Consider the following 115343-nt stretch of genomic DNA (forward strand, 5'->3'; position numbering starts at 1 on the left):
AGGAGGCGCGCATTTTACGCATTCCTGAAACATCGTCAACACCCTTTTTAGGATAAATATAAAAAAAGCGACCGTTCGGTCGCTTTTTAAACTATATGCTCATTTAGCATGCAATTTGGTTAATATACCCTTCTTCATCTTACTCAAAAGGGACAATTTGTTTCTTTATTGCGCCTAAACATACACGGGTTTCGGTGTAATTAATCCTGTGCCTTATCCGCGCCTTCATTATGCTTTTTATTTTCAGCATTAAAGTCTGCGTCTTCCTCGTGATCGCCCACTACATCATCTAGTGTCACCTTATCAACCGTACGAAACGTATTGATTGGTCCAGCTAATGCATATAACGCAAACACAAGGAACAATACTAAAGCGGGCTCTGTCGCAACAACAACAAATATAAGCAGGACTAAAAGAAGACCTACAAAAGGAACCTTTCCGTGCCAGTTCACTTCTTTAAACGAATTGTATTTAAAATTGCTCACCATAAGTAATCCCGCTAGGCCAGTTACTGCAGCAACAATCAAACCGTAGTCTGTACCTACAGCATCATATTCCACGCCTACCCAAACTAGCCCAGAAACAACCGCTGCTGCAGCTGGACTGGCAAGCCCTTGAAAGAAACGTTTATCAGCAATTCCCACCTGCGTATTGAAGCGAGCTAGGCGAAGTGCTGCACCTGCAACATATACGAAAGCTGCTAACCATCCCAATTTGCCCAGTCCTGTTAATCCCCAATTATAAGCAACAAGCGCCGGTGCCATGCCAAATGACACCATATCGGCCATAGAGTCATACTCAGCACCAAAGTCACTTTGCGTATTCGTCATTCTTGCAACACGCCCATCTAAGCCATCAAAAATCATCGCTACAAAAATTGCCACTGCCGCAGCTTCGAACCTGCCGTTCATTGACGAAACCACAGCAAAGAAACCAGAAAACAACCCTGCTGTTGTTAATAAATTGGGAAGTAAGTATATCCCTTTACGTTTTTGATCAGACATATGTCCTCGTACTTCTTTATCTTTGACTTTATGAATTATTTCACAGTTATGCGACAACGCATAGCGAAGTAGGCCGCGCTTTTGTTTTTTATTTTCTATTTTCACAAGCAAACCGCAGACCAGATTTCAATTTCTTTACTACAAATGCAAATACCGCCACATAAACGAATGTGGAAAATCTCAACATAAGAATCAATTAGATTTTTATCGTTATCTTGCACAATATAGCGCGCATCAGTTTTCGAACAATTAATCAATAAAAAGTGGTATTGACTCATCCAAAACGTATAATGGGCGTTTTATTGGGTGTAACTTGCGCAAGCATTAGCTAACAGAGCTGTCTTTATCGGTTGACTATACTGGCGGCTAACTTTTATTAAAACGGTCTGTCAGAATTTTTTACTATTTAGCCATACTGACAAAAAAACCACAAAAAAATCAATGAATTAAAAACAGGCATGAAATATGCTTGACCACAATCAGCTTATTTTTAAGAAAAGTGAATTGCCACTTAGTTTTCGGTTGTACGGGTTTATTATGAAAAAAGTTCTTCTAACGTTAGGGGCATTAGCCCTTACGTCATTCTCAGCGCAAGCGTCAATTGACAGCCTAGTGAATGAATATAGTTACGACCTAATGTCGCAAAACGTTAGTGACGTTACCAGCGGTAATGCAATCAATATTAATGACGTAAATGTCTCAATTTCTTCGTTTTCTTACTCCGAATATCAAACCACTGAAGAATGGTCTGTGAAGTGTGGTTACAAAAACTGTTATTGGGATCGCGACTCAAAAAGCCTAACAGAGACAAATACGATAGATACTGCAGAAACAGCATTTGTTACCGACTGGGGCTACGCGGTTAAAAATGATGCTGAGGCAACCGGTGAGCATCAAACCATTGATAATTTCAAAGAAGTTACTATAAACTCTCGAAATGGAGGTTGGAATAAGACCGTTGACAAGTTCAGAACCTTTGAATATCTGTTGTTTTCTTTTGACGAAGGGGTGAACCTAACCGACATCGACTTTGGTTGGAACAACGGGGATGACCAACAGGTGTCGGTTGTTTCGTTAAATAACGCGAGTGCACTTACAAGCGATTCCTGGGACAAACTAGTGTCAAACGAAACCACGCTGAACGCTGTGTCTAATTCTTTTAACATTGTCGGCGGACAGTATGATGGCACCGTGCAGTTGACCGGTTTTGAAACCACTTATTCCAACTATTGGCTTGTTGGCGCTTATAATAAAGCGTTTGGCGATATAGGCGGTAAAGACTATAACGACGCATTTAAGATTTCCGGTGTTCAATTTAACACACTCAAAAGCATCAAAGAGCCACCACCTAAAGTAAGTGAACCAGGTATTCTATTTATCATGAGCATTGGTGCTGGTATAGCGCTATACAGACGCCGCCGCTCAGATTAATTATTTAATTACGCGGTAAAAACACGTATTGTATCAAGGTGGCGAGAGCCACCTTTTTTTGTGCAAATTATTTACTCATAGCCAGCAGATTCATTGTTGAAGGTGTATATGAAGTTATTATCAAATAATGCGTTTTCCAGCAGAGTGCTTAAGGTATTCTGTGGTCTATCGTTCTTTCTATTCCTTGTATTGTCATCTAGCGCTTTTGCTACCACATCTGAAGACTACGAGAAAGCGCTAAAAGCCTATAACGAAGGTACTTACGACGACGCCTACATCCATCTTAAGAATAGCTTACAGAAAGACCCCAACAACCTTGCAGCCAAAATTTTAATTGGCGAAATACTTCTGATTAACGGCTATTTAACGGATGCAGAGGCTGAATTTCAAGAGTCACTTGAAATGGGTGCAGATGTAAATTTAGTCGCCGAGCCGCTGGGAAACGTGTGGTTGTTTTTAAACAAGTACCAAGATGTGGTCAACTTTGACGGTGTGAACGAACTTTCTGGCGATGCGCTGCGAGACTGGTTGATGATCCGAGCCACTGCGTGCTCGCGATTAAATGATGAACAGTGCGCACTGAGTGATTACAATACGATTATTGCAAAAACACCCAATTTCGTACCAGCCATAAATGGCTTAGCGTCAATTGCCTTGAATAATTCAGAGTTGTCTAAAGCTGCTGACTTAGTGGAAAAGGCTATTGGCTTGGCGCCACAAAACGCAATTGCATGGCGACTAAAAGGTCAACTTGCTTACCGCATGGGAAATAAAGATGACGCTGTTACCTTTTTGCAAAAGTCGCTTACGTTTAAACGCGACGACCCAATTACGCTACGTAATTTAATAGACTTGTACTTAGAGTCAAAAGACTACGACACCGCGAAGCTGTTTGTAAATGAGATCATTCAAGACACACCCAATGATCCCCTTGCCATCTTACTTGATAGCTGGCTACAGAGCAGAGACAGCGAACAGCCAATTGATAATGAAAAGCTAACACAACTCAATGATTTTATATCGCAGCTAGACCCTGAACTAATTGCATCTCAACCAATGCTCCTGTACATCGCCGGATTAACCCGCTTTTTCAATAACAACATGGAAGCTGCAGCAAAAGACTTCAATGCCTACCTACAGAAAGAACCCGATGACTTACAAGCGGTGCTAATGTTAAGTCAAGTCTACATGGCAACTCAGCAAGACAAACAAGCACTCCTACTTCTGGAGCGTTATCAAGATGCGCTTATGGGCGAGCCTGACTCTGCACTTGTCCTAGGCGATCTGTTTATTCGTCAAAATAAGTCGTTTAAAGCTGAGCGACTGTTGCGAGAACTAGAATTACAGTATCCCAATGATGGCCGGCTTCAACTGTTTAAAATAAAACTCATGGCGGCCCGAGGAAAACAAGCCGAAGCACTGAACATGCTAGAGCAGAATTTAGAGAAATTTAAACATGATGTGGGCTTTCTCTTCACTTACGCACTCGTAAATCTCCAGTCTGAACAATACGACACGGCGTTAAAAGGTGTTAACTTGCTTTCTAACATGCTGCCCGATGATGCAGAAGTTTATAATTTAAAAGCTGGTATTTTGATACGCCAAGGTAAGTTTGAGCAGGCAAGAGACAATATTAAATTAGCTTTAGAAAAAAAACCTACCCTATTTTCAGCAAAATTTAACTTAGCAGCAACAGAAAGCCGCTTGGGCAACATTGAGGAATCTAACGAAATTGTTAGTGAACTCTTAAAAATATCACCTCAGCACACAACAACATTGATGCTGAAAGCATTTAATCTTACCCAATTAGGTCGCTTGGATTTAGCAAAGCAAATTTACCTTGATTTACTCACCCTCTCTCCTTCTAACATTGACGCCAGAAATCGACTCTCTCTTATTTATCAGCAACAGCAAGACTTTGAAAACGCAATTTATCACCTTGACCTTTTACTAAAAGATAATTTCGATAATAGCGATTACCTGATGCGAAAAGCATCGTTGCAACTCTCGTTAGGCAAAGTTGACGATGCAAAAAAGACGTTGAAAGTGGTGCGTAATTTAATCGATGATGATCCTTTGAAGCTACTCACTTATGCAAGTATTGCCAGCGCATTAAACGATAATGAGCAGATCCGAGAGGCCCTTACCCGCGCTTATGCACTAGACTCTAACAATACTGCCATTTTGCTTCGCCTAACCTCCTTCCTACTCGACGAGAAAGAAAATTCACGAGCACAGCAGTTGCTCACACAAATGTCCTCGTCGCTAAAAGAAACCCCTCAATATTTCTATCTACTAGGGCGTTTAGAGGCGAATAAAGGCAACGACGACAAAGCAATTAACGCGTTTGAAAACGCACTAAAAATTGCTCCTAGCCATGATCAGGCACTCATTGCTATCTATAACTACGCACTACGAGAGCGTTATATCGACACCTTCTTAACATCAGCAAGGGGTGTTATAGAAAAAACAGAAGAAGGCATATTAGCAAAGCATCTTTTGGCACAATTTCTGTTTTTTACACAAGAGTATGATGAGTCGATCTCCCTTTATCTAGAATTAGTTGAGAGTCCAGCAACTTTAAACCCCTCTGAGGCCTATAACCGACTTGCAATGATGCATATAGAGCGCTCGCTCGATACTGCTGAACAGTACGCAAGTGAAGCGTACAAGCTTCGACCAAATTCAGCGAAAGTTCTAGACACATTTGGCTATATTAAAGCGCTCAAAGGTGATTTAGAAGGCAGCCTAAAAATGCTGAGAGACGCATTTGCAAGAGATGCAAGCGACCCCAACATTCGTTACCATCTAGGATTTACGCTAGCAAAATTAAATAGAACAGCAGAAGCGAAAAAAGAACTCACGTTTGCGGTAAACACAGAGCGACCTTTTTTTAAAAGACCCCAAGCCAGAGCATTACTAGAAAGCTTGTAAATGGGCATGACTAAACAAGCACTAAGTACAGCATGAACAATTGCGTTTGTGCTTCTCCATCTTACCAATACCTGGGTTAAAGGTATTGGTAGGATCGAGCGATATGTAAAATTGCTGCAAAGCGCTCTCAGCTTCATATAAATGACCAACATTATGCTCAGCAGGATACTTTGCACCTCGACTATCTAAGAGCGCTAACATGTCCGCTTTTACTTTTTTTGCGTCACAGCCCTTTTTTAGTATGTAATCTTGATGGAAAACATGGCAAAAGAAATGTCCGTAATAAAGCGGCTTTTCAACATGTTTAGCAATATGCTCAGGCAACTCTTCTACCCAAAAAGCGTCGTTACGGCGTAAAGCAATATCTAAAGCAAGAATCTCCCCTACTTTTTTGTGATGCATCATTTGATAGCGTACCGCTGCGCCTGCTGCGGCGAACCGCAATAAAAAGGCTTTAGATGCTTCTTCGTCATTGCAGATAATATAGTCACCATCTAGCCTCTCTTCGTTAAAAAGCTTAGCTAAAAGTGTTTTTGCCTCGTCAATCCCGCCATCGCTCATTTTAAGGATTAGATGATGCTCGTACTTGTCGCGGAAGGTTCTTATGCTCGAGGGTATTTGGTCGGAAAAGCACTTACTACCGAACTGCATCACTCTATCGCTTAGGTAAGGAGGAAGCAGAGGCAGTTTGCTAAGTACAGCATCTACTCGCCCTTTAAGTGCAAACATTTTAGGTAGTGAATCCGTACCTAAACGCTCAATACTTAATATCGTATCCTTTCCGTAGACATCAGCAATATCAAACACCTCTCTGTGCAGGTATTCGCCAACTTCAGGGACATGTTCAAACGTTGACAATGCGTCTCTGCGGATACGGGTAAGCACATCTGCATCATTCGTACCTATATAAAACGTTTGTTCTTTCTTAGGTACTTCATATGTATCTAAGCGTACCGCAAACACGGCAATTTTACCGGCACAACCACTGGCTTCATAAAGCCTTGATGGATCGGCATTGAAGCGGCTCGGCGTATCAGCATCTACATCGCGAACTATCTGTTCATAGTCAGTAGCTGACGCTTTCTTACTGGTTTCAGGTAAAGATTTTGAAAAGTTGCCAGAAGAAAGGTTTCCGATAATTTCCTCTGGCGTGTCGCCTAGGTCTATCCCTAGATGATTAACAAGCTGTAGCTCTCCTTTTTCATCCACCTGAGCGAAGAGCGATAGTTCAGTATAGGCAGGCCCCCTTTTGACAAGTGCCCCACCCGAGTTATTTGCAACACCACCAACAATAGACGCACCCAGACACGACGACCCAATTACAGAATGAGGCGCACGCCCGAGTGGCTTTAGCACCTTTTCAAGTTTGAACAGTGTTGCTCCGGGAAAACTCAGTACTTGCGCTGCGTCGTTAACCAGAACAATATCGTCCATTGCTAGCGTATTAATTACCACCACAGGTCTATCGTAGTCGCTACCGCTTGGCGTAGAACCTTCAGTCAAACCAGTTTTTGCAGCCTGCATGATGATAATACAGTTGTATTCCACACAGACCTTAAGTGCTTCCCAATATTGCAAGAGCGTGGTTGGAAACAGCACTGCCAGGGCCTCACCTTCGCCCGACCGCCACCCTTTTCGGTAGTGCTCTGTTTGACGTCTACCAACGGCAAGGTTACTTTCCCCGACTACGCGTTTAAAAGCGTTAATAATTGGGGCTGTTTGCATGCACTACTCCTGTCACTGACGCTAAAAATTTCTTTTGCAAGTAAACTAAAGGAAAAGTCGATGATAAAGCAACAAAAAAGGCACTGTTGCCAGTGCCCTTTATATTGATAACGTTCTCTTTGCGATTAACTACTTACCACGAACAAGCCACTATCATCAGCATCAATTCTGATGGTGGATTCAGGTATCAGTTCGCCAGCAAGCAATTGGTGCGCGAGTGGATTTTCCACCTGCACTTGTATTGCTCGCTTAAGTGGACGGGCGCCAAAAACTGGGTCGAAACCCGCGTCCGCCAATTTATCCATTGCAGCGGCAGACAGAGTAAGTTTATATCCTTTTTCAGCAAGCCTTGCACGAAGCGAGGCAAGCTGAATTTTGGCAATCGATTTGATTTGCTCTTTCCCTAACGGATGGAATACCACAATATCATCTACGCGGTTGATGAATTCAGGTCTGAAATGCTGCCCGACTACGTTCATTACAGACGCTTTCATATCGTCATACTTACTTTCGTTGTGCTTATCCTGAATGATGTCTGAGCCTAAGTTCGACGTCATGATCACAACCGTATTTTTAAAATCTACCGTGCGCCCTTGACCATCAGTCAAACGACCGTCATCCAACACCTGAAGCAAAATGTTGAATACGTCTGGATGAGCCTTCTCAACTTCGTCTAGCAAAATTACGGAATAAGGCTTGCGGCGAACTGCCTCTGTTAGGTAGCCGCCTTCCTCATAGCCAACGTAACCAGGAGGCGCGCCCACTAAGCGCGCTACCGAATGTTTCTCCATAAACTCAGACATATCAATACGCACCATGGCATCTTCAGTATCGAACATAAAGCCTGCCAGCGCTTTACACAGCTCTGTTTTACCTACGCCCGTCGGCCCTAAGAACAAGAATGAGCCAATAGGTCGGTTTGGATCGGCAAGCCCAGCACGTGAACGGCGAATGGCATTTGATACAGCCTGAACCGCCTCTTCTTGACCCACAACTCGTTTGTGAAGAACATCCTCCATGCGTAAAAGCTTCTCTCGCTCGCCCTCAAGCATTCGCGCTACAGGAATACCCGTCCATCGAGAGAGCACATCCGCAATTTCAATGTCTGTAACTTTGTTTTTCAGTAACGTTGTCTCGCGGGTTTCGTTTTCAGCCGCCTGCTCCAACTTTGCTTCAAGTTCAGGAATACGGCCGTACTGAAGTTCCGACATACGGTTTAAATCAGATGCTCGCCGGGCAATTTCCAAATCAAGTTTAGCCTGTTCAAGCTCTCCTTTAATGGTTTGTGTTCCCTGCATGGCGTCTTTTTCATCCAACCATACTTTTTCTAGCTCTGAATACTTGGTTTCTGCTTGCTCGCGCTCTAGCTCGATCATCTCAAGGCGCTTATGGCTAGCATCGTCAGTTTCTTTAGCAAGCGCCTGCTCTTCCAACTTAAGCTGGATGATACGGCGCTCCAAACGGTCCATGTCTTCGGGCTTAGAGTCTATTTGCAAACGAATACTAGACGCTGCCTCATCAATAAGGTCAATGGCTTTATCCGGCAACTGACGATCACTAATATAACGATGTGACAAGCTAGCCGCAGCGACAATAGCGGGGTCGGTAATGTCTACCGAATGGTGAAGCTCATAGCGCTCTTTTAAGCCTCGAAGAATGGCTATGGTATCTTCCACGCTAGGCTCTTCAACCAGAACTTTTTGGAAACGACGCTCAAGCGCTGCATCTTTTTCGATGTATTGGCGATATTCGTCTAATGTGGTTGCTCCAACGCAATGCAGTTCGCCACGGGCTAATGCAGGTTTTAGCATGTTCCCAGCATCCATAGCACCATCACCTTTGCCGGCACCTACCATGGTGTGTAGTTCGTCAACGAATAAGATGACGCGCCCTTCTTCTTTTGCCAATTCGTTTAGTACTGCTTTTAAACGTTCTTCAAATTCACCACGGTATTTGGCACCCGCCACTAATGCTCCCATATCTAGGGCAAGAACGCGCTTATTTTTTAAGCCTTCAGGTACTTCGCCATTAATGATGCGCTGTGCTAAACCTTCCACGATGGCGGTTTTACCCACCCCGGGCTCGCCAATAAGTACAGGGTTGTTTTTGGTTCTGCGCTGTAGCACTTGAACGGTGCGACGAATTTCGTCATCTCGTCCTATCACAGGGTCAAGCTTGCCTTGTTCTGCTCGTTCAGTAAGATCAGTGGTGTATTTCTCAAGGGCTTGACGAACATCTTCCGCATTTGGATCCGTCACTTTTTGCCCGCCGCGCATGTCGTCAATGGCCGCCTCAATTACGTCTTTAGAAACATTCAAGCTTTTTAATATCTCACCTAACCGCCCTTTGTCTTGCAACGCAGCTAATACGAATATTTCAGACGTGATGTACTCATCTTTACGTTGCTGTGCAATTTTGTCGCACAAATTGAGTAGTATTCCGCTATCTTTGCTTAGCTGGACGTCTCCACCAATACCCTCTATACGCGGTAACTTTTCGATAGCTTGGCTTAGGGCTGAACGTAATGCATTTACATTGATGTTTGCTTGGTCGAATAGAGGGCGAACTGAACCGCCTTGCTGATTAAGCATTGCAGTCATTAAATGGACAGGTTCAATATACTGATGGTCTCGCCCCAATGCGAGTGATTGAGCATCGGATATGGCAAGCTGAAATTTACTGGTAAATCTATCTAGTCTCATATTCTCAACCTATTAAGAAAGCATTTTGTGTATGCATTAGTTATGGGAGCGAGTAATTATCGATTCAAGTATGAACATGAAAAGTTAGACAAAAAGATAAGCTAACAGACACAAAGTTTGATCTGAAACAATAGTGCTCAAACGCGCGTGACGCAAATAACGGTTTTTATCCGTTGGTTGTTAACCCAATAACACTGACAATTCGGCCGGTGCTTCTTTTACGCTTGTGTGTTGCAAAGCGATGGGAATAGAACATTTCCTTTTGCGTGTAGGTGCACAAACCGCTTTGGTATATAGATTCAACCCCGTTTTGACGCAGTTGAGTCTCGGAGATTAGGGGCAAATCTAAAAGATATTTACCTGGCGCCGTGCTTTTTTTGATTGCATTGGGATATTGCGCAAATTGTTGCGCTAACGTCTCATCGACTTCGTAACAATCGACACTTATTGCTGGGCCAATCCACGCCATTAACTCTGACGTAGTGAGCTTTAAGGTATTAATAGTATTTGCAATAACGTTGGTATGTAACCCCTTCCAACCCGCATGTATTGCGGCGACCGCATCCCCCCTTTTGCTACACACCAAAATGGGTACGCAGTCTGCCGTCATAACAGCGCAAAAAAAATTAGGACTTGTAGAAATCGCGGCATCAGCGGTGGTATCGATACTAGGGAGCGACAACACCTTGTTGCTGTGCACTTGCTCTAACCATGTAATTTTTTCGTGATGAGGCAAAACGCTTCGATTGGCCCGAACAAGCAACAAGTCATCGCCGACATGCGCGCCCACATTTAAACCTTCAAAGTCACCTGAACTCACACCTCCTTTGCGCGTACTTGAATATGCAACGACATTAGCTGGACAATCCCATTGTGGTGTTACGAATTCAGGTGTTTTATTCATAAATTAAAGCATATCCTCGGGGTTTTCTTTGGTGTCTTGTTTGACTGCTTTTAGTAAATCTTGCATATCTTGAGGTAAAGGCGCTTTCCAAGTCATCCATTCTTCGGTTTCTGGATGGAATAATGAAAGCTGCGCTGCATGCAACGCCTGTCGCTGAAAACCTCGTAACGTTGCAATAAATGCGTCTGATGCACCTTTAGGTAATCTCGGACGTCCACCGTACACCTGATCGCCCAATAGCGGATGCTTAATATGTGCCATATGTACGCGTATTTGGTGTGTACGACCGGTCTCAAGTTTAAGGCGCAAATGCGTGTAAGCTCTAAATTTTTCTATAACGCGAAAATGGGTAACAGCAGGTTTGCCTGATTCTCGTACCGCCATGTGTGTGCGCTTGGTCGCATGCCTTCCAATAGGTGCATCGACAACCCCACCAGCAACCATAGTTCCCAATGCTACCGCCTCATATTCGCGACTCATTTCTCTGCGTTGTAATTGATCCACCAGATGGGTTTGTGCAGGGATCGTTTTTGCTACGACCATTAAGCCAGTAGTGTCTTTATCAAGTCGATGGACGATGCCCGCACGAGGTACCTTGTCGATATCTGGTACATGATTTAATAATGCATTCAATACCGTTCCGCTTGGATTACCCGCACCAGGGTGAACAACCAAGTCGGCTGGTTTATTAATAACAAGGATGTGGTCGTCTTCATACACAATGTCCAGCGCGATATCCTGAGCTTGACTGGAAACTTGTATATCCATCTCTGCGTTTACAGTAACAAGTTCGTCCATTTGCATTTTATGACGAGGTATCGTTATTACCTCACCATTGACTGATACATTTCCATCTTGGATCCAAGTTTTTAGCTTTGAACGCGAATATTCAGGGAACAAATCAGCTAAAACTTGATCTAAGCGTAGACCAAAGTGCGAGGCTTCTGTTGAAGCTTCTAATTGAATTGTGTTCGGCGACTGTGACATAACACCATTGTTAGTTTCTAAAAAAAGGTATTATAACAAGGTTTCACGCGGTACACTGCTTTGTTTACGCTTTTGTATGGTTTTTCTCACTGTTAGTGCGTTAGAATGCAGTCACAAAGTGTTGTTGTTTATTACGTGAGCTTTAACAGCGAAGTATTAACACTGTTTAGCAGGAAACAAGAATTATTATGAAATCATTTCGTTTACTAGCCCCCGTTTTACTCGGTGCTGTAGTGTCTGTTGCGGGCTGTAGTTCTTCAAATAACGAAGAAAAAGCCGTACTTGCAAACATGGGTGCGCAACAACTATACGACAGAGCCAAAGAAAGTATGGAAGTAGGTAACTTCAGTGCAGCGGCTCAAACATTGAGTGCGTTAGACTCAAGATATCCGTTTGGCCCTCTTTCTCACCAAGTTCAGCTTGACCTTATTTACAGCTATTACAAATCGGGAAAAATTGAAGAGACACTGGCTACCATTGATAGGTTTGTAAGGCTTAACCCCAACCATTCCGACGTTGATTACGCGTATTATATGCGCGGATTAACAAACATGGAGTCAGACAGTAACCTCTTTCAAGAACTACTAAATATCGACCGTACCGATCGTGACCCTTCAAAATCTCGCGAAGCATTTGAGGATTTCAGAAGACTTATTCAACAATATCCCGATAGCAAATATGCAGCAGATGCTAAGCAGCGAATGGTGCATATCAAGGACAGACTAGCGCGATACGAAATCGCTATTGCGCGCTTCTACATGCGAAGAGAAGCATATGTTGCCGCAGCAAACCGAGGACGCTATGTTATAGAGCATTTCCCTGACAGCACTCAAGTACAGCAGGCTTTGGAAATAATGGTCTCAAGTTACGAGCAGTTGGGTCTCGATGAACTTAAAGACAACGCGATGAAAACGCTTAAACTTAATTATCCAGAGAGCGAATTTATCAGCTAGTGTTTTCCGTACTTATATAAGCTAAAAACGCACGTTTACGTGCGTTTGTTGTTTTATCTGAAAAACAAGTGGCTAAACGGATTTAAGAGCCTTGCGAAACCTGATGTGAAATGAAGAGGTTGGTCAACAATACTGAATACAAGACACCCTTCGCTCGCGTCTGACTTTGGAGAATGCGTCTTGTCTCCATCCATATAGATAAAGTCACCCGTGTCATATTTCTCTAAGCCATCACTAAATTCACCATCTATAACAAGCGTGTATTCAGTGCCTCTGTGAGTGTGTTCCGGAACACTCCCTCCTCGGCCCATATAAATAAAATTAGCGACACCTTGATTTCCAAGTTCAACTGGCGCTTGCCAAAGCTTTCCAACTAGGCCAGTCCAGTTACCTGTTTTGTCTACATAACGACGAAGTGTTCTCGGAAGATTGAATGTGCGGCCGTCGAGCTCAATTGTACTCTTAACGCCGCTTGCGCGTTTAAGGTGAGGTAATTCACTTTCAGCCTCATCCAAAGGACGAGCAGAAGGCTGCTGAGTAATGCTAGAAAGCATGTCGTAAAACTCGCCCGATGCAAACGACGCATCGTCTACACCATCTAATATTGTTTCCGCCAGCACTTCAGTTTGTCTTTCAACAAATGAACGACATTGTTCGCACATGTCACAATGCGCAGAAACCATCAAAGAAACTGACGAATTCAACGAGCCTTCTACATAACTCTCTAGTAAATCAGTGCTGGGGTGGAACCTAATCATTGTCGTTTAGCATAACCTTCAATCGTTGTAACGCCAGACGCGTTCTAGACTTTACAGTGCCTAGCGGAATAAGAAGTTCGTCAGCGACTTCCTGTTGAGACTTCCCGTCAATGTAAATCGCTTCAATCACCGCTTTTTGCTTTACTGGAAGCGACTCAAATAAATAACCAATTTGCTCTAACGTGACTTGTTCGTCAAGAGGAGCCTCGTTTACATCGGCGGTTTGTTCGCACAGAACCGGCCACAAATCGTCCGAGCAAACATCTTCTTTTCTGTTTTGCAATTTACGGAGCATATCAAAGCGGATGTTACGTGCAATAGTAAAAATCCACGTTGAAGGCGAGCCCTTTTCAGCATTGAACAAGTGCGCTTTCTGCCAAACGTTTGACATTGTATCTTGCACAAGTTCCATAGCTAGCGCCTCGTTACCCATCTGCTTCAGCGCATAGGAGCGAAGACGAGGGGCAAAATAATTAAAGACATTAGCAAAAGACCGCTTGCATCGTTTATCAGCCACCGCTACTAAATAATCAGACATTTCGGTCGCACACTCTTTAGGCTTGATTGTGCTGTTACTTTGTTCCAAAGGAATTCCAACTAACATAATATTCGTCCGCTTTTCCGTTTTGGTTAGATTATTGTACGGTTTTACGACTTAAAACGGTTGGGATTTTTCCCCAATTTCAATTACGATTTTTTAACGTTGTGGCGAAAACTACACCACAAGCCCAGATAAATAATGCAGCAGAACAGTACAGTCTTTCTGTGAAAGAAAGTGTTGTTTCTGTGCTCCGTCAACGGGTAAAAGCTCAAGCCAGCGGTTTAAGACCCAGTTGGGACAATTAAACTTTGGTTCTTCGTACAAAGACGCTAGCTCATCGTAATTTCCAAATATCTCTTTAAGCCGCTCATCCATAGGCGCTAGTTGTTGAGGTTCAAGATTGCAATCCCATGGTTTTATCGCGTGACAAACACCGGTTCTCAATCCGTCTTGCTCAGTTTCAATATCACTGACCTCAACCAACTCTAACCCAGCAACCTTTATGCCAAGCAAACCATCGTCCAACAAATCAAAATCCACCACGTGAGCATATGTTCCAATAGGATAGATATGTTCGTTAGTCTCTTTGTCGCCTCTGGCGTTCAGCATACACATGACAAACCCTTTATTTTCGGCGCATGCCTCCTTGACCATACGCACATAGCGCGGCTCAAATATACGCAGCGCCATACGCCCCTCTGGCAATAAATGCGCTGATAAAGGAAATAACGGACTTCGATTTTTGTTCATAAACTCACTTCCAATAACACAGCATTATTTACGCAGGTGAGAATGTTTTGGATCGACTAAGAAATATTTTCACACTTCATAGCTAACAACATGATCTTCATCAATGTTTTGACAGTAATCTATAGTGTTGAATAGGTTTATTCAAAATGCGCAAAAAGTCGATCAACCGACAGTGCCACAATTTAAACGGAAGTGATTTGTTCAAAACGCAAACCGTGCTTTTAACGCTCACTCCTTAACGGTTTGCTGTTACTAACTTTAGGAGGGAAAATGAGCGTTATAGAGAATTTTTGTAAAATTTACACGGACATCTGTCAAATATCCCCAGCTGATTTGGAAAATATATACTCGAAAAGAATCACATTCGTAGACCCTATCACTACGCATGAGGGTATAGAACAGGTGAAAGCATATTTTAACAATCTGCTGACGCAGGCAGAAAGCTGTAAATTTCATATTCACAACACGCTCACGATCGCCGATCCCAACAGTCCTGTTTCGCATGTGGTCAATTGGAAAATGACGTTGGTACTAAAACGAAGTACCAAAGTTATTACACTAGACGGAACGACTCAGTTAAAAGTCGAAGATGAAAAAATTATTTATCACAAAGACTATTATGACTTGGGCGAAATGGTTTACGAACATATCCCTTTACTTGGCTCTATCATTAAAATGATAAAAAGGCGGTTAGCGAAATGAAAACATTACTTATTACAGGTGCAACATCAGGTATAGGTAAAGCGCTAGCTCTTCACGCTGCTGACAGCGGCTACGCCGTCATCGCCTGCGGAAGAAACAAAGAAGCTCTTGACGCAATTAGTTCACACCGCAACATCACGCCTTGTCAATTTGACGTAAGTAACCAAGACGAAACACACCAAGCATTAGAAAGCGCAAAATTCGATATCGCGGTTTTGAATGCAGGAACCTGTGAATACGTCGATTTAGACGCGTTCGAACCTGATATGTTTCGACGTGTGTTTGAGCCGAATTTTTTTGGTGTGGTTAACTGCGTTAATGCGCTTCTACCCCAACTTCAGTCAGGCAACCAGCTTGTTATTGTGGACAGTATGGCGAGACTTCTACCTTTTACTCGCTCACAAGCCTACGGTGCGAGTAAAGCAGCACTTCATTATTTCACAAAATCGCTAGAGGTTGACATGCACCATAGAGGCGTTCACGTACAATCCGTTTCTCCGGGTTTCGTAGAAACTCCGCTTACTGACAAAAACGATTTTGAGATGCCCATGAAAATAACTGCTGAAGAAGCAGCAAAATCGATGCTGAGAGGAATAGAAAAGAACAGTCGAACTATATATTTCCCCAGAACGTTTGGCTGGATTTTAAGGCTAATGCATATTTTACCCGATGGCATTCAAAAGCGCCTATCATTAGGGTTGCGAAAACAACAATAAGAGTTAATACCATGAAAAATAAAATCGCCATAATAGGCACAGGTATTTCTGGACTAACGTGTGCTCACTTACTACACAAAAAAAACGACATCAGCATTTACGAAGCTAATGACTATATCGGTGGCCATACAGCGACCAAAGAAATAGTCGACAACGGCCAGCATCACAGGATCGATACAGGTTTTATCGTTTTTAACGACTGGACGTACCCAAACTTTATTAAACTCATCTCAAAGCTCGGCGTAGACTACCAGCCAACGGAGATGAGTTTTTCGGTGGTTAGCGAAAAAGCGAATTTAGAGTACAACGGTAACAACCTAAATAGTTTATTTGCGCAGCGACGTAACATCTTTCGTCCCAAATTCTGGCGCATCGTTAAAGATATTTTGTCTTTTAACAAAGCCTGCAAATTAATGGTTGCCGACAAACGCGATACATCATCCCTTACGTTACAGGACGTGATAGATGAGCTTGGTTTGAGCGATGATTTTGCACGTTATTATATTTTACCAATGTGCGCCGCAATCTGGTCCAGCAGCTTAGAGCAAACGCGCAAGTTTCCACTCACTTTTTTTCTGCAATTTTTTAATAACCACGGCTTACTCAATATCACAGACCGACCTCAGTGGTACACAATCAAAGGCGGATCAAGCGCGTATATTCCACCACTTATCGCTCCATTTGAAGATAGAATAAAGCTCAATACAGGCGTTATTTCAGTAATCAAAGTAGATGAACGTTGGCAAGTTACAGACGAACGCGGTGGCGTTACGCTGTTTGATCATGTCATTTTTGCATGCCATAGTGACCAAGCGTTATCTATGCTCCCTTCTGCGAACCTTTTACAAAAAGAAGTTCTAGGCAACATACCCTACGCTCAAAATGATGTTGTTATGCATAAGGACATTGCACAACTTCCAAAAAGAAAATTGGCTTGGGCAAGTTGGAACTACAGATTAAAAGAAGATGCGAGCGAAGAACAGCGACCTGCTTCAGTTACTTATAATATGAATATATTGCAGCGTTTAACTGCAGATAATACCTATTGCGTAACACTCAATAATTCTGAAGAGATAGAAAACGCAAAAATACTGGGTACTTATCAATATGCACATCCACAGTACAGCGCAGCAATGGTCAATGCACAATCGCGCCGAAAAGAAATCTGCGGTGTGGACAATCTTCATTTTTGCGGTGCTTATTGGTACAACGGCTTTCACGAAGACGGAGTGAAAAGTGCAATCGATGTCTGTGAACGATTTGGTGAACACTTGTGACAGAAAGTGCTATTTATCGCGGAAAAGTTTTTCATCAACGATTTAAACCCACGACACATAAATTCGACTATGACATCTATTTATTTTGGTTAAAGTTAGATGAGCATGAACTGGGTTATTTATCGGAGAACGTTGATAAATTTTCAGCGTTGCAGAAGGCCAGAGTGCAGTTCAAACGAACGGATTATCTAGGTGATAATGCCCTATCCCTTGCCGAGGCCGTCAAATTGAGGATGACACAACTAAACGGCGGCAAAATTCTTGACGGAGACGTATTTATGCTCGGTCAACTTCGCATGTGGGGGATATATTTCAGCCCGGTAAACTTTTATTACCTAAGAAACGCAAATGGTGTGTTTACGCATTTACTTGCCGAAGTGAGCAATACACCATGGAACGAAAGGCATCACTACCTCGTCGACCTTGCTACTCAGTCAGACACGCAAAAAGCTTTCCATGTTTCGCCTTTCAACCCAATGGATATGACTTACAAGTGGTCAATTTCGCAGCCCTCTGACCGGCTTTCGCTTGCTATGGATTGCGTTAGAGAAGATAAAGAATTCAGTGCAGGGATTAATTTACGTAAATTTCCGTTAGATAATGCGAATCTATCTGACGCACTTAAACGTATACCTAGTATGACAATAAAAACTGTGGCGGGAATATATTGGCATGCACTTAAATTGCTACTTAAACGAACGCCATTGTATACACACCCAGAAAAGAGTCAGGAAAAATAATAATGTCTTTCGGTGAATCTGTACTTCTTAACACCTCAGAGGTGTCTGTTGTTGATAAAACATGCAGAACTTTGTTTTTAAAGTGCTTGACGCAACTTCCTTTTGGCAATCTCACCATCAAGGAAAATGGCGATATAATCGCTCAGTTTGGAAACGAACGCGATGAGCTACGCGCAACGGTGAACATCAAGGATGTACACGCTTATCGTCGCCTGCTGCTTGGTGGTAGCGTCGGCGCAGGTGAAGCATACATGGACAACCTCTGGGATAGCGATGACGTAACCTCAGTTGTACGCGTTTTTGCGCGAAACCTCCCTACCTTGGACGAGTGGGAAGGAAAGTTTAAATGGCTATCAATGCCAATTAATAAACTGCAACATTTTGCACGCAGAAACACCAAGGACCAAGCCAAAAAAAACATAGAGGCACATTACGACTTAGGTAATAAGCTGTATACTCGCTTTCTAGACCCTACCATGATGTACTCATCAGCAATTTATCCAGATGCTAACGCGAGCCTTAATGAAGCCCAAAACCATAAGCTAAAATCTATATGCGATAAGCTTCAACTGGTAGAGAGCGACCACTTAATTGAAATTGGAACCGGATGGGGCGGCCTTGCTGTTTACGCTGCGAAACATTACGGCTGCAAAGTAACAACCACAACCATATCAGAAGAGCAACATGCCTGGGCAAAAGAGTGGATAGCAAAAGAGAACTTACAAGATAAAATTACGCTCTTGAAAAAGGACTATCGTCTTCTAGAAGGTAAATTCGACAAGCTCGTCTCTATAGAGATGATTGAAGCAGTTGGAAAACAGTTTTTAGGAAACTTCTTTGAAAAATGTGCATCGTTACTCAAAGAAAACGGTTTAATGCTGTTGCAGTCTATCACCATTGATGACAGACGTTACGACAGCTATTCAAACAGCGTAGACTTTATACAAAAATATATTTTCCCCGGTGGTTTCTTGCCGTCACAGTATCAGTTAAACGCACACCTAAAAAACCATACCAACATGATGATAAGAGACCTTCATGACATTGGAATTGATTACGCAAAAACCCTTAATCACTGGTATGAAGCTTTCATTTCAGCAAAAGACGAGCTTTTAAATGACGGCTATGATGAGCGTTTTATTAGAATGTGGACCTACTATCTAAAGTACTGTGAAGGTGGTTTTCTAGAACGGACAATAAGCACGGTTCAATTAGTTATCTCTAAGCCGCACTATTTAGACGATTTGTGTAAAAGGTAAAGAACGTACATTGCCATCAAAAAAAGCCTATTTACTAGGCTTTTTTTAATTTACTTGAACAGTCAAATCACTGGTCTACAACAGAAATTGGGTTCGAAATCATTGGTTTACCCTGGTTAATATTGATTTCCACTCTTCGATTCTTGGCTCGGTCTTGAGGCGAAGTTGCATTTTCAACAACAGGGCTTGTATCTGCTTTTCCTACTACAGACATTCGACTTTCATCAAAGCCAGGTGCTGTTCTCATCGCTTCAGCTACGGCAACTGCACGTTGTGCAGACAAGTCCCAATTTGAACGATAAAGTTCGTTAGCAATATGCTGACCGTCACTGTGCCCTGAAATTTCAATTTCTCCGGGTACGTCGGCGAGGATCCCGCCAATCTTCCTTAATACAGGCTGGAATTGCGGTTGTAAAAACGCAGAACCCGCGGAGAAAGAGCCATTCTCTCGAATACGAATGGTTAGCTGCTGTCCAAGTGATTCCATCTCGATAGAGCCGTCTAAAATTTGCTTCTGCAACTGCTGTGCGACCTTCTTCATAAGCTCTGCGGTTTGAGATTCATCAGAGCTTTGTTGAGCGGACGAAGACGAATCTGTTGCCGTTTGTTGCGCTTGCCCCCCTCGTTGTTCACCCCGTTGCTTTTGCCGCCCCCCGGCTGAATCTTCGTCACCGGCTTGAAACTCTAGCATTTGCTGCGTCATATCTATCGTTTGCTGCTGAATAGACTCAATTGGCGTGGGATCGGGTTTACCCGGACGAAACTCCATAGCAATAACGCTCGTACCTTTTGGAATGTCTTTAACTTCTATCTTATTTTGCACACCAAAGGCGAACTTCATCGAGCCTGCTATCTGTTTAAACTTAAGTACATCCATTTCGGAGAACGAAAGTAACAGCACGAAAAAACACATTAAAAGCGACATAAGATCCGCGAATGTTCCCATCCAAGCTGGAAGTCCTTCGGGGGGACACTTGGGGCATTCTTCTTCAGCCATTACTCTTCCTCTGCGCTTCCGCGTTTGCTAGCCGCAAGGTAATTTTTTAGTACACCCTCAATCACTCTCGGGTTCTGACCATCTGCAATACCTACTATTCCGTCTAGCACCAAGCTTTGATTGAGTTTTTCTTCGCCCGCTCGAACTGCAAGTTTAAAAGCAATAGGTAAACAAATAACGTTAGCGAAAAATGCACCATAAAGTGTTGTTAAAAGTGCAACAGCCATCGCCGGCCCAATGGCCTTTGGATCATCCATGTTAGAAAGCATTGCAACAAGACCAATCAGCGTACCTATCATTCCCATTGCTGGTGCAATGTCGCCCATTCCTTTAAAGAACGAGGCACCAAAATCATGACGCTCAGTGGTCATTGAAATATCTTTCGCGAGGGTTTCTCTAACAACTTCAATGTCATGGCCATCAACAAGCATGTCGACACCTTTTTGCATGAACTCATTAGAAATTTCTGCTTCCTCGAGTGCTAAAAACCCACCTTTACGCGCTGCATCCGCCATCTCAACTATTTTTTCAATCAGCTCTTCTGGAGATTCAATTTTAAACATGAACGCTTTGCCGGCGATTTTACCTGCGCCGAAAAATTGCCCCAACGTAAACTGAGAAAGAACAACGAATAACGTTCCTCCAAATACAATAAGTATTGATTGCACGTCGATGAACATGCTCAAGCTGCCGCCCAAAATCATAGCCATGACTATGAATCCAATGGCGCCCAACATACCTATGACGGTTGCTAAATCCACTCACTCTTCCCCATTATTGCGCAGTCGGTGCTGATAACTTACAAGTAGTCTATCGGCCAACGATAGAAATTCTAAAACGACATAATTGAAAAATATCACATTTATTTGGTTTTTATGAAGTGTGTCAATCACTACATCGCTTGGTTTGAATGCTTTATTCATTTTTGACCGTTCGTTTCTATGACCTTTCTACTCGTCACTTTTGGTCTTTTTTTAGTAATGTAGCCAATTTATTCGAATATAGCACAATTTCTCCTTATAAAGCCCTCCCACCTGAACGAAAAAAGCGCTATACCAATGCGATATGAGCGATATACGGACAAACCATTTGACCCTTGTGCGGCCCTCGGTTAATGTGCGCGATATGTAAATTTTGGCCACTGAATTGAGTGTTTTATGACGACAGAAAAAGTATCCGCGTCTTTTGAAGAAACGTTATCAGAACTGGAAGCAATCGTTAACGAAATGGAAAACGGCGATCTGCCGTTAAATAAAGCGCTCGAAAAATTTGAACGAGGTATAGCTCTTTCTCGTCAAGGGCAGCAGTCACTTGAAAACGCTGAACAAAAAGTGAAAATATTGCTCAGCGAACAAGGCGAAGAAACCCTTCACCCCCTTCCTGAAAGTGAACAGCCATAATTCGTTCATTTTAAACCTACAGGCGACCTATGAATTTTTCTGTTTTGCATCAGCAAGTCAAACAACAAACTGATGCATCTCTTCTTACATTAATTGACGAATTACCCAATTATGCGCCGCGACTGAAAGACGCGATGCGTCACGCCCTTCTTGCTGGCGGTAAACGTATGCGTCCTCTCTTGGTTCAGGTTGTGGGTAACACCTTAGACGTGCCAAAAAAAGACCAGATGGCTATTAGTATGGCTATTGAATGCGTGCATGCCTATTCTTTAGTACACGACGATTTACCAGCAATGGACGACGACGACTTGCGCCGCGGCATGCCAACTTGCCATATCGCCTTTGATGAGGCGACGGCTATTTTAGCTGGTGACGCCCTTCAAGCGCTTGCGTTCACCGTATTGGCTGATGCACCGCTCAGTACTTACGCTGAGACGAAGCGTGGCCAGTTGCTGTCTGTGTTGGCAAAAAGTGCTGGCTACGCAGGTATGTGCGGTGGTCAAGCTATTGATTTAGCCAGTACTGGAAAAACCATTTCACTAGAAGAACTTAAACAACTCCACAGACTTAAAACCGGGGCCTTGTTGAAAGCTTGTGTCGAAATGATTGCTATTGTAAGTGAAGGCTTGCTACCCCAAACTAAAACTGACTTGATGGCCTACGCCACAGATATTGGGCTGGCTTTTCAAGTTCAAGACGATATCTTAGACGTTGAGGGCAGTAGCGAACAATTAGGAAAACCCGCAGGGTCGGACGAAGCACTAGGGAAAAATACCTTTCCCGCTAAACTTGGTATAACAGGCGCTAAACAAGAATTAGAAATGCTTCACGATAATGCACTTCAAGCATTGGCACGTTTACCCTACAATACCGATAGTTTAATTGCGTTTAGCGAGCTTTTGGTAAAACGCGACCACTAGCCACGCGCCATGTTGAAAAAGATAATAAGTACATGAGTTTAGATCTCCAACATTACCCAACGCTTGCGCTTGCGCAAACGCCTGAAAAGTTGAGGCAACTGCCGCAAGAGAAATTGCGCGAGCTTGCCGATGAATTACGCGAGTACCTACTCAACAGCGTAAGTCAAACCAGCGGCCATTTTGCCTCTGGTTTAGGCACGGTGGAATTAACCGTGGCATTGCACTATGTCTACAATACACCTTTCGACCGCTTACTTTGGGACGTAGGTCATCAGGCCTATCCCCATAAAATTCTTACTGGCCGAGCAGAGCGCATGAGCACTATTCGCCAAAAGAATGGCCTACACCCTTTCCCGTGGCCACCCGAGAGTGACTATGACACCTTCGCCGTTGGCCACTCTTCTACATCAATAAGTGCCGCGCTAGGCATGGCCGTAGCGGCGGAAAAAGAGGGCAAGAACCGCAAGGTAGTGGCTGTGATTGGCGATGGCGCTATGACCGCAGGTATGGCCTTTGAAGCCCTTAATCACGCCGGCGATATCAAAAAAGATATGGTGGTCGTGCTTAACGACAACGAAATGTCTATTTCTGAAAACGTAGGCGCATTAAATAGCCACCTTGCTCGCTTACTTACAGGTAACTTTTTCAACTCTATACGCGACGGCGGCAAGAAACTGCTAAGCAATGTGCCGCCAATTAAAGAGTTTGCTAGCCGTGCAGAAGAGCACATAAAAGGCATGGTTGTTCCAGGTACCATATTTGAAGAATTAGGCTTTAACTACATTGGTCCTATTGATGGACACGACGTTAACGGAGTGGTTGATACCCTTCGCAACATGCGCAAATTTGACGGCCCGCAGTTGCTGCACGTAGTTACTAAGAAAGGTAAAGGCTATGCGGTAGCTGAAGAAGACCCAATCAAATTCCATGCGGTGCCTAAATTCAACCCGGCAGATAACGCTTTGCCCAAGTCTAAGCCTTCAGCCCCTACCTATTCAGCAATCTTTGGGAAATGGCTGTGTGATATGGCCGCGCAAGACCCTAAGCTGATGGCAGTGACGCCAGCCATGCGTGAAGGGTCAGGTATGGTTGAGTTTTCTCAACGCTTTCCTGAACAGTATTTCGATGTTGCTATTGCCGAGCAGCATGCAGTCACGTTTGGCGCAGGGCTTGCCAAAGACGGGATGAATGCGGTTGTTGCTATTTATTCGTCATTCCTGCAGCGTGCCTACGACCAGCTAATTCATGATGTGGCAATTCAAGACCTACCCGTCTTATTTGCCATTGACAGAGCCGGCATTGTTGGCGCAGACGGCCCTACTCACCAAGGGGCTTTTGATATCGCTTTTCTTCGCTGTATTCCAAATATGGTAGTTATGGCGCCTTCGGATGAAAATGAATGCCGCCAAATGCTCTACACGGGCCACAAGCTTAACAAGCCTGCTGCCGTTCGCTATCCTCGCGGTGGTGGCATGGGCATTACCCCCGATGAAGCCATGGTAGAGCTTGAGATTGGCAAATCTCGCACGGTTCGTAAATCGTCAAAAGATAAGTCAGAACGCATCGCCATTCTAAACTTTGGCTGCTTACTGCCTTATGCCCTTGAAGCTGCTGAGGCGATTGACGCTACCGTCATCGACATGCGTTTTATCAAGCCATTAGACGGCGATGCGGTCTTGAAGGCAGCCAGTGAACACAGCGCGCTTATCACCCTAGAAGACGGCTGTATTATGGGTGGCGCTGGCAGTGCAGTACTTGAGCATTTACAGCAAAATGGTGCTCTAAAAGCAGTGAAAATGTTGGGTCTGCCCGATAGCTTTATTCTACAGGGCACACAGCAAGAAATGTACAAAGAACACGGTTTGGATGCTGAAGGCATTATTGCAGCGGCTAGAAGTTTAAGCACCAACTAATTGAGCTTTAAAGCTACCACTAAGACATTAAAAAGCCCGCTATTTAGCGGGCTTTTTAATGTCTAGTTTGCTCACCGTCAACTTGCTTGACGTAAGTCTGGCAAAATGGCGGCAGGTATTCGTAATGAATTAAAACAAAGCTAATGCTGCAGGCCAAAACGCCATCAGCAGATGTAAGCAACCGCACGCCATCGCGCCCGCAATCAGATCGTCAAGCATAATGCCAGTACCACCGTGCAAACGCTTGTCGATAATACCAATTGGCCAAGGCTTTAAAATATCGAAAAGCCTAAATAGTACAAAGCCTAAAAGTAATGATGACGCTGAAATAGGCACAAACAGAAAGGTAACGAACATACCCGCTATTTCATCCCACACGATAGAACCGTGATCATGAACCTGCATATCGTCGGCCGTTTTACCGCACAGGTAAATACCCACAACTGAAAATATCAGCGTAAGCGCGATAAAAGAAATTACCGAAACCTGACTGCACGCTATAAGAAGCGGCAACGCGGCAAGAGAGCCAAAGGTACCTGGCATGAAGGGAATTAGTCCGCTGCCAAAGCCAAGCGCAAGAAAATGAACAGGATTTTTCATACTTACTCTTGCGCGATATTCAGCTTGCATGTTTCTTCCTAATAGCTTTTGACGAATATGTAGGTTGCCTAAAAGGCGTGTTCGTAACCTGATTCATTTAACGGCGTGTATTTTTCGTTGTCTTTAAGCAATGAAAGTGTGCCGTTATGACCGGTTAATTGCCCGATACATGTAGCCTTCACATTCGTGCTCGCCAACGAGGTTTCTAAGCTTCCGCGCTGCTCTTCACTTACGGTAAAAATAAGCTCGTAGTCGTCACCTGCCGACAACGCATATTCCATAGCCTGTTCGGGTTTGACTGCGCTTGTTAATGCTCGTGATAACGGTAAACGATCTACATGGACATTCGCCCCGCAGTTGGACGCCCTTAGAATGTGTTTGATGTCGGAAATCAAACCGTCGGAGATATCTATGCACGACGTTGCTATACGTCTAATTGCCGTGCCTACCGCTACGCGAGGAGTTGGAAAGTAATGACGATTGACCAATACGTCTTTCGCTTCACCGTTTACACTTAGCTTATTTTGCAAAATATCTAAACCGGCACCTGCATCACCGAGAGTTCCGGTAACATAAAGCCAGTCACCCGGCTTCGCGCCACTGCGCGTTAGTTCTGAACCTGGTGGTATAAAGCCTTGAGCAGTAATGGTAAATGCCATTGGCCCTTTAACCGTATCGCCGCCAATCAGCTGCACAGAATAGTACTGAGTAAGCTCGTGAAGGCCTGAGACAAAGTCATCAAGCCATGCTTCATCAACTTCTGGCAGCGACAAAGACAAGCTTATCCAGGCAGGCTCAGCGCCCATTGCAGCGAGGTCGCTTAAGTTGACGGCTACAGTTTTGTACGCCACAGACTTAGCTGGCGCATCTTTTAAGAAGTGCACTCCAGCAACCAAAGTATCGGTAGTAACGGCAAGCTGTTGGTTTTCGGGAACCGTTGTTACAGCACAGTCATCACCAATACCAATAACAACGTCTTTACGTTTGTGGCCGCTGTTTGAAAAATAGCGGCCGATGAGATCAAATTCTTTCACGGTAATTTTTAAACCCTTTTAGCGGCAGTCCATGCCGCCACGGTAAGGTTAGTCGCGCTCGTCTTTGCGCAATGTGCGCACTGCTTTATCCAAGGCACCATTAATGAATTTATGACTTTCTTCAGCACCGAATGCTTTGGCAAGCTCAATCGCTTCATTAATGATTACGCGGTACGGCACGTCAATGCGCTCGGTCAGTTCCAGCGTTGCTATGCGCAATATTGCTTTCTCAATAGCGTCTAGCTCTTCAGGCAAACGGCCAAGATAAGGTTTAATGGTTGCATCAAGGTTACTTGCGTTGTGTGCAACACCGCGAAGCAAGGCTTGGAAATAGGCCATATCAACCTTTTGCATGTCGTTACTGGTGGCTAACGCCAGTTCAACCTGCTGAATATCGTTGTGACTCATTTGCCATGAATACACGCCTTGCAGGGCAAGTTCACGGGCTTTACGACGAGCTGAAACTTTCACTTAATGTTTACCTTAAAGCTTTTCAACAGCATCGATTACGTTAACCATTTCAAGCGCGCCAAGTGCAGCTTCCGCACCTTTGTTGCCCGCTTTGGTTCCTGAACGCTCGATTGCTTGTTCAATTGAATCTGTTGTAATTACGCCAAATGATACGGGTACTCCGTATTCAAGTGAAACTTGTGCAAGACCTTTGTTACATTCGCCTGCTACAAAATCAAAGTGTGGCGTACCGCCACGTATAACCGCACCTAGTGCGATGATGGCGTCAAATGACTTTTTCTCAGCTAATTTCTTAGCCACTACAGGTAACTCGTAAGCACCAGGTACGCGAACCAGTGTGATATCGTCATCACTTACTTCACCGTGACGCTCTAGCGTGTCTAATGCACCTTCTAGTAAGCTTTCAACAACAAAGCTATTAAAGCGTGATACAACGATAGCAAACTTCTTACCAGTTGCTCTGATATTACCTTCAATTACCTGCATGGATTCATTCCTCGAGAAAAAACGGCGCGAAGTATACCACAACTGCGCCCAAACTAAATCGATTGTTTCTTTAACTTCAACTATTCGTAAACGACTGCTTTGTGCTTAACAAAATGTGGTGAGGGAATGCTCGTCGCAAACCCTCTTCACTTTCACTGTGGCCTACACCTCAGAGCTAGTCGTGCACGTACTCTACAACTTCAAGGCCGTAACCTGAGAGTGCGTGGTACTTAATTGGCTTACTTAAAAGACGCATTTTGTGTACGCCCATTGATGCCAGAATTTGACTGCCTACACCAATAGTGCGCGATGATCCCTGCCAGTCAGCGCCAGCTGGGCGCTCGCCTCTGTCTTCTGCGGCAAAGCGGCGTACCTGACTTTCAATATGCTCTTCTTTACCTAACAGCACCAATACGCCACCCTCTTCTGAAATTTTGCGCATGCCATCTGCTAGCGTCATAGAGCGATGAATACCGCGCGTAGACCCAAGAAGATCACTAAAGGTATTGTGAAGGTGCACACGTACAAGTGTTGGCTCGTCTTCTTTAATTTCGCCTTTTTTAAGTGCGAAATGAAGCTGGTTGTCAATGCTGTCTTTAAACGTGTGAAGCTCGAAGTCACCATACTCGGTTGGCATGTTGCACTGAGCGACCTTTTGAATGGTGGTTTCGTTGAGATTGCGATATTCAATTAAATCAGCAATAGTGCCAATTTTAAGGTCGTGTTTTTCAGCAAACTTTTCTAGCTCAGGACGGCGAGCCATCGTGCCGTCTTCATTGAGGATCTCTACAATAACCCCAGCAGGCTCTAGTCCAGCCAGACGCGGTAAATCGACACCGGCTTCAGTGTGACCTGCACGGTTTAACACGCCACCGTCTTTAGCAATTAGCGGAAAAATATGACCCGGCTGTACAATGTCTGTCGCTTTCGCGTCTTTTGCTACAGCGGCTTTGATTGTTGTTGCACGATCGGCCGCTGAAATACCTGTAGTCACGCCGGTTGCCGCTTCAATAGACACCGTGAAGTTAGTAGAAAACTGTGCTTCGTTCTTATCCACCATGAGCGGAAGATTAAGGGTGCGACAGCGCTCTTGCGTCATTGGCAAACACACCAAGCCGCGAGCGTGAGTAACCATAAAGTTAATAGCTTCAGGCGTCACATGCTCTGCCGCCATTATCAAATCGCCTTCATTTTCCCTATCTTCATCATCCATCAAGATAACCATTTTACCTTGGCGAATGTCTTCAATTATTTCTTGTGTAGTGTTAAATGCCATGTTGTGTGCTTCTTGTAGGGTTATTTTCTTAAAAATCCGTTCTCGGCAAGAAATGCCATGTCAATGCCTTTGCTTTTTGGCTCTGCTGCTTTGTCGCCTAGCATCAATCGCTCTAAATAGCGCGCAATAACATCAACTTCTAGATTCACCGCCGTGCCCACTTTATAGCTCCCCATAATAGTTTCTTGCAGTGTATGAGGAATGATCCAAAGCATAAATTCTGCTCCGTTAACTTCGTTAACGGTTAAGCTGATACCATCAACGGTGATGCTGCCTTTATGTGCAATATATTTCGCCAAGGCTTCCGGTGCTTTTACCCAGAATTCGACGTAGTCTGAGTGCTTAATGATTTGTGTAACTTCACCTACGCCGTCCACGTGACCTGACACGATATGGCCGCCTAAGCGGTCGCTTGGCCGCATTGCCTTTTCAAGATTAACCGTTGAGCCCGCACTGTAATGGGCAAAACCAGTCAATTTAATGGTTTCAGCTGACACATCTGCGCAGTAATAATCGGGCCCCATATCGGTAACTGTTAAGCAAACACCATTGGTTGCGATACTGTCGCCTAAAGCAACATCAGACATATCAAGCGTAGGTGACGCAACGGTAAGGCGAATATCGTTGCCACGGTTATCAAGCTTTTTAATAGTACCAAGCGCTTGAATAATTCCAGTAAACATAAAGTTCCTCTTTAATCGCGTTAACCACGTATATTGCTAACATCAGGACGGAAGATAAGCTTAATATCGTTACCCACCTGACGATTTTCAATAAGCGAAAGCGAAATACATTCATTTAACGACGTAAACGCTGGCAAATTAATCATACTTTTGCCCTTATCACCTAAAAGTTTTGGCGCTTGATAGCATATTAGCTCATCCACCAGCCCTTCTTGCAATAATGCACCGGCAAGGCCTGGGCCTGCCTCAACCCACACTTCATTATATTGCTTATCGCCTAATGCTGATATTAGTGAATGTAAGTCGAGCTTACCGTCTTTTTCATCTACCAAAAGGTATTGCTGTGTTGCTGTATCTGGATGGGGCTGCGACGTAGCCGTTAAAGTAACATTTCCGTCGGTAAACAACGTATAGTCTCGAGAAAGCTTACTTTTGCTATCGACAACAACCCGAGCAGGCTGGCGAATGTGTGCTAGAGGATAATCGGTAAACTGTGCTTCTTTTTCTCTAACCAACAAACTAGGATTATCGGCTTTCACCGTACCTGAGCCTGTTAACACCACACAGCTTTGGGCGCGATAGTGCTGCACATCCCGTCTTGCTTCTGGCCCCGTAATCCATTGACTCACGCCATTTTGAAGCGCTATTTTACCGTCTAGGCTAATGCCTAATTTCACACGTACATAGGGCTTTCCGGTAAGCATGCGTTTGATAAAACCGGGGTTTAGCGCTGCAGCCTCAGCTGCCATTACGTCACTTACTACCTCAATGCCTGCCTTCTGCAAGATACTAATACCATTGCCGCATACATTTGGGTTAGGGTCGGTCATTGCGATAACCACCCGCGCCACCTTCGCGTTGACCAAAGCCACTGCGCAAGGCGGCGTACGGCCAAAATGACTGCAGGGCTCAAGTGTAACGTAAGCGGTTGCGCCCTTTGCGCCCTCGTTCCTTGCGTTAGAAGCTTCTCGTAAAGCATGTACTTCGGCATGGGGAGTGCCAGCTTGAATGTGATAGCCTTGACCAAGCAGTTGATTGTTTTCGTCTACAATTACACAGCCAACGCGAGGGTTAGGGGAAGTGGTAAAGCGCCCTAGTTGGGCAAGCTGAATGGCTTTGGCCATCCAAAAATAATCGTTTTTAACCGTTTCGTGGTTCACTTGGATTCCTGTTGTAGCCCTAAGTGTCTGATGTTTGGGAGGTAGCCGACCTAATCCCCTAATCGTGCAATCTCTTCTCCAAACTCACGAATATCTTCAAAGGAACGATAAACGGAAGCGAACCGGACATAAGCAACTTTGTCGAGTTCTTTGAGAGCTTTCATAATTAGGTTGCCGAGTAGCTCACTGCTCACTTCGCGCTCGCCAGTTGCGCGCAACTGTGACTTGAGAGAAAGAATACATTGCTCAATCTTTTCAGTGCTCACAGGACGCTTTTCGAGCGCTCGCTGTAAGCCTGCACGAAGTTTGTCTTCGTTAAATGGTTCTCGAGAACCATCGCGTTTGATGACGCGAGGCATCACAAGTTCAGCGCTTTCGAAGGTCGTAAAACGTTCGTGACAAACCATACATTCACGGCGTCTACGCACCTGCTGCCCTTCTGCAACCAAACGAGAATCAATGACTTTGGTTTCTTGTTCTGAACAAAACGGGCAAAACATGAATAATCCTTAAATATTGCGTACTTAGGCTTATTAAGCGAACGTAGACTAGTTAGTCAAGCATTAGTACCAAAGTACGCAACAAAACACAAACCTATTTATTTATAAACAGGGAATTGTGCACAAAGTGCTACCACTTCATCTTGAACACGCTTAATAACAGACTCATCGCCCATGTTATCTAGAATGTCACAAATCCATGTTGCAACCTGCTTCGCTTGCTCTTCTTTGAAACCACGGCGAGTAATCGCTGGGCTACCAATACGAAGACCACTGGTTACAAACGGTGAACGCGGATCATTCGGTACAGAGTTTTTGTTTACCGTGATGTTTGCTGCACCTAGTGCTGCATCTGCATCTTTACCGGTTATGTCCTTATCAATAAGATCAAGTAGGAACAAATGGTTGTCGGTACCACCAGAAACGATGTTATAACCGCGCTCTTGCATTACAGAAACCATCGCTTTCGCGTTCGCGACAACCTGCTGCTGGTATGCTTTAAACTCTGGCTGTAGCGCTTCTTTAAACGCAACGGCTTTAGCTGCAATCACGTGGCAAAGTGGGCCACCTTGGTTACCTGGGAATACTGAGCTGTTAAGCTTTTTGTAAATTGCTTCGTCGCCACATGAAGATAGGATTAGACCACTGCGCGGACCCGCAAGCGTTTTATGGGTAGTCGTTGTTACCACATGAGCATGAGGAAGCGGATTTGGATAAACGCCAGCGGCTACTAAGCCCGCTACGTGCGCCATATCAACAAGTAAGTATGCGCCAACGCTATCTGCGATTTCGCGGAATTTCGCCCAATCAACAATGCCTGAATAGGCAGAGAAACCACCGATAATCATTTTCGGCTTGTGCTCTTTGGCAAGCGCTTCAACCTGCGCGTAATCGATTTCGCCGGTTTGTTTGTTCAAACCATACTGTACAGCGTTATAGGTTTTACCAGAGAAGTTTACGTGTGAACCGTGGGTTAGGTGACCACCTTCAGAAAGGCTCATTCCCAAAACAGTATCGCCTGCGTCAAGTAGTGCCATGAATACGGCAGAGTTAGCTTGTGAACCAGCGTGCGGTTGAACGTTCGCGTAGTCCGCTCCAAAAAGTGCTTTTGCACGGTCAATAGCAAGCTGTTCAACAACGTCTACGTGCTCACAACCACCGTAGTAACGCTTGCCTGGGTAACCTTCAGCATACTTATTAGTAAGCTGTGAACCCTGTGCTTCCATCACACGTGGACTACAATAGTTCTCAGAGGCAATTAGCTCAATGTGATGTTCTTGACGCTCAACCTCTTTAGACATTGCATCGGCTAATTCAGGATCGAAGTCAGCTATATTCATTTCGCGAGAAAACATGGGGGCTCCTTAACTGCGGTTTTTATATGGCGTTACGCACTGATTGCTCAAATTCGAGCCATATTCTAGTCATTTTGAGGGTCTTGTATACCGCTTTGTGACCAAATTAATATAAATGGCGCAGGTTTAACGTAATACCTGCGCCAGCGCGAGATCAGACCTGTTTTTCAAGGGCTTTAACACGGTCAAATAAACTACCAATTTTGGCAAGACGAACCGTATTTTTACGCCAGTCACGGTTGGTTTGTGCTGGCTGACCAGAAGAATAAACACCCGGTTCAGTGATATCTTGTACAATCATGGTGTAGCCAGTTACCTGAACATTATCGCAAATGCTAATGTGGCCATTAATGCCCACTCCACCACCAATAATCACGTGCTTGCCGATATGACAGCTACCAGCAATACCGGTAGCGCCGCAAATACATGAATGATCACCAATAATACAGTTGTGGCCAATTTGTACTTGGTTGTCGATAATAACGTTGGTACCTAACACCGTATCTTCCATCGCGCCGCGGTCGATGCTGCTGCTAGCACCAATCTGACTATCGTCACCGATACGAACTGACCCGGTTTGTGGAATAGGGAGCCATACGCCTTTATCGTTTGCGTATCCAAAACCTGCCGCGCCAATGACTGTTTGGCTATGAATCGTTACCCGCTTTCCAATCACTACGTCATGATAAATGGTCACGTTCGGATGGATTATGCAGCCTTCACCGATATGAGTACCTCTGCGAATCACCGTATTTGCGCCAACCGTAACTCTATCGCCTAATACTACGTTTTCTTCAATGATCACGTTGTGACCTAGCGATACATCGCTGCCTAATCGAGCAGATGGTGCAATAACCGCCGACTCAGCAATACCTGACGCTACCGCTGGTGTGGTATCGAATAACTGAGCAATAAGAGCAAAGGCAGCATGAGGATTTGCTACAACTAGGGCAGGTACTGGGCTGTCTGCTTTTAAGCTTTCGTGCAGAATTACCGCACCCGCCTGAGTATCTTTTAACTGCGGCTTATATTTTGGGTTGGTTAGAAACGAGATTTGATGCGATGCTGCACCAGATAACGTACCTACTGCAGAAATAGCAACATTTCCATCGCCCTGCACTTCCCCACCTACATGTTTGGCAAGTTCATCCAGGCTGTATGTGCGTTTATTCATAGCGGTCATCTTAATTACCTGTTCAGATATATGAATAGTATTGAGTGTATCGCTCTGGGTGCTTTCTATTTGCTTTCAAGCTCACCCATGAGCACGTTTTACTCATTCTTATAAATTACTCATTTTTATAAAAGCAAGTTTACCTTAAATCGCTTCGCCAACCGATGCATAAATCAATCTTTTTGACATGAGCGCTCAAATAACAGCCAAGCGCGAAAACGTCACGCTTAAATGAAACTGTCCTATTTCTTAATTAAAAGGCTTACACTTAACGCAAAAATCCGCACATCAAGAGTCAACAGGCTCTAGCATAAACTACCCTGTTACGAGTAGAATACGCACCCATTAAAACTTAATTATTTTTCACCGCTTTTTCAGCGAGGATAGAGCATGGCTCAATACGTTTACAGTATGCATCGCGTGGGCAAAATCGTCCCACCAAACAGACACATTCTAAAAAATATCTCTCTTAGCTTTTTCCCTGGTGCCAAAATTGGTGTGCTAGGTCTAAATGGCGCGGGTAAGTCAACCTTACTTCGCATTATGGCTAGCGTAGATACCGATATCGAAGGTGAAGCTCGCCCTCAGCCGGGCTTAAAAGTGGGCTACCTTCCGCAGGAACCACAACTTGATGAAACAAAAGATGTTCGCGGTAACATCGAAGAAGCCGTAGCCGATGTTAAACACGCGTTGACTCGCCTTGATGAAGTGTATGCTGCTTATGCAGAAGCGGATGCTGATTTCGACGCCCTTGCTAAAGAGCAAGGTGAGCTAGAAGCTATTATTCAAGCCAAAGACGGCCATAACCTAGAAAACGCCCTAGAGCGTGCTGCTGATGCCCTTCGCCTTCCAGCTTGGGATGCGGACGTTAGCAAACTATCTGGTGGTGAACGCCGCCGCGTGGCGCTGTGTCGCCTACTTCTAGAGAAGCCTGAAATGTTGCTTCTAGACGAACCGACCAACCACTTGGACGCAGAATCAGTCGCATGGTTAGAGCGCTTCCTGCATGACTATGAAGGTACCGTTGTCGCTATTACCCACGATAGATACTTCCTCGATAACGTTGCAGGTTGGATTTTAGAACTTGACCGTGGTGAAGGTATTCCATGGGAAGGTAACTACTCTTCTTGGCTGGAGCAAAAAGAAAACCGATTAGAGCAAGAAGAGCGCACCGAAACGGCGCGTATGAAGAGCATGAAACAGGAACTTGAGTGGGTACGCTCAAACCCGAAAGGTCGTCATGCTAAAAGTAAAGCCCGTATGGCCCGCTTTGAAGAACTATCTACCAGCGATTACCAAAAGCGTAATGAAACCAATGAGCTTTTCATTCCACCAGGTGAACGCTTAGGTGATAAGGTTATTGAAGTAAGCAACCTTAAAAAGTCGTATGGCGATCGCGTACTAATCGACGACTTAACGTTTAAAGTACCAAAGGGTGCCATTGTAGGTATCGTTGGTCCTAACGGCGCGGGTAAATCAACCTTATTCAGAATGCTTACCGGCGCTGAGCAACCTGATTCAGGCACCATCGATTTAGGTGAAACCGTTCAAATTGCTGCGGTAGAACAGTTCCGCGACCACATGAACGAAAACAACACCGTGTGGAAAGAAATTTCTGACGAGCAAGACATTATTCGCATCGGTAACTTTGAAATTAACAGCCGCGCCTATTGTAGCCGCTTTAACTTTAAAGGCACCGACCAGCAGAAGTTCATCAAAGACTTGTCAGGTGGTGAGCGCAACCGTGTTCACCTTGCTAAACTGCTGAAAGCCGGCGGTAACGTATTGCTACTGGATGAGCCAACCAACGACCTAGACGTAGAAACACTTCGCGCCTTGGAAAACGCGTTGTTGGAGTTCCCAGGCTGTGCCATGGTTATCTCGCACGACCGTTGGTTTTTAGACCGTGTGGCAACGCACATTATGGATTACCGCGATGAAGGTAACATTAACTTCTTTGAAGGTAACTACTCAGACTACGAAAGCTGGTTGAAGCAAGAGTTCGGACAAGATGTGGTTGAACCGCATCGCCTTAAATACAAGCGTATGTCTAAATAATACTCGTTATACGACATAAATTTCGTCCAATCAGACGTACAAGAAAGCCGCTATTATTGATAGCGGCTTTTTATTTATGTGCTTTTCATTGCGCATGGACGCAATTTGACCAATACTGATTGCCAAAACGCACGCAAGGTATTTGAATTATGACAGATAAACGCCAATTTCAACGAGTGGCTTTAAACGTGAAAGGCACTCTGGCACATAATGGCATCTGCGTAGATGTAATAATTAGTGATGTATCGCTGCAAGGTATCAAGCTTAAAGCTGAAGAGGCTGCGCTATCGAACTTGCCGTTTGACAGCCATGACCCGTACGTAGCCACTTTTCAAGCGAATGAAGAGAGCCCCGTAATCACCCTTTCCATATCACAGCTATATCGTCACGCCGATACTAGAGAAGAAAATGTCTCACTAGGCTGTAAAGTAGAACAAATGAGTGTTGAAAGTATTAGTGCTCTTCGACGGTTAATCACCTTAAACAGCGACGACGCTAGTATTGACGAGAAAGACCTCAATGCATTAGTTAATGCAGTATACCAGGGAGCCAACTAACGCTCATTTAGTCGCTACCACAGACCATTTATTCAAGCGCGTCTAGTGCCTCGGACAGGCGAGCAACGGGTACTACGGTCATACCCGCGATGGTTTGCTTTGGTGCATTAGCCTTCGGCACAATTGCGCGCTTAAACCCGTGTTTAGCCGCCTCGATAATGCGTTCTGTTCCATTTGGCACAGGACGGATCTCACCGGCTAGGCCTACCTCGCCGAACACGATTAAATCTCGAGGCAACGAGCGATTTCTAAAGCTTGAAACCATCGCTAAAAGCAAGGCCAAGTCCGCACTAGTCTCAGAAACGCGCACGCCGCCCACTACGTTGACAAAAACGTCTTGGTCGTTCATTTGCACATTGCCATGACGGTGAAGTACTGCCAACAGCATGGATAGTCGATTCTGGTCTAGACCCACAGCAATACGCCTTGGGTTAGACATTTGCGAGTAATCTACCAGTGCCTGTATTTCCACTAGCAGCGGGCGGGTGCCCTCCCAAATGACCATCACGCTCGACCCTGGCGTTTCGTTATCTCCGCGACTTAGAAAAATGGCCGACGGGTTACTCACTTCTTTAAGCCCTTTCTCTGTCATAGCGAACACGCCAAGCTCATTAACCGCGCCGAAGCGATTTTTATGGCTTCGAAGTGTACGGTAGCGCCCATCGCTTTCCCCTTCCAGCATCATAGAACTGTCGATACAGTGTTCTAGTACTTTGGGGCCTGCCAAGTTACCATCTTTCGTTACATGACCTACAATGAACATGGCAATATGGTTTTGTTTAGCAAAGCGTGTTAGATACGCCGCGCTTTCACGTACTTGCGACACGCTACCGGGTGCTGACTGCACATCTGACACATGCATGACCTGAATAGAATCGATAACCATAATTTTGGGCTTTTTCGTAAGCGCCAGATCACAAATGGTTTCTACATTCGTTTCGGCTAGCATCATTAGCTTGTCGTCTGGAAGATTCAATCGCTTCGCACGCATCGCTACTTGCTGGAGTGACTCCTCGCCTGTCACGTAAAGCGCGGTTTCGCTTTTTGCCATCTGACACATGACTTGTAGTAGAAGTGTACTCTTACCAGCACCTGGCGACCCACCAATTAGCATGGCTGCGCCAGGAACGATCCCGCCGCCTAGCACTCTATCTAACTCCTTAAACGTTGAAGAGAAACGGGGCAAGGATTCTAGGTCTATAGCGTTTAAGGTCTCGATTTTAGCAGCGGTTTGCCCCGCATAACCAGACGTAGTTTGGCGTGCCACACTTTTGGCACTAGCCACTACAAACTCACTTATCGTGTTCCACGCTTTACATTCTGAGCATTGGCCCTGCCAGCGAGGGAACTCAGCGCCACAATCAGAGCACACATAAGCAGTTTTACGTTTCGCCATATTCGAGTATATTCCATTGTTAAAAAAGAGTATTCTACCATTTAATGTGAGTTAAATGATCGGTAATTTGGCACAAGAAATGGTTGTAGGCCGCATATGTGCAAGAGTGCAACACCGTTGATGTTAGCAGCGCTAATGTGTTTTGTAGAACTGCCGATAAGAACTAAAATAATGATACTTAACAATAAAGTTGCAGCTTCATGAGTCAAGATCTAAAGCAATACGCTGAAATAATAGAACAGCTTAAGCCTATGGTTAACGAGCCTGAGTTTAACCAGGTATTGCTTCAAATCGGTGCTGACATCCCCAAAGAAAAGCGCTTTCTAATAAAGATGGAAGTGAAGCGCTTAGCGAAGCCTTGCCAGCGAACTATAGACCTGCGTGGGCACGTTGATGGGAAGTGTAATAAGTACGTTCATCAAGGGCGTACGCACTATATGGACGATATTGCTGTTGATAAATTTGAGGAGCAACTGCGAGTATTCGGCGGATATACCTATGGCGTATATGAGGCTGTGCAAAATACCGAGAACAACTTTCGGTTGATGCGGGAAAAAGAGCTGATTCAAGAAAGAGAAGAGAAAGAAAACCCGAGCTTGAAACAGCGATCAGCCGTACTAGAGCAGTTCAAAGTTCCCACAGTTAACCTGCTTGATTACCGCCAGCGCAGCACAGAGAGAATGAACTTTGCCGTTGCTTTAGAGATTTTCAACAGTGCGAATCAATCGATGCGTGGACTTAGTGTCGACATATCCTTGGAAGGCTTACAAATCAAGCTATCTAAGAACACACTTTTTAAGAAAGGTGAAACGCTTTTTATCTTCTTTCGAGGGTTAGAAAATGAATTTGCCATGGACAAAAAAAATGGCATTGCCTACACCCTAGTTAAAATTTCTACGAAAAATGATGTCAATTACCTTGCGCTTCAGCGCGATAAAAATCGACCTAACCCAGCGTTTGACAACTTTTTAGAAAGCTTTATACACGGCAACAAACGCCGTTATAAAGTCAATATGACCAATACCATAGAAGCAATAACAAGCAAAATTTGTGAGCAGTACTTTTCGCCACGTAGCCCAACGCTGCCAGTTTATATTGATGAGATAAACAAGACATTGATACCCCGCTACGCCATGGTCAATGAGGTCAATAGAGAAATCGTTCACTACTGGCAAGATGAAGCTGACAACTGTAGATTAAACTTTTTATTAAGCCAAGAAAGGCTGACGCGTTTACTCAATAAGTCAAACGAAGTTAGAGAGATTTTCGTTTTTAGCTTTACGCATCTTCAAAACGAAAAAGTGTACTTTTACTCTGCATCTATCGACGAACTTTCGCAAAAAGAGGCGTTATTTCGTGTTTTCGCGGGGTTCGGAGCAAGAAAAGCAAGTTGGCGTGTATTCAAAATTACACTTACTGATATGGTTCCCGAACAAGCTCATATACCGCTTTCTATTCCTGATTCGGTGGGGAATAAAGTTAAGAAACTTAATACGCCTCCTCCGGCTCGGTTGATGTCTAAATTAAAAAATTTAGTCTATTTGGCACACATCACCGATGTAACATCCATTATGGGACAAGAAGCATATAACGAGCTCAAGTATAATAAAGAGCACCTCGTACATTTGAAACACTTCGGACACCCAAGAAATCGTGCAAGTTCAGATGTTCAACTCGTTCGATTTAAATACGAAGAGCAGCGCTTAGAAAGTCGATACCAGCTAAGAACTCCTATATCAGTGCGCTTTAACAATGAGGAAATAGACCACAAAGGAGTGAGTGAGGATATTTCCGTCCACGGCCTTGGCCTTCGAATAGAATTAAGCAAAGAATATAAAGGTGCTCTTGAAGGGATTGCAGAAGTTGCGTTTCCTAAGCTACAAGAAATTACGACCTCTTTCGATGTCATGCACCTTCAATACGATATTATCTATCACAACCCTGAAAAAAACATTCTGCACTTAAAGGCAATGACCGGGGAAGAAGGTAAAAGCGCAAGGCACTTTTTCGATGAATTGATCAAGAAAAACAAAGCAAACCTAAAAGTAGATAACGACGAAGAAGAAATACCGGGTATAGGTCAAGCCCTTCGCTGTATCAATGCTAGAAATGCCACATCGCTTTCGTTTCTTATGAGTAAAGAAGGGATAAGATATACGCCACAAGCGTGTATCGTTGGTAAACAAGACGAAAGGATCACAACATTAACCACCCAATTTTCTGAACGTGGGCAAGTCAATTTAGAGTTTTTATTCAGAGACCGTAAGCAGGACTCGCCCTTTGTTCAAAGTGGGATAAAAACCGTCAAGCTTGAAAACATGCCTTTGCGAGAAGAGTTATTTATTTCTTTCGATACGTCGCAAAAAGACCCTCGAATGGCAATCATTCCTCGATATTCAAGTAGATTTGAAAACAATGAACAGCGTAGCGCTTTCATTAAAGATGCCATGTTGAGAGGCCAGTTTATTGCTGTACACGTAATGCTAACCACAACGGGCAAGCCTGATCTAACATTGTTACAGACAGAAATAAATTACGTTACTATGTACGCAATGCATAGAGCGAAAGAGCTAGAAAAGAAAATGTGGGGCATTGCTGCTTGTGCTCACCTCGTTGACGTCACCGACGAGGTGCTTATTCGTTATGGCTTTAGCGCACAGGATATCACCGCAAATAAGACGCTGAATAACCCCTCCCATTCCAATAAAGTGATGGCGTGATACGTAAAATAAACACCGCAACGAACGTTGAGGCCATGGCTATGAAAGCTGCGGCCCCAAACTTTTGATACTATCTACTTATCGAGGAAATAAAGCATACTGTGTAGGTGACCGCGCCGAATGGCTACGCTTGCCTTTTCATTTACAACAGGCTTTGCATGACAAGCAACACCTAGCGCCGATTGGGCCATCATCAAAAGGTCATTTGCGCCATCTCCCATTGCAGCAGTTTGCGAATGAGGTATTTGCCACTCTCGTGCCAAGCTAGTGATCGTTTCAGCTTTTACCTCTGCATTTACAATTGGCCCTATAACCTCACCGGTTAACGCACCATTTTTTACCTCTAATGTGTTAGATATAGCGAAATCTAAGCCTAAACGCTCTTTTAAGTAATCAGCGAAATAGGTAAAGCCACCTGAGGCAATCGCGAGCTTCCAGTTGTTAGCTTTCAGCGTTGTTATCAATGACTGTACTCCCGGCATCAGAGGCAAGCTATCACGTATTTGAATGAGCGCTGTCTCCGGTACATTTTTTAAGCAGGCAACCCTGTGAATTAGACTTTCATTAAACGCTATCTCACCGCGCATGGCTTTTGCTGTAACTTCTGCGACCTCTTCCCCTACGTTGGCAAGTTTTGCTATCTCATCAATACATTCAATTGAAATTACGGTACTGTCCATATCCATGACAAGCAGGCCAGGTGTAGAAAGCGAAGGCTGAGATGCTTGTAAACCTAAATCGATGGCATACCTGTCACTAACTTCGCCTATTAGCTTATTAATTTCGGCATTATCTGAGTCACGAAGTGTACCTCTTACTTGAATAACGTCTTCACCAAACGTTTTATGTAGGTGATGAAAACTGACGCTTGCAGGAGAGAAGTAATCAGCTAGGTCCAATAAAACCGCCGACAAGAGGTGAGGTGTCAGCGCTTGGGTTGCAACAGTTACCACATGTGAATACGCTGTATGAGTTGGATAATTGTCAATAAATGCATTAAGCGATGTGCACTTATGGTCATTTTGATAATTTCTTAGGTAGTCACAAGAGTCGATAGTTTTATCTTTCATCATTGATAGGCAAGTTAGCAACATAAGTAATAAACCGTCAATGCTACCCAATTAGGCTAACTAATAAAATATACTCTTTAAAATTAAATGGTTTTATCCTACTGTAAGACTCCCGAAAAACAGCTGGAACACGAATTGGTTAAGAAAAGCAGCATTGCGATTGCACAAAAAAGTGGTGACCCACATTCACTTTATACCGCGCTGAAACGGTTGTTCCATACCATTGTGGTAGGATCCGTTCTTGCTTCAGCTGTTGTACTCATCCTGCTTTTTCAACAGTACCAAAATGACTGGCTCAACGTACAAACTCGATTTTCAGGTGAGAGTATTGCCCGGCAATATGCCAAGCTACTCGCGCCGGCATTCTCTATAGAATCTGCGCTTAGTCAGGGATCATCAAACAATTCCGAAACGTCAACGCAGTTGTCAAAGACAACGGTTAACCTTCTACAGATAGAAAGTATCGTAGACGTTCTGCTACAAGAGCCGCATATTCTTTCGTTGTCAGTATTCGACAGACAAGGGAAATATATTGCACCACTTCCGCGAATCGATAGCGTGGTCACGTTGAACGAAAATGAGGATTTTACGCCTTTAACCTATGTCAGTACTATATTTGATGAAAGCAACCAAGTGGTGGGGTATGTTAACGTGCACATGAATACGCTTGCAGTATTAGAAAGTCCGTTATCTTTGCGTTATCAACTGACGTTTATCGCATGTATTCTTATGTTTTTTGCTTTGACAATGGGTATTTATCTAACGCGGCTTTTCTACAAGTCTCGGCCGTGGGTCATCCAAGTCATCAACGCAAAAAACCGCTAGGTAACAGTATGAGTATGCTAGTCAAACAAACGCTGATAGTTTTCCGACGTTTGCTTGATAATTGTGCCTTTACTAATACCAGTCAACGCCTCAATGGTATCTACAACATCAGGTAAGAATTCAGGGGAGTTAGGCATACCTTGACGGCCATTCATTGGCATATCAGGGGCATCGGTTTCGAGAACAATTTTATCTAAATGATGCTCAGCTAAATACCGTAGTGTATCGCGTGTTTTGTTTGCACGCGCATAGGTGATGGTTCCGCCAAAACCCAATAGAAAGCCTCTTTCAATGTAGCGAAGAGAAACATCCACACTGCCAGAGAAGGCATGGATCACTCCCCCTCTATCCGGCGTAATCTTTTTTAGTGCCTCAAACAATAAATGGTGGCTCTTGCGGTGATGAAGAATGATGGGCAAATCGTATTTGCTCGCCGTGGTCAAGTGAACCGAAAGTACGGCCTGTTGTAGCGCCATTGGCACTTTTATATGAGTGTCTAAACCGGTTTCGCCCACTGCCTTGATTGCCGAATGCCCAGAGCACGCTGCGTCAATGAGCCGATTTAGCATTGCATCAACTATTTGTGAGTGTGATAACGTGCTATCCAGAAAATAGGGATGAAAACCAACGGCGACGTCTATAGGAAGCAGCTGGTGAAACGCATCGCTCATACTTAATAATCGTTGCCAAGATGTTTCACTAATGCTCGGGGCTAGTATACGCGAAACGCCTGCCTTAACCGCGGCTTGCAAGACATCCCTCGTTGATATGGCATCTGGTATCAGGTCTAAATGACAATGACTATCGATCATAAATCGCTACGTTACCGGGGATAGTATTACACGCCGATTCACGGCATTAAACGCTGTGTTTCCCACACTCCACTTTGCGCTTTGTTGTATTCGAATCTATCATGGAGCCTATCTTCTCCACCTTGCCAGAATTCTATTTGGTGGGGAATAATCCTAAAGCCCCCCCAGAAATCGGGTACAGGAAGCGCTTTGTTGGCAAACTTTTCTTTAAGTTGCTTAAATTGAGTCAGCAATAACTCTCTACTGCCGATAGGCTTACTTTGTTTAGACGCATAGGCTGCCAGCTGACTGTCTTTTGGACGAGAGATAAAATAGGTCGCATTCTCTGTAACCGACAGTTTTTCAACCACACCGCACACGCGCACCTGCCGTTCCATAAAAAACCATGGAAAGTGACAAGAAACCTTCGGGTTCACAGCAAGCTCTTGAGCTTTCCTACTCCCGAGGTTTGTAAAAAAAACAAAACCTTTATCGCTTACGTCTTTCAACAGTACTATACGTTGTGAAGGCTGACCGCTGCTGTCAACAGTTGCTACTGTCATTGCGGTAGGATCTGGGATCCCTGCATCAATAGCGTCTTTAAGCCACGTTTCAAAGAGTATGAATGGATTAGGAGTTAAGTCAGACTCTTTCAACGACCCTTTAGAGTACTGTCTGCGCATATCTGATATAGCCATGTACGCTCCCGCGCTTTGTCATTTTAAAATGGTGAGAATGAGAACGAAAATGGGAAGAGCCTAGATCACTGGCTCTTTATAAAAATGCATTTTCAAGTGCGTTGGTTAAATATTGGTATCATCACCATAACCAAGTGAACGAAGTGCTCGCTCGTCGTCAGCCCAACCCTGTTTAACTTTAACCCAGAGCTCCAAGAACACTTTGTTATCAAAAAGGTTTTCCATATCTTTTCGCGCTTGCTCACCAATGGTTTTCAAATGCTTACCGCCCTTACCAATGATCATGCGCTTCTGTGTTTCCCTTTCAACCAAAATCAAACCATTGATACGATAAACACCGTTTTCAGCCATTTTAAACTGCTCTATTTCTACTGTGGTTGAATACGGCAACTCATCTCCCGTAAAGCGCATAAGCTTTTCGCGGATGATTTCAGCCGCCATAAAACGGCTTGAACGGTCAGTTATATAGTCCTCTGGAAAGAAAAAATCACTTTTTGGAAGCGACTTAGCCACCAAATCCCTGATTTCATCTACCATTTTACCCTGTTTAGCACTGATAGGGATCATATGTTCAAAAGCGTGCTTTTCGCCGAGTTTCTTAAGGTGAACCATAAAGTTTTCTTTATCTTCAACCTTATCCATCTTATTGACGATGAGGTAACAAGGTAGCTTAGCTTGCTTAACTTTGCTTAGCACCATTTCATCTTCAGCATTAAAACGGTCACCTTCTACAACAAACAGTACTAACCCAACCTCAGCAAGAGAGCTTGATGCTGCGCGGTTCATGTAGCGATTGATAGCACGCTTTTCATCCTGGTGAAGCCCTGGGGTATCAACATAAATTGCTTGATAATCACCCTCAGTATCTATACCTAAAATACGATGGCGAGTGGTCTGTGGCTTACGAGAAGTGATACTTACTTTTTGACCCAGCAGACGATTTAGTAACGTTGATTTTCCCACGTTGGGGCGGCCCACGATGGCAACCAAACCACAGCGAGTGTTAATTTCGGGCATGTCTGGCAAATTTGACTCATTCAGCGTTGTCATCAAGCTTCTCCAATGTTAACCGAGCTGCTTCTTGTTCTGCTTTACGACGACTGTTACCAGACGCCACAACAGCCCCGGGAAGGCTATCAACTGTGCAACTTACTTCGAAAGTTTGCGCATGGTCTTTGCCTGATATAGACAGTACTTCATACGTTGGCAGCGCTTGTTTACGACCTTGTAAAAACTCCTGAAGGCGCGTTTTGCTGTCCTTAGGGTGAGCGTTCGGGTCTAACTTGATAATTCGTGTTTCCCACAAGCGAGAAATCACGCCGCGCACTTCTTCCATGCCAGAGTCAAGATAAATGGCCCCCAAAATAGCCTCAACTGCATCCGCTAATATAGAGCTTCTGCGATGACCACCACTTTTAAGTTCACCTGGTCCTAAATTAAGTAATTCGCCGACGCTGGTTTCCTTTGCCAGTTCAGCGAGTGTTTCACCTTTAACAAGGGTAGAGCGCATGCGTGTGAGTTTACCTTCAGGAACCGTGGGGAAGCGCTTGAAGAGCGTTTCGCCGATGATCATGCCTAATATTGCATCACCTAAAAACTCTAAACGCTCGTTGTGCTGCTTAGCCGCACTTCGGTGAGTTAGCGCTTGCTCTAGTAACGTTTCATCCGTAAATGTGTAGCCTATCGCTTTATACAAGCGACGATATTTATCTATTCCCTGCATTAATGAATGCCACCCACTCGTTCAAATCGAACGCCGGTAGGGATCCACGTAGGAAGAAAATCAGACGGGCTGCGTTCGAACTCAAAAGAAATCCAAATAGCGACTGCCTTACCGACTAAATTTTCATCCGGTACAAATCCCCAAAATCGACTATCGCGACTATTATCTCGATTGTCACCTAAGACGAAATATTCGCCCTCAGGCACAACCCACTCGTTGCTGCGAGTTCGTGCTTGAGTATAAAAGTGTGCAGGAGATATCTCGCGAACAGGGTGACGCAAAATATCGTGCTCAACAGTGCCCAAATCTTCGGTGTATCTCATTAATTGCGCCATATCTTGAACAAATTCGCCGCGCTCTTGAAATGTCAATGGTACCGCTTTCAGCTTAGGGCAATTTTCGTTACCCTCGCATTTGGGTTTTATATAAACTTGTTTGTTCTGATAGACAACCGTGTCGCCAGGTAATCCTATGACCCGTTTTATATAATCCACCGAAGTATCTTCCGGATATTTAAATACAACGACGTCTCCACGCTCAGGGACACCCGTTTCTATTAACTTACTTCTGAAAACCGGGTCCTTCACGCCATAAGCAAACTTTTCAACCAAAATGAAGTCACCCACTAATAAAGTGGGCATCATTGAGCCTGATGGGATTTGAAACGGTTCATACAAAAACGAACGCAACACTAATACAAAAGCGATAACTGGAAAAATCTGTTGTGACGTGTCTACCAGATATGGCAGCTGTGGATCTTCTCCATAGCCCGCCCCCTCAGCTGTAGCAGCAGCCTGAAGACGCGCTTTTCGCTTTGGCGCAAACACTAGGCTGTCCACTAGCCAAATTAACCCTGTAGTTAAGGTGAGTGCCACCAAAATCAAGGAGAAGTAATTTGCCATTATTTGCCCACCTTCAATACTGCAAGGAACGCATCTTGTGGCAATTCAACATTACCCACTTGCTTCATTCGCTTTTTACCTTCTTTCTGCTTTTGAAGTAATTTTTTCTTACGGCTTACGTCACCACCATAACACTTCGCGATGACGTTTTTGCGTAGCTGCTTAACGGTACTTCTAGCAACAATATGGTTACCGATAGCCGCCTGAATCGCGATATCGAACATTTGACGTGGAATAAGCTCGCGAAGCTTTTCTACCAGCTCGCGGCCACGGCCTTGAGAGTTTTCTCTGTGTGTAATGACTGCTAATGCGTCAACTCGCTCGCCATTAATGAGAATATCAACACGTACCATATCCGAGCTTTGGAAACGTTTGAAGTTGTAGTCAAGCGATGCGAAGCCTCGGCTGGTAGATTTCAAACGGTCAAAGAAGTCAAGTACCACTTCTGCCATTGGCAGCTCATACGTTACCGCCACTTGCTTACCGTGGTATGTCATGTTGGTTTGCATACCGCGCTTTTCAACACAAAGCGTAATTACGTTGCCGAGGTATTCTTGTGGCACAAGAATGTTGGCTTCCACCATAGGCTCTCGAATTTCGGCAATGTCATTCACCGGCGGCAGTTTAGCTGGGCTATCAACAGTTAATATCTCGCCTTTCGTCGTCTCTACTTCATAGATTACCGTTGGCGCTGTTGTTATTAGGCCCAAGTCATATTCACGCTCTAAACGTTCTTGAACAATTTCCATATGCAGCATGCCTAAGAAGCCAATACGGAAGCCAAAGCCAAGGGCTGCAGAGCTTTCTGGTTCGTAGAATAGTGACGCGTCGTTCAAACTTAGTTTTGCTAAAGCGTCACGGAAGTCTTCATAGTCATCAGAGCTAATAGGGAAAATACCGGCATAAACCTGAGGTTTAACCTTTTTAAAACCTGGTAGCATTGCGTCCGCTGGCTCACGTGCCAGCGTAATTGTGTCACCTACTGGCGCACCTTGAATATCTTTAATCCCTGCGATGATAAAGCCTACTTCGCCGGCTCTTAACGTGCCTGTATCAAGAGGCTTAGGGGTAAACACACCTATCTTATCAACCTGGTGCGTTTGTCCATTCGACATAATTTGAATTTTGTCTTTCTTAGTTAACTGCCCTTCGACAATTCGTACCAGTGAAACAACGCCTTGGTAGTTGTCAAACCAAGAATCGATGATCAGCGCCTTAAGTGGCGCTTCGCGGTCACCCTCTGGCGGCGGTATTTTATTAACGATGACTTCAAGCACATCTTCAATACCGATACCGGTTTTTGCAGAGCAGCGCACAGCGTCAAGTGCATCGATACCTACAATATCTTCAATTTCTTCTGCAACGCGGTCTGGTTCAGCCTGCGGCAGGTCGATTTTATTTAGCACAGGCACCACTTCCATATCCATCTCGATAGCGGTATAGCAGTTTGCCAAAGTTTGTGCTTCTACGCCCTGTCCTGCATCAACCACCAAAAGCGCACCTTCACAGGCAGCAAGAGAACGAGAAACTTCATAGGTAAAGTCAACGTGCCCTGGCGTATCGATGAAATTGAGCTGATATGTTTCACCATCGCGCGCTTCATAGTTCAGTGTCACGCTTTGCGCTTTTATCGTGATACCGCGCTCTTTCTCTAAATCCATAGAGTCAAGAACCTGTTCCGCCATTTCACGGTCTGTAAGCCCTCCGCAATGCTGGATTAGACGGTCTGACAGCGTAGACTTACCGTGGTCAATGTGGGCGATAATACTGAAGTTACGAATGTGCGATTGTTGCATAATGCTGGAAATTACCTGCAGAAAAATTCATTAAACAAAAAATGCTGCTTGCCTTGCTTTAAGGGTTATACGCAGCGCGTGCGGATTTTACCCATTTATTGAGTGAAAAGCGAATTAGCAAAAGAAAATTTTATCCTTTTAACTTTTCAAGTATGACCGGTTGGTACTTTAATTTTTCCAGATGTTGAAGCTTTTTTGCTATCAGCTTGTATACAAAGAAGGTCAATACACCGCTTATCATAATATTAAGTAGCTCATGACTGACGCCAAAATTATTTAATATCGAAGCAGTTAGGAATAAAAAGGTAATGAAAGCAACAAGAGGTAACATATACAGCCAAGCGGATGCGCTTAGGATCCCTGCTTCAGGGATACCCACAGTGACTTGTTGCCCTAATCTTACTGACATCGGTGTGCGAAGTACTAGTTGCTGCGTTTTTGGTGCAAGCGCTCGAGATATTACTCCGGTACCACAATCTTCCTGTGCACCGCACGCACTGCACGTAGACTTTATTGCAGCTTCAACCGTTACCTTATCGCCGTCAATTGCAACAACTGTTGCGGTTTCTTTTATCATAAATACCTTAGTTTGATGTTAAAGGCATAAGAGATGTTGCTATGGCGTTTGCTGTTTGAAGCGGAATCTCGCCAACAACTGTCACCTGTGCTTTTCCATCGGTTAACGTTAAAAAGGTACTCACCTCATTTCTCAACGCTAAATCTCCACCGACGGCATCTCTTGCAGGCTGCACATACACAGACACGTCAATCAAACCATCGGAAAAAAGCTTGTGCTCTACCACCTGCCCTGTTAACGCTAGACGTCTGGTATCCTGTTTCACAACATGCATTCCTTTTGGCAAATACCCCACCTTCCACGAATGAGGCCGAGTTTGAGTGTTATTCATCGCCATGGGCTTGGGCAGTGAATTGACATTAATACGAGAAAAGTATTCAGATGGCTCTGCTGAAATGGCAAACGCGGTTACTTGAATTTGTTCTAAAAGGGCGCCTTGCAGATCAAGCATATTTAGCTTCAGTAACATACCCGATGCCTCATCCAACCAAAGCTGATAACCAAAGCGCGTGTTGTCTCTACTAACAACCCTAATTTGTTGCGCTGATCGGCCCGCTACTCTCGCTCGGCCTACCGTAATAAATTCGTAGCTCTCTAACAAAGACTCTGGATGATAAAGTAACACACTGGGTATGGGCCCATTTATATGGTTAGACCGTAAACTATAGGGCTGTACATCAGGTTCAAAAACACTTACGACGTCGTTAATCCTGATCAACTCCCTGCCAGGGCCATTTTGGAGATTTAACTGCTCTAATTCAGTACCGTCATCTAATAATCCGTGACGCCATAAGTATGGGATAGTTTCCTGCCCAGCCTTGGTTTGCACAAAAGAAACTTGAAAATTAGCATTGGTAATAAGATTTTGAAGCAGCAACAACCATTCAAAGGAGTTTTGGGGATGCCGTCTCTCGACTCGTTGTTGTTTTGGCGTCTCCTTATTGTCAATGTCTTCATCCCGAGCGTCATTGTTTTGTGGCGAACTTGACATCGGCTCTTTTTGATCTTCAACCTGAAATGCCACAGCATTATCTGCAACACCAAAACCCAACAAAAATAAAATAACTGTCAGCGAATTACCAAATCGCATTTTCCTTGCCCCTAAAACGAACGTACCAGCATTATATGCTGGTACGGATAAAACTAAAAACGTAAGGTTTACTTATTCATCAGGCGAGCTAGCGCGCTTTCACTGAGGACTTCCCTGTTCGCTACTTTCCTCTTCGGATTCTTTTGCTTGTTTAAGCTTTACTTGTTGCTCATGATCGGCAAGAAGCGCATTAATCTTTCGCTTTCTCTCAAGTAAGTCATTCTTATCGTTTCGTGGCAGTGATCTCGTTTGTTCAAGGCTCACTGGCGCTAACCCGCCAATGGGACCAACAGTGGGAGCAGTCATAAACGGCTCTGTTGGCGCTTCCTGGTTGCTATACTGAACACCGAAGATAACAGCAACTGCTACTGATGCCGCAACTGCAAGTTGGCCTGATTGCTTCGCAAAGGGAACGACATTTCCCAGCACAGGTAATGAGCGCCAACGAGATTGTTTCGGAGCAACAATTGCAGGCTCACTTTCCAGAGCCGCAGCCACGCTTGCTGTAATATCTAAATTCGGCGCCACGCTCGCTTCTTTGCGCATTACTCCGCGGATCACATGGTAACGTTGCCACTTGGCACGAAGTTCATCATCTTGCTTTACTGCATTAATGATATCATTGTCTTCTAGTTCACCATCCATGAATGCGGACAATTTTTCTTGCTGATGCGTCATATATTCATTTCCAGATCAAATTGATCGATTACTACCCTAACACAGCTGTTAGTCATCTTGAAAATAAGAAAGTTCATCTTTTTTTGATTTTGTTTCTTTTTAATTCTCTAACAACGGCTGAATAACCTTATCGATAGCCTCTCTCGCTCTAAATATTCGCGACCTTACGGTACCAACAGGACAAGACATTACGCTGGCTATCTCTTCATAACTGAGCCCTTCGATTTCACGGAGCGTTATCGCCATTCGCAAGTCATCAGGCAGTTTTTCCACAACCTTGAATAACGTTTCTTCAATTTCTTCGGAAAGAAGGCTCCGCTCCGGCGTAGACTGCTCTTTTAGCGCATCACTACCCTCGTAAAAGTCTGCTTCATCGGCATCTACGTCGCTTGCAGGTGGTTTCCTACCTTGTGATACAAGATAGTTTTTAGCACTGTTCACCGCAATGCGATAAAGCCATGTGTAAAATGCACTATCGCCACGAAAATTGGGTAATGCGCGGTACGCTTTGATAAATGCTTCTTGCGTCACATCGGCGACATCACCTGTATTTTTTACGTAGCGAGACACCAAATGCATTACCTTATGTTGGTAACGAGTTACCAATAGGTTGAATGCATTCTTATCTCCACGCTGTACTTTTTCGACCAATTGTTGGTCGGTTATCTGCTCGCTCATTCGAGCTGTTACTCCCTACTTCAACTACACACAAGCTCTAAACAAGCATGAGGTAGACGCGTTCTTTTTGCAAAAGTTCGATAGTAGCATTAAATATTTTAAAAAATGCTTAAAAGCACGTACAAGAATGATTGTGTTTTGCTTCCCATCCTTTAGACTTGCCGGACCTTTGCTCGTTTTGATTGATATAAAAATACATGAAATCTGTATCCTCTTCACTAACTTCTACATCTAATGCAATAGAACACAGATGTGATGTGCTTATTATAGGTAGTGGTGCTGCTGGATTAAGTTTAGCGCTCAAGCTTGCCGATCATTGTCAGGTAATTGTACTTAGTAAAAGCGACAGAAATGAAGGCTCCACACGCTACGCTCAAGGAGGGATAGCAGCCGTTTTCGACGAACAGGACTCAATTGACGCACATGTTAAAGATACTCTCGCGGCAGGCGGAGGCTTGTGCGAGGAAGAAGCGGTTCGATTTACTGCCGAGAAAGCTAAAACCGCGTTAGAGTGGCTTATTGGCTATGGCGTGCCGTTTGACACAGAAAAAAGCGAGTCAGGAGAAGAGCGTTTTCATCTCACCCGAGAGGGTGGTCACAGTCACCGACGTATATTGCACGCTGCAGACGCTACCGGTGAAGCACTGCAAATTACGCTTAACGACGCAGTATCAACCCATCCCAATATTCATGTATTCGAGCGCTACAATGCTATTGATCTTATTCCGTCGAAAAGCAAAAAAAATACCTGCGTTGGTGCATATGTTTGGAACCGCCAGCAGGAGCATGTTGAGGTTATACGAGCACCGTTTATTGCACTGGCGACGGGGGGCGGTAGCAAAGTGTATCAGTACACTTCAAACCCTGATGTGTCCAGCGGCGATGGAATTGCCATGGCGTGGCGAGCTGGCTGTCGCGTAGCGAACATGGAATTTAATCAGTTCCACCCAACTTGCTTGTTTCATCCTCAGGCTCGAAACTTCCTTATAACTGAAGCATTACGCGGTGAGGGTGCAAACTTGTGTCATGCCGACGGCACGCGGTTTATGCACAAATTCGATGAGCGTGGAGATCTTGCACCACGAGACGTTGTAGCGAGAGCTATCGACTTTGAAATGAAGCGTCTTGGTGCCGACTGCATGTACTTAGACATAAGCCATAAGCCTGCTGACTTCATCGTTAAACACTTTCCTAATATTTATCGCAAATGTCGCTCTTTAGGTATCGACATCACACGGGAACCGATCCCAGTTGTACCGGCAGCGCACTACAGCTGTGGTGGCGTGATCACCGACTTTAACGCAAAAACTGATTTAGATAACGTTTATGCTATCGGCGAGGTAGCATATACAGGGCTGCACGGCGCTAATAGAATGGCATCGAATTCACTTTTAGAATGTGTCGTTTTTGCGAGCGCGGCGGCTGAAGATATAATGACGAAGCTTCACAATGCTAACTGTGATGAATCTATTGCGCCTTGGGACGAAAGCCAAGTATCTGATTCAGATGAAGAGGTTATAATTCAGCACAATTGGCACGAACTTCGTTTGTTTATGTGGGATTACGTAGGTATTGTCAGAACAGACAAGCGCTTAGAGCGAGCGATGCGGCGCATCAAATTGCTAGAACAAGAAATTGCCGAATATTATGCGCATTTCAGAGTGAGTAATAATCTACTGGAATTGCGCAACTTAGTTACAGTGGCGGAGCTTATTGTGAGATGCGCGATGGAGCGAAAAGAAAGCCGCGGGCTACACTTTAATCTTGATCATCCCAAACAACTTGATGAGCCAAAACCCACGATTCTTATTCCGAAAAAGCAACTTTCTGGTGCTGATGTTGGCTCGCTTATTACTGAAGGGAGCTTCGCCGACTAGTCGCACAAGGTACGTAATACTTTCGTGAAAAAAGGTGGGGCTCTCCCACCTTCATCGCGCTAATACAACGTGATTTTATGATTCGCCGCATCTTATAAAAGCGGTTAAATGCAGTGCGTTGTCTTTGCTGCCTGTAACATCTACCGTCATGTTTTTCTCGTTATCGCTGCGCTGGGAAATGTCGATACTGCTTGGTAAATAAACGGGTTTCTTAAATTGGCAATCTATATAATTTGCCGCCCCAGTGTTCTCCTCTTCTCGATGAGCTTCAAATGCAGAAATAGCACGCGACAATGTCCACATACCATGCGCAATCGCAGTTTTAAAGCCAAATACCTTTGCGGATAAAGAGGTAAGATGTATTGGGTTGTAGTCGTGCGAGAGCTTCGCATAGCGGCGGCCGGTATCAGAAGCTACATATACTTCTGCTATTTTCGATTTGAATGGAATGTTGCATTCAGCCTGGTTCTGCGTTGTCGTAAAATAAGGCGCCACATGAACGGCTTTAACTTTCACCAAGTAGCGACTGGTGGCGCTGTAAACCAACTTTCCGTGCTGCAATACATCAAGCAACACATGCATCTCCCATCCGCGCACATGAGGTGTCACATCACTGAAGCGAACACGAAATTCAAACCACTCGCTAATGTCATAATCACTGAGTACATCAACCCGATTACCAGAGTGGATTAATCCTAACAATGGAAAAGGGCTTTGTTTATCTAATAAACACTGCATTTGAAGGGGCAGTGAAACCATTTGAAGATAAAGAGGATGAATACGACCGCTTTCTAGCCACGCAACTTCTTTACAGAATTTTTCATAATGCGTTTGATCAATACGTAATGTTTTGGTGTAGATTCGCTGCGGTAACGTGGGTGGTTTAAATTGCATCAACTTACGCTTATCAACCCGTTTGAAAAGCGCTTTGGTATATTCACGAAACATCTTACAAATTCCCTGACCGAGTATTCTTTTTTAAATAATTTATTACTCTGCACAGTCTGCGATAATTGACCTCTGTGCATTCTGACCTCAACACCCAGACGAAATGCTTATGCCCCCTGTCTAACCACCCTTTTTTCGACTGCGCTACATGAAGACATAGCCCCCATGGAAGAATAAGTGAAGATGGGTGTAACTGCATTTCGGCGCCGCCATTCGCATCATTAACTCGTTTTGCTGATAAGGTCGTTTTTCCACTTATTTGGGCACATTCTACTACGCTGAGCCGTCCAAAATCGGAAACGCTCAACGCATAAGAAAAACAAGGCGTGGACGATAAAAAGCACCGGATACAACTCGGTGCTACATAAGCAATCGATAGCAAGACAAGGGCACAACGGCAATAGAACTCGCTTACATACGACCAAACAGCAGGCTGTAATGCGTTTAAGGCAAAGCCAATCGTTACTATTAACCCCAATCTAGACAGAAGCGTTCTTAGTTCTAAATGAGTAAGCTCAATCCTATACTTTGACACGGTTGACGATCGTAGAGACCATTGCTGCCAGAGCCGGGTCCTCACACTTTTGATGTCCCATTATCCATGCAAACAAATCGGGATCATCACTTGTTAACAAACGCTCGAACGTCTCTTGATCCTCAAAACTTAACGAGTCGAATGCTTCTTCTACAAAAGGCAATAGCAATACGTCTAATTCGAGCATTCCACGGCGGCACGCCCATTTCAATCTAGCTAATCTTTTTGGTTCAAACATAGTCACTTCTTACACAGAACAATTCATCACCATAATACCATGCTGGCCCTATTAGGATCACTGCTCTTTTGAACAGAAAAGTAGTCAAAAATAGAGTGTGCTGATATTTATGGTATGTTTTTTCAGCGATGTATAAGCTAAAAACGGTACATGGACCCACTCAAGTAGCGCTAAATATTTGGTTTACCCTTGATAAAAATACGAATTACCCTACTTTGTGACTATACCGACAAACATGAGTTTTCATAATGGACACGCTTTCATCATTAACCAATCTTAAAGAAACATTCGCGGTAAGGCTGAATGACAGAATGATAATTGCGCTAGAAGGAGAACAAGCTGATAGTTACCTTCATGGCCAAATAACCATCAACGTAAATGCGTTAAGCAGCAACATTGCAAGGTTTTATGCGCATTGCGACAACAAGGGTAAAACATGGTCTGTAGGTCATGCAATCAGGTATGATAACCAACTATTAATGCTCACCAATGAGACCTCTGGACAGCATTCTTTGGCACAATTGGGTAAATACGGTGTATTTTCTAAGGTTGATATTCAGGATATTACTCAAAAGTACGCTATCTATTTCGTCTCGTCTGACGCAATACAAAAAACACTTACCGGCGTTTTTTCACCCGATGATATCGCTCTTTTAGCAAAGAGTGTTAAAGAAGAATCAGAGAGCACCATAATACAGAATACCGATGGCTTTGCCTTTTCCCTCGGTGCATCTGCTCAAGGCGCAATAGTTGCCGTATCAAACCCCATCGCCGATGTGCTACAAACTAATATAACCGACGCTCATATACCTTGCTTCGAGGATGAGGTGTTTAACGCTATTCAAATTTCACATGTATTGCCAAGCTTACAGGCAGGTGCTATCGCAGAATATGTTCCGCAAATGCTAAACGTTCATGCACTTAACGGAATAGACTTCGATAAAGGGTGTTACATGGGCCAGGAAGTCGTGGCGCGGACTCGCTTTTTGGGGAAGAATAAACGCGCCGCATTTAGTTTTAAGATAGATGCCGCTATTGACGTAAACAGTGGCGATACGCTTGAAAAGCAACTAGGGGACAATTGGCGCTCAGCGGGTAAAGTAATATCAGTGGGCAGACTTGGCGATGAGACATGGATCATGGCCGTGTTAAATAACGACACTACGACAGAAGATTTACACAGATTGGCTGATAATAAAGACATTACCTGCTACCCTAGACCCTTGCCATACGATATTGAGCAACAAGCCAGTAATATTGTAAAGAAGCGCCGCTAGACTTGGTTCAAAGCGGAGTAAATGTATGCCTTTAGCGCAAAGTTAAAGGCCCGAATTAGGAACTATTATGACAATCACCTCTGACAGCGTTGTAACGCTTCACTACACGGTTTCAACGGAAGACGGCACAACGCTTGATTCATCAGAAGGAAAATCCCCTCTTGTAGTGTTGCTAGGTCGACGTTTTCTTATTGAAGGACTTGAAGACGCATTGATAGGCAAGACCAAAGACGATAGTTTTAATATCTCAGTTGCGCCTGAAAAAGCATACGGCGAGCGAGCTGATGAGTTAGTCCAAACTGTACCGCGCTCGATGTTTGAAGGCATGGACGTGGAAGTCGGTATGTCATTCAGAGCGACTACACCGCAAGGTGAGCAATCGGTAATAATCATTGAAACGACAGATGAAGAAGTCGTCGTCGACGGGAACCACCCACTAGCAGGCATTCCACTTACGTTTGATGTAAAGGTTATTGATGTAAGGGAAGCTACGGCCGAAGAGCTTGAACACGGTCACGCTCACAGTGAACAAAGCAGCTGTTGTGATCCCCAAACTGGTGAATGCTCAGAAGACAAACATTAGTTTTCAGCCAGCGCAGATTAAAAAGGGAGCGTGCAGCTCCCTTTTCTCGCTGTGCTTTATGATGACGCTAAATTGCATCTTCGTTTTGTTCACCCGTTCTTATACGCACTGCGCTTTCAACGTTGTAAACGAAAATTTTACCATCACCGATTTTGCCAGTTTTTGCTGACGATTGTATTGCCTCTACAGCTTGCTCTACTCGTTCATCGTCAAGCACAAGCTCAATCTTAATTTTTGGAAGGAAATCGACCTGGTATTCTGCGCCGCGATAAAGCTCAGTGTGACCCTTTTGTCGGCCGAACCCCTTTACTTCTGACACTGTCATCCCTGCGATACCGACTTCAGCTAGCGCTTCCCTAACATCGTCCATTTTGAACGGTTTAATGATAGCTTCAATTTTTTTCATGACTACAACTCATCGTAAATTGTTGGAATTGGCACACGCTTATGCTGTGTACGCTCATAAATATAGAGCAATTTCTCTTCCACTTCTGCAGAAACAGGTTTTCCTTCCAAGAAGTCGTCAATTTGGTCGTAAGACATTCCTAGCGCTTGTTCATCTTCTTTTTGAGGAGATAGGCTTTCGAGATCGGCGGTTGGAGCTTTAGTAATGACATTGTGCGGTGCACCTAAATGAGCAGCGACTGCGCGAACTTGACGCTTACTCAAACCAAACAGTGGCGCTAAATCACATGCTCCATCTCCGTACTTCGTGTAAAAGCCGGTAATATTTTCAGCTGAATGATCCGTACCTAATACCAAGCCATCAACCATACCAGCTATTTCATATTGTATAACCATCCTTGTACGCGCTTTAACATTCCCTTTCACAAAGTCTCTTTTTGCATCGCTACTTGGTAACAAACCAGCGCTGCTAAGCGCGTCGCTGGTTGACGAATGAATCGCATCTGCGCCTGGTTGAACATTCACCGTCAACGCATGTGAAGGTTGAATAAAATCTATGGATTGCTGTGCGTCTTTTTCGTCAGCCTGCGTATTATAGGGAAGGCGAACGGCGATAAACTGGAATTGTTCATGATTTTCTTGGTTAAGCTCATTCACTGCTATCTGTGCCAGACGACCCAGGGTACAAGAGTCAATTCCACCGCTAATCCCTAGAACCAGTGAATTTAAACCTGACGATAAAAGCTGCTTTTTGATGAACGAGACTCGACGGGTCACTTCATATTCCACATCAATTTCAGGCAGCACTTTCATTTCTTCAATAACTGCTTGTTTTTTCATCATAATATCCACGTATTTTTTAGGCGTCCTGAAGTATAATACTACGATAATATCAAATCAGATGTTAGTAGTATTGTCGTTCGATTACTTAAGTTTGTATAGAAGGCTTGCTAGCCACATTACTCTTTTCGTGTAGGCGACGATAAATGTTGCTGTAACTCACACGAGAGTTATAGGTGTTAATGCTCAAAAATGATATTTTATACCAATAAATCGCAATACTAGTTTACTCTAAAGGATTAGGTATTGATGCAGTTTTCTACCCAATGTAAATTACAAATAGTAAAGATGAAAACAGCGACAAAATAAATATCAAACGTTGCACAAGCCAAGAGAATATAAAACGATAATGCAAACACGCAAGCATGTAGACATGAAGTCAATTAAGTACATACCAAACGGATTTACACTTTTAGAAATGCTGATTACTGTCTCTATAGTAGTCATCTTAGTTACTGCGGTTGCACCGAACATCCAAAGTATTTTGATTACTAACAGAGTAACCGCAGATTTAAATAATTTAAGTGCTGCTGTTCAAAGAGCGCGATTTACTGCTGTCGATGAACAAGCCACAGTCATCATGTGTCCAACAGAGAATTACTCAGAATGCACTGACGATTGGTCAAAGGCAAAAATGGTTTTCATCGATGAGAACAACGACGATGGTAAAAACGATGACGAACCTATTATTATTACCAGCCAGCCGATTAATGACAAAAACACATTAAGTGGAATAAGCGGCAACCTTGAATTTGATCAGTTTGGTTCTATCAATAAAGCTGCAACCATCCTAATTTGCGCGACAGGTAAACCCAGTAGCTATGCATCTGCTCTGCTGCTTTCTCAGTATGGGCGAATAGCAGTGGCCATCGATGCAAACGGCAGCGACGGTATAAAAGAAGATTTATCTGGCGCGGCTCTTGACTGTTCGTAGTCTACAACTCGTTAAAACCAACAATGGTTTGGGTAAACGCCATTTTCATCAATCGTTAAAAACCGACATTGACTCGCTGTATCTTTATAGTTAAGCGTGGCGGTGATGTGGTATCCGCGCGTTGTTGTTTGATGTTCTGTTAGCGCCACGTCACTAAGCCGGTGATGAGGAAGCGCATTCAGCGGTAAGTACGTACCGTTTGTTAACCAGTGTGTTGATTGAGTAACCCTAAGGTTGAGTAGGTAGACCTTAATACTGAATTCTTTTGAAAAATTGAGCATTGATTCATAACTGGAATATCCAAGCTTGCACAGCAGTGTAATAATTATCAATGTCGCCATTAGGTCTACGGTAGAGAAACCGAGGCTTATTCCTTTCCTTTTTCTCGTAAGTTTTGCACGGTTTATTAAAATCTCACCCATCGTACAGCTTATCCCTAGCCCATTTATCGTTACATTGATCATACCTAATAAACTATGAAGAGAAACCGAACTTGAGTAGGGTTTCTCTTTACACATAGGGTGGCACGCCATATGAAGCAACAGCAACGTTCATGGTTTATCAAAAATCGTGGATTTACCCTTTTAGAATGCATGATAGTTGTTTTACTCCTTATCATTTTCTCATCCATTGCAGTCCCGTCACTGAGTGACTGGCGTGAAAAAAGAGAGTTTGCGCATGTCTTGAAATTAGTGAGTGATTTAGCAAAATCAGCACGAGCGCAAGCACTGATTCAAAATCAAAGCGTAAACCTACAGGTAGGCACAGAGGGCGGTGGGTGCGTCATACTAACTCAAAATATGGATTGTAGATGTTCGAAGAGACTACTTTGTGAAGCGGACGACAAATCAACGTATATCGCACTGGAAGATTGGAATATGACACTGTCCAACTCAAATAAGCAGAGTCAGAATATAACCTTTACGCCTAATGGAACGCTTCACTTTGGCAGTGCTAGTACACTTACTGTCGGCAGTAAAAATCACAAAGGAAAAATTACATTAAGTACGTTAGGTAGAATTAGGACTTGTAGTTTAACTTCTGTCGCAGGCTTTTCACTATGCTGAATACGCCCGAAGAAAAATATTTAAGCTTGCCAGCAATGTCATCAGGCTTTTCTATTATAGAACTGATGCTCGCCACTCTGCTTTCAATCTCTTTGATTAGCGTCATGCTTTCATTTACCGCTAGCTCACAAAAGAAAGGCGTGTTTATAGACGAACAAGCTTCATTAGAAGATGAGTTGAGAACGCTAAGACGTGTTATCGCCAGTGACTTAGCCAGAGCCGATTATGTAAACCATTCATCAGTTGATATTGCATCCCCACTGACGAGCTCTGTTCAAGTTGGAGCCTATGGTAAAGAGCCACAAAATAGTTGTATCGTGTTTTTTTATGACAAAAATCAAAACGGCAAAATAAGCGATTCCGAGCGGGAATTTTTTGGCTATCGATTGCGCGATCACGCTATTGAAAGACGTGTTAATCAGCGAAGCTGTTCTGACAAAGGTTGGCATGACGTGACCGACATTAACAGTACTATTGTTAAGCATTTTGCAATTGACTTCATCTTTGCAAGTAGCTGGGGAAGCGCATACTCAATCACAATTGCCCTCGATAGCGCTCGCTACGCTGTGGACACCTCACAAATCACGTTTATGGTAGAGGTGCCCAATGCGAAATAACCTAAACCTAGACGATCGCATTAAGGGAATGGCGACAATACCTATTGTCTGCATTCTCCTGTTCACCCTATCGTTTGTTTGCTTTAGCTCGGTAGAACGGGTAAACACTTACTTCTTAATAGAAAGGAGCAGTCGCGTTAACGAGGAAGATAAAATCTACACACAGCTAGCTATAAAATCGCTAGCTTCTTTACTCGTACGACATTCGATAGGCGATGCTATGGATAAAGCGAAGCACCCTGCTCTGCGTTTTACTGTTGATGAGAAACACTTCGTCGCAAAACGAGGGCAAGCAGTCAAACAATACGACATTACGGCCACTTTTGATAACCGTATAACCTATGTATCACGCTTTTTGAAATATCCTGCCTTGCTAAGGCTGCCCGATAAAAGCAATTTGAATAAACCTGATCCTTTCATTACAGAGTTATTGTTTAATCGTGCAATCGCCGACCTTAGCCCATCATTTTTCCCACAATTAACAACTTCACGTAATTGTGAAAGCCTTGCGCCAAAAACCATATATTGGATTGAGGGCAGCTGTACGCTGACGAAAATTGATGTAGAACACAGCTCAACTAAAAATCCAATTTTGATGATTGTTAATAATGGCGATGTAACGCTGTCAAAAAACGTAAATTTTTTTGGTTTAATCGTCGTGCTATCTCGTGCAAATAACGTTGAATTGAATATCCATAAAGATGCAAAACTCCACGGCGCATTTTTGTCTAACTTACCTATCAAGACTCATGTGAGCGGTACGATCGTCCACTCCAATGAAACGCTTTATAATCTTCAACACAGTAACGCACTAGCTAAAATTATATTAGTCCCTGGTAGTTGGTATAACAAAGAGAAGTAATGGCCATGTCTACTCACAAAAATAAGCCGTCTAGCAGTATTAAAACACGAACAGAAGGCACGACGTTGGTCGAGGTGTTAATCGCTACGTTTATTTCCTTAAGCGTGAGTGTTTTTCTGCTATCGAACTATGCGCGTACACAATATTTACTGGACACCTTAAAGACCACCCAGCAAAGACATCAGACGCGATTAGTGCAATCAAAGCGGAACTTGCTACATGATGAGTACGATCAGACGTGGCTAGACGTAAAGGCGCTCGAGAGTATTACACCAATTTAGGCAACGGCTAGGCTATTAGCAAGACCAACATTTTTCAGCGTTAGACAATCCATTGCCATCTTTATCCCAGCCTTTAATGCCATTGCTATAGTAATAAAGGTCGCCATCGCCAACCTGGGATGTACCCGACGTCGGCGTTGCTTTTAAAGCAAAACTGGTGGCGTTAGCCGATTCAATAGTTAGCGTGTAGCGCTTGTTATCGCTTGGCTCAGATGAAGGAGAATAGGCAGCAAAAATAGCCGGTGCACCGGTATTCCCGCCATCTTTTGCCGCCTTTTCATAAGTAAAAGTCCCGCTATAGTGTCGCTCCATCGCAGACGCAAGCGCGAGCAAATCAGCTTGAGCAGTGCCTCGATACCCATCAACAACTGCATTTTTGTAAGATGGGTAGGCTACCGCCGCAATAATGGCAACAATTGCCACCACAATCATCAATTCAATAAGTGTAAAGCCTTTAACTCGTGGATTTATCATCAATTGTCTCTTTCAGTTTCTGAACGCCAGCTGCCTCGCTGAACCCTTTCGTACTGCCCAAAGATATTTTCGGACAAGCATCCAAATGCGGATGTACAGGCCTCAACATTACCGTCTTCGTCTTCCGTAATAACCGCAGAGCCACATTCAGTTCCTATACAAACGATAGGGTCATCCTGAATAATAATCCCTGGGTCTGGCGCTATCCCTGGTTGCTTCAACTCGACAGAGCGGTCGTTTTCGTCAACTTCACCATCATTATTAACGTCGGTTACCGCATTTGCATTAAACAAATTCACCAGATAGGCCCGGCTATTACCCTCTGGCGGAGCACAAACACTCTCGTTATTTACTGCCGGTACATAAGTAGTAAACAGCACTTTGTAATCAACAATCAACGGGGAAGCCAATACTTTTTCCCCGCTGCCCGCTAAATCTAAAAACCACCCTTTTTTGTTAGCAAACTCTGACGTAGCGAGATTTCGATCTGCTTCAACATCACTGGTTAACACGTGGCTTGTAGCATCGAACAAATCACTTTCCGTGATTTTATTTTCAAAGAAAGTATATTCGCCATCTTCGTCAATAGAAAAGACACCGTTATCCTTAAACATATAAAATTTGTCTTCAACCGCAGTGTCTAAAGGAGATGCTCTCCATCCGCTTCCAATTGCGACACCATAGTAAAGCTCACCGGCCAGTGCAATTTCAGTCACGTCTGGCGCGTAATAAAAGCGGCGATTAGCGTCGGCTGTGGTACCACCGAAGTCAGCTAATAGTTTCCCTTTCACAAGGTTCGCTTTGTCTTTCCCGTTGTATATATCGAAGCGGAAAACCTGTCCACCCATATCGGCAGCATACATGTGGTCGGCAAAACCATCGTTATCTCTATCTATCACTGAAATACCAGCCGGAATACTGTACTTCATATCGGTAAGCTCTAGATCTGCCGCGTCAGTAGCGCCCGCACTCCACAATAGGCTGCCGCTATCCGCATCGACAATAAATAATGCGTTTCCAATACTATCGGCACTCCTGATAACACGGTCGTCGTTTCCTTCACTGTAACCACCACCGAAAATCATAACGTCTTTAACGCTTCCCCCTATCTTAATTTTAGTTATCACCGGGCGTGACCACGTTTGCCCAAGTTTGGCAAAGTCGCCTGAACCGCCTTTGATAATAAATTTAAGGGTAGGTGTCGATTTGTTGGTAATATCAAATGCGTAGTAGTTGGTCCCGCCCCTGCGCATACCGACATACAAATACTTTTTCGTGCCCGTATCTCGCAATACCAAATCGCCATCCACGCCATAGACATGATTTAGTGTCGCATTATCGTTATAAAACTGTTCGACATTTGAAAGTAATGACTTAGGCATTATTGCGAAATTTTCAGTGCCGTCAGACGTATTAATAGAGTGGATCATACCTTGATTTGTGGCCACAAAAATCACAGAACTGCTGCTTGTTTCAGTGACATAATCCACCACGATAGGCTGTGAATGAATGGGGTCGCCCATCTGAGGCCTGTAGTCAGAAGTACTGTTATCCTTATCTATATCTTTAACGTCAACGCCCCTTAACCATTTTAGATAAGCGGCTCTAGTGTTACTTTCGCTATCTCCGCTAGGGATGCCAAGATCGTTATTAGTAATATTAGCATTATCTTCATGAATTTTATTTGCTTCAGTAAAGATAGACGCCGAAACAGACTCTGTCGTATCGTCAATAAAATACAGTTTACGCCCACTTCCTAGTTTGCTGGCGGCACCGCCTAACGTGACGTCATCACCATCTTTTGCAGCAGACCAGTAGCTTTTCGCATCTTTATCGAAGAAACCGTTTGAGATAGCGTTTTTGTCAGCTACATCGACAACCTTTTGCCCCGACAAACGGTAACGCTTAAGGTTTCCGGGCCAGTATGCACTATCCGTGGGCTTAAACAGCGCATAATAAAGCTCATCTCTGTGGGTAAGCCTGTTTAGCTGATTCACTGCTACTCCGGGGGTAACAAACGTCGTATTAACCTCTTTAGCTACAGAAAAAATAGTGTCAAACGCTTTCAACAAATCGTCACTACTTGATGCGGAAAAATACCCTCCACCGCCGTTTGTTGCTAATGCTCTAAGAAACTTCGTTGCATCATCGTTAGTTTCTAGGCCAATCGTATGCGTCGTGACTTTTGCACCTATAGCAGAATTATCGGTATCGTTAAGGTTGGCAACTAAATCGACGCCGCATAATTCTCCCGCCGCATATGAGCCACCTTCCGCATAATTTGCTGCGCAGTCTTCATCAATTAGCGTTTGTATTTTAGCCACACTATCATTTAGGTTTGCTTCACCATCTGATAGCAACACTATGTGATTGTTTACCTGACACTGCAAATCACTGACTGGAGAAATATACGTAGCCCCAGCAGGAATGTACTCTTCTTCGCAGTTTTCAGAGGACAAATTGTCCACTGAACACCCCGACGGCAGCACGGAATCCTCACCAACGTAGGAACTTCTGTGGCTTACCCGGTGATGTTTTCTGTCATTTTGGAAGCCATTGTTTATAATTTCGCCTCTAATGAGGCCATAGTCAACGGCGCGCCCACCGTAATAGTTGGTTGCTTCAAGTAAGGTAGCAACAATGGGCGTACCACCCACAACATGGAATTCATCCACCTTATTTTTCAACAGCTCCCTAACCGTCATTGACTCGCCGGGTATGGCATTTCCACCATATTTAACAACCAGCCTTGCCGCTTTAGACTGAGAGCCTCGACGCGTGTAAGCGAAGCGTTGGCCTTCAAAATCGTCCATAACAAAGCCCATTTTATTTCCTGGACTCCAGCCGCTTCTGTTTACGATCGCAGAGACAATAGAAGAAATATCAGGGCTGCGATATACCCCTTCGGCATAAAAGGCAGGCATATTCCACGTTACGCTTGCCGAGGTTTTAGGCGTATCTCTTATTGTGTGCCTGCTTGCTGAATTCCCCCAGTTCGTTGTTGCATCATTTCTATTAATTCCCCTAATGCGCATACTAGCTGAATACGTTCTGCTAAAAGATGCGGTAAATTCTAGATACGCCTCTTCAATCTGGGCACCTTGAGGAATGTTTACATCATCAAAACGAACTGCAGTATAGTTGTTTGCATTGCTTGTGAAACTGAGGTGGTCACCAATATCCCTGTAGCCAGACGTATTTTCTTCATAGTTATCACTCTGGCGCTCTACCTGATAGACATCTCGGCTACCTATGCACCCCGTCGCGTCACTATCATCATATGTAATAGAGAGTTGTGGTGCATTTGCGCTCGCCTCAAACGACTTGACCTCCCTGTTGCTCAAGCCATTAGAACTGCTGCCTTGAACAATAATATTGATATCGTTCCCACCACACCAGTCAGACCTGTCGACAACGTCTTGGATGACTGCACTCAAATCAGGTGTTGAAACAAGCTGGTCTTCCGCAGGAAAAGCATTGTCTACCGACCAGTTAACAACGCTAGATGTTCTTGGGCGCGCGCTGATATTTTCGGAATCTGTACTAAAAGATGTGGCATCACCGCTCGCTTCAGCTGATATTATTAACGAGGTTGCGATTGCATCGGCACCGTTAGATGTTAAACGAAGCGTGGCGCTGGTTACAGTAGCGCCTCTCGGAACGCGAATATTGGTAAAGTGAAAACCAGTAACAACATCATTTGTTCCGTCACTCAGTGTAAGCACGCTGCTAGTTAAATTGACGTTTTCATTTATTTCAACGCCGTCATCGGCACCGCTCCCAGTTGTCGCTAATATTTCTGGGTTTACTGGTAAGTCCAAATCTTTTACAGGATAGATAACCGGCCCACCGCCGTTTGAAAAGCGCATTAACCCCGCATTAATATTAGTCGCTTTAGTTAACGACTCTTTAAGCGCTGTTCGTACTCGAGATATTCTAGTAGTGTCAGTATCATCGGTATAAGCCATACTGCCCGATGAGTCGATGATAAAGAGTACGTTTGGCTTAAACGTTTGGGAGTTGCTCACGCTGCCTAGATAAATATCTAAATCATCGCCAAACGCAGAAAAGCCAATACAACTAAAAAGGGTAACTGATGAGAGTAGACTTGTAATTTTTTTCATTGTAACGACCTATTGAGACGCAGGACCATAAACTGAGGCAGATAAAGTGTTCGCTACTACATTTGGCTTATTTTGAACCTGACCACACCCTCTAATTACAAAAACATGACAGCTTATACTGCTGCCTCCTATAACGTTGCTTGAACCACGGCACGCCTGCTCTCTGATAAACGCGGTTTTAGACCAACTTTTCGAACCAATTGCTGCTTGGTAAGTGTTATCAACGGTGTGAAGTTCACCTTTTGTAAGGCCCGCGGAGGTAACATATCTATCTGTCCATTCATTCTCGTCAAAACAGCTCATTGCTTCAACGGTAGGATCCAGTACCTTCCCTTGGCGCGCGGCGGTAAGTGCATCATTTTTTGTATTATCAGTAAGTACATCACTGTCTACTGACTCAAAGAAAACGCCTGCAATTGCCGTCTCAGCTGCATCGAAAGCCAGTCCTGACTGCTGCATTGAGACCGCCATTTTCGACTGCGATAGGCTGCTAGAAACGGCACCTACCCCTAATATTGTTATCGATAAAAGTACAAGCAGTGCAAATACCATTACCAGACCATGTTGCTTCATCTCGATGTCCTTACAAAATTCTTCATATTTCTGAGTGCAAGTGTTTTTGAAAACACTTGGTAATAATGAGAAGTATCCTTTGTTTTTGCGCTTTCATTGAGCAAGGCAAACGTTTGAGCGTTTGTTTGCTTTACTTCGTTTTGGTAACTTTTCAGAAGCAGTGCCCACCTTAATGAAACAACGTGTTCGTTGAGCGCACGATGGTCATCAACCTTATCAGCAGTAACGTAGATCACTGCCTGACCGTTTGACGTATCGACAGGTTCAGCTACACCAAACTGAACTTGGAAATCTTCAACATTATCAAGCAACACTACTGTTCTAGGCGCAACGGCTTGTACTTTTAACCCACGTAATACTCTGCCATCGTACCCCGCGCATTTAAGCGTATTATTTTGCACAAAATAATGGTTGACCACGTGAAACTCATCGCCCACATAATTATGATCATTTCCCGTGCAATCTTGTGTGCTTAACATAGCAACCACTAAATCATCGGAGGCACCGTCAGCACCATTTTTGCTTCCTAGGCCAGCGTTGGTAGCAAAATCACCGACCACTGCTACTGGGTGAGTTTCTACATAGGCCGATTCGGCTAGAATGTCGACCGAGTCATCGATATTTGCACTGAGTGTATCGTAACGCCCTACTTCATAGAGTTCCATTGTGAGGCGGCGTGATATAAAACGTCCTGATTCCTGTACCTGGGCAACAGCTTGATTGAGTTTATTTGTCACACTACTGCTTACTAAAACTTGTATGATTGCACCAGATATAACCAAGCCGAGGACCAATGAAATCATCAGTTCTAAGAGCGAGAAACCATCGACTTTTCGTTGTAATAGGCCTTGGTTGATCATAATGTTATGTCCTTAAAAACACAGGCATTCACATCATCGTCTTCTTCATTACATCGTGCATTAAGTGTATATTTAAGATTGCCAGAGGAGCTTACTGGCCAAGTTAGCAGTACTTCAATTGCCGAACCTGGACTGCACGTGTAAGTGTCGGTCACATCTTTATCAACGCAGCTCACATTGATGGCAGTATTGGGGTTTGTTTGTACCGCAGCACACGCTAAAGCCCATCCGTCGTAGGTTGACATTTGGCTTTCAGTGCAGGCGTTTCCTTCACAGTTTGGTATAGATTCTGGGCGTGTTAGACAATAGCACTGATAAGGATTTGATCCATCGCATGACAGTCCGCTAAAGTTATAGATATTGGGATTGAAGTAATTGTTATTCACTACCATACCATCACCGACGGTAGCCATCCTTGCAGCAGAACGCAACCGTTCAACAACCTGCGCCGCTACCATTTCAGCTTGCGTGCGACTTATCGCGTCTTTATTGGCAAAAGACCCTGTAAATTGAAGCGCAGCGACACCGAGTAAACCTACCGCAAGAATAAAAAGCGTGATAAGCACTTCAATCAGTCCCACGCCATGCTGCTTTGATAAGCAGTTTTCCTTAACTCGCCTCATCTTAAATTTCTCTGCCTTTTTACTTTTTGTAAATAACACGTGCTTTTACCGAGCTTCGCAACAACGCTTTAGAGTCCATCCTTTATATTAAAATATTCGCGGAGAATGGAGGGTATTCATTGTTATAAAAACGTATAATTTTAAAAGGGTGTATAATTAGACAGTGTAGCGGCAGGGTGCGCACCTACGTTCCTTGCATGCGCCACAAAGTAAAGTTCAACACAACTTCCTTTTATACGTATTATTATGTATCCGTAAGCCTTTGAATTTAAGTAGACAAAAGCATAAAAAAACACCGCATTATTATGCGGTGTCTTTAACATATCAGCAAACTATTTTTAAAGCTAGACCACTTGCTTAACTCTTAATTCTTTGGGTACAGCAAACTCCACATTCTCTTCGCGTCCAGCACGCTCAGAAGCTGAAACCGCGCCCCATGCTTTGAGCTTGTTTACCACACCTTGCACTAACACTTCCGGAGCAGATGCGCCTGCAGTAACGCCAATATGCTCTATACCTTCTAGCCATTCCTTTTGAATGCAATTAGCATCAGCTATCAAATACGCTTTTGCGCCAATTTTTTCAGCCAATTCGCGAAGACGATTCGAGTTTGAGCTATTCTGTGCACCAACAACCAGTAATACCTGACAATCTTGGGCTAGGTCGCGCACCGCGTCTTGACGGTTCTGCGTGGCATAGCAGATGTCGTCTTTTCTAGGCCCATTGATTTTGGGGAACTTAGCGCGAAGTGCATCAATGACATCGGCGGTATCATCAACAGACAGCGTAGTTTGGCTACAGTAATACAGGTTGGTCGGATCTTTAACTTCAAGCGTTGCCACATCAGCTTCAGATTCAACTAAATAAATACCGCCATCTTCATTGCTGTACTGACCCATGGTGCCCTCTACTTCAGGGTGACCAGCATGACCAATCAAGATACATTCAGTGCCCGTTTTACTAGCGCGGGTCACTTCCATATGCACTTTAGTGACTAAGGGGCACGTAGCGTCAAACACCTTAAGACCACGACTTTCTGCTTCTTTTCTTACCGCTTGCGATACGCCATGGGCAGAAAAAATAACAATGCTGTCGTCTGGCACTTCGTGAAGTTCGTCGACAAACAACGCACCACGTTCACGTAGCCCATCTACCACAAATTTATTGTGTACCACTTCGTGGCGTACATAAATGGGCGGCTCGAACATTTCAAGCGCGCGTTCAACGATGGTGATAGCTCTATCAACGCCCGCACAGAAGCCACGAGGGTTAGCTAAATGAATTTGCATAACTAGTTTCCACCTTGTGCTGACACGCTAGGTTTGACATCAATAATTTCAACGTCAAAGATAACCGTTTGTCCTGCTAGCGGGTGATTGAAGTCTACCGTAACAGAGTCTCCAGCAGCACTTCGAATAATCCCCGGAATCTCTGAACCGTCAGGCTGAGCAAACGCTAAAATCATGCCTTCCTCAACTTGCAAGTCTGCACCAAAGCGGCTTCTATCCATATAGTGAATATTATTCGGATCAGACTGACCGAATGCATCTTCAGGACCTAGTTTAAATGACTTTTTGTCACCTTTTTTAAGCCCAAGCAGACACGCTTCAAAGTTCGGCGTAAGGCTACCATCACCCATCACCATTTTGGCAGGTTTGTTGTTTACACGAGTACTGTCAGCGGCAGAGCCATCTTCTAGCTTTAAATCAAAGTGAAGAATAACTTCGTTGTCAGCACCAATTATCAATGAGTCTGTCATAACCTTTCCGAATACTACTTAATGGTTTCGCTACTGTCTGCGGCGCTTGTTTGCGCGTCTGCACCGTTGCCTTCGCTTTTTTTATCGCCATTTTTAAACATGTCGATAATCAGTAAAGCCGCGCCTATAAATATGGCGCTGTCGGCAATGTTAAACGCTGGCCAGTGGTAATTGTTTACGTAAAAATCTAAAAAGTCGATGACATAACCATGGACTAAACGGTCGTAAACATTGCCTAATGCACCGCCTAATATAAAAGCGAATGCTACGGGCAGCATTTTTTGCGAACGGGGGGACTGCTTCAGCCACCACAATATAACTACACTTACTAAAACCGCTATAGCGGTGAAGAACCAGCGCTGCCAACCACCCGCATCATCGAGAAAGCTGAACGCTGCACCGTAATTGTGTACGTAAGTAAAATTAAAAAACGGCAATACCTGTATCGACTGATACAAGGACATACTGTCGATAATTGTATACTTACTCCATTGATCGAGGATAAACGCAATTGCGCTTATCCACAAAAAACGCAAACCCGTCTCGCTAAAAAGCTTAAGCATAGTGGCGCTCTTCTCCATCACCATCAATGTTAGTCACACAGCGGCCGCAAAGCTCTTCGTGACCATCATGTGAGCCTACATCTTCACGGTGATGCCAGCAGCGAACACACTTTTCACCGCTTGCTTTATCAACGCTCAACCATAAACCTTCAACGTCTGTTGCTTTCGCATCAGACGGTGCACTGTCAACTTTCGTTAGCGTAACGCCGGACGTAATAAGCACAAAACGTAGCTCGTCTTCAAGCTTTGCAAGTACGTTGTACAACGACTCAGTAGCATAAAGCGAAATGCTCGCTTCTAGTGAGCCACCGAGCTCGCCATCTTTACGCGCCTGTTCCATCGCCTGGTTTGCCGCGTCTTTTACGCTAAGCACTTGATGCCATAGGGCATCATTAAACGTATCGCTTTGCGTGAAATTATTAAACCCTTCATACCAGGTTTCAGTAAATACAAACTCGCTGCGCTCACCTGGTAGCGTTTCCCAGATTTCTTGAGCAGTAAAGGTGGTGATTGGCGCCATCCAGCGAACCAATGCTTCAATGATATGATACATGGCCGTTTGACATGAACGACGGGCTAGTCCATCTGCTTTGGCTGTGTACTGGCGATCTTTAATCACGTCTAAATAGAATGAGCCCAGCTCAATTGAGCAGAAGTGCGTAAGCTTCTGTGACACTACCAACAAGTCGTAGTTGTCATACGCTTCGATAAGCTCTTCTTGAAGTGCCTTAGCACGAGCAACAATCCAGCGATCGAGCGCGACCATGTCGTCTTCTGCAACCGCATCTTCCACGGCAAAACCGTTCAGGTTCGCAAGTAAGAAGCGTGCAGTGTTACGTACGCGGCGATAGCCATCGGCAGCACGCTTTAAAATTTCATCCGATACCGCAATTTCACCACGATAATCAGTAGATGCTACCCATAGACGAAGGATATCTGCGCCTAATTTGTTAGTCACTTCCTGAGGCGCCACAACGTTACCTACCGACTTCGACATTTTTCTGCCGTGGGCATCTACCGTAAAGCCGTGTGTTAGCACTTCTTTGTAAGGCGCGTGGCCGTGCATGGCAGTTGATGACATAAGCGAAGACATAAACCAACCGCGGTGTTGGTCTGAACCTTCAAGATATAAATCGGCAGAGGCCGGAATGTCATCGCGACGGTCTACAACGAAGTAGTGCGTTACCCCTGAGTCAAACCAAACGTCTAGCGTATCGGTCACTTTTTCATAGTTGTCTAATTCGCTACCAAGCAGGGCTGCATCGTCGAGATCCCACCACGCTTGAATGCCTTTAGCTTCAACTTCTTGTGCCACCTTTTCCATTAACGCCGCAGACTCTGGGTGGATTTCACCGGTAAGTTTGTGCACATACAAAGGAATAGGCACGCCCCACGTACGTTGACGTGAGATACACCAGTCTGGACGACTTTCAACCATTTTTTCAATGCGGTTTTGGCCCCAATCTGGGATCCACTTGGTTTGCTTAATTTGTTCAAGTGATTCAGCGCGAAGGCCTTTTTTATCCATGCTTACAAACCACTGAGGCGTAGCGCGGAAAATAATTGGCGTTTTGTGGCGCCAGCAATGCGGGTAACTGTGCTCGTATTTTACGTTTAGGACAAGGTTACCCTTCTCTTTAACCGTTTCTATAATTTCATCGTTGGCTTTAAATACAAACTGACCTGCAAACAGCGGTGTATTTTCAAGGTACACGCCATTGTTACCTACCGGATTGTATACTTCGATATCGTATTGCTTGCCCACGTTAAAGTCGTCAACACCATGAGCTGGGGCTGTGTGTACACAACCTGTACCAGAATCAGTTGTAACGTGGTCGCCTAGAATTAACGGAACTTCAAGGTCTAAGAATGGGTGTTTAACGTTAAGCTTATCAAGCGCAGCACCAGTACAGGTTGCCACTTCGCGGAAATCCTCAACGCCGTAGCGGCTCATGCAGCTTTCAAGCAGGTCCTGCGCTACCACTAGCCATTCATTTGAAGGCTGAACTTCAACAATTGCATAGGTAAGCTCTGGGTGTAAGCTGATTGCACGGTTGGCCGGCAGTGTCCACGGAGTGGTGGTCCAAATTACAACGCCCGCTTTGTGTGTGGTTAAGTCGCTTTCAGACACGCCAAACGCTTCTGCGATAGCAGCCACATCAGCCACTGGGAACTTAACGTCGATTGCAGGTGATACTTTGTCTTTGTATTCAACTTCTGCTTCAGCAAGTGCTGAACCACAATCTGTACACCAGTGAACAGGTTTGAAACCCTTTTCTAAGTGACCAGAGTCTACAATTTTACTTAATGCACGAATGATGTCGGCTTCAGATTTGAAGTCCATTGTTTTGTATGGGTTATCCCAGTCACCAAACACACCTAAGCGTTTAAAGTCAGCCATTTGGCCGTCAATTTGCTTTTGTGCATATTCGCGACACTTTTGACGAAATTCAGCCGCCGTAACTTTCTTACCTGGCTTACCAACTTTCTTTTCTACCATCAATTCTATCGGCAAACCGTGACAGTCCCATCCAGGAACGTACGGAGAATCGAAGTCAGAAAGATTTTTCGACTTTACAATAATGTCTTTAAGAATTTTGTTAACCGCGTGACCAATGTGAATATCGCCATTTGCATAAGGAGGGCCATCGTGAAGAATAAACGGCTTTTTGCCTTTTTTCGCTTCACGAATTTTGCTGTATACCCCTTTTTCCTGCCAGTCTTTAAGCATTTTCGGCTCGCGCTGAGCAAGGTTACCGCGCATCGGGAACGCAGTTTCTGGAAGGTTCAGTGTGGCTTTGTAATCACTCATAAAATTGTATTATCCGGTTACCTTAATTTTCACCCAATGCACTAACACATTGTGAAGGCGATATTCATTTTGCGATGTTCAATTAAAACGCTGAATGTAAAAGGTTCAACGTAAAACTGTGTGTCGTTCTTACTAGCGCAAGGCTGACGTTATATGTTCTAGCACAGTAACTTACTTACGCGTTTCGCGAACAAGGATCCACGTTTTAAAAATCAAGCTCAATAAAACTAATACGCGTAGACACTTTTCGTGACTTTATCACGTTTAACTATGCTAATAACAGACGCGCTTGTGCTGCATCTGCTTGAATTTGATCTTTCAACGCCTCAAAAGATTCAAATTTAATTTCATCTCTTATTTTTGCCATCGGAAACACCGTAATAGGCTTGCCATATAGGTCAGATGACAAATCAAAAATATGGACTTCCAGCTGGTTTCTTACCCCGTTAACAGTAGGGCGGGTGCCAATGTTCGCAACGCCATTGTAGTGTTTCCCATCAACGTCAACACGAACAGCGAACACGCCATGAATGGGCGTTTTTTGGCGTTTTAGCATGACATTCGCGGTGGGAAAACCAATGGTGCGACCTTTTTTCTCGCCGTGAACCACCCTACCGTGAATAGCAAACGGGCGCCCTAGCATTTCGGTAGACAAACCGAAGTCGCTGTCAGCCAACGCTTCTCGTACCGCCGTAGAGCTTATTCGATGGGCATGCATGGTAAAACTGTGGGTGCTTACTACATCGAAACCGTATTGGCGACCTGCCGCCTCGAGCATTTCGAAATCCCCTTTGCGGCCATTGCCAAAACGGAAATCATCGCCAACAACAAGAAATTTAACGCCTAGTTTGTCCACTAGTAAATCATGGACGAAGGTATCGGCACTTTGCTTAGCAAATTCTGCGTTAAATCGCACAGCAAGCAGTCTGTCGACACCTTGTTGGCGCAGCAGTTCGTACTTTTCGCGAAGAGGGCTTATACGCGCTGGCGCTTTATCAGGCATAAAGACTTCTTCAGGCTGCGGCTCGAACACCATAACGGTGGCAGGAAGTGATAGCGATTTCGCTTTTTCAAGCACGTTAGCCAACACAGCTTGATGACCACGGTGTACGCCGTCGAACTTGCCAATAGTGAGCACACACCCTTTATGGTGCGGTTTTACATTGTTTAGCCCGCGGATAAATTCCACTGTTAGCCACTACCTTTTAACTGCTAGAAAATCAAAGCTCGCGATTATAGCCGACCGCGAGCACAATACCAAGCGCGGGACATTCTGAGTCACCGCCCTTTTTCACATAACTATTGAATTCTAATCGCCGCCGCTTCTGAAGTGCCTAGGCCGCATACCCAGCATCACCATGGTGGTCATAAACAGTACAACCGATAGAGAAATGGTTATTCCCACTTCTAACATTTGAGCGGAAAGAGACAAATCAAAGAAAGCTAAACCTTGGTCGCGATAGTAAATAAGCCCGCCCATGGCAGCACTTGCAATAATCACACGTGTTATAAACAAAACCGATGTGCGGCTTAACGCAAACACGCCTTGGCGATGCAACGTAATGTAAAGCAAAGCCGCGTTAAGCGTAGCTGACATACTAGTAGCAACAGCTAGCCCTATATAACCAAACGGAACCGCTAAAATAAGGTTGAATACCATGTTAGCGACCATACACCAAATACCGAATTTCACTGGTGTTTTAGTGTCTTGACGGGAATAAAACCCTGGCGCGAGAATTTTTACCAGCATAAAGCTGAGTAAGCCAAACGAGTATGCAGTAAGGGAGTAAGACGCCATAATGGCGGTTTCTGCGGTAAACGCGCCGCGCTGAAAAATAACCGTTAAAATGGGTCTTGCCATTACGCCAAGCCCTACGGCCGCGGGAATGCCTAATAAACATACCATGCGAAACGCCCAATCGATATTCGCAGCAAACGCTTTAGGGTTGTTACTCACGTGATTTCGGGAAAGCGTAGGTAAAATGACAGTAGCGATGGCAATACCAAACAATCCTAAAGGGAACTCAAGCAGCCTGTCAGAATAGTACAACCAGCTTATTGAACCGGTAACTAAAAAGCTGGCGATGAAGGTATCAAACAACAAATTGATTTGCCCTACTGATACACCGAACAAGGCTGGGATCATTAAGGTACGCACTTTAACTACGTTTTCGTCATGCCAGCCCCACTTTGGCTTTACCAAAAGCCCAGCCCTGAACAAAAACGGTAGTTGAAACAAGAACTGTACAATACCGCCGATAAACACCCCCCACGCTAGCGCGTATGCGGGTTGCTCTAGCGTAGGAGCTAAGTATATTGCGCATGCAATAATGCATACATTAAGTAAAACCGGAGTGAAAGCGGCAACCGCAAACTTATTGAGCGTATTGAGTATCGCCCCTGCCAACCCAGTCAAAGAGATAAACGCTAAATAAGGAAAGGTAATTTTCAACATGGTCGACGCGAGCACAAACTTATCTCCCGCCTCATCTCCTTCGAGCCACGCCACAAACCACCCTGTGCCGAATAAAGCGGCCAAAACAGGAGATGCAATAACCCCTATAATCGATACCACAAAAACAATAGCGCCTAACGTACCGCTGACTTTTGCTACAAACTCTCTAAGTTCCTTTCTATCGTCGTTCTCGTGGACTTCGGTTAATACCGGAATAAACGCTTGCGCAAATGCACCTTCAGCGAATAGACGACGAAGGAAATTAGGAATTTTGTTAGCAAAGAAAAATACGTCAGCAGCTGCCCCATCGCCCATGAGCTTGGCAACAACAACATCACGTACCAGGCCCAATACTCGCGAGACCAAGGTCATAATACTGACGATAAGACCAGATTTTATTAACTTCCGTGACACGTCACACTTCCAATAAGAGGTAAAGAATAGGCAGATTAGCAGCAGCCAATTTAAGGATAATCAAAAACGTCTGCTAAACGTAAAGCGGCAACAACAATAGGTTGCGAGCGAGCCATAATAACGAAAGCCTATGGCAGGCGAAACGATTTATTCAAAATAGTTGTGCATCTTTAACAACTTTCTTGCTATAATCCGCGCCCGATATGGGGTGCTTTCGTTTATGCATGTCTATCGCTTAAATGTTCTGAAAGAGTATCATAGTGACTCTCTTTCAAAAAAATGTCGCAGAGAAATGTCGCAAAGAATGTGCAACGTGTTGAGCATACTTTGTGTTCAATAGCTTGCGCGTTTTAATGCGAAACGATTTAAGTTTTAAATCGTTTGACATTTGGGCGTTTGGTAGGCACAATCCGCACCCTCGTTTTTGACATGAATTTATTTTGGGAGTTACACCTTGGCTAACATTAAGTCTGCTAAGAAGCGTGCAATCCAAGCCGAAAAGCGTCGTCAGCACAACGCTAGCCGTCGTTCAATGACTCGTACAAGCATCAAGAAAGTTATCGCTGCAATTGCAAGCGGTGACAAAGAAGCGGCACAAGCTGCACTTACTGCTGCTACTCCAGTACTTGACAGAATGGCTACTAAAGGCTTGATTCACAAGAACAAAGCTGCTCGTCATAAGAGCCGTCTAGCTGCACAAATCAAAGCACTAGGTTAATCTTTACGATTAGTAGTTAAAAAAGCGCCCTTCGGCGCTTTTTTTGTATCTGCTTTCTTATACCAGTGGGCAAAGTCAATTACCTACACGGACTGGTATTCCTCACTCAGCTCATTTTTCTTATTGAGCTTGCCGGTGCAATACGCATGATCCAGTGAAGGATGGCCCAAGGCCAGCTTGGCACAAAGGCATTCGCCTTCTCTTTATTAATTGCGTTCACCATCGCGCGACAGCCCACATCGGTATCAACGATAAACGGTACTTTTTCCACTTTTTCGTTTATTTCGCTGCGAATAAAACCGGGGTGAATACAGGTGACGTTAATCGGCGTATTCATTACATCCATTCGAATGCCTTCGGTCATTGATGTAAGCCCTGCTTTTGTTGCCGCGTATACCGTCATGGCGCGCCTAAACCCGCGCACCGCGCTTATAGATGAAATCGTCACAAGATGACCACTATTTTGCGCCCTAAAGATAGCCATTGCCGCCTCGCATTGTGCTAGCGCCGACACAAAGTTTGTCACCGCCGTTTGCTTGTTAGCGTGGAAATACCCAGTTCCAATAGACGCGCCCTTGCCCATGCCTGCGTTTACAATGACTCTATCAAGGGTCCCCATGTCAGCTTTGAATGCGTCGAATACTTCAAAAACCGCATCGTGATCATTGACATCCAGCGAGCGAATATACACATCAATGTTTGGGTTAATTGAAAATAGTTCGTCTTTCAATTTTTCTAAATTCTCAAAGCGTCTTGCGCATAGGGCTAGGTTACAACCCTGTTTGGCAAACTCAATCGCCATTCCCTTGCCTAGGCCTGAACTCGCGCCTGTGATCAGAATATTGCGTCTTGTTGTCATTATCGTTTTCCTGATGCTTTGATGGCCTTATTACAACGCCACATTAAGTAATGAATAAAGATCCAAAAGTTTTTGAATGCTGGGTTATTGGTTTGCTTGTGGTGATAGCGATAGTAGATTTGCTGGGCAATACCGGCTAAACGGAAAAGCCCGTACACCTCGTAAAAGGTAAAATCATCTACATCTATTTCCATCTCTTTGCAGTAGTACGCAACCACCTGCTTGCGAGTTAGCATGCCGGGTAAGTGAGTAGGCTGGCGACGCGTTGATTGGGCCAAAAAGTCATCATCAGCTTGTACCCAATACGCCAAGGTATTGCCTAAGTCCATAAGCGGGTCGCCCAAAGTAGCGAGTTCCCAGTCCAACACACCAATAATTTGCGTATAGTTATCTGGCTTTAACACCACGTTGTCGAATCGGAAGTCATTGTGAGTAATACAAATGCGTTCATTGGCGGGCATGTGGTTTTCTAGCCAGCGCATGATTTTTTTACCCGAGGGGACATTCCAGGTTTTCGCTTTACTATAACGCTCGCTCCACCCGCTTATTTGACGTTCTATGTAGCCAGCACCTTTACCTAGGTGCTCAAGCCCGGCTTTTTTATAGTCCACTTTATGAAGCTCAATTAAGCTATCAAGTACATTAGTGCATAGCTGTTTGGTTTGCTGTTCTGTCGTCTCTAGACCTCTGGGTAAGTTTTTTCGGGGGATTACACCAGTAAATTTTTCCATTACGTAAAACTCTGTGCCTATAACGCTCTCGTCTTCACAAAGTCCCAGCATCTCTGGCACATAGCGATAAACAGGCTTTAACGCATGCTGTAACCGGTATTCCCGCGCCATATCGTGCGCCCCCTTAGCTTTAGTACCTGCCGGTGCCCGACGCAAAATTAGCGACGTTTGTTCGCTCTGGTTTTGGTCGCTGCTTTGATAGTCCAAGCAGTACGTCCAATTAGACGCTCCTCCAGAATACTGGGTGACGCTAGGCAAATTATCGCTGCTTCGTATAGCGCTCGATAATGATGGACTCGCGGCACTACTATTCTCCTGAAGCCAATTGTGCACAGCGCTGACGTCTAACTCTTCGCCTGCACGCACGCTATCGGCTTTATCTACGACCTGTTGTTGCATATCTCATTCTTCTTTTAATTCTGTTTCAAAGGGCCTATTCAAAAGGCTTACTCACAATCTTTGGCTAAAAAATACTTCTGTTTGTGCCTGCACACGTGCAGTTCGACAATAACTTTCAGATGGCTTGGCAACAAACACAGGTGAGCACGTTTCCGTTTTACCTAAGTTTGCTCTAATTTTGCTCTAACTTTGCTTTTCCATTGCACGCTTCATCATCTTCGTTTGATTGAGCATATTTTTGATATAACGCTGGGTTGGCAGCAGCTTCTTTAACAGAAAAGCGCGTTTACCCAGTTTATGGGTAAGAATTAGAAACTGCTTTTTGTCGACTTGCTGAAAGATGGACTCGGCCACGTCTTCTTTCGTCATATCTGCTTTGGCAAAAAACTTATTGAGCATCTTGTGCGACGCTGGGTTGCTGCTTCGCATCGACTCATCTAAATTCGTTTTAAAGAAGCTTGGACAAACTACACTAACGTCAATATTGTCAGGTGCTAATTCCAACTTCATGGTTTCAGAAAACGACACGACTGCAGCTTTAACCGCGTTATAACTTCCCATGTAAGGGATAGGCGTTAGCCCCGCTTGTGATGCAATATTAATGAAATAGCCACCGCCTTGCTCTCGCATTATAGGTAAGAGGGCACGACTGACTCTCACCATGCCTAACACATTAATATCAAACACCCACTGCCACTGCTCAATGCTCTCATCTAAAAGGCTGCCACCAGAAGCAACACCCGCATTGTTAAACACAGTGTCAACACCGCCCCAGCGATTTTCTAAGGTGTTCGCTAACGTTTGAACATCATTTTCAGAGGTTATATCGCAATGGATGTAAAACGCATTGGCACCTTGGGCGGATAGCGTATTTACTGTTTCATCGCCTCTTTCTTGGTTAATGTCGGCAATGCAAATATCTACCCCCTCGTCTTTGCCTGCCCACTTTTCCGCCCACTTGAGGGCAATGGCCTGACCTAAGCCGGTAGCGCCACCGGTAATCAATACGCGCATGATGTGTTTCCTAACTGTTCTTGTTTCATTATTCTTGTATCGGCGTTTATGTTGAGTTGCGCTTTATTGTGCTAAGCGCTAATCAGTACTTCATTATTCTCTCGAATTGACCGCCTTATCAATCAAACTGATCCCGTCTTATGCAGCGGCGCTGATGGCTGTTCGTTACGCATTTTTCGTTTTGCCCACAGGGCCAATAGTGCGGGCCCGATGTACATTGCTACGCCATATACACCAGGTGCAATCGCGTAATCAGGGGCACTTAAGAAGGTAATACATATCAGCATTGCAAGCGCCGCGTTTTGCACGCCTATTTCAATGGCCAGCGTGAGCGAGTCTCTAAATGCTAGGTTTGAAAGCATAGCAAGCCCTAGCCCTAACAATACCGATGATAAATTTAACGTTAAGCAAACCAAAAACGCGCTTTCAAAAGACGCGGCTAAATTATTTCTTTCTGAAACCAGCACGCCCACAATCATTAGCAACATGAAGTACATAGAAAACTTCCGAAAAAAGCTTTCAGTTTTAGTAGCAAACCTGCTGTTAACGCGACGAATGGTCATGCCTAAAATGACCGGTACAATTGATATACCAACTAACCCTATCACTGTTTGGATAATAGAAAAATCTGGCGCGTTTTCTTTTACAAAGTAATCAAGAGCAAATTGAATGATAAAGGGCGTTGAGAAAACGCAAGCGATGGTAGAAATAGCGGTTAAGCTTACTGAAAGGGCCAGATTTGCTTTTGCAATGTGGCTGATTAAATTACTGGTCGTGCCGCCTGGGCACGCCGCTAAAACCATGACGCCAACCGCAATATAATCGGGTAGACCAAAAACAAAGCATAGTCCTAGCGCTAACAGAGGCAGCAATATAATTTGCCCTATAAAACCCGTTACTACGGCTTTAGGTGCTTTAAGTAGTCGGGCAAAGTCTGCAAGTGTTAGCGTTAGCCCCATACCAAACATAACAAATGCCAACGCTAGAGGTAACAACACCTCGGTAAGTACAGATGCCTGCATGCACACGCCCCTTACAAAAGAAACCTTTTATTAACATTTAAGCCAGTGTACCCTGTTTAATAATAAATAAAAATGATGCCTTATTATGGAAACCCATAAATAATATGCATGGAAAACTAGACCTAAATTTGTTTGTTGTGCTGCGCGCGGTCTACGATCACGGCAGCATCACGAAAGCCGCCAACGCACTGCATATTACTCAGCCTGCGGTGAGTCACGCCTTAGGTCGTCTGCGAGACAAATTTGATGATCCGCTGTTTATTCGTCATGGACGACAAGTTGTGCCTACTCCATTTTGCCAAGGTATTATTGCATCGGTTGTGAAATCAATCGAAACCCTTGAAAGCACGTTAAAAGGTAAAGTGGGCTTTGATATAAGTGATAAACCCCGTCAAGTGAACCTTGGCTTGAGAGATATTTTAGAATCTATATTTTTTCCTGTGCTTATTCCCGAGCTTGTTAAAGATACGCCCAATATCACGGTGAATAGCAGACAGGTTACCTGGCCAGAGCTTGCTCCCGCATTAGCCGCTAAAGAGCTTGATATTGTGATTGACGCGTTAGTCCCCACCAGCCGTGACATTCGTTCACAGTTTATCTGCGAAGAATCGTTTGTCGTGGTATGCTCGCCTAACAATCGCTACGTAAATAACCCGAGTATCAAGAGCTACTCAGTTGCACAGCATGCGCTTGTATCCTTGAAAGACTCTAAATTAGATACGGTAGATCTAGCCCTTGCTCAGCACAATTTGCATCGCAACATCGCGTTGCAGTGCGAACACTACTTTGCCGCCGTTAACGTAGTGAGCCAATGCGATCTTTTGCTGACCATGCCAAAGCGATTCGCCCAACAATTCAGTAATAAATTCGATATACACATTCTGCCCCTTCCATTTGACGTCTCCCCACTTCCCGTACACATGTACTGGCACAAACACGCCGACGAAGACTTAGTGAATGTATGGATGCGAGATAAGCTTTTAGAAGTGGCGAATACGTTGGGGTTATAGCGCGTATTTGTGTCGCTGTAACACAATGGTCAAGCAAGCGTCACGGTAGTGTCAATTAGCAAACCTATAGTGACGGTCCAAGGCATCGCTTTGGGAAACCGCTATGAAAAAGACACACTATCGAACACTTTGGCTTTCTGATATCCATTTAGGAAATCGCGACTGCAAAGCTGAATACTTACTTTCCTTTCTTAATAGCATCACTGTAGATACCCTCTATTTGGTGGGTGATATTGTTGATATGTGGCAAATGACCAAGCAATTTCGCTGGCCACAGGCGCACAATCAAGTTATGCACAAATTCATGCAAATGAGCCAGGAAGGCACCCGTGTGGTGTACCTGCCTGGCAACCACGATGAGCCAATTCAGTCTTATTCTGGTATGGCCTTCGGTGATATAGAAATAGAGCGAGAGTTGGTACACACCACCGCACAAGGAAAGCGTTATTTAGTTTTACATGGCGATCAATTCGATGGCGATGTGACTATGGGGAAATTCCATGCGTGGATTGGCGATAAAGGTTACGACCTATTGCTTTTTCTAAACAGAGAGTTCAATCGCCTACGCGCCTGGCGCAAGCGCGAATACTGGTCACTTGCGGGCTATATTAAAAAGCATATTAAGGGTGCGAATGAAGCCATTGCTCGTTATCGAGAGGCATGCTGCAGGCGCGCCGATGAAATGGGACTTGATGGTGTAGTGTGTGGCCATATTCATCACCCTGAAAGCAGCTTTGAAAACGGCATTCACTATATTAACGATGGTGACTGGATAGAGAACTGCAGTGCATTGAGTGAAGATATAAACGGTAACCTTTCACTAATCCATTACCTCGATTCACTAGAGTCTGCTAGCGTAACGTCTATTACGACCAAAACCTCTCGCTCTAAAGCAGCATAATATCATCCCACAAAAAGGGGCTGTAACAGCCCCTGGCCTCATCTATTCGGCAACAGACAAGTTTTATTTCAATCCCATCTGTAAAGACGATGACCCATCGAACCTGCTGCACATTGAAGTCAACAGACCTTATTTACAATATTTTAACACTGTCAAATAACTGCCATGAAACTGTGTGAAAAACGTCACATTGCCCTGCTATTGTTCGCCAAAACCGGAAGAGAAACAGGTTCTATGTTTACTGTAAACGACGTATTGAACAAGCATTATCCTCAAGTAGCGAACAACCCCATTCTATTTAAGTCGCTGTCTTTCGTTTTAAGGCACCTACTCCATGAACGTGAAATTACCGAATTTGGTGAAACCTATCCGCACTATGAGGACATCGATTTCGTAGAGCAAGTACTGGAATATTTTAATATCAGCTATTCCACACGCGATGTAGAAAAAGAACGTATTCCAAGTGAAGGAAGAGTGGTGATTATTGCGAACCACCCTATTGGCTCACTCGATGCTCTTGCGCTTATAAAATTGGTTAGTGAAGTACGTCACGACTTAAAAGTGGTTGCCAATGAAATGCTTATGGCCATTGAACCGCTTCACGATATGCTGCTACCTGTAAACAACATGCAGGGAGGCACGCCGAAACAGCATTTGTCGGCAATTCAAAAACACCTTAACAGCGATGGCGCCATATTGATTTTCCCCGCTGGTGAAGTCTCTCGATTGCGCCCACAAGGTGTTCGCGACACACGTTGGCACACCGGTTTTTTACGCATTGCAAGGCAGGCAAAATCGCCAATTTTGCCTGTCTATATTGATGCTAAAAATAGCCCGCTTTTTTACGGTGTGTCCATGGTGTACAAGCCATTAGCCACCGCGCTGCTCGTTAAAGAGATGTTCAAACAGCGCAAAAAGCATTTACCTATGCGCATTGGTGAACTTATCCCATTTGAGGCATACCAACAAACCAATATACCGCTAAAAGAACAGGTAAAGCTGTTTAAGCGCCACTTGTATCGCATTGGCAGTAACAAGAAAGGCGTATTTGAAACACAGGCTTCCATTGCCATGCCAGAAGACAGAAAAGAACTGGCCCGCGCTATGCGAGACTGCGAACATTTAGGTGAAACTGGCGACGGAAAGTCTATTTACCTCTACCAACACAAAAGCTGCTCACCGATAATGCGAGAGATTGGCCGCCTGCGTGAAGTGGCGTTTCGCGCTGTGGGCGAAGGCACTAATAAACGCAGAGACATCGACCTGTACGATCCCCACTATTATCACCTTGTACTTTGGGATGACAACGATTTAGAAATTGTGGGCGCCTACCGCTTTGGCGATGCTGAACTTCTGACAGCGCCAGACCATCCTACCGGGCTCTACTCTGCCACGTTATTCAATTACGGCAAGAACAACGACAAACTCTTTAAAGAAGGCTTAGAGCTAGGACGAAGTTTTGTGCAGCCTCGCTACTGGGGGAAACGCAGCTTAGATTATTTGTGGTTTGGTATTGGGGCATTTTTAAGCCGCTACCCTAAGTATCGCTATCTTTTCGGTGCGGTGTCACTCAGCAACGCCTATCCTGAACCCGCTAAAGATTTATTGGTACAATTCTATTCAACCTATTTTCCTGCCAAGTTTGGCGAAGCGACTTGTAAGCGTCCTTATCAAATGACGAACGATGCCTTGCACCAGTTTACAGGGAACGATTACAAGGCTGAATTTACGCAGTTGAAGCATTTACTCGCTAACATGGGCGTAAACGTACCAACATTGTACAAGCAATACTCTGAAGTGGCTAAAGACGGCGGGGTAGCGTTTTTAGGTTTTAATGTAGACCCAGATTTTAACGACTGTATTGATGGTTTAGTGGTGGTTGATATGCAAACGCTTACCGAGAAAAAGCGTAAGCGCTATTTAACCGACATTCAGCTTAAAGCCACAGCCTAAGCAAGGGGGAGCGTCTGATAAACGCTCCTTTCTTCAACGCTAGTGCTTTCCACTCTTCTTTTTTCTAATCTTCATCTTTCCGAACAAATGGAAATATCAGAAGCTATCATCGACCGCCAACACACTTGAGAATATCGGTATAGATATCTTCAAGGGTAAGCAAGTCAGACACATGAATGTGCTCGTTTATTTGATGAATGGTGGTATTTGGCACACCTACTTCAAGGACTTGTGTGTGCTCACTTGCAAAAAAACGCCCATCTGAAGTACCACCAGATGTGCTGATAACAGGGTAACGACCTGTGGCGCTTTTTATTGCCTTTTCTACACAAGCAATTAAGCAGTGCTCTGCATTGCTCTTGGGCTTGCTTAAGTAAGCTTCACAGGGTCTTGAAAAGCTCACTTGGGCTTCTGGATCAACGCTATTGATAATACTGCGTAGCAATGCTGATAAACCTTTTTGGTCAAACTGCCACGAATATCTAACGTTAAACTCTACACGAACGGCACTAGGCACAATGTTATCGGTGAAGCTTCCCGTGTCCATGTGTGTTATTTGTAGCGTAGTGCCAGGAAAATCCTCACTCCCCTTATCAAATGGGTGCTGTGTTAACGCGTTAATCACGTTACTGGCTTTATGAATAGCATTCACCGCTGTCTTTGGGTAGGCCACATGGCCTTGCTTTCCTGTGATATGAATAGTGCCTGAAAGTGAGCCCCTGCGGCCAATCTTAACCGTATCGCCGGTTGTTGCAGATGCAGAAGGTTCACCTACTAGGCACATATCAAGCTGGACATTTTTAGATGCCAAATATTCAGCTATCCATTTGGAGCCCCATTCAGCTTCACCTTCTTCATCACTGGTGATTAGCCACCACAAAGAAACCTTACTGTCATCTAGGGAATCAATGGTGCGCTCTGTTGCCGCGAGCATGGCGGCGATACCTGTTTTCATGTCAGCAGCACCACGCCCATATAGTTTATTTTGGCTAATTACAGGGCTAAAAGGCGGTGACTTCCACTTATCAAGGGGGCCTGGAGGCACAACGTCAGTGTGGCCGCAAAATGCAAAGTGATTTGTGCCCTGCCCCCACCTAGCGATAAGGTTACTCACACCATTAACTGTGTGCTTTTCACAGGAAAAACCAAGCTTTTTGAGCTTGTACATTAAATAACTCTGGCAACCAGCGTCTTGTGGGGTAATCGACGCTCTTGCCATTAGTACTTCAGCGAAATAAATGCTGCGAGCTGGCGTTACAGAAGGTAAGGGCTGAATTGACATGCGCATAAAATCTCTATGGAACGTGGGACCATTACACAAATGTAAAGTGACACGTGAATAACAGATTTACGACAATGCTGTGACAGCGGACAAAGTAAGCTGAAGCTAAAAGTAATCAAGGGGGACAACAAAGAAGGCGCAATGGGTGAGTTTGCGACTAGGACCGGCTCGTTAAGATTTGTCTAAATCAGCGCACGTTGTTATAACTAGAACATAACTTAAAGAAAGGCATTACTGTGTTAAAAATCATTGTTTTAATACCTCTTATTCTGTCACTACTCTGGTTTGGCTATTTACAAGCCAATAAATACACTCTGGAACAAGGCAAACAAGGGTTTCTGTATATATTCGTGTTGTCTGGTGTCATTGCTGCGTTTTACACGCTGATGCTGTTCTTAACGAACTAATACAATCGCTATACGGCACTCTGTAAAACTAAAAAAGCCAGCATCTATGAGAGGCTGGCTTTTTAGTGTCTGCCAAGTCCCTGCTGGCGCAGTGACCGCTTTTTTTAAGCTGTGTTATAGCGTCTGTGAGATAGTCACTTCCGCATTTGCACGAAGCGCATCAACATATTGTTGATAAACACGCTGTCCCTGAACTTGAGCAAGACGCTCTTTTAGGCTTTGGCCGAGCGACTCTTCAAGCTCTGGTGCCGCGTTTACGCCCTCAAGCATAACAACAGCAACGTCGCCGTTTACCGTTGTTGCAACATCAACGTTATCTTCACCTTCTAGGGCAAGCGAGAATAGCGTATCAACCAATGCACGTGCAAGTGTACCGCCTGCTCGCGGAACAGCAGTTTCCGTTTGCCAAGACACTGATTTCTCGGCTAGTGCACTGTCAACGCTTTCTCCTGCACGTACTTTTTGTGCAATGTCGAACGCCCAGGCTTCTGCAGCTTCTCTCGCTTTCTCAGCTTTAACCGATACTTCAATGCCCTCGCGCACTTCATCTAGTGATTGCGTACGTTGAGGCTCATGCTCAATAACGCGAACAACCACAACATTCTCATCGTCAATTTCGATAATGTCACTATTCACTCTCTCTTCAACTAACTCTGAAGAAAATGCAGCATCGAGGATAGCAGGTGAGCTTAAGTCCGACGGCGCTGTGTTTCTGCTGAATAGTACCGATTCTTGTATCGGCAAATCCACAGCATTAGCGGCATCTTCCAATGTATCAGGCACTTCAAAAGCAATTTCTGCTAAGGTATTTTGTAACTCGAAATACTTCTCCATTGCGGCGTCGTAAAGAAGCGAATCTCGAATGTCACCGGCTACTTCATCAAAAGGCTTCACCTGCGCTTCTTTGATGTCGGTGAGTTTAATGATGTGAAAACCAAACTCGGTCTCTACAACATTAGATACATCACCAATATTCTCTAACGCAAACGCTGCTTCATCAAACGCAGGATCCATCATTTCTGGCGTAATAAAATCTAAGTCACCGCCATTCTCAGCTGAAAAGGCGTCGTCCGAGTGCTGTTTAGCGAGCTCGGCAAAATCAGAACCATTATCCAACTCAGTTTTCAATGCTTCAGCTTCGGCTCTAGCCGCGTCTTGGTCATCACCTGCTTCAACAAGTATATGAGATACGCGTCGCTCTTCCTCTTTTCCATAGCTGTTAATGTTATTTTCATAATAGGTACGCACTGCGCTTTCATCTACAGACACACGGTCCTTCAATGCATTAACGTTAAGCTTGACATAGGCAACCTTAACTTTCTCGTCTGTGTCAAAAGCAGTAATGTTGGCGTTGTAATAGCTTTCGATATCTTGTTCTGTAATTTCAACACTATCAGCAAACTCTTGAGAATTAACAAGCACGTACTTCGCATCTCTCGTTTGACGCTGCAAAGCGTTCGCTTGCAGAACTTCGCCGTCTAACGCGAACGCCGAATTAGCAAGCGCGGCGGCAAGTTGATTTTGCGTCATTTGAACACGAAGAAAGTCGCGGAAGTCAGCAACTTGGAAGCCGTTTTGGCGCAGAATTGCTTGAAAACGCTCGTTGTCGAATTGCCCACCAAATTGAAATTCAGGCATCTGAACAATGGCTTCGCGAATTTGCTCGTCACTTACGCGTAAGCCCATAGACACTGCTTGTTGCTGGATAAGCTTTTCAGCAATGAGGCGGTCAAGGACATTTCTGCGAAATTCAGCTAGGTATTCTTCGCTTGAAAACAGTTGTCCAATTGACTCTCCGTATTGAGATTCCATTTGTGCACGTTGGTTTTGATATGCACGCTCTAGTTCTTGTGCCGAAATTTCTTCGCCGTTTACGGTAGCTACTGAAGTAGTACCTGATGATGTAAGGTAACTCCCTACCCCAGCGAATACGAAACTCAAAACGATAAGCGCAATAATTGCCATCGCCCAAGGGCCTTGAGAACCTTCTCTGATTCTTTCTAGCATGATTGTTCTTCAACTCCGTTGCTTACTACAGTTACCTCGGCCTTGCTATTTAGCAATAATACCCGAGGTAAAATAAGCGGTGATTATAACCCAATGTCGCCGAATATAAACGACCTAAACAGCAAATTCTGCCTTCTTTCTCTAATTGAGGAAGTCACATCATTTTTTAGGCTTTATGTATAAAGCTGGGTCGCATAAAACACACATTCATGGTAACGCTAGTTTAGATAGTCACCGAACGCGCAATTTTACTTTTATAAATAAAAAAGGCGATGGACAAGCCATCGCCTTTTTCTGTAATTTTTGAGCTTAGTTACAAGCGTCTTTCAGTGCTTTACCAGCTTTGAAAGATGGAACTTTCGCCGCTGAAATCTGAATAGTCTCACCAGTTTGTGGGTTACGTCCACTGCGAGCTGAACGTTCGCGAACTGAGAAAGTACCAAAACCTACTAGTGCTACCTGGTCGCCATCTTTAAGCGCAGCAGTTACTGAGTCAGTGAATGCGTCAAGAGCGCGGCCAGCAGCTGCTTTAGAAATGTCTGCACCAGCAGCGATTTGGTCGATAAGTTGAGACTTGTTCACAATTATGATCCCCTTCGATTGTTATTATACTGTTTGTCCAAAACGATTTTGCTTGAACGTTATAGCAAGCTTGGTTATTAACATCAAGCTTCAGTCACAAATAATTAACTTTTTTGTGAATCGCTGCAATCCCTTTTGTGGCAAGGCTTCAAGCGAATACCATTTAAAGGTAACACAACTTTTGCGAGTTGAAAGCCCTAATTTGCAAAAAATCAGATTTTATTTCGTTAATGCGTGTTTTTTGTTCAATTTCGGCTATTTTTTAGAAAAAAAAACGCCACATCCCTTTAAAATTAAGGAATGTGGCAGTGTTCAACGTTAGCCTTTTACGACTTCAAAACTCTCTACAGGTTCCTGAAGTGCAATTTCAAGTACTTCATCAATCCATTTTACAGGATGAATGGCTAAATCTTTTTTAACGTTGTCTGGAATTTCTTCTAGATCTCGCTCGTTTTCCTTCGGTATAACGACGGTTTTTATACCGCCCCGGTGTGCAGCAAGTAGCTTTTCCTTTAAGCCACCGATGGCTAATACTTCACCACGCAGTGTTATTTCACCCGTCATAGCGACATCACACTTGACCGGATTGCCAGTCAAAGAAGAAACCAACGCCGTACACATAGCGATGCCCGCACTTGGCCCGTCTTTAGGTGTTGCTCCCTCTGGTACGTGAACGTGAATATCCCGCTTCTCATAAAAGTCGTCGTTAATTCGCAGCTTCTCTGCTCGACTTCTCACGACAGTCATGGCCGCTTTTATCGACTCTTGCATCACGTCGCCCAAAGAGCCGGTAGATGTCATTTTGCCCTTACCAGGTACAGCCGTTGTTTCGATGGTAAGTAAGTCTCCCCCGACTTGAGTCCAAGCAAGACCAGTAACTTGGCCAATTTGATTATCCTTATCTGCTTTTCCGTAATCAAAACGCTGTACGCCAAGGTAATCTTTAAGATTTTCTTGAGAAACTACAACTTTACCTTTGCTTTTCTTAAGCAAAATATCTTTAACCGCTTTACGACAGACTTTCGACACTTCACGTTCTAAGCTACGAACGCCCGCTTCACGGGTATAGTATCGAATCATGCCGATAACGGCAGAATCGGTAATTTCTAACTCTTTTGCTTTAAGCCCATTGCGCTCCATTTGCTTACCAATTAAATGGTTTTTCGCAATGTTGAGCTTTTCATCTTCTGTGTATCCCGATAGACGGATAACTTCCATACGGTCAAGTAATGGACCTGGTATATTCATGCTGTTAGAGGTAGCGACAAACATAACGTCTGACAGGTCATAGTCTACTTCGAGGTAGTGATCACTAAAGCTGTTATTTTGCTCGGGATCCAGCACCTCAAGAAGCGCTGACGCAGGGTCGCCACGCATATCTGATGACATCTTGTCGATTTCATCGAGTAAGAACAGCGGATTTTTAACTCCTACTTTCGCCATTTTTTGCACTAGCTTACCTGGCAATGAACCAATGTAAGTGCGGCGGTGACCACGAATTTCGGCTTCGTCTCGCACGCCACCTAGCGCCATACGCACATATTTGCGGCCTGTCGCTTTAGCGATAGACTGACCTAAAGAGGTTTTACCTACACCAGGAGGGCCTACAAGACATAAAATTGGACCTTTTAGCTTTTTCACACGCTGTTGAACAGCTAAATACTCAAGAATACGCTCTTTTACTTTCTCAAGACCGTAATGGTCTTCGTTAAGCACACCTTCGGCGCGAGACAAGTCTTTTTTAACCGGTGAGCGCTTATTCCAAGGTACGCTTGTAAGCCAGTCAATGTAGCTTCGAAGTACCGTAGCTTCGGCCGACATAGGCGACATCATTTTAAGCTTTTGGAGTTCTGCTTTTGCTTTGTCTTCAGCCTCTTTAGGCATTTTGGCGTCTGCAATTTTTTTAGACAGTGCCTCAAACTCATCAGGCGCATCGTCGAGCTCTCCAAGTTCTTTTTGGATAGCCTTCATCTGCTCATTGAGATAATATTCTCGCTGACTTTTTTCCATCTGCTTTTTAACGCGAGTACGAATTTTCTTTTCGACCTGCAGCAAATCGATTTCACCTTCCATCAATGCCATCAGATATTCAAGACGTTCATTGATCCCTTGCATTTCAAGGACCTTTTGCTTTTCCGATAGCTTCAACGGCATATGTGCCGCCATGGTATCAGCCAAACGAGCGGCGTCTTCAATACCGTTTAAGGAAGTCAGCACTTCAGGCGGTATTTTTTTATTTAACTTCACATAACCTTCAAACTGAGAGACAGCAGAGCGAATGAGTACTTCTTGCTCATTTTCATCAATGCCTTCGTCTTCAAGTTTGGTTACGCTCGCTTCAAAAAAGGGCTCTGATTGCTTGTAATTTTCTATTTCGCCGCGAACGCTTCCCTCTACCAATACTTTTACGGTACCGTCGGGGAGTTTTAAAAGCTGTAAAATAGTAGCAATAGTACCAACAGAATAGATATCGTCTGCTTCAGGCTCATCTACACCAGCGTCTTTTTGCGCTACCAGAAAAATTTGTTTGTCATTATCCATTGCAGCTTCAAGGCAACGGATTGATTTTTCACGCCCAACAAATAGGGGTATGACCATATGCGGGTATACAACTACATCCCGCAAGGCAAGCACAGGAATTTCAATGCGATTTTCACGCTCAACTGTCATACTTGTTCTCAATTAGTTTTCAATGTCGTTTTTATATGGGGATGTAAGCGCAAAGTTCAATCGAAACTTATTAAAGTGCGTTAATTCCTTAACCTTACCTTCCCTACGCTACCTATAACCATTATCGATTTTTAGCCTTATGGCAACACTTAAGTCAAAAATCTGATAGAAAGACTAGGATCCTTTGTACAAGTGAATAAAATTCAAACACATCAATAGTAAAAGCAATGCGAAAATGCAGTAGAAAGCTTCTTGATTGACTAATGCGACACTAACCAACGTACAATATTTAAAAGTAGCTGTTGGTTGTCTTTAGCGGAGGCGGAATTCATTCCCATGGCCCACTCCCCATCATCGCTTTTAACAACTTGTGCCGTAAACATACCTGCTTCACCAAATACAGCTACTTTCCCCTTTCCAACTTCCATTATCGCACCCTGATAAAGTCCGTTTGCACTGAGTGAAGGCGTATCATCGTCGATAGACCATGATTTTGATGGCATCCAATTTATTGATGGCTGTGTAAATTGAAGCACTGGCTGCGCTTGCGGCGGTATTGTAAAGCCTTGGCCTAAAAACCCCTGAATAACGTCTACTACATTCTCTCCATCTGCTGGTGTAACTGCAGTTGGCAAAATACTCTGTGACTGGCGGTTAAAGAATTGCTCTTGCTTACCTACGATTTCAACATAGCCATTGATAAATCCAAATCCGAATACTTCAGCTAAGTCTGCCATGGCCGCTGGCCACGGCATATGATCAGCAATAAGAAATAATGCGCCGCCGTTATTTACCCAGTGATAAACAGACTCCACTTCTTCTCTTGAAAAAGCAGGAAAATTGGGCAAGTCCCAATTCTGACGATTCTTTTCATTTACCGCATTGGCAACAACTAAAATATCAACGGCGTCCAGCGATACACGTGAAAAACGCTTGTTAAAGTCAATAACCGTTAAACCATCTGCTTCAAGTACTTTCGCAAACGGCTTGTAGCGACCTTCAACGGTATGAAAATTGTAATGCGCGCTATCAACGGCAACAACGGGGGAAGACTCAAGCTCGCAAAAATAACAAACGACGCGTTTAGGAATAAAGTCTGGGTCGACAAGCTGTTGCGCAACAGAGAGAAAGGGAATAGAAAATAAAAATAGGCTAGCTAATTTAATCATGGTTACGTTCCTTCGTTTTTATTATTCAGACTCGCAGTAGTAAAACACAAATCCTTCGTAATACCAGTCTTCATTGATATTTACCCACACAGCGAAACTACTATCAATCGATTGACGATCACGCTTAGCCCACTTCAACGAACAGCCTTTATGAAGCGGAAAAAAGTACAATAGTATTTAGTGTGGGCAATTGAGAACGGGGGAACTTACTTCACTGCACTAACGAAATAACGGATTAATCGATACAAAAAAGGCCCCTCAGGGCCTTTTCAACATCTTTTACTCGGATACCGCTTTTTTCTCGTTACTGTCGTAAATCAAGATGGGTTTTGATTCACCGCGAATAACGGTCTCATCGATTACAACCTTGCTGACATCTTCCATTGAGGGTAGGTCATACATAGTATCAAGCAGAACCGCTTCAACGATTGAACGCAAACCACGCGCACCTGTTTTACGGTCCATTGCTTTTTTAGCAATCGCGTTAAGTGCATCGTCTCGGAACTCAAGCTCTACATCTTCCATAGAGAACAGCGCACCGTATTGTTTGGTAATTGCGTTCTTAGGCTCGCGTAGAATTTGAATAAGCGCTTCTTCATTCAATTCTTCCAGGCTTGTCACTACCGGTAGACGGCCAATGAACTCTGGTATCAAACCATATTTCACTAGGTCTTCAGGCTCAACTTGCTTGAACAGCTCGCTAATTTGCTTACTGTTGTCCTTCGACTTGACCGTGGCACCGAATCCGATACCCGTATCTTTTTGTGCGCGTTGCTCGATAACTTTATCAAGACCAGCAAACGCACCACCACAAATAAAGAGTATCTTAGACGTATCAACCTGCAGGAACTCTTGTTGTGGATGTTTGCGTCCACCTTGCGGTGGAACAGACGCAACGGTACCTTCGATTAACTTAAGGAGTGCCTGCTGGACACCCTCACCCGACACATCTCGCGTAATCGACGGATTGTCTGACTTACGCGAAATTTTATCGATTTCGTCTATGTAAACAATTCCACGCTGCGCTTTCTCAACGTCGTAATCACATTTTTGAAGAAGTTTTTGAATAATATTCTCAACATCTTCACCCACATAGCCTGCTTCAGTTAACGTGGTTGCGTCGGCCATGGTAAACGGAACATCGAGTAGCCGTGCAAGCGTCTCAGCAAGCAGTGTTTTACCGCTTCCCGTCGGCCCTATTAACAAAATATTACTTTTGCCAAGCTCTACGCCTTCGTGAACGTCGCCATTACGCAAGCGCTTGTAGTGATTATAAACTGCAACAGATAATACCTTCTTCGCATGCTCTTGCCCTATGACGTAATCATCTAGGTGTTCATGTATTTCACTTGGCTTTGGTAAAGCGTCCTGCTTTTGCTTTGGCGCGATTTCCTTAATTTCTTCGCGAATGATATCGTTACATAACTCAACACACTCGTCGCAAATGAATACCGACGGGCCTGCTATCAATTTTCTTACTTCGTGTTGGCTTTTGCCACAAAACGAACAGTACAGTAGCTTGTTATCACCGTCACCGCTTTGCTTATCACTCATTACTTATGCCTCTGCCTTACCCGAGCCGAAAACCAATTCGTGTATCACACTGGCCCGGGTTCTTTATAACTATACTACTTAGTTGTGGCTACGTCAGATCGATTTGTTAAAACTTGGTCAACTAAACCGTATTCTTTCGCTTCAGTTGCGCTCAAGAAGTTATCTCGATCAGTGTCACGCGCTACTTTTTCATAGTCTTGGCCGGTGTGGTCAGCCATTAAACGATTGAGTTTTTCTTTAATAGAGAGAATTTCTTTGGCATGGATTTCGAAGTCTGAAGCCTGACCTTGGAAACCGCCTAACGGCTGATGAATCATCACCCTTGAATTAGGCAACGCGAAGCGCTTTCCTTTCGCACCCGCTGATAATAGAAACGCTCCCATGCTGGCAGCCTGCCCCATACACACTGTGCTTACGTCAGGCTTGATAAATTTCATCGTATCATAAATCGCCATACCGGCAGTGACAGAACCACCTGGAGAGTTAATATAGAGGAAAATATCTTTTTCTGGATTCTCGGCCTCTAAGAACAACATTTGAGCAACGATAAGGTTGGCCATGTGGTCTTCAACTTGACCGACTAAGAAAATTACATTTTCTTTCAGTAGGCGAGAATAGATGTCGTAGGAGCGCTCACCTTTTGAGGTTTGCTCTACAACCATAGGAACAAGTGCATTCATTGGGTCAAACGGGGTATTAGTCATAGCTACCTTGATTATCTAGCGTTAAAAACAAAAATGCTCGGAAGGTTCCGAGCATTTAAGCAGTTGCTGACAAGTAATGTCAATCAGACAGTAAAAAATTACGCCTGTTTGTTCATAACCTCGTCAAAAGCTTTTGTTACTTCTGTAACTTTTGCTTGCTCAAGAACCCACTCTATGGCTTGTTCTTCAAGTGCAACATTTTGCATTTGCTGCATAAGCTCTTTGTTATTGTTGTAATAGTCAATAACTTCTTGTGGATCTTCATACGCTGAAGCAGCTGTTTCGATCATTTCATTAACTTTGGCTTCGTCAGCTTTCAATTCGTTCTGCTTGATCACTTCGCCAAGAAGAAGACCTATCGATACACGGCGTTTTGCATTGTCAGTAAATAGTTCTGCCGGTAGGTCTGGGATATTTTGACCGCCGCCTTGCTGGCTAAAGCGCTGCTTCGCCTGTTCACGAAGAGCGTTTACTTCTTGATCGATAAGCGCTTGAGGAATATCAATCTCGTTTGCATCGATTAGCTTAGCAATGACGTCTTCTTTAACCTGTGCTTTAAGCGTTTGGTTAAGTTCGCGCTGCATGTTCTTACGAACTTCAGCTTTAAGCGCGTCTACACCGCCTTCTTCAACGCCGAACAGTTTAGCAAACTCTTCGTCAACTTTTGGAAGATTTAGGCCTTCTACTTTCTTAACGGTAGTTTGGAAAACAGCATCTTTACCTTTCAGGTTCTCAGCGTGGTAGTCCTCTGGGAATGTCACTTCGATAGTCACTTCCTCACCCGCTTTCGCGCCAACAAGTGGCTTTTCGAACCCAGGAATCATGCGTTCTTTGCCAAGTTCAAGTGCGAAATCTTCAGCTTTACCGCCTTCAAACTCTTCACCGTCGATAGAACCAACGAAATCGATGATAACTTTGTCGTCTTTCTTCGCTTTACGCTTAACTTCTTTCCAAGTTGCGTGCTGCTTCTGAAGTGTTTCCATCATGTTATCTAGATCTTCGTCAGTAATTTCTACTACTGGCTTTTCGATTTCGATATCGCTAACACCTTTCACTTCTACTTCTGGGTAAACTTCGAAAGATGCTGTGAATTCTAGGTCCTGACCGTCTTCGTCTTTAGTCAGTTCAAACTTCGGCATACCAGCCGGCTGAATTTTCTCTTGGATTACCGCTTGATAGAAGTTTTGTTGCATGACATCGCCAGCAACTTCTTGGCGAACAGCTTGGCCGAAACGCTTTTTAATTACGCTTACAGGAACTTTACCTGGGCGGAAGCCGTTAATACGTTGCGTTTTCGCTAATTGCTGTAGACGTGACTTAACTGCTGAATCGACCGTATCAGATGGAACGGTGATAGTAAGACGGCGTTCTAAACCCTGGGTCGTCTCGACTGAAACTTGCATTATGTTACCTCAACTATACGCCTTTAAAGGCGCTTTGTTCTCAATCCCCTCTCCCGTCATGCAGTGCTTGCATATCACGCCGGGGTAGAGGTCGTTATTCGACGTTCACTTATTCAAAATCAAAGCACGCTGTTGTGCTATTGGGTGACCTGAACAAACGTCCTGGTTAAAAAAAGACGCCGTAGTATACAGCCGCACTATTCAAGAGTCGAGAGGCAAAAACAAGTTTGTAGGGTCCATTTGTACGCATTTTAGGCAAACAGTTTAACAGAAAACTAAGATAAGCGGCGCTTCTCCAGCCTTATCATGTAGCAAATGTGATGTGCAATATGAAGAATAATGGTCGGTGAGACAGGATTTGAACCTGCGACCCCTTGTACCCAAAACAAGTGCGCTACCAAGCTGCGCCACTCACCGACAAAGATGTATCAGAACCAGGCTTAATAAAAGCCTTGAAAATATGGTGCGGAAGGAGAGACTTGAACTCTCACGGCGTGAAGCAAAAGTGGGGTGGACGATGGGACTTGAACCCACGACAACCGGAATCACAATCCGGGGCTCTACCAACTGAGCTACGCCCACCACTGAGGTGTATGCATAGTTTACATGTGAATTGTAAAACATGTAAACTCGAAAATTCTGCCATCCTTGTCAGGACCTACCTGACCCGCATGGCGCGCCCGGCAGGATTCGAACCTGCGACCCACGGCTTAGAAGGCCGTTGCTCTATCCAGCTGAGCTACGGGCGCTCGACGAATCTTCACTGCAAAAGTGGTCGGTGAGACAGGATTTGAACCTGCGACCCCTTGTACCCAAAACAAGTGCGCTACCAAGCTGCGCCACTCACCGACAGATGTAGCGGCTTTCGAGATGTTTTGTCTCTGTGCCGTTACGGGGTGCGAATATTACTGACATGACCCCACCTCGTCAAACACTTTTTTAAATAAATTTTCCAACCGCTCATAAAGCGCACATTATCGCGTTTTTTTGAGCAATGCGGCGATTAAACCAACAATATCATTCTGTTTTAGCTCTATTAAAGTAGATTGATAAAGAGAATACACAGAACGACAAAACCAAATCTTTTTTACGTTGAGCATAGAGCGTATTGAATTTAGCCGCACACCTTTACAGTGAACTGTTTGAAATTTCGGCATGGGCGCACTTATGACGTGCAGCACTCTCACAACGTTGAGCGACAAGTTTTTCATGAATCACAAATAAACGCTGAGCTATGAGGTTGGCTAAATGCGTTTTCATCTCATTGAGAGTAATAAGCATGCTCCCTACTAAAAGTTGTTGATTGTTAAATTACACTAGTCGCTGATGTCGTTTTTATGAAACAATACGACCACTTGTTGACCAACCAACCATATAAGAACTGAACAAGACTATGACCGCCCATCTTATTGACGGCAAATTAATTGCCAAACAAGTTCGCCAACACGTTACTTCTTACGTAGACTCACTCACACAAGCCAACAAGCGTAAGCCTGGCCTTGCTGTCGTTTTAGTAGGAAGCGATGCCGCTTCTCAAGTTTATGTTTCTAACAAACGAAAAGCATGCGAGGAAGTGGGCTTTTTGTCTCGCTCTTTTGATCTTCCGTCAGACACGACTGAAGAAACATTGCTCGAGCTAGTGGATCAATTAAACGATGACCCAGAAATAGATGGAATACTGGTCCAGCTTCCTTTACCCGCTGGTTTAAATGCGGAAAAAGTATTAGAGCGCATTCAGCCACATAAAGATGTAGATGGATTTCATCCATACAACATTGGTCGCCTTGCCCAACGGATCCCGGCTCTACGCCCCTGTACCCCAAAGGGTATTATGACCATGATTGAGTCGACTAAGCGACCAGTGAAAGGGTTAGACGCAGTTATTGTCGGCGCATCCAACATTGTTGGACGCCCCATGAGCCTTGAACTACTTTTAGCAGGCTGCACCGTTACTACCTGTCATAAGTTTACGCAAGACCTGAAAAGCCATGTGCAACGTGCCGACTTACTGGTTGTCGCTGTAGGTAAACCGAACTTTATCCCTGGCGACTGGGTAAAGCAGGGGGCAATTGTTATTGATGTGGGTATTAACCGCCTGAACGATGGTTCATTGGTGGGCGATGTTGATTTCGAAAAAGCGAAAGAGCGCGCTGGCTGGATAACACCGGTACCAGGCGGCGTGGGCCCCATGACCGTAGCAAGCTTGATAGAAAACACATTAGAAGCGTACGTAAAATATCACTCTTAAAGCGCAAATGTTCAATATAGTCGCAAAGGCAGAAATTAAATTTCTGCCTTTTTGCTTTATACTCCCAATCTTTTTGCACACAGACTTGAACTGACCAACACCGTTTATGACAGAACCAACCTCTCCGTTGTGCGAACAGCACGTTATTGATGCAACGCTTAAGTGGGTCGATGATATTGTGATAAAACACAACTTCTGCCCCTTTGCACGCTATGTCAGAACCCCCAACCAGATTCGGTGCGTGGCGGTTACAGGTGACGCAGGACATATCTTGCAATCGCTTTACGATGAGTTACGGCATTTAGAAGAGCACAACTCAACCGCCACAACGCTCATTGTTCTGACGCACTCAACTGCCGTTGATTTCAGCGAGTATCTCGATGTATTAGCTATTAGTGATAGAATGCTACACGACTGGGGGTTCAGTGGCACGTACCAACTTGCTAGTTTTCATCCTGAGTATGTGTTCGATGGAAGCAACGTAGACGATGCTGAAAACTATACCAATCGTTCACCTTACCCACTTTTGCATTTAATTCGCGAGGCAGATATTACGCGCTATATGAAGAAAGAAGAAGATGCTGAAAAAATATTCAGTCATAATATTGAAAAAGCACAAGCACTAGGCTGCCCTTATTTTGAGGGTGTGTTAAACGCGATTAAAAAAGATAAGCCCGCTCGATAAAGCTCGTGAAAAATCCCTTTTCAACAATGTAAAAGTTTTAGCACTGAATAAAGACCAGACACGAGACCAAAGCAGGCCCAAAGTATTGGATTACTCCAGGGAAACCAAGTTGACACGCTCCCGTAATAAGCAGGATGTTTACTTGGCTCAAGCTTTCACTCGAAGCGCTATATTATTCTTTAATTGTGAGAGTATTATGACAACAATATACGTTCCTGTTTATTTAAAGGCGAAAACGTGAATACGCCCCAATTATTTTCACTTGAAGCTATTGCAAGCATCGCTACGCCTTTCAAGCAAAAATTTGCTATTCCACGGCAGCCCAACTTAGCTAACGCACAAGGTGTGATCACGTTTAAAGAAGGCTTTAATGACATTAATATGCTAAAAGGAATAGAAAATTACAGCCACCTTTGGCTGCTCTTTATCTTTCACCAGAATATTGAACGCGGTTGGAAAAATACGGTAAAGGCCCCTCGCCTAGGTGGCAATTCAACTATGGGCGTATTGGCAAGTCGTAGTACCCACCGCCCTAACGGGATCGGCATGTCTGTGGTGAAAAACAAAGGCGTGGTTAGCAGTAATGGGCAGACAAAATTAGTGGTTGAAGGGGTAGATTTAGTCAACGGCACACCACTTATCGATATTAAACCCTATATCGCCTACGCAGACAGTGTACCAAGCGCTAGCGACAACCTAGATAGTATAAAGCCCATTCCCAATCGCGATGTTTTATTCTCAGAAACAATTCAGCAGACGCTTGCTGAAATAGAGAAAAAGCACCGCGATTTTTCTGCCTTGGTAACTGCTGTGTTGTCACAAGACCCTCGCCCCGCTTATAAACAAAAGCTCGATAACGATGACAAGACATACCGTGTGACGTTATACGACATAGATGTAGGTTTTCAAATAACGGATGCCGTTGTTAAAGTAACTGACCTCGTTCATTTAGGATAAATACACTATTCATTAAACAGTAAGTAGCGTAATGGCTCACAGTTATTTAGAATACCGCAAAACGTGTGGCGCTTTACAGTTAGTAACGGCAATTCGCAACATTACTGCTTAGCAAATAGTTCGTTACAGAGAGTCATCACACCACCGTCAAAAATATATTTATAACAGGAAACCTGCTTTACATGCGCACTAGTCAATATTTGCTTGCCACGCAGAAAGAAACACCTGCAGATGCAGAGGTTATCAGCCACCAGCTTATGCTAAGAGCTGGTATGATCAGAAAGCTTGCCTCGGGTCTATACACCTGGTTGCCCTCAGGTCTTCGTGTACTTAATAAAGTAGCCAATATTGTTCGTGAAGAAATGAACAAAGCAGGCGCGATTGAAGTGCTGATGCCCGTTGTTCAGCCTGCGGATCTGTGGGAAGAATCCGGACGTTGGGAAGAATATGGCCCAGAGTTACTTCGTATAAAAGACCGTCACCAGCGTGATTTCGTACTAGGCCCAACACACGAAGAAGTAATTACAGCGCTTGTGCGTAATGAAATTAGCAGCTACAAGCAGCTTCCACTTAACCTGTACCAAATTCAAACTAAATTCCGCGACGAAGTACGTCCTCGTTTCGGCATTATGCGCGGTCGTGAATTTACGATGAAAGATGCGTATAGCTTTCACTTAGACGATAGCTGTTTAGAAGAAACGTATCAAAAAATGTATGACGCTTATTGCGCTATATTCACGCGTTTAGGCTTAGACTTCAGAGCGGTAATTGCCGATTCAGGTTCTATTGGTGGTAATCATTCTCACGAGTTCCACGTACTTGCTGCATCAGGTGAAGATGACATTGCTTTCTCGAGTGAGAGTGATTATGCGGCCAACGTTGAAATGGCTGAGGCAGTAGCGCCTAAACGGGCTATTGCGTCAGGCGCAGCAGTTGAGACCAAAGATGCCAAAGGCAAAGATTTCAACGCGATTTTAAATAGCGTGGACGCTGATGCGACGAACGCTGTTAAAGTGATCGTGGTAAAAGCAGCTAATGAAACAGACAGTAAGGGTGAAGAGATCGCTTCTGACAGCTGGGTCGCGCTTGTACTTCGCGCCGATCATGAGCTTAATGATGTCAAAGCCGAGAAACTGAATGGCGTTGCAAGCCCTCTGGTAGAAGCCTCGTTTGAGCAGGCAAAAGAAGTGCTTGGCGTTTCACCGTTATTTGCAGATGCAACCAGCCTATCTATACCTGCATTTGTTGACGCCAGTGCAGCGGCCCTTGCTGATTTTACCACCGGCGCTGGGGTTGGCGGTAAAGTAAACGTAAATTCAAACTGGCCTGAAGATACCAGCGGTGTTGATATTCGCAACGTTGTCGCCGGCGATGCGTCACCGGATGGGAAAGGCACTCTTGATATTAAGCGCGGCATTGAGGTGGGACATATTTTCCAGCTGGGTAGCAAGTACTCAGAAGCCATGAACTGTGGTGTATTAAGCGAGTCAGGTAAACACCAAACCCTTACAATGGGTTGTTACGGCATTGGTGTGTCTAGAATTGTTGCGGCAGCTATTGAGCAAAACCATGATAAGTTCGGCATAAAATGGCCCGATCCAATTGCACCATTCAAAATTGCGCTTATTCCGATGAACATGCATAAATCTCATCGAATTAAAGAAGCCGCAGAGAACTTGTATCAAGAACTCGTTGCACTCGGCGTAGAAGTATTGTTTGATGATAGGAAAGAGCGTCCAGGTGTAATGTTTAATGATATGGAGTTAATTGGTATACCTCATAGCATTGTCATTGGCGAAAGAAACCTAGATAATCAACAAGTTGAATATAAAAATAGACGTACTGGCGAGAAGCAGTTGTTAGATTTGAATGCAGCAAAGGATTTTGTTGCCGCACTTTAGTAACGGCTCTTGCCCTTAAAAATTACAAGAGGACGTATGCGGTTAACATTTTATGGAGTACGAGGGTCAATACCAACCCCGGGAGCGGAGTATATTCGCTATGGTGGCAACACTGCATGCGTTCATATCGAGTTGAAGGACGGTACTGATATCGTCCTCGACTCAGGCACGGGCATACGACTTCTTGGTGAACAACTGAGCAAAAAGTCTCAACCTATCCACCTTCTTTTAAGCCACAATCATTGGGACCATATTCAAGGCTTTCCATTCTTTGTTCCGATATATCAAGAAAATCGTGATATCAATATTTACCCCGGACAAACAACACTTACAGAGCCAGATCAAATACTGCGACAAATGGAAGGCTCATTATTTCCAGTCCCTCGTGACGCGCTCAAAGCCAATATCCGTTTAATCGATATACCAGACGATAAAGATACCTTTACTGTCGGTGGCGCAACCGTTACAAGACTGCCGATGAACCACCCTGGCAAAGGCAGCGCTTACCTCATTAATGCAGACGGTGCCAAAATTGCCTACATTACAGATAACGAGCTTTACCCTCCCTACAAAAAAGAAACCGACTTTCACGATTTTGTTAACTTTGCAGACTCGGTGGACCTTCTTATCCATGATGCGCAATACATGCAATCGGATATGCCAGCAAAAAACGGATGGGGTCACTCTATTGCTGAAGAGGCGGTAAAACTAGGCATGGCATGCAAAGCTAAAAAATTAGCGCTTTACAGTCATGATCCAGAACGTACCGATGACGATATAGATATGGTCGTCGAGCATTGTAATCAATTTGTCACCGCGGCAGAGTCTAATCTACACGTGTTTGCCTCATCTGAAGGCCAAACTCTGGAGTTTAGTTAAGTCCCCCAAAATTAATGGAGAACTAAAGGTGTTAGTGTTTAAACCCTTTATATATTGGGCAGCTTTTGCTGCTTGCGCGACTGTGTGTGCTCAAGAAATTCCCCCTGAAACGCCACCTACTCCTCAAACTGTTGAAAATAAGCAACAGGAAGAACAGTCTTCAGATAAAGAGGCTATGGGTGAAGAGGAAGAAGAAGGCATTGAAGTTATCGACATCATCAAACGCGATACAACAACAGAGAGTGCGCTTGATGACCGCTTAGAGGGAGACAAAGAGGCCCTCGACAATGTGTTTGCCATAACACAGCACAGACAAAACTACTTACTGCCTATCACTTACGTTTCCAACCCCAACACCTTTGGGAATGAGGAACTTACAGAAGAGAACGTAGATAACAAAGAAGCCAAATTCCAAGTAAGTGCTAAACTGCCTTTGTACTTAGAAGACACTGGTTTTGACGGTATCTATTTTGGGTTTACGCTTACTTCTTTTTGGCAACTTTATAATAGTGAAGCCTCAAAACCGTTTCGTGAAACAAATTATGAACCTGAGATTTTTTGGCAAGAAACAGCTGACTACTCGGTGTTAGGCTATAAGTTTAATACATTTCAATTTGGCTTTAATCACATGTCAAATGGGCAGAGCGGATTGCGCTCTAGAAGTTGGAACCGGCTTTTTGCCTCTATCGTATTTAGCGACAATGACGATATCTACTACTTAAAAACCTGGTATCGCATTCCTGAAGACGAAAAAGAGGATCCGCTTGATCCTACAGGCGATGATAACCCAGATATACAAGATTATTACGGCCGCATGGAATTTGGATATGGGCGAAAGATTGGCGCGTTTAAAATGTTGGCGCTGTTAAGAAACAACCTCGATTTTAATGAGAACCGAGGCAGTATACAGCTCGATCTCACCTACCCTATTTCTGACAGGTATGAGCTATTGCTTCAGTACTTCAATGGTTACGGCGATTCGTTGATCGACTACAACCGTTCACAAGAACGGATTGGAATTGGCTTTCAGCTGTTGTTTTTATAAGCCCAGTTTATATCGATTCGAGAGCCACATAGCGTGGGCGCTACCACATGTTAGCGCCCATTTTTTTATTCATCATTCAATAACGCCGGCAGCGCGATAAAGCTGAATATGCACGTCCACCAGCGCAGCAATATCTCTTTGATAGCCTCCACCAATTACCGCAGCAATTGGAACGCCAAGACGCTCGGCTAAAGCAAAAACTCGCTTGTCTCTTTCATATACACCGTGGGTAGATATATGCAAGTGCCCTAGGTCGTCGTTCTTATGCACATCAACACCCGCATCATAAATAATAGCGTCGGGCTGAAACTGTCTTAAGGCTAATGTCAGCGCCTCTTCAAGCGTAGTTAAATACTCATCATCTTCTGTCCCCTTAGCAAGCCCGATATCAATGTCTGAGTTCTGCTTTCTGTATGGAAAGTTTTTTTCTCCATGGATTGATAAGGTAAAGATATCGCGATCGCTTTCGGCAAGCTTAGCGGTACCATCCCCCTGATGTACGTCTAAATCGACAATGAGCACATTTTCGATAGATGGGGTTTGCTGCATGGTTTTGGCCGCCAAGTACAAGTCATTGAACAAGCAAAAACCCGAGCCAAAATCAGCAAACGCGTGATGATACCCGCCCGTTAAATTCAATGCTTTTCCATGCTCTAAGGCTAGGTTGGCTGTTAAACAGGTTCCTGCAACGGCAGTACGGGTACGCTCAATCAGCTGCTGCGACCAGGGAAAGCCTATGCGGCGCATGGCTTTCTTATCTAATGCGCCAGCACTTAGTGCATCAACATAGTCCGGATCGTAATAGGCAGTGAGAAAAGAAAGATCAACCGGTGATGGAGTAACAAAACGCGATGCTTCCACACCACGATTTAACAATTCATCACGAATACCTACATACTTCTCAATGGGAAATCGGTGTCGCTCGGGAAGATCTAACTGGCTATAAATAGGGTGGAATACGAGTGGTGTTGTCATTATTGTCAGTACTAGTTTATGGGCGCATGAATCTGTAAAAGAAACAACTAAAGAGGCGTAACCATAGTTTGTGCACGCCCCTTTTAGTACTAATACTGACAAAGGCCACTTAGCGGGTCAAACTGTTCACCACCTTTTCAACGTTTTCTGACATACTTTTCATAGAGCGTGACATATCGTCACGTTGTGCAAGTTGATGATACTTTTCAGATGATGTCACCACGTTGCTAATTATTGTTTCCACTTGGTGGAGCACAGCCTCTTGTTCATCTGCCGCCTCGTTGAGCGCCACAACTACGCTGGCCGTTTCTTGGATATCCCTTACCACGTTATTGAGTGTTTCAAGCGCTGTTGCAGCTTCAGCCGCGTTGGTATCGGATAACTGCTTGCCGGAAGACATTGCCGCAACTGCGCCTTTCGCTTCTGCCTCAAAGCTGCTTAAGATATCGTTAATTTCTTTTGTCGACTGTTGTGTTTTAGCCGCAAGAGCCCGAACTTCATCGGCTACTACCGCAAAACCACGTCCATGCTCGCCTGCCCTAGCGGCTTCAATTGCGGCATTTAAAGCTAACAAGTTTGTTTGGTCAGCTATTTCGTTGATTACATTTACCACCTTTAGAATATTGGTACTGCGGCTTTGCAGTTCTGATACGATATTACTTGATTCTGTTACCGTTTTAGCTAGCTGTTTAAAACCTGCGTTGGCGCTTTCAAACGTGGCATAACAACTCGCCACGTTTTTTTCAGAATTATTTGTGGCTACGGCAACCTGATCAGTGATAGCCACTAAATTCTGGACAATCTCCTTTAGTTTATCTGTGCTGCTATCAAGTGAGCGTGACGCATCACGCTGTCCATCAGCGCCCTCCATAATGGATTGGCTGACGTTGCCGAGGGTGCCAAATGCTTTTTCCATTTCTCGTTCTGCCTGTTGAAGCTGCGCAACCGAATCTTTCAATTTTAGTTGCAGCGCACGGGCAGAATCTGCCAGCATACCCAACTCATGTTCACTGGAATAAGTTAAGTCATAGTCGTAATGGCTGTTAGCTAAGTTGGATATACACGCTGCAACCTGTTTAGTTGGCTTAATGACCTGCGAGCGCAAACGAGCAATAACATACACGACTGAAAGTACAGACAATGCAATGGCTGCCAGAATAATTATCCAGAGCATAGTCCGCGTATTGCTTTTAAGATCAGCTATTGCACTTGCTGAATCTGCGGCAATTTCCTCTGCTATACCTGTAAGAAGCTTGGCAGGCTCTCTATCAATACCGCGCACAAAGCTATCGCCGATTTTTGGGTCAAATCCAGAGTTTACAAATGCGTTGTACCCTTCGCGGTATCTTTCTGCCATAACAGCATGCGCTTTTTGAAATTTCCTAATATCAGCCTTCACGCTTTCACTCACCACATTACTTGATAGCATCAGGTCAAACTGGCGGGTGATGTCGGCTTCCCGCTGTTGAAATCGCTCCCAGTATTTTTCTCTGTCTTCTTCTTTGTGACCACGCAGCAGTACATTTTTCCACTCTTGAACCTGGGTTTTGAATGTACTTAGCGTGGTATTAACATCCCGTTCAGACTGAACAAGGGTGTGCTCTAACTCATCGAACGAATTAAGTAACGAGAAAGACTTTAGAATTGAGGCACCGTTTAATAGTACAAGAATTAAAAAGCTGGCGAGAACAGGCGTCATCACCAAACGGCTGATGCTTGTGTAATTGAACACGGCTTAACCTTTAGTATAAATTTAAAGAAGGACGTCGCCATTAAATGATATTTTTATGACGGTATGGTTACAAATTTGGTATGAATTTTTATAACTGTATACAGTGTATAATACGTATGAATTTTTCTACGCAACAAGCATCTTAGAGACGAATATGCTTAAAAGCTATACGAATTTCTAATTTTTCCGATTGTGTAGAGCTTAATTGACATTGTAGTAAATTAGATCGATTTAGCATAGGTAATTAAAGACACACTGAAACTGTATCTACAGCGCTTTTTCCTATTGGAGAATTTTTTTCAGAATTAATATCACGACTTCGGTAAAATTGTAATTCTGTTCTAGTTCTTGGCATAACACATTGTTCTTTAATCAAAAAGCAAAAGGAATCAGTAGCGATAAGCCATATATGACGAAGTATCTTAACGTTGATCTTTTTAGATATGACACAATAGTTTTTGAGAGTTGAATAAGAGCCGTTTTTAAAAAACGTTCTTAAATTTGTTCACACCTTTACGTCAAAATAATTTACACACCACATCAACATACCTATTTTCTCATTTACAAACAATAATTTATAAGTTGGCACTAAACTTGTTAAACAACCGTGATTCAGCTTAATCAGCATTGCTGGTTATACTTCATCTCCACAACTTTTTACAGGGACCGAAAAATTAAATGAAAAAACTACTAATAGGCTTCTTAATTAGTGTTGCTGCTTGTTATTGTAACGCTTCTATCATTAAGTTATCTGAAACAGATTTCAATTCTGGTTCTGGATTGATCACGTTTTCTGAGTTCACTTTAGGCACAATAAATCCGTTTTACACTCCCAGCGATTACGGTGGTGCAGTCACTGCTCCTAATGTGTCGTTTGATGGCTGGTTTACTGGACAAGGTTTGAGCACAACCCCTGGTGTTGACTGTCCAGGTGCTGTTGCATCAGCTTGTATCGTAGGTTCACCATCAGGGCCTTTATCTTTGGATACTTCATCTCCTGATACTCGAATTGTCAATGATGGAGCAAATCCTACATCTCCAGTCTTGAGTGGAACCCCATCTTTTAATGGTGGAATTGCTGTACTATTCAGTACTGATCAGGTCGGTGTTGGTTTTGAAGGTGGATTTTTCGATTCAGTTGGCTCGACTGCGATAACAGCCTTCGACCGTTCTGGAAATTTAATAGGTTCTGTATCGAATACCGTAACAGGTATTGAATTTTTGGGGCTGGCAGTCTCTGATGGCACGGCAACCATTGCTGGTGTTTTTCTTGACTTAGTAGGGGCAGAACCTGCTGGCTTTGCTATCGACAACATTCGCTTTGGACAAGCTAAAGACATTGATGTTGTCACTGACGTTCCAGAGCCCACAGTACTAGCGCTTCTTGCAATGGGCTTGATGGGTATGGCAGCACGCCGCAAGCGAAACCTTGGCTAGTAGCTATTTGGTTAAGATATTAGAAGACGGCTCACCGAGTCATCTTCTAATGTACTATTACAACACCAAAGCTAGCTCTTTGGTACTATAGGGGACTGTAATTGGCGTATTAGAGTATTAAACAATCGATCTACGCCTTAAACAAAGATTTCTCTTCCAAACTCGCCTAGTCAACTATTTTAAAAAGATTAGTAAAATATCAGATTATTCATCAACAATGCCACCGCCCAAGACCTGAAGACATTAAGAATGTAAACATAGACTTAGATTTGTAAAACTACTTGGCCTAGGCTTAGGACGGAGATGTACTCAATGTTCCCAACAGCAAAAATTATTCTTAACGTTGAAGCACTGCGAGAAGCCTTATCAACTAAGCTCTTGTAAGTATTTGGAAGAAAGCTGACCAAAATAGCCAGCTTTTTTAAATACTTCAAATTATCCCACTATTCCCACTCTATCGTAGCAGGCGGCTTTCCAGAAATATCGTAAACCACGCGGCTAATGCCGTCGATTTCGTTGATAATGCGATTCGACACTTTACCTAGGAAGTCGTAAGGCAAATGTGCCCAGTGAGCCGTCATAAAGTCGATGGTTTCAACTGCACGAAGACTTACAACCCAGTCGTATTTACGCGCATCACCCATTACGCCTACTGAGCGCACTGGAAGGAATACGGTAAACGCTTGGCTTACTTTTTGGTATAGGTCAGCTGCATATAACTCTTCAATGAAGATAGCGTCAGCACGACGCAGTAAGTCGCAATATTCTTTCTTAATTTCACCAAGTACACGAACACCTAGACCAGGACCAGGGAATGGGTGACGGTAAAGCATGTCGTACGGTAAACCTAGCTCAAGGCCGATTTTGCGTACTTCGTCTTTAAAGAGTTCACGCAGTGGTTCAACAAGACCTAGCTCCATATCTTCTGGAAGACCACCCACGTTATGGTGCGATTTGATTACGTGCGCTTTACCCGTTGCAGAACCCGCTGACTCAATAACGTCTGGGTAAATAGTACCTTGCGCTAACCACTTCGCGTTTTCACGCTTACCCGCTTCTTCGTCAAATACACGAACGAACTCATTACCAATAGCTTTACGTTTAAGCTCAGGATCTTCAATGCCTTTTAAGCGATCAAGGAAACGCTCTTCAGCGTCTACACGGATAATGTTTAGGCCAAAGTGGTCACCAAACATTTCCATAACCTGATCAGCTTCATTTAAACGAAGCAGGCCATTGTCCACAAACACACAGGTAAGTTTGTCGCCGATTGCGCGGTGAAGCAGCATTGCTGTTACTGAAGAATCTACGCCGCCTGAAAGGCCAAGGATGACTTCTTCATCACCCACTTTCTCTTTTATGCGCTCAATGGCATCGTCAATAATAGCGCCAGCTGTCCACAGCTTTTCACACTTACAGATGTCCATCACAAAGTGAGTTAATAAACGCATGCCTTGGCGAGTATGCGTCACTTCAGGGTGGAACTGCACGCCGTAAAATTGCTTTTCTGCGTTATACATTGCAGCGTGTGGGCATGAAGCAGTTTGCGCGATGGTTTCAAAACCTTCAGGAATAGCAGCCACTTTATCGCCGTGGCTCATCCATACGTCAAGCAGCGCCGCGCCGTTATCACCTATGGCATCTTCAATTTTATCTAGCAGCGGGCTTGGCTTAATCACTTCTACTTGCGCATAACCAAACTCACGCTTGTCAGAACCCAGTACACCGCCACCTAGCTGTTGTGCCATGGTTTGCATGCCATAGCACACGCCTAGTACTGGCACGCCAGCTTCAAATACGTACTCGGGCGCGCGTGGCGAGCCTTCTTCGGTTACTGACTCTGGGCCGCCCGACAGAATAATCCCTTGTGGATTAAATTCGCGAATTTGCTCTTCGGTCACATCCCAAGCCCAAAGCTCACAGTAAACGCCAATTTCGCGAACACGACGTGCTATCAACTGCGTGTATTGCGAGCCAAAATCCAAAATAAGTATGCGTTGGTCGTGGATATTTGTGGTCATGTTTTATTTTTACCCGTTAAATAAAAGAACAAAGGCTGGTGTAGTACCAGCCTCGCAGTCGTCGGTCGCCTTAACCTAAACGGTAGTTTGGCGCTTCTTTGGTAATGCTTACATCGTGAACGTGACTCTCACCCATGCCGGCTGAGGTTACGCGCACAAATTGTGCCTTGGTATTGAGCTCTTCAATGGTAGCACAGCCAGTTAAGCCCATGGCTGAGCGCAAGCCGCCCATTTGCTGGTGGATAATATTAGCAATTGGCCCTTTGTACGCCACGCGACCTTCAATACCTTCTGGTACGAGTTTTTCTGCGCTATCAGAGTCTTGGAAATAGCGGTCTGACGAACCATGGCTTTGATCCATCGCGCCTAGCGAGCCCATGCCGCGATATGACTTGTAATAACGACCTTGGAAAAGTTCAACTTCCCCTGGCGCTTCTTCGGTACCCGCTAGCATGCTGCCAACCATGACGCAGCTTGCGCCAGCAGCCAATGCCTTGGCGATGTCACCAGAGAAACGAATACCGCCGTCAGCAATAACAGGTATGTCTGTATCTTTTAATGCTTCTACGGCATCTGATACCGCAGTAATTTGCGGTACACCGCAACCGGTTACGATACGGGTAGTACAAATTGAACCAGGACCAATACCCACTTTAACAGCATCTACGCCGGCATCGGCAAGTGCTTTCGCGCCGTCGCCCGTGGCTACGTTGCCCGCAATAATTTGAACATCAGGATAGTCAGCACGTACTTTTTTCACGCGGTCGATAACGCCTTGTGAGTGACCGTGAGAGGTATCGATAAGTAAAACGTCAACGCCCGCATCTACAAGTAATGCGATACGTTCGTCAGTACCAGGACCAACGCTTACCGCAGCGCCAACGCGAAGGCGGCCAAGCGAATCTTTACATGCGTTTGGTTTGTTTTCTGCTTTTTGGAAGTCTTTAACGGTGATAAGGCCTGTAAGCTTGAACGCATCGTCAACAACAAGAATTTTCTCAATGCGGTGTTCGTGCATAAGGTCTAACACCACATCAGAGCTTGCACCTTCTTTTACGGTAACCAGATCATCCTTACCGGTCATCACGTTGCTAATAGGCAGGTTTAAGCGCTTTTCAAAGCGCAGATCGCGGCCTGTCACAATACCAATTAGGTTATTATCTTTGTCAGTCACCGGGAAACCTGAGTAACCTAAACGCTTAGAAAGCGCGATAACTTCACCAATGGTCGCATTCTCTTCAACCGTTACCGGGTCGGATACCACACCACTTTCGTATTTTTTAACTTCACGTACGTGTTTAGCTTGCTCCTCGGGCTTCATGTTTTTATGAATGAAACCAATACCACCCTCTTGCGCTAGCGCGATAGCTAGACGGGCTTCAGAAACCGTGTCCATAGCAGCAGACACCATTGGAATATTTAGCGTTACGCCGCGTGTAAGACGCGTTTGTAAGTTTGCAGTATGAGGAAGGACGGTCGAGTGGCCGGGAACCAGCAACACATCGTCGAACGTCAGGGCTTCTTGGATGATACGTAGCATGCAACAACACCTATTCAGTTGAGGGTTAATTGCGGCGCAATTGTAGTGTTTTTTAGTTTTCAGGTAAACTCTAAATGTATTAAACCCAGTGATTTTTTTTATGTTTACAAATTCGCCATCTACGTCTCGACAAATTTTAACAGTTACCAAGCTAAATCGCTTAGCCAGAACCGTATTGGAAGGCGAGATTGGCCTTATTTGGCTATCGGCTGAAATATCCAACTTTGTGGCAGCCGCATCAGGGCATTGGTATTTCACACTGAAAGACAACAAAGCCCAAGTCCGCGCGGCCATGTTCAAGGGGTCAAACCGCAATGTTCGCATTCGCCCTAAAGAAGGCGACAAAATTTTAGTGCGAGCGTCGGTTGGCCTTTACGAAGCACGCGGCGACTATCAACTGGTTGTCGAACACATGGAAAGCGATGGCGAAGGTGCGCTTAAGCAAGCGTTCGAAGCGCTGAAGTTCAAACTTAATAATGAGGGCTTGTTCGACGCCGCAAACAAACGCCCGTTACCTGAGCGCATTAACCGCATTGGCGTAATAACCTCATCAAGCGGTGCAGCACTTCACGACGTATTGAGCGTACTAAAGCGCAGGAGTCCACAAACTGAAATCATCGTGTATCCATCAATGGTTCAGGGTGATACCGCACCTTTACAGCTTATTAATGCATTAAGAACGGCTAACATGCGCGCCGAAGTCGACGTTCTATTAATCACAAGAGGCGGTGGTTCACTAGAAGATTTATGGTGTTTTAACGATGAAGGGTTGGCGAGAGAAGTCGCTGCAAGTGCGCTGCCTATAGTAAGCGCTGTAGGCCATGAAGTCGATTTTACAATAAGCGATTTCGTCGCTGATGTTCGCGCCCCTACCCCATCTGCAGCTGCAGAAATCTTAAGTCAGGATTCGACAGCGCTTTATCAAACCTTGGGGCAGCAAAAACAGCGCTTAGCACGGGCAATACATCAGTATATTCAAACCAGCAAGCAGCAGCTCACTTTAAAGAAACAACGTTTAAATGCATTACATCCACAAAGCCGTATTCAGTCGCAATGGCAAACCTTAGACAGACTGCAGCTTCGTTTAACGCATAAAATTCAAAGTGATTTAGCAAAAGCAGAAAAGCAACTGCATACACTCGAATACAGATTAAATCAAAAGTCGCCATCTGCAAACGTGACTCGGGCGAAAGACAGGCTGAACTATGCTAGCACCAAGCTTTTATCCAGTGTAAATACACTGATAAGAAGTAAAAAAAATGAACTTGGTAACAAGGTTAGCCTCTTACAATCGGTAAGCCCGCTTTCTACGTTAGCTCGAGGTTACAGCATCACATTTACCAACGATAAAGCCATTAATAGTGTTGATAAACTGAACGTGGGTGATGAGATAAAATCTCGAGTGACTGACGGTGAGATTACCAGTACTGTGACATCCATTCAGCGCCAATAGGTAGCCATCTGCATTATGCCCGTTAAATCACAGAGTACATCTATTTACCATGTTAAGGGTATTTGCCATGTTAAGGGTATTTACCATGTTAAGGGGTGGGCTCGCGCATTTACTGATAGCGTTTTTGACAAGATGTCAAAGCCAATCTCTTGTCTGTTCTTTTATGCGTTAGTGAGTTTTGCTAATCAGGTTGAGGCGTCTGCTGTTCATCAAGGTGTATCCGTTTTCTCAACCTACCCTAGCGAGCGTTTGCTGAATTCATGTAGTGCACAACAAGCCCTCCCTCAACAAGAGCAAGCACTAAAAAACACTGCAGAAATATGCATGGAAGATGCTATTTCTCCCGACAGTTTCATCAAAGAATTGAGCAACTCTGGTCAGTTTTATGACCTTATACCTAACGGTGAGGGAACTGATTATGAGCTACTAATTGCTAACGTCGGTGTGTCGCCAAATAAGTATCAGCGACATGCAAAGCAGTTCGCAGAGTTTACGCTGCAATGGCGTGGCATTGAAATTGACTCGTCAACGTTTGATATCGACGCACTAATTAACGATAGCGAACAAAGAGGAAATCAAAACACTAAAAATGAAGCATTTCTGTTGGTTTCTCGTTGGCTTGAGCATGTAAACCAAGCAAGAATATTTACTAGCCAGTTTTTGTTTGACGCGCTTGAAGCAAGTAATTATGACCTAGGGCTACAGGTTCCTGAAACCATTGGTGATTTCACCAAATTGGACACACAACTTTTTGCCGACCCATTTAGCGGCGTAATCACGCGCTACACACATTCAGAATTTGAAGACGCACTTATTGATGTAATTGTTTATCCTTTTATAGCGCCACTTTCCTTGAAAGAAGCCGAACTACTGCCGAATCAGTTAAAGAGCGATTTACAAAAGGCATCTGCTAATGCAGCGTTACAAAACTTAACCTTGTCGCAAGTTAGCCCCGCCTCACCGTACACTGTTAACAACAAGATTTCCGGATGGCGGTTGGGACTTAGCGCAGCGTCAGAAACTTCGCCAACCATTTTCGCGACAACTTATGTATTTAAACAACAAGATAAAATTGTAAAAATATCGACAACTTTTCCTCCTGATTTTTCAGACACCATCGTCAATGAACTTATCGTTAACGTTGAAGTGCCGCAGGAGTCTGCAATGATGAAAAAAATCCGTGAGTTACTCTAGGCCGTCAGCACTAGACTTCCTTCAGAGAACGTCGTCTAACCAGCGGTGTTCTCAACCGCGTTTTTTCCTGTGGCTCACAGTTTAGAATATAAACCTTTTGCTGTTCTCTCGGTTTGTATTTATCAAACCAATTGTACATCTGATTTTTTTGCAGTTCTGACGTGGTATCAAATAATTTTTCGACTGACACTTTGTCTCCCATACGTTGGAGGTAACTTTCCTAACAGTGAAATAAGCAAGATCAGTTCCATCACACCGACCTGAATAAAAAATAATCACTAGGCGAGACTTAATACCAGTCCGCATAGGGCATTCCCCACTCAGCGACATTTAAAACCGCCCCTCGAAAAGGCATGCATTCAACATTGCTTGTCATAGTGGCGGTAGAGCGTCACCTTGACTGAGCGAAGATAGTGGGAGAAAGAAAAATATTCTCGTGAAATGAAATTATGACTGATACGGTAACTTAACGCGTTGTATTTGAATAAAGAAACAAGAGACGCCACCTCCCAAATTGAAAGCTAGCATCTCTATTTTACCGCTTTATTTTTTGTCCTTGTAAAAGGACATCATCCGGCGCCTCTTTCGCTGCTGTGCAAGGGTTAAATTGTTTTTCTTACCCTCAAATGGATTGTTTCCTTCCCTAAATTCAATCTTGATTGGAGTGCCCATAATTTCAAGCGCTTTTCTAAAGTAGTTCATCAAGAAACGTTTGTAAGAGCTTGGCAAATCATCTACTTGATTACCGTGAATAACAATAACTGGCGGATTGTATCCTCCCGCGTGTGCGTACTTCATTTTAACGCGACGTCCGCGCACCAACGGTGGTTGGTGGTCATCCTGCGCCATTTCCATTATC

102 protein-coding genes and 4 tRNA genes (1 of these 106 only partly in view) are annotated in these 115343 nt (G+C 44.3%); 36 read left to right on the forward strand and 70 right to left on the reverse strand.

Translation table 11 applies throughout. From position 1 onward, the window contains the following. Positions 1-200: 200 nt before the first annotated feature. Complete coding sequence (gene pssA, locus BK026_RS07560; protein WP_071817546.1) at positions 201-1004, reverse strand: CDP-diacylglycerol--serine O-phosphatidyltransferase; 804 nt, start codon at positions 1002-1004, stop codon at positions 201-203. A 537-nt stretch (positions 1005-1541) separates the two neighbouring features. Between pssA and xdp1 the strand changes: the two genes are divergently transcribed. Beyond that, positions 1542-2435, forward strand: a complete 894-nt coding sequence (gene xdp1, locus BK026_RS07565; protein ID WP_177247892.1) for an exosortase-dependent surface protein XDP1 — start codon at positions 1542-1544, stop codon at positions 2433-2435. Between the two features lie 108 nt (positions 2436-2543). Then, complete coding sequence (prsT, locus tag BK026_RS07570; protein WP_071815302.1) at positions 2544-5369, forward strand: XrtA/PEP-CTERM system TPR-repeat protein PrsT; 2826 nt, start codon at positions 2544-2546, stop codon at positions 5367-5369. A 21-nt stretch (positions 5370-5390) separates the two neighbouring features. On the opposite strand, the gene dld is transcribed toward prsT, so the two are convergent. From dld to rluD, 4 genes are all read right to left on the reverse strand, one after another. Further along, the gene (dld, locus tag BK026_RS07575) at positions 5391-7094 is read right to left on the reverse strand and encodes a D-lactate dehydrogenase (protein ID WP_071815303.1); all 1704 of its coding nucleotides are present in this window, start codon (positions 7092-7094) and stop codon (positions 5391-5393) included. Between the two features lie 125 nt (positions 7095-7219). Continuing rightward, positions 7220-9796 carry an ATP-dependent chaperone ClpB gene (gene clpB / locus BK026_RS07580; RefSeq protein ID WP_071815304.1) on the reverse strand — a complete coding sequence of 859 codons (2577 nt, stop codon included), beginning with the start codon at positions 9794-9796 and terminating at the stop codon, positions 7220-7222. 166 nt (positions 9797-9962) lie between these two features. Continuing rightward, complete coding sequence (gene pgeF, locus BK026_RS07585) at positions 9963-10700, reverse strand: peptidoglycan editing factor PgeF (RefSeq protein ID WP_071815305.1); 738 nt, start codon at positions 10698-10700, stop codon at positions 9963-9965. Positions 10701-10703: 3 nt separating this feature from the next. Then, positions 10704-11687, reverse strand: coding sequence for a 23S rRNA pseudouridine(1911/1915/1917) synthase RluD (gene rluD, locus BK026_RS07590; RefSeq protein ID WP_071815306.1), 984 nt, complete (start codon positions 11685-11687; stop codon positions 10704-10706). 188 nt (positions 11688-11875) lie between these two features. Here rluD and BK026_RS07595 point away from each other — a divergent pair, with 188 nt between their 5' ends. Further along, complete coding sequence (locus tag BK026_RS07595) at positions 11876-12640, forward strand: outer membrane protein assembly factor BamD (protein ID WP_071815307.1); 765 nt, start codon at positions 11876-11878, stop codon at positions 12638-12640. Positions 12641-12693: 53 nt separating this feature from the next. Here the strand turns inward: BK026_RS07595 and BK026_RS07600 are convergent, their stop codons facing one another. The 3 genes from BK026_RS07600 to BK026_RS07610 form a co-directional block, all read right to left on the reverse strand. After that, positions 12694-13398, reverse strand: a complete 705-nt coding sequence (locus BK026_RS07600; protein ID WP_071815308.1) for a ChrR family anti-sigma-E factor — start codon at positions 13396-13398, stop codon at positions 12694-12696. Next, the gene (locus BK026_RS07605) at positions 13391-14002 is read right to left on the reverse strand and encodes a sigma-70 family RNA polymerase sigma factor (protein WP_071815309.1); all 612 of its coding nucleotides are present in this window, start codon (positions 14000-14002) and stop codon (positions 13391-13393) included. The genes BK026_RS07600 and BK026_RS07605 overlap by 8 nt, the downstream gene beginning before the upstream one ends. A 111-nt stretch (positions 14003-14113) precedes the next feature. Then, complete coding sequence (locus BK026_RS07610; protein ID WP_071815310.1) at positions 14114-14689, reverse strand: LON peptidase substrate-binding domain-containing protein; 576 nt, start codon at positions 14687-14689, stop codon at positions 14114-14116. Positions 14690-14959: 270 nt separating this feature from the next. Between BK026_RS07610 and BK026_RS07615 the strand changes: the two genes are divergently transcribed. Genes BK026_RS07615 through BK026_RS07635 form a run of 5 tightly spaced genes read left to right on the forward strand, consistent with a single transcriptional unit; the run spans position 14960 to position 19383 of the window. After that, a complete protein-coding gene (locus BK026_RS07615) occupies positions 14960-15391 on the forward strand; it encodes a nuclear transport factor 2 family protein (protein WP_071815311.1) in 432 nt (143 codons plus the stop codon). Then, complete coding sequence (locus tag BK026_RS07620) at positions 15388-16107, forward strand: SDR family NAD(P)-dependent oxidoreductase (protein WP_071815312.1); 720 nt, start codon at positions 15388-15390, stop codon at positions 16105-16107. Before BK026_RS07615 ends, BK026_RS07620 begins: the two co-directional genes overlap by 4 nt. An 11-nt stretch (positions 16108-16118) precedes the next feature. Then, positions 16119-17384: an NAD(P)/FAD-dependent oxidoreductase gene (locus BK026_RS07625; protein WP_071815313.1), complete on the forward strand. Its 1266-nt coding sequence runs from the start codon at positions 16119-16121 to the stop codon at positions 17382-17384. After that, on the forward strand, positions 17381-18124 hold the full coding sequence (locus BK026_RS07630) for a DUF1365 domain-containing protein (protein ID WP_071815314.1): 744 nt from the start codon (positions 17381-17383) through the stop codon (positions 18122-18124). Before BK026_RS07625 ends, BK026_RS07630 begins: the two co-directional genes overlap by 4 nt. A gap of 2 nt (positions 18125-18126) precedes the next feature. Continuing rightward, positions 18127-19383 carry a cyclopropane-fatty-acyl-phospholipid synthase family protein gene (locus tag BK026_RS07635; RefSeq protein WP_071815315.1) on the forward strand — a complete coding sequence of 419 codons (1257 nt, stop codon included), beginning with the start codon at positions 18127-18129 and terminating at the stop codon, positions 19381-19383. A gap of 67 nt (positions 19384-19450) precedes the next feature. Here the strand turns inward: BK026_RS07635 and BK026_RS07640 are convergent, their stop codons facing one another. Further along, entirely contained in the window at positions 19451-20380 is a 930-nt protein-coding gene (locus tag BK026_RS07640) for a flagellar motor protein MotB (protein ID WP_071815316.1), read from the reverse strand. Next, the gene (pomA, locus tag BK026_RS07645) at positions 20380-21141 is read right to left on the reverse strand and encodes a flagellar motor protein PomA (RefSeq protein WP_071815317.1); all 762 of its coding nucleotides are present in this window, start codon (positions 21139-21141) and stop codon (positions 20380-20382) included. Before pomA ends, BK026_RS07640 begins: the two co-directional genes overlap by 1 nt. A gap of 396 nt (positions 21142-21537) precedes the next feature. Between pomA and xseB the strand changes: the two genes are divergently transcribed. From xseB to dxs, 3 genes are read left to right on the forward strand one after another with little or no spacing between them, the layout of a single operon-like run. Then, positions 21538-21780: an exodeoxyribonuclease VII small subunit gene (gene xseB / locus BK026_RS07650; protein WP_071815318.1), complete on the forward strand. Its 243-nt coding sequence runs from the start codon at positions 21538-21540 to the stop codon at positions 21778-21780. A gap of 29 nt (positions 21781-21809) precedes the next feature. Continuing rightward, positions 21810-22700: a farnesyl diphosphate synthase gene (locus tag BK026_RS07655; RefSeq protein ID WP_071815319.1), complete on the forward strand. Its 891-nt coding sequence runs from the start codon at positions 21810-21812 to the stop codon at positions 22698-22700. A 32-nt stretch (positions 22701-22732) separates the two neighbouring features. After that, the gene (gene dxs / locus BK026_RS07660) at positions 22733-24613 is read left to right on the forward strand and encodes a 1-deoxy-D-xylulose-5-phosphate synthase (protein ID WP_071815320.1); all 1881 of its coding nucleotides are present in this window, start codon (positions 22733-22735) and stop codon (positions 24611-24613) included. Between the two features lie 129 nt (positions 24614-24742). Here dxs and BK026_RS07665 read toward each other — a convergent pair whose 3' ends face one another. From BK026_RS07665 to lpxD, 10 genes are all read right to left on the reverse strand, one after another. Then, entirely contained in the window at positions 24743-25243 is a 501-nt protein-coding gene (locus tag BK026_RS07665; protein ID WP_071815321.1) for a phosphatidylglycerophosphatase A, read from the reverse strand. Between the two features lie 38 nt (positions 25244-25281). Then, the gene (gene thiL / locus BK026_RS07670; protein WP_071815322.1) at positions 25282-26247 is read right to left on the reverse strand and encodes a thiamine-phosphate kinase; all 966 of its coding nucleotides are present in this window, start codon (positions 26245-26247) and stop codon (positions 25282-25284) included. A 48-nt stretch (positions 26248-26295) separates the two neighbouring features. Further along, entirely contained in the window at positions 26296-26718 is a 423-nt protein-coding gene (nusB, locus tag BK026_RS07675; protein ID WP_014979773.1) for a transcription antitermination factor NusB, read from the reverse strand. A 12-nt stretch (positions 26719-26730) separates the two neighbouring features. Then, positions 26731-27204 carry a 6,7-dimethyl-8-ribityllumazine synthase gene (ribE, locus tag BK026_RS07680; RefSeq protein ID WP_014950088.1) on the reverse strand — a complete coding sequence of 158 codons (474 nt, stop codon included), beginning with the start codon at positions 27202-27204 and terminating at the stop codon, positions 26731-26733. A gap of 175 nt (positions 27205-27379) precedes the next feature. Continuing rightward, positions 27380-28480 (reverse strand): bifunctional 3,4-dihydroxy-2-butanone-4-phosphate synthase/GTP cyclohydrolase II, encoded by a 1101-nt coding sequence (gene ribBA / locus BK026_RS07685; RefSeq protein WP_071815323.1) that lies wholly within the window; start codon positions 28478-28480, stop codon positions 27380-27382. Positions 28481-28500: 20 nt separating this feature from the next. Beyond that, complete coding sequence (locus tag BK026_RS07690; RefSeq protein ID WP_071815324.1) at positions 28501-29163, reverse strand: riboflavin synthase; 663 nt, start codon at positions 29161-29163, stop codon at positions 28501-28503. Between the two features lie 20 nt (positions 29164-29183). Beyond that, complete coding sequence (gene ribD / locus BK026_RS07695; RefSeq protein WP_083575048.1) at positions 29184-30323, reverse strand: bifunctional diaminohydroxyphosphoribosylaminopyrimidine deaminase/5-amino-6-(5-phosphoribosylamino)uracil reductase RibD; 1140 nt, start codon at positions 30321-30323, stop codon at positions 29184-29186. A gap of 50 nt (positions 30324-30373) precedes the next feature. Next, positions 30374-30823 (reverse strand): transcriptional regulator NrdR, encoded by a 450-nt coding sequence (nrdR, locus tag BK026_RS07700; protein WP_071815325.1) that lies wholly within the window; start codon positions 30821-30823, stop codon positions 30374-30376. 98 nt (positions 30824-30921) lie between these two features. Beyond that, positions 30922-32178 carry a serine hydroxymethyltransferase gene (glyA, locus tag BK026_RS07705; RefSeq protein ID WP_071815326.1) on the reverse strand — a complete coding sequence of 419 codons (1257 nt, stop codon included), beginning with the start codon at positions 32176-32178 and terminating at the stop codon, positions 30922-30924. 154 nt (positions 32179-32332) lie between these two features. Beyond that, a complete protein-coding gene (gene lpxD, locus BK026_RS07710) occupies positions 32333-33361 on the reverse strand; it encodes a UDP-3-O-(3-hydroxymyristoyl)glucosamine N-acyltransferase (protein WP_071815327.1) in 1029 nt (342 codons plus the stop codon). 381 nt (positions 33362-33742) lie between these two features. Between lpxD and ettA the strand changes: the two genes are divergently transcribed. Continuing rightward, on the forward strand, positions 33743-35410 hold the full coding sequence (ettA, locus tag BK026_RS07715; protein WP_071815328.1) for an energy-dependent translational throttle protein EttA: 1668 nt from the start codon (positions 33743-33745) through the stop codon (positions 35408-35410). 149 nt (positions 35411-35559) lie between these two features. Further along, complete coding sequence (locus BK026_RS07720; protein ID WP_071815329.1) at positions 35560-35967, forward strand: PilZ domain-containing protein; 408 nt, start codon at positions 35560-35562, stop codon at positions 35965-35967. 28 nt (positions 35968-35995) lie between these two features. Here BK026_RS07720 and radA read toward each other — a convergent pair whose 3' ends face one another. After that, a complete protein-coding gene (radA, locus tag BK026_RS07725; protein WP_071815330.1) occupies positions 35996-37363 on the reverse strand; it encodes a DNA repair protein RadA in 1368 nt (455 codons plus the stop codon). Between the two features lie 200 nt (positions 37364-37563). On the opposite strand from radA, the gene BK026_RS07730 reads away from it, so the two are divergent. Beyond that, a complete protein-coding gene (locus BK026_RS07730; RefSeq protein ID WP_071815331.1) occupies positions 37564-40083 on the forward strand; it encodes a PilZ domain-containing protein in 2520 nt (839 codons plus the stop codon). 74 nt (positions 40084-40157) lie between these two features. On the opposite strand, the gene serB is transcribed toward BK026_RS07730, so the two are convergent. After that, a complete protein-coding gene (gene serB / locus BK026_RS07735) occupies positions 40158-41156 on the reverse strand; it encodes a phosphoserine phosphatase SerB (protein ID WP_256253720.1) in 999 nt (332 codons plus the stop codon). A 132-nt stretch (positions 41157-41288) separates the two neighbouring features. Between serB and BK026_RS07740 the strand changes: the two genes are divergently transcribed. Next, positions 41289-41978 carry a hypothetical protein gene (locus tag BK026_RS07740; protein ID WP_256253722.1) on the forward strand — a complete coding sequence of 230 codons (690 nt, stop codon included), beginning with the start codon at positions 41289-41291 and terminating at the stop codon, positions 41976-41978. A gap of 17 nt (positions 41979-41995) precedes the next feature. On the opposite strand, the gene BK026_RS07745 is transcribed toward BK026_RS07740, so the two are convergent. From BK026_RS07745 to rpoE, 10 genes are all read right to left on the reverse strand, one after another. After that, the gene (locus tag BK026_RS07745; protein WP_071815333.1) at positions 41996-42790 is read right to left on the reverse strand and encodes a TatD family hydrolase; all 795 of its coding nucleotides are present in this window, start codon (positions 42788-42790) and stop codon (positions 41996-41998) included. 38 nt (positions 42791-42828) lie between these two features. Continuing rightward, positions 42829-43467 carry a pyridoxamine 5'-phosphate oxidase gene (gene pdxH, locus BK026_RS07750; RefSeq protein ID WP_071815334.1) on the reverse strand — a complete coding sequence of 213 codons (639 nt, stop codon included), beginning with the start codon at positions 43465-43467 and terminating at the stop codon, positions 42829-42831. Between the two features lie 105 nt (positions 43468-43572). Continuing rightward, on the reverse strand, positions 43573-44484 hold the full coding sequence (gene era, locus BK026_RS07755; RefSeq protein ID WP_071817549.1) for a GTPase Era: 912 nt from the start codon (positions 44482-44484) through the stop codon (positions 43573-43575). 16 nt (positions 44485-44500) lie between these two features. Next, the gene (gene rnc, locus BK026_RS07760; protein WP_071815335.1) at positions 44501-45190 is read right to left on the reverse strand and encodes a ribonuclease III; all 690 of its coding nucleotides are present in this window, start codon (positions 45188-45190) and stop codon (positions 44501-44503) included. Beyond that, the gene (lepB, locus tag BK026_RS07765) at positions 45190-46092 is read right to left on the reverse strand and encodes a signal peptidase I (RefSeq protein ID WP_071815336.1); all 903 of its coding nucleotides are present in this window, start codon (positions 46090-46092) and stop codon (positions 45190-45192) included. Before lepB ends, rnc begins: the two co-directional genes overlap by 1 nt. Further along, positions 46092-47888, reverse strand: a complete 1797-nt coding sequence (gene lepA / locus BK026_RS07770) for a translation elongation factor 4 (protein ID WP_071815337.1) — start codon at positions 47886-47888, stop codon at positions 46092-46094. The genes lepB and lepA overlap by 1 nt, the downstream gene beginning before the upstream one ends. Positions 47889-48018: 130 nt before the next feature. Then, complete coding sequence (locus tag BK026_RS07775) at positions 48019-48465, reverse strand: SoxR reducing system RseC family protein (protein WP_071815338.1); 447 nt, start codon at positions 48463-48465, stop codon at positions 48019-48021. Between the two features lie 7 nt (positions 48466-48472). Then, positions 48473-49555: a MucB/RseB C-terminal domain-containing protein gene (locus tag BK026_RS07780; RefSeq protein WP_256253725.1), complete on the reverse strand. Its 1083-nt coding sequence runs from the start codon at positions 49553-49555 to the stop codon at positions 48473-48475. Between the two features lie 99 nt (positions 49556-49654). Beyond that, complete coding sequence (locus tag BK026_RS07785) at positions 49655-50233, reverse strand: sigma-E factor negative regulatory protein (protein WP_071815339.1); 579 nt, start codon at positions 50231-50233, stop codon at positions 49655-49657. A 99-nt stretch (positions 50234-50332) separates the two neighbouring features. Continuing rightward, on the reverse strand, positions 50333-50911 hold the full coding sequence (gene rpoE / locus BK026_RS07790) for an RNA polymerase sigma factor RpoE (protein ID WP_071815340.1): 579 nt from the start codon (positions 50909-50911) through the stop codon (positions 50333-50335). A 197-nt stretch (positions 50912-51108) separates the two neighbouring features. Between rpoE and nadB the strand changes: the two genes are divergently transcribed. After that, the gene (nadB, locus tag BK026_RS07795; RefSeq protein WP_071815341.1) at positions 51109-52788 is read left to right on the forward strand and encodes an L-aspartate oxidase; all 1680 of its coding nucleotides are present in this window, start codon (positions 51109-51111) and stop codon (positions 52786-52788) included. A 75-nt stretch (positions 52789-52863) separates the two neighbouring features. Here nadB and BK026_RS07800 read toward each other — a convergent pair whose 3' ends face one another. The 3 genes from BK026_RS07800 to BK026_RS07805 are packed head-to-tail and all read right to left on the reverse strand — an operon-like array spanning position 52864 to position 54509. Then, positions 52864-53736, reverse strand: a complete 873-nt coding sequence (locus BK026_RS07800) for a MaoC/PaaZ C-terminal domain-containing protein (RefSeq protein WP_071815342.1) — start codon at positions 53734-53736, stop codon at positions 52864-52866. A 1-nt stretch (position 53737) separates the two neighbouring features. After that, entirely contained in the window at positions 53738-54316 is a 579-nt protein-coding gene (locus tag BK026_RS19950) for a protein YgfX (RefSeq protein WP_371264971.1), read from the reverse strand. Continuing rightward, entirely contained in the window at positions 54258-54509 is a 252-nt protein-coding gene (locus tag BK026_RS07805) for a succinate dehydrogenase assembly factor 2 (protein ID WP_071815343.1), read from the reverse strand. Before BK026_RS07805 ends, BK026_RS19950 begins: the two co-directional genes overlap by 59 nt. A gap of 248 nt (positions 54510-54757) precedes the next feature. Here BK026_RS07805 and BK026_RS07810 point away from each other — a divergent pair, with 248 nt between their 5' ends. Both BK026_RS07810 and BK026_RS07815 read left to right on the forward strand, forming a co-directional pair. Next, positions 54758-55786, forward strand: a complete 1029-nt coding sequence (locus tag BK026_RS07810) for a folate-binding protein YgfZ (RefSeq protein WP_071815344.1) — start codon at positions 54758-54760, stop codon at positions 55784-55786. 67 nt (positions 55787-55853) lie between these two features. Continuing rightward, complete coding sequence (locus BK026_RS07815; protein WP_071815345.1) at positions 55854-56369, forward strand: peptidylprolyl isomerase; 516 nt, start codon at positions 55854-55856, stop codon at positions 56367-56369. A 67-nt stretch (positions 56370-56436) separates the two neighbouring features. Here the strand turns inward: BK026_RS07815 and BK026_RS07820 are convergent, their stop codons facing one another. Next, positions 56437-56775: a P-II family nitrogen regulator gene (locus BK026_RS07820; protein ID WP_071815346.1), complete on the reverse strand. Its 339-nt coding sequence runs from the start codon at positions 56773-56775 to the stop codon at positions 56437-56439. 2 nt (positions 56776-56777) lie between these two features. Then, positions 56778-57614, reverse strand: a complete 837-nt coding sequence (gene nadE, locus BK026_RS07825; RefSeq protein ID WP_071817551.1) for an ammonia-dependent NAD(+) synthetase — start codon at positions 57612-57614, stop codon at positions 56778-56780. 373 nt (positions 57615-57987) lie between these two features. Here nadE and BK026_RS07830 point away from each other — a divergent pair, with 373 nt between their 5' ends. Continuing rightward, positions 57988-58548, forward strand: a complete 561-nt coding sequence (locus BK026_RS07830; RefSeq protein ID WP_071817552.1) for a GspH/FimT family pseudopilin — start codon at positions 57988-57990, stop codon at positions 58546-58548. A gap of 11 nt (positions 58549-58559) precedes the next feature. Here the strand turns inward: BK026_RS07830 and BK026_RS07835 are convergent, their stop codons facing one another. Then, on the reverse strand, positions 58560-59066 hold the full coding sequence (locus BK026_RS07835; protein ID WP_143142098.1) for a hypothetical protein: 507 nt from the start codon (positions 59064-59066) through the stop codon (positions 58560-58562). A 15-nt stretch (positions 59067-59081) separates the two neighbouring features. On the opposite strand from BK026_RS07835, the gene BK026_RS07840 reads away from it, so the two are divergent. The 4 genes from BK026_RS07840 to BK026_RS07855 are packed head-to-tail and all read left to right on the forward strand — an operon-like array spanning position 59082 to position 61375. After that, entirely contained in the window at positions 59082-59615 is a 534-nt protein-coding gene (locus BK026_RS07840) for a GspH/FimT family pseudopilin (protein ID WP_071815348.1), read from the forward strand. Then, on the forward strand, positions 59609-60232 hold the full coding sequence (locus tag BK026_RS07845) for a hypothetical protein (RefSeq protein WP_083575049.1): 624 nt from the start codon (positions 59609-59611) through the stop codon (positions 60230-60232). The genes BK026_RS07840 and BK026_RS07845 overlap by 7 nt, the downstream gene beginning before the upstream one ends. Then, positions 60222-61094: a hypothetical protein gene (locus BK026_RS07850; RefSeq protein WP_071815349.1), complete on the forward strand. Its 873-nt coding sequence runs from the start codon at positions 60222-60224 to the stop codon at positions 61092-61094. Before BK026_RS07845 ends, BK026_RS07850 begins: the two co-directional genes overlap by 11 nt. After that, complete coding sequence (locus BK026_RS07855) at positions 61094-61375, forward strand: hypothetical protein (protein ID WP_071815350.1); 282 nt, start codon at positions 61094-61096, stop codon at positions 61373-61375. The genes BK026_RS07850 and BK026_RS07855 overlap by 1 nt, the downstream gene beginning before the upstream one ends. Before the next feature lie 15 nt (positions 61376-61390). Here the strand turns inward: BK026_RS07855 and BK026_RS07860 are convergent, their stop codons facing one another. The 11 genes from BK026_RS07860 to murJ form a co-directional block, all read right to left on the reverse strand. Continuing rightward, positions 61391-61849 (reverse strand): type IV pilin protein, encoded by a 459-nt coding sequence (locus BK026_RS07860; RefSeq protein WP_071815351.1) that lies wholly within the window; start codon positions 61847-61849, stop codon positions 61391-61393. Continuing rightward, complete coding sequence (locus BK026_RS07865) at positions 61849-65973, reverse strand: PilC/PilY family type IV pilus protein (RefSeq protein WP_071815352.1); 4125 nt, start codon at positions 65971-65973, stop codon at positions 61849-61851. The genes BK026_RS07860 and BK026_RS07865 overlap by 1 nt, the downstream gene beginning before the upstream one ends. Before the next feature lie 9 nt (positions 65974-65982). Beyond that, on the reverse strand, positions 65983-66546 hold the full coding sequence (locus BK026_RS07870; RefSeq protein WP_071815353.1) for a PilX N-terminal domain-containing pilus assembly protein: 564 nt from the start codon (positions 66544-66546) through the stop codon (positions 65983-65985). Continuing rightward, entirely contained in the window at positions 66543-67406 is an 864-nt protein-coding gene (locus BK026_RS07875) for a PilW family protein (RefSeq protein ID WP_071815354.1), read from the reverse strand. Before BK026_RS07875 ends, BK026_RS07870 begins: the two co-directional genes overlap by 4 nt. Beyond that, positions 67403-68029, reverse strand: a complete 627-nt coding sequence (locus BK026_RS07880) for a prepilin-type N-terminal cleavage/methylation domain-containing protein (protein WP_071815355.1) — start codon at positions 68027-68029, stop codon at positions 67403-67405. The genes BK026_RS07875 and BK026_RS07880 overlap by 4 nt, the downstream gene beginning before the upstream one ends. A 344-nt stretch (positions 68030-68373) precedes the next feature. Next, complete coding sequence (gene ispH, locus BK026_RS07885) at positions 68374-69318, reverse strand: 4-hydroxy-3-methylbut-2-enyl diphosphate reductase (RefSeq protein WP_071815357.1); 945 nt, start codon at positions 69316-69318, stop codon at positions 68374-68376. A 2-nt stretch (positions 69319-69320) separates the two neighbouring features. After that, a complete protein-coding gene (fkpB, locus tag BK026_RS07890) occupies positions 69321-69788 on the reverse strand; it encodes an FKBP-type peptidyl-prolyl cis-trans isomerase (protein ID WP_061095485.1) in 468 nt (155 codons plus the stop codon). A gap of 14 nt (positions 69789-69802) precedes the next feature. Next, positions 69803-70351, reverse strand: a complete 549-nt coding sequence (gene lspA / locus BK026_RS07895; RefSeq protein ID WP_071815359.1) for a signal peptidase II — start codon at positions 70349-70351, stop codon at positions 69803-69805. Further along, positions 70344-73163, reverse strand: a complete 2820-nt coding sequence (gene ileS / locus BK026_RS07900) for an isoleucine--tRNA ligase (protein WP_071815360.1) — start codon at positions 73161-73163, stop codon at positions 70344-70346. The genes lspA and ileS overlap by 8 nt, the downstream gene beginning before the upstream one ends. A 268-nt stretch (positions 73164-73431) precedes the next feature. Beyond that, positions 73432-74352 (reverse strand): bifunctional riboflavin kinase/FAD synthetase, encoded by a 921-nt coding sequence (gene ribF / locus BK026_RS07905; RefSeq protein ID WP_071815362.1) that lies wholly within the window; start codon positions 74350-74352, stop codon positions 73432-73434. Positions 74353-74472: 120 nt separating this feature from the next. Further along, the gene (murJ, locus tag BK026_RS07910) at positions 74473-76032 is read right to left on the reverse strand and encodes a murein biosynthesis integral membrane protein MurJ (RefSeq protein ID WP_071815364.1); all 1560 of its coding nucleotides are present in this window, start codon (positions 76030-76032) and stop codon (positions 74473-74475) included. Between the two features lie 454 nt (positions 76033-76486). Between murJ and rpsT the strand changes: the two genes are divergently transcribed. After that, the gene (gene rpsT, locus BK026_RS07915; protein ID WP_014950134.1) at positions 76487-76750 is read left to right on the forward strand and encodes a 30S ribosomal protein S20; all 264 of its coding nucleotides are present in this window, start codon (positions 76487-76489) and stop codon (positions 76748-76750) included. A 106-nt stretch (positions 76751-76856) separates the two neighbouring features. Here the strand turns inward: rpsT and BK026_RS07920 are convergent, their stop codons facing one another. From BK026_RS07920 to BK026_RS07935, 4 genes are all read right to left on the reverse strand, one after another. Then, positions 76857-77609, reverse strand: coding sequence for an SDR family oxidoreductase (locus BK026_RS07920; protein ID WP_071815366.1), 753 nt, complete (start codon positions 77607-77609; stop codon positions 76857-76859). Next, complete coding sequence (locus tag BK026_RS07925) at positions 77609-78739, reverse strand: phosphotransferase family protein (RefSeq protein WP_071815368.1); 1131 nt, start codon at positions 78737-78739, stop codon at positions 77609-77611. Before BK026_RS07925 ends, BK026_RS07920 begins: the two co-directional genes overlap by 1 nt. A gap of 183 nt (positions 78740-78922) precedes the next feature. Beyond that, a complete protein-coding gene (locus BK026_RS07930; RefSeq protein ID WP_071815370.1) occupies positions 78923-79753 on the reverse strand; it encodes an SDR family oxidoreductase in 831 nt (276 codons plus the stop codon). 122 nt (positions 79754-79875) lie between these two features. Further along, positions 79876-80775: a bile acid:sodium symporter family protein gene (locus tag BK026_RS07935; RefSeq protein WP_071815372.1), complete on the reverse strand. Its 900-nt coding sequence runs from the start codon at positions 80773-80775 to the stop codon at positions 79876-79878. Positions 80776-80879: 104 nt separating this feature from the next. Between BK026_RS07935 and BK026_RS07940 the strand changes: the two genes are divergently transcribed. The 3 genes from BK026_RS07940 to BK026_RS07950 all read left to right on the forward strand — a co-directional run bounded on the left by BK026_RS07940 (position 80880) and on the right by BK026_RS07950 (position 84639). Continuing rightward, positions 80880-81785, forward strand: coding sequence for a LysR family transcriptional regulator (locus tag BK026_RS07940; protein WP_071815374.1), 906 nt, complete (start codon positions 80880-80882; stop codon positions 81783-81785). 103 nt (positions 81786-81888) lie between these two features. Then, entirely contained in the window at positions 81889-82686 is a 798-nt protein-coding gene (locus tag BK026_RS07945; RefSeq protein WP_071815375.1) for a UDP-2,3-diacylglucosamine diphosphatase, read from the forward strand. Positions 82687-82851: 165 nt separating this feature from the next. Then, positions 82852-84639: a lysophospholipid acyltransferase family protein gene (locus BK026_RS07950; protein ID WP_256253727.1), complete on the forward strand. Its 1788-nt coding sequence runs from the start codon at positions 82852-82854 to the stop codon at positions 84637-84639. Between the two features lie 106 nt (positions 84640-84745). Here BK026_RS07950 and dapE read toward each other — a convergent pair whose 3' ends face one another. The 12 genes from dapE to BK026_RS08015 form a co-directional block, all read right to left on the reverse strand. Further along, positions 84746-85921 carry a succinyl-diaminopimelate desuccinylase gene (dapE, locus tag BK026_RS07955; protein ID WP_071815377.1) on the reverse strand — a complete coding sequence of 392 codons (1176 nt, stop codon included), beginning with the start codon at positions 85919-85921 and terminating at the stop codon, positions 84746-84748. 521 nt (positions 85922-86442) lie between these two features. After that, positions 86443-88335 carry a SurA N-terminal domain-containing protein gene (locus BK026_RS07960; RefSeq protein ID WP_071815379.1) on the reverse strand — a complete coding sequence of 631 codons (1893 nt, stop codon included), beginning with the start codon at positions 88333-88335 and terminating at the stop codon, positions 86443-86445. A 309-nt stretch (positions 88336-88644) separates the two neighbouring features. Beyond that, a complete protein-coding gene (gene hupB / locus BK026_RS07965) occupies positions 88645-88917 on the reverse strand; it encodes a nucleoid-associated protein HU-beta (protein ID WP_012518978.1) in 273 nt (90 codons plus the stop codon). A gap of 318 nt (positions 88918-89235) precedes the next feature. Continuing rightward, entirely contained in the window at positions 89236-91587 is a 2352-nt protein-coding gene (lon, locus tag BK026_RS07975; RefSeq protein ID WP_071815383.1) for an endopeptidase La, read from the reverse strand. A 260-nt stretch (positions 91588-91847) separates the two neighbouring features. After that, the gene (locus tag BK026_RS07980) at positions 91848-92756 is read right to left on the reverse strand and encodes a DUF4350 domain-containing protein (protein WP_071815385.1); all 909 of its coding nucleotides are present in this window, start codon (positions 92754-92756) and stop codon (positions 91848-91850) included. Between the two features lie 279 nt (positions 92757-93035). Further along, positions 93036-94310 carry an ATP-dependent protease ATP-binding subunit ClpX gene (gene clpX, locus BK026_RS07985; protein ID WP_071815387.1) on the reverse strand — a complete coding sequence of 425 codons (1275 nt, stop codon included), beginning with the start codon at positions 94308-94310 and terminating at the stop codon, positions 93036-93038. A gap of 74 nt (positions 94311-94384) precedes the next feature. Further along, positions 94385-95014, reverse strand: coding sequence for an ATP-dependent Clp endopeptidase proteolytic subunit ClpP (gene clpP / locus BK026_RS07990; RefSeq protein ID WP_071815389.1), 630 nt, complete (start codon positions 95012-95014; stop codon positions 94385-94387). A 98-nt stretch (positions 95015-95112) separates the two neighbouring features. After that, positions 95113-96417 (reverse strand): trigger factor, encoded by a 1305-nt coding sequence (gene tig / locus BK026_RS07995; protein ID WP_071815391.1) that lies wholly within the window; start codon positions 96415-96417, stop codon positions 95113-95115. 340 nt (positions 96418-96757) lie between these two features. After that, positions 96758-96834: transfer RNA gene (locus tag BK026_RS08000), tRNA-Pro, on the reverse strand. An 89-nt stretch (positions 96835-96923) separates the two neighbouring features. Further along, positions 96924-96999 (reverse strand) — tRNA-His (locus BK026_RS08005). A 90-nt stretch (positions 97000-97089) separates the two neighbouring features. Then, a tRNA-Arg gene (locus tag BK026_RS08010) sits at positions 97090-97166 on the reverse strand. A 23-nt stretch (positions 97167-97189) separates the two neighbouring features. Beyond that, positions 97190-97266: transfer RNA gene (locus BK026_RS08015), tRNA-Pro, on the reverse strand. Between the two features lie 544 nt (positions 97267-97810). On the opposite strand from BK026_RS08015, the gene folD reads away from it, so the two are divergent. The 6 genes from folD to BK026_RS08050 all read left to right on the forward strand — a co-directional run bounded on the left by folD (position 97811) and on the right by BK026_RS08050 (position 104132). After that, entirely contained in the window at positions 97811-98665 is an 855-nt protein-coding gene (folD, locus tag BK026_RS08025) for a bifunctional methylenetetrahydrofolate dehydrogenase/methenyltetrahydrofolate cyclohydrolase FolD (protein WP_071815395.1), read from the forward strand. Between the two features lie 106 nt (positions 98666-98771). After that, positions 98772-99350 (forward strand): DUF1415 domain-containing protein, encoded by a 579-nt coding sequence (locus BK026_RS08030; RefSeq protein ID WP_071815397.1) that lies wholly within the window; start codon positions 98772-98774, stop codon positions 99348-99350. Positions 99351-99587: 237 nt separating this feature from the next. After that, a complete protein-coding gene (gene tsaA, locus BK026_RS08035; protein WP_071815398.1) occupies positions 99588-100307 on the forward strand; it encodes a tRNA (N6-threonylcarbamoyladenosine(37)-N6)-methyltransferase TrmO in 720 nt (239 codons plus the stop codon). Between the two features lie 182 nt (positions 100308-100489). Beyond that, positions 100490-102208, forward strand: coding sequence for a proline--tRNA ligase (locus BK026_RS08040; RefSeq protein WP_071815400.1), 1719 nt, complete (start codon positions 100490-100492; stop codon positions 102206-102208). 36 nt (positions 102209-102244) lie between these two features. Continuing rightward, positions 102245-103087 carry an MBL fold metallo-hydrolase gene (locus BK026_RS08045; RefSeq protein WP_071815402.1) on the forward strand — a complete coding sequence of 281 codons (843 nt, stop codon included), beginning with the start codon at positions 102245-102247 and terminating at the stop codon, positions 103085-103087. 28 nt (positions 103088-103115) lie between these two features. Beyond that, positions 103116-104132, forward strand: coding sequence for a phospholipase A (locus BK026_RS08050; RefSeq protein WP_071815404.1), 1017 nt, complete (start codon positions 103116-103118; stop codon positions 104130-104132). A gap of 72 nt (positions 104133-104204) precedes the next feature. Here BK026_RS08050 and BK026_RS08055 read toward each other — a convergent pair whose 3' ends face one another. Both BK026_RS08055 and BK026_RS08060 read right to left on the reverse strand, forming a co-directional pair. Further along, positions 104205-105107 carry a histone deacetylase gene (locus BK026_RS08055; protein ID WP_071815406.1) on the reverse strand — a complete coding sequence of 301 codons (903 nt, stop codon included), beginning with the start codon at positions 105105-105107 and terminating at the stop codon, positions 104205-104207. Positions 105108-105216: 109 nt separating this feature from the next. Continuing rightward, on the reverse strand, positions 105217-106839 hold the full coding sequence (locus tag BK026_RS08060; protein WP_071815407.1) for a methyl-accepting chemotaxis protein: 1623 nt from the start codon (positions 106837-106839) through the stop codon (positions 105217-105219). Positions 106840-107517: 678 nt separating this feature from the next. On the opposite strand from BK026_RS08060, the gene BK026_RS08065 reads away from it, so the two are divergent. After that, positions 107518-108276, forward strand: coding sequence for a PEP-CTERM sorting domain-containing protein (locus tag BK026_RS08065; protein WP_071815408.1), 759 nt, complete (start codon positions 107518-107520; stop codon positions 108274-108276). A 443-nt stretch (positions 108277-108719) separates the two neighbouring features. Here the strand turns inward: BK026_RS08065 and guaA are convergent, their stop codons facing one another. Both guaA and guaB read right to left on the reverse strand, forming a co-directional pair. Continuing rightward, positions 108720-110297, reverse strand: coding sequence for a glutamine-hydrolyzing GMP synthase (guaA, locus tag BK026_RS08070; protein WP_014950157.1), 1578 nt, complete (start codon positions 110295-110297; stop codon positions 108720-108722). Positions 110298-110367: 70 nt separating this feature from the next. Continuing rightward, complete coding sequence (gene guaB, locus BK026_RS08075) at positions 110368-111837, reverse strand: IMP dehydrogenase (RefSeq protein WP_071815409.1); 1470 nt, start codon at positions 111835-111837, stop codon at positions 110368-110370. Positions 111838-111937: 100 nt separating this feature from the next. On the opposite strand from guaB, the gene xseA reads away from it, so the two are divergent. Both xseA and BK026_RS08085 read left to right on the forward strand, forming a co-directional pair. Next, positions 111938-113290 (forward strand): exodeoxyribonuclease VII large subunit, encoded by a 1353-nt coding sequence (gene xseA / locus BK026_RS08080; protein WP_071815410.1) that lies wholly within the window; start codon positions 111938-111940, stop codon positions 113288-113290. A 132-nt stretch (positions 113291-113422) separates the two neighbouring features. Next, positions 113423-114484 (forward strand): hypothetical protein, encoded by a 1062-nt coding sequence (locus BK026_RS08085; protein ID WP_143142099.1) that lies wholly within the window; start codon positions 113423-113425, stop codon positions 114482-114484. A gap of 543 nt (positions 114485-115027) precedes the next feature. Here the strand turns inward: BK026_RS08085 and der are convergent. After that, a protein-coding gene (gene der / locus BK026_RS08095) for a ribosome biogenesis GTPase Der (RefSeq protein ID WP_071815412.1) crosses the window boundary here: on the reverse strand, positions 115028-115343 show its 3' portion. 1130 nt of this gene lie beyond the right edge of the window; only the last 316 of its 1446 coding nucleotides appear in the window; the start codon falls outside the window, past its right edge — the gene reads right to left on this strand; its stop codon occupies positions 115028-115030.

The organism is Alteromonas sp. V450 (assembly GCF_001885075.1).
Lineage (GTDB): Bacteria > Pseudomonadota > Gammaproteobacteria > Enterobacterales > Alteromonadaceae > Alteromonas.

Bases quoted from the DNA above. Each gene is read 5' to 3' on its own strand.
- pssA (WP_071817546.1), bottom strand. From the start codon at position 1,004: ATGTCTGATCAAAAACGTAAAGGGATATACTTACTTCCCAATTTATTA.
- xdp1 (WP_177247892.1), top strand. From the start codon at position 1,542: ATGAAAAAAGTTCTTCTAACGTTAGGGGCATTAGCCCTTACGTCATTC.
- prsT (WP_071815302.1), top strand. From the start codon at position 2,544: ATGAAGTTATTATCAAATAATGCGTTTTCCAGCAGAGTGCTTAAGGTA.
- dld (WP_071815303.1), bottom strand. From the start codon at position 7,094: ATGCAAACAGCCCCAATTATTAACGCTTTTAAACGCGTAGTCGGGGAA.
- clpB (WP_071815304.1), bottom strand. From the start codon at position 9,796: ATGAGACTAGATAGATTTACCAGTAAATTTCAGCTTGCCATATCCGAT.
- pgeF (WP_071815305.1), bottom strand. From the start codon at position 10,700: ATGAATAAAACACCTGAATTCGTAACACCACAATGGGATTGTCCAGCT.
- rluD (WP_071815306.1), bottom strand. From the start codon at position 11,687: ATGTCACAGTCGCCGAACACAATTCAATTAGAAGCTTCAACAGAAGCC.
- BK026_RS07595 (WP_071815307.1), top strand. From the start codon at position 11,876: ATGAAATCATTTCGTTTACTAGCCCCCGTTTTACTCGGTGCTGTAGTG.
- BK026_RS07600 (WP_071815308.1), bottom strand. From the start codon at position 13,398: ATGATTAGGTTCCACCCCAGCACTGATTTACTAGAGAGTTATGTAGAA.
- BK026_RS07605 (WP_071815309.1), bottom strand. From the start codon at position 14,002: ATGTTAGTTGGAATTCCTTTGGAACAAAGTAACAGCACAATCAAGCCT.
- BK026_RS07610 (WP_071815310.1), bottom strand. From the start codon at position 14,689: ATGAACAAAAATCGAAGTCCGTTATTTCCTTTATCAGCGCATTTATTG.
- BK026_RS07615 (WP_071815311.1), top strand. From the start codon at position 14,960: ATGAGCGTTATAGAGAATTTTTGTAAAATTTACACGGACATCTGTCAA.
- BK026_RS07620 (WP_071815312.1), top strand. From the start codon at position 15,388: ATGAAAACATTACTTATTACAGGTGCAACATCAGGTATAGGTAAAGCG.
- BK026_RS07625 (WP_071815313.1), top strand. From the start codon at position 16,119: ATGAAAAATAAAATCGCCATAATAGGCACAGGTATTTCTGGACTAACG.
- BK026_RS07635 (WP_071815315.1), top strand. From the start codon at position 18,127: ATGTCTTTCGGTGAATCTGTACTTCTTAACACCTCAGAGGTGTCTGTT.
- BK026_RS07640 (WP_071815316.1), bottom strand. From the start codon at position 20,380: ATGGCTGAAGAAGAATGCCCCAAGTGTCCCCCCGAAGGACTTCCAGCT.
- xseB (WP_071815318.1), top strand. From the start codon at position 21,538: ATGACGACAGAAAAAGTATCCGCGTCTTTTGAAGAAACGTTATCAGAA.
- BK026_RS07655 (WP_071815319.1), top strand. From the start codon at position 21,810: ATGAATTTTTCTGTTTTGCATCAGCAAGTCAAACAACAAACTGATGCA.
- dxs (WP_071815320.1), top strand. From the start codon at position 22,733: ATGAGTTTAGATCTCCAACATTACCCAACGCTTGCGCTTGCGCAAACG.
- BK026_RS07665 (WP_071815321.1), bottom strand. From the start codon at position 25,243: ATGCAAGCTGAATATCGCGCAAGAGTAAGTATGAAAAATCCTGTTCAT.
- ribE (WP_014950088.1), bottom strand. From the start codon at position 27,204: ATGCAGGTAATTGAAGGTAATATCAGAGCAACTGGTAAGAAGTTTGCT.
- ribBA (WP_071815323.1), bottom strand. From the start codon at position 28,480: ATGGCATTTAACACTACACAAGAAATAATTGAAGACATTCGCCAAGGT.
- BK026_RS07690 (WP_071815324.1), bottom strand. From the start codon at position 29,163: ATGTTTACTGGAATTATTCAAGCGCTTGGTACTATTAAAAAGCTTGAT.
- nrdR (WP_071815325.1), bottom strand. From the start codon at position 30,823: ATGTTTTGCCCGTTTTGTTCAGAACAAGAAACCAAAGTCATTGATTCT.
- glyA (WP_071815326.1), bottom strand. From the start codon at position 32,178: ATGTTTTCTCGCGAAATGAATATAGCTGACTTCGATCCTGAATTAGCC.
- lpxD (WP_071815327.1), bottom strand. From the start codon at position 33,361: ATGACCGCTATGAATAAACGCACATACAGCCTGGATGAACTTGCCAAA.
- ettA (WP_071815328.1), top strand. From the start codon at position 33,743: ATGGCTCAATACGTTTACAGTATGCATCGCGTGGGCAAAATCGTCCCA.
- BK026_RS07720 (WP_071815329.1), top strand. From the start codon at position 35,560: ATGACAGATAAACGCCAATTTCAACGAGTGGCTTTAAACGTGAAAGGC.
- radA (WP_071815330.1), bottom strand. From the start codon at position 37,363: ATGGCGAAACGTAAAACTGCTTATGTGTGCTCTGATTGTGGCGCTGAG.
- BK026_RS07730 (WP_071815331.1), top strand. From the start codon at position 37,564: ATGAGTCAAGATCTAAAGCAATACGCTGAAATAATAGAACAGCTTAAG.
- serB (WP_256253720.1), bottom strand. From the start codon at position 41,156: ATGATGAAAGATAAAACTATCGACTCTTGTGACTACCTAAGAAATTAT.
- BK026_RS07745 (WP_071815333.1), bottom strand. From the start codon at position 42,790: ATGATCGATAGTCATTGTCATTTAGACCTGATACCAGATGCCATATCA.
- pdxH (WP_071815334.1), bottom strand. From the start codon at position 43,467: ATGGCTATATCAGATATGCGCAGACAGTACTCTAAAGGGTCGTTGAAA.
- era (WP_071817549.1), bottom strand. From the start codon at position 44,484: ATGCCCGAAATTAACACTCGCTGTGGTTTGGTTGCCATCGTGGGCCGC.
- rnc (WP_071815335.1), bottom strand. From the start codon at position 45,190: ATGCAGGGAATAGATAAATATCGTCGCTTGTATAAAGCGATAGGCTAC.
- lepB (WP_071815336.1), bottom strand. From the start codon at position 46,092: ATGGCAAATTACTTCTCCTTGATTTTGGTGGCACTCACCTTAACTACA.
- lepA (WP_071815337.1), bottom strand. From the start codon at position 47,888: ATGCAACAATCGCACATTCGTAACTTCAGTATTATCGCCCACATTGAC.
- BK026_RS07775 (WP_071815338.1), bottom strand. From the start codon at position 48,465: ATGATAAAAGAAACCGCAACAGTTGTTGCAATTGACGGCGATAAGGTA.
- BK026_RS07780 (WP_256253725.1), bottom strand. From the start codon at position 49,555: ATGCGATTTGGTAATTCGCTGACAGTTATTTTATTTTTGTTGGGTTTT.
- BK026_RS07785 (WP_071815339.1), bottom strand. From the start codon at position 50,233: ATGACGCATCAGCAAGAAAAATTGTCCGCATTCATGGATGGTGAACTA.
- rpoE (WP_071815340.1), bottom strand. From the start codon at position 50,911: ATGAGCGAGCAGATAACCGACCAACAATTGGTCGAAAAAGTACAGCGT.
- nadB (WP_071815341.1), top strand. From the start codon at position 51,109: ATGAAATCTGTATCCTCTTCACTAACTTCTACATCTAATGCAATAGAA.
- BK026_RS07800 (WP_071815342.1), bottom strand. From the start codon at position 53,736: ATGTTTCGTGAATATACCAAAGCGCTTTTCAAACGGGTTGATAAGCGT.
- BK026_RS07805 (WP_071815343.1), bottom strand. From the start codon at position 54,509: ATGTTTGAACCAAAAAGATTAGCTAGATTGAAATGGGCGTGCCGCCGT.
- BK026_RS07810 (WP_071815344.1), top strand. From the start codon at position 54,758: ATGGACACGCTTTCATCATTAACCAATCTTAAAGAAACATTCGCGGTA.
- BK026_RS07815 (WP_071815345.1), top strand. From the start codon at position 55,854: ATGACAATCACCTCTGACAGCGTTGTAACGCTTCACTACACGGTTTCA.
- BK026_RS07820 (WP_071815346.1), bottom strand. From the start codon at position 56,775: ATGAAAAAAATTGAAGCTATCATTAAACCGTTCAAAATGGACGATGTT.
- nadE (WP_071817551.1), bottom strand. From the start codon at position 57,614: ATGAAAAAACAAGCAGTTATTGAAGAAATGAAAGTGCTGCCTGAAATT.
- BK026_RS07830 (WP_071817552.1), top strand. From the start codon at position 57,988: ATGAAGTCAATTAAGTACATACCAAACGGATTTACACTTTTAGAAATG.
- BK026_RS07835 (WP_143142098.1), bottom strand. From the start codon at position 59,066: ATGTGTAAAGAGAAACCCTACTCAAGTTCGGTTTCTCTTCATAGTTTA.
- BK026_RS07840 (WP_071815348.1), top strand. From the start codon at position 59,082: ATGAAGCAACAGCAACGTTCATGGTTTATCAAAAATCGTGGATTTACC.
- BK026_RS07845 (WP_083575049.1), top strand. From the start codon at position 59,609: ATGCTGAATACGCCCGAAGAAAAATATTTAAGCTTGCCAGCAATGTCA.
- BK026_RS07850 (WP_071815349.1), top strand. From the start codon at position 60,222: ATGCGAAATAACCTAAACCTAGACGATCGCATTAAGGGAATGGCGACA.
- BK026_RS07855 (WP_071815350.1), top strand. From the start codon at position 61,094: ATGGCCATGTCTACTCACAAAAATAAGCCGTCTAGCAGTATTAAAACA.
- BK026_RS07860 (WP_071815351.1), bottom strand. From the start codon at position 61,849: ATGATAAATCCACGAGTTAAAGGCTTTACACTTATTGAATTGATGATT.
- BK026_RS07865 (WP_071815352.1), bottom strand. From the start codon at position 65,973: ATGAAAAAAATTACAAGTCTACTCTCATCAGTTACCCTTTTTAGTTGT.
- BK026_RS07870 (WP_071815353.1), bottom strand. From the start codon at position 66,546: ATGAAGCAACATGGTCTGGTAATGGTATTTGCACTGCTTGTACTTTTA.
- BK026_RS07875 (WP_071815354.1), bottom strand. From the start codon at position 67,406: ATGATCAACCAAGGCCTATTACAACGAAAAGTCGATGGTTTCTCGCTC.
- BK026_RS07880 (WP_071815355.1), bottom strand. From the start codon at position 68,029: ATGAGGCGAGTTAAGGAAAACTGCTTATCAAAGCAGCATGGCGTGGGA.
- ispH (WP_071815357.1), bottom strand. From the start codon at position 69,318: ATGCAAATTCATTTAGCTAACCCTCGTGGCTTCTGTGCGGGCGTTGAT.
- fkpB (WP_061095485.1), bottom strand. From the start codon at position 69,788: ATGACAGACTCATTGATAATTGGTGCTGACAACGAAGTTATTCTTCAC.
- lspA (WP_071815359.1), bottom strand. From the start codon at position 70,351: ATGCTTAAGCTTTTTAGCGAGACGGGTTTGCGTTTTTTGTGGATAAGC.
- ileS (WP_071815360.1), bottom strand. From the start codon at position 73,163: ATGAGTGATTACAAAGCCACACTGAACCTTCCAGAAACTGCGTTCCCG.
- BK026_RS07920 (WP_071815366.1), bottom strand. From the start codon at position 77,609: ATGACAACAAGACGCAATATTCTGATCACAGGCGCGAGTTCAGGCCTA.
- BK026_RS07925 (WP_071815368.1), bottom strand. From the start codon at position 78,739: ATGCAACAACAGGTCGTAGATAAAGCCGATAGCGTGCGTGCAGGCGAA.
- BK026_RS07930 (WP_071815370.1), bottom strand. From the start codon at position 79,753: ATGCGCGTATTGATTACCGGTGGCGCTACCGGCTTAGGTCAGGCCATT.
- BK026_RS07935 (WP_071815372.1), bottom strand. From the start codon at position 80,775: ATGCAGGCATCTGTACTTACCGAGGTGTTGTTACCTCTAGCGTTGGCA.
- BK026_RS07940 (WP_071815374.1), top strand. From the start codon at position 80,880: ATGCATGGAAAACTAGACCTAAATTTGTTTGTTGTGCTGCGCGCGGTC.
- BK026_RS07945 (WP_071815375.1), top strand. From the start codon at position 81,889: ATGAAAAAGACACACTATCGAACACTTTGGCTTTCTGATATCCATTTA.
- BK026_RS07950 (WP_256253727.1), top strand. From the start codon at position 82,852: ATGAAACTGTGTGAAAAACGTCACATTGCCCTGCTATTGTTCGCCAAA.
- dapE (WP_071815377.1), bottom strand. From the start codon at position 85,921: ATGTCAATTCAGCCCTTACCTTCTGTAACGCCAGCTCGCAGCATTTAT.
- BK026_RS07960 (WP_071815379.1), bottom strand. From the start codon at position 88,335: ATGCTAGAAAGAATCAGAGAAGGTTCTCAAGGCCCTTGGGCGATGGCA.
- lon (WP_071815383.1), bottom strand. From the start codon at position 91,587: ATGACAGTTGAGCGTGAAAATCGCATTGAAATTCCTGTGCTTGCCTTG.
- BK026_RS07980 (WP_071815385.1), bottom strand. From the start codon at position 92,756: ATGATTAAATTAGCTAGCCTATTTTTATTTTCTATTCCCTTTCTCTCT.
- clpX (WP_071815387.1), bottom strand. From the start codon at position 94,310: ATGAGTGATAAGCAAAGCGGTGACGGTGATAACAAGCTACTGTACTGT.
- clpP (WP_071815389.1), bottom strand. From the start codon at position 95,014: ATGACTAATACCCCGTTTGACCCAATGAATGCACTTGTTCCTATGGTT.
- tig (WP_071815391.1), bottom strand. From the start codon at position 96,417: ATGCAAGTTTCAGTCGAGACGACCCAGGGTTTAGAACGCCGTCTTACT.
- folD (WP_071815395.1), top strand. From the start codon at position 97,811: ATGACCGCCCATCTTATTGACGGCAAATTAATTGCCAAACAAGTTCGC.
- BK026_RS08030 (WP_071815397.1), top strand. From the start codon at position 98,772: ATGACAGAACCAACCTCTCCGTTGTGCGAACAGCACGTTATTGATGCA.
- BK026_RS08040 (WP_071815400.1), top strand. From the start codon at position 100,490: ATGCGCACTAGTCAATATTTGCTTGCCACGCAGAAAGAAACACCTGCA.
- BK026_RS08045 (WP_071815402.1), top strand. From the start codon at position 102,245: ATGCGGTTAACATTTTATGGAGTACGAGGGTCAATACCAACCCCGGGA.
- BK026_RS08055 (WP_071815406.1), bottom strand. From the start codon at position 105,107: ATGACAACACCACTCGTATTCCACCCTATTTATAGCCAGTTAGATCTT.
- BK026_RS08065 (WP_071815408.1), top strand. From the start codon at position 107,518: ATGAAAAAACTACTAATAGGCTTCTTAATTAGTGTTGCTGCTTGTTAT.
- guaA (WP_014950157.1), bottom strand. From the start codon at position 110,297: ATGACCACAAATATCCACGACCAACGCATACTTATTTTGGATTTTGGC.
- guaB (WP_071815409.1), bottom strand. From the start codon at position 111,837: ATGCTACGTATCATCCAAGAAGCCCTGACGTTCGACGATGTGTTGCTG.
- xseA (WP_071815410.1), top strand. From the start codon at position 111,938: ATGTTTACAAATTCGCCATCTACGTCTCGACAAATTTTAACAGTTACC.
- BK026_RS08085 (WP_143142099.1), top strand. From the start codon at position 113,423: ATGTCAAAGCCAATCTCTTGTCTGTTCTTTTATGCGTTAGTGAGTTTT.